99 protein-coding genes and 1 riboswitch (1 of these 100 running past the window's edge) are annotated in these 113108 nt (G+C 72.2%); of the genes, 60 read left to right on the forward strand and 39 right to left on the reverse strand.

Annotated elements, in window-relative coordinates; genetic code table 11:
* Positions 1-113: 113 nt before the first annotated feature.
* On the reverse strand, positions 114-1367 hold the full coding sequence (locus tag AB0M29_RS18115; protein WP_365383615.1) for a hypothetical protein: 1254 nt from the start codon (positions 1365-1367) through the stop codon (positions 114-116).
* Between the two features lie 145 nt (positions 1368-1512).
* Between AB0M29_RS18115 and AB0M29_RS18120 the strand changes: the two genes are divergently transcribed.
* Together AB0M29_RS18120 and AB0M29_RS18125 are read left to right on the forward strand one after the other, a co-directional pair.
* Positions 1513-2274: a methyltransferase domain-containing protein gene (locus AB0M29_RS18120; RefSeq protein ID WP_365383617.1), complete on the forward strand. Its 762-nt coding sequence runs from the start codon at positions 1513-1515 to the stop codon at positions 2272-2274.
* Positions 2275-2309: 35 nt separating this feature from the next.
* Complete coding sequence (locus AB0M29_RS18125; RefSeq protein WP_365383619.1) at positions 2310-2711, forward strand: DUF4440 domain-containing protein; 402 nt, start codon at positions 2310-2312, stop codon at positions 2709-2711.
* A 5-nt stretch (positions 2712-2716) separates the two neighbouring features.
* Here AB0M29_RS18125 and AB0M29_RS18130 read toward each other — a convergent pair whose 3' ends face one another.
* Positions 2717-3364, reverse strand: coding sequence for a TetR family transcriptional regulator (locus tag AB0M29_RS18130; protein WP_365383844.1), 648 nt, complete (start codon positions 3362-3364; stop codon positions 2717-2719).
* Between the two features lie 155 nt (positions 3365-3519).
* Here AB0M29_RS18130 and AB0M29_RS18135 point away from each other — a divergent pair, with 155 nt between their 5' ends.
* Together AB0M29_RS18135 and AB0M29_RS18140 are read left to right on the forward strand one after the other, a co-directional pair.
* On the forward strand, positions 3520-5049 hold the full coding sequence (locus AB0M29_RS18135) for an MFS transporter (RefSeq protein ID WP_365383621.1): 1530 nt from the start codon (positions 3520-3522) through the stop codon (positions 5047-5049).
* Between the two features lie 205 nt (positions 5050-5254).
* Entirely contained in the window at positions 5255-5989 is a 735-nt protein-coding gene (locus tag AB0M29_RS18140; protein WP_365383622.1) for a DUF6585 family protein, read from the forward strand.
* Between the two features lie 300 nt (positions 5990-6289).
* Here AB0M29_RS18140 and AB0M29_RS18145 read toward each other — a convergent pair whose 3' ends face one another.
* Positions 6290-7474 carry a helix-turn-helix domain-containing protein gene (locus tag AB0M29_RS18145; protein ID WP_365383624.1) on the reverse strand — a complete coding sequence of 395 codons (1185 nt, stop codon included), beginning with the start codon at positions 7472-7474 and terminating at the stop codon, positions 6290-6292.
* Between the two features lie 149 nt (positions 7475-7623).
* Between AB0M29_RS18145 and AB0M29_RS18150 the strand changes: the two genes are divergently transcribed.
* Positions 7624-9111 (forward strand): long-chain fatty acid--CoA ligase, encoded by a 1488-nt coding sequence (locus AB0M29_RS18150; protein ID WP_365383626.1) that lies wholly within the window; start codon positions 7624-7626, stop codon positions 9109-9111.
* A gap of 82 nt (positions 9112-9193) precedes the next feature.
* Here the strand turns inward: AB0M29_RS18150 and AB0M29_RS18155 are convergent, their stop codons facing one another.
* On the reverse strand, positions 9194-9670 hold the full coding sequence (locus tag AB0M29_RS18155; protein ID WP_365383628.1) for a hypothetical protein: 477 nt from the start codon (positions 9668-9670) through the stop codon (positions 9194-9196).
* 135 nt (positions 9671-9805) lie between these two features.
* Between AB0M29_RS18155 and AB0M29_RS18160 the strand changes: the two genes are divergently transcribed.
* Positions 9806-11086 carry a hypothetical protein gene (locus tag AB0M29_RS18160; RefSeq protein WP_365383630.1) on the forward strand — a complete coding sequence of 427 codons (1281 nt, stop codon included), beginning with the start codon at positions 9806-9808 and terminating at the stop codon, positions 11084-11086.
* A 46-nt stretch (positions 11087-11132) separates the two neighbouring features.
* Entirely contained in the window at positions 11133-11771 is a 639-nt protein-coding gene (locus tag AB0M29_RS18165) for a histidine phosphatase family protein (protein ID WP_365383632.1), read from the forward strand.
* A 72-nt stretch (positions 11772-11843) separates the two neighbouring features.
* On the opposite strand, the gene AB0M29_RS18170 is transcribed toward AB0M29_RS18165, so the two are convergent.
* Positions 11844-12341 (reverse strand): hypothetical protein, encoded by a 498-nt coding sequence (locus AB0M29_RS18170; protein WP_365383634.1) that lies wholly within the window; start codon positions 12339-12341, stop codon positions 11844-11846.
* Between the two features lie 175 nt (positions 12342-12516).
* Here AB0M29_RS18170 and AB0M29_RS18175 point away from each other — a divergent pair, with 175 nt between their 5' ends.
* Complete coding sequence (locus AB0M29_RS18175; RefSeq protein ID WP_365383636.1) at positions 12517-13653, forward strand: helix-turn-helix transcriptional regulator; 1137 nt, start codon at positions 12517-12519, stop codon at positions 13651-13653.
* Between the two features lie 35 nt (positions 13654-13688).
* Here the strand turns inward: AB0M29_RS18175 and AB0M29_RS18180 are convergent, their stop codons facing one another.
* Both AB0M29_RS18180 and AB0M29_RS18185 read right to left on the reverse strand, forming a co-directional pair.
* Entirely contained in the window at positions 13689-14237 is a 549-nt protein-coding gene (locus AB0M29_RS18180; protein ID WP_365383638.1) for a VOC family protein, read from the reverse strand.
* A gap of 33 nt (positions 14238-14270) precedes the next feature.
* Positions 14271-15233: a LysR family transcriptional regulator gene (locus AB0M29_RS18185; RefSeq protein ID WP_365383640.1), complete on the reverse strand. Its 963-nt coding sequence runs from the start codon at positions 15231-15233 to the stop codon at positions 14271-14273.
* 260 nt (positions 15234-15493) lie between these two features.
* Here AB0M29_RS18185 and AB0M29_RS18190 point away from each other — a divergent pair, with 260 nt between their 5' ends.
* Genes AB0M29_RS18190 through AB0M29_RS18200 form a run of 3 tightly spaced genes read left to right on the forward strand, consistent with a single transcriptional unit; the run spans position 15494 to position 16883 of the window.
* The gene (locus AB0M29_RS18190; RefSeq protein ID WP_365383642.1) at positions 15494-16090 is read left to right on the forward strand and encodes a hypothetical protein; all 597 of its coding nucleotides are present in this window, start codon (positions 15494-15496) and stop codon (positions 16088-16090) included.
* On the forward strand, positions 16087-16473 hold the full coding sequence (locus AB0M29_RS18195; RefSeq protein WP_365383644.1) for an SgcJ/EcaC family oxidoreductase: 387 nt from the start codon (positions 16087-16089) through the stop codon (positions 16471-16473). Before AB0M29_RS18190 ends, AB0M29_RS18195 begins: the two co-directional genes overlap by 4 nt.
* Positions 16470-16883 carry a VOC family protein gene (locus AB0M29_RS18200; RefSeq protein ID WP_365383646.1) on the forward strand — a complete coding sequence of 138 codons (414 nt, stop codon included), beginning with the start codon at positions 16470-16472 and terminating at the stop codon, positions 16881-16883. The genes AB0M29_RS18195 and AB0M29_RS18200 overlap by 4 nt, the downstream gene beginning before the upstream one ends.
* Here AB0M29_RS18200 and AB0M29_RS18205 read toward each other — a convergent pair.
* The 4 genes from AB0M29_RS18205 to AB0M29_RS18220 all read right to left on the reverse strand — a co-directional run bounded on the left by AB0M29_RS18205 (position 16850) and on the right by AB0M29_RS18220 (position 19806).
* Positions 16850-17470: a hypothetical protein gene (locus tag AB0M29_RS18205; RefSeq protein ID WP_365383648.1), complete on the reverse strand. Its 621-nt coding sequence runs from the start codon at positions 17468-17470 to the stop codon at positions 16850-16852. The genes AB0M29_RS18200 and AB0M29_RS18205 overlap by 34 nt on opposite strands.
* Positions 17471-17480: 10 nt before the next feature.
* Positions 17481-18182 carry a hypothetical protein gene (locus tag AB0M29_RS18210; protein ID WP_365383650.1) on the reverse strand — a complete coding sequence of 234 codons (702 nt, stop codon included), beginning with the start codon at positions 18180-18182 and terminating at the stop codon, positions 17481-17483.
* Positions 18175-18921 (reverse strand): polyprenol monophosphomannose synthase, encoded by a 747-nt coding sequence (locus AB0M29_RS18215; RefSeq protein ID WP_365383651.1) that lies wholly within the window; start codon positions 18919-18921, stop codon positions 18175-18177. Before AB0M29_RS18215 ends, AB0M29_RS18210 begins: the two co-directional genes overlap by 8 nt.
* A 108-nt stretch (positions 18922-19029) precedes the next feature.
* Positions 19030-19806 carry a methyltransferase domain-containing protein gene (locus AB0M29_RS18220; protein ID WP_365383653.1) on the reverse strand — a complete coding sequence of 259 codons (777 nt, stop codon included), beginning with the start codon at positions 19804-19806 and terminating at the stop codon, positions 19030-19032.
* Positions 19807-19914: 108 nt separating this feature from the next.
* On the opposite strand from AB0M29_RS18220, the gene AB0M29_RS18225 reads away from it, so the two are divergent.
* Complete coding sequence (locus AB0M29_RS18225; protein WP_365383654.1) at positions 19915-20676, forward strand: DeoR/GlpR family DNA-binding transcription regulator; 762 nt, start codon at positions 19915-19917, stop codon at positions 20674-20676.
* A gap of 150 nt (positions 20677-20826) precedes the next feature.
* Here the strand turns inward: AB0M29_RS18225 and AB0M29_RS18230 are convergent, their stop codons facing one another.
* The gene (locus AB0M29_RS18230; RefSeq protein WP_365383656.1) at positions 20827-22593 is read right to left on the reverse strand and encodes a VCBS repeat-containing protein; all 1767 of its coding nucleotides are present in this window, start codon (positions 22591-22593) and stop codon (positions 20827-20829) included.
* 205 nt (positions 22594-22798) lie between these two features.
* On the opposite strand from AB0M29_RS18230, the gene AB0M29_RS18235 reads away from it, so the two are divergent.
* A complete protein-coding gene (locus AB0M29_RS18235; RefSeq protein ID WP_365383658.1) occupies positions 22799-23134 on the forward strand; it encodes a cupin domain-containing protein in 336 nt (111 codons plus the stop codon).
* 43 nt (positions 23135-23177) lie between these two features.
* On the opposite strand, the gene AB0M29_RS18240 is transcribed toward AB0M29_RS18235, so the two are convergent.
* Complete coding sequence (locus AB0M29_RS18240; RefSeq protein ID WP_365383659.1) at positions 23178-24005, reverse strand: MarR family transcriptional regulator; 828 nt, start codon at positions 24003-24005, stop codon at positions 23178-23180.
* Between the two features lie 117 nt (positions 24006-24122).
* Between AB0M29_RS18240 and AB0M29_RS18245 the strand changes: the two genes are divergently transcribed.
* Positions 24123-24788 (forward strand): methyltransferase domain-containing protein, encoded by a 666-nt coding sequence (locus tag AB0M29_RS18245; RefSeq protein ID WP_365383661.1) that lies wholly within the window; start codon positions 24123-24125, stop codon positions 24786-24788.
* 6 nt (positions 24789-24794) lie between these two features.
* Here AB0M29_RS18245 and AB0M29_RS18250 read toward each other — a convergent pair whose 3' ends face one another.
* Entirely contained in the window at positions 24795-25322 is a 528-nt protein-coding gene (locus AB0M29_RS18250; protein WP_365383663.1) for a DUF6817 domain-containing protein, read from the reverse strand.
* Between the two features lie 287 nt (positions 25323-25609).
* Here AB0M29_RS18250 and AB0M29_RS18255 point away from each other — a divergent pair, with 287 nt between their 5' ends.
* Positions 25610-26794 (forward strand): ROK family protein, encoded by a 1185-nt coding sequence (locus tag AB0M29_RS18255; protein WP_365383665.1) that lies wholly within the window; start codon positions 25610-25612, stop codon positions 26792-26794.
* Between the two features lie 403 nt (positions 26795-27197).
* On the forward strand, positions 27198-28148 hold the full coding sequence (locus AB0M29_RS18260; RefSeq protein WP_365383667.1) for a TauD/TfdA family dioxygenase: 951 nt from the start codon (positions 27198-27200) through the stop codon (positions 28146-28148).
* Between the two features lie 70 nt (positions 28149-28218).
* Here AB0M29_RS18260 and AB0M29_RS18265 read toward each other — a convergent pair whose 3' ends face one another.
* The 5 genes from AB0M29_RS18265 to AB0M29_RS18285 all read right to left on the reverse strand — a co-directional run bounded on the left by AB0M29_RS18265 (position 28219) and on the right by AB0M29_RS18285 (position 31850).
* Positions 28219-28677, reverse strand: coding sequence for an Rrf2 family transcriptional regulator (locus AB0M29_RS18265; RefSeq protein ID WP_365383669.1), 459 nt, complete (start codon positions 28675-28677; stop codon positions 28219-28221).
* A gap of 61 nt (positions 28678-28738) precedes the next feature.
* On the reverse strand, positions 28739-29971 hold the full coding sequence (locus AB0M29_RS18270; protein ID WP_365383670.1) for an acyl-CoA dehydrogenase family protein: 1233 nt from the start codon (positions 29969-29971) through the stop codon (positions 28739-28741).
* A gap of 14 nt (positions 29972-29985) precedes the next feature.
* Positions 29986-30552, reverse strand: coding sequence for a winged helix-turn-helix domain-containing protein (locus AB0M29_RS18275; protein WP_365383672.1), 567 nt, complete (start codon positions 30550-30552; stop codon positions 29986-29988).
* Positions 30553-30897: 345 nt separating this feature from the next.
* Positions 30898-31674, reverse strand: coding sequence for a glutathione S-transferase C-terminal domain-containing protein (locus AB0M29_RS18280; protein ID WP_365383674.1), 777 nt, complete (start codon positions 31672-31674; stop codon positions 30898-30900).
* Between the two features lie 110 nt (positions 31675-31784).
* A complete protein-coding gene (locus tag AB0M29_RS18285; protein ID WP_365383845.1) occupies positions 31785-31850 on the reverse strand; it encodes a putative leader peptide in 66 nt (21 codons plus the stop codon).
* Positions 31851-31886: 36 nt separating this feature from the next.
* Positions 31887-32031, reverse strand: a riboswitch (SAM riboswitch).
* A 183-nt stretch (positions 32032-32214) separates the two neighbouring features.
* Here AB0M29_RS18285 and AB0M29_RS18290 point away from each other — a divergent pair.
* The 3 genes from AB0M29_RS18290 (at position 32215) to AB0M29_RS18300 (ending at position 35664) form a co-directional block, all read left to right on the forward strand.
* Positions 32215-32802, forward strand: coding sequence for a DUF1707 and FHA domain-containing protein (locus tag AB0M29_RS18290; RefSeq protein WP_365383676.1), 588 nt, complete (start codon positions 32215-32217; stop codon positions 32800-32802).
* A gap of 352 nt (positions 32803-33154) precedes the next feature.
* Positions 33155-34516 (forward strand): bifunctional o-acetylhomoserine/o-acetylserine sulfhydrylase, encoded by a 1362-nt coding sequence (locus AB0M29_RS18295; RefSeq protein WP_365383677.1) that lies wholly within the window; start codon positions 33155-33157, stop codon positions 34514-34516.
* Positions 34513-35664: a homoserine O-acetyltransferase gene (locus AB0M29_RS18300; protein WP_365383846.1), complete on the forward strand. Its 1152-nt coding sequence runs from the start codon at positions 34513-34515 to the stop codon at positions 35662-35664. The genes AB0M29_RS18295 and AB0M29_RS18300 overlap by 4 nt, the downstream gene beginning before the upstream one ends.
* A gap of 18 nt (positions 35665-35682) precedes the next feature.
* On the opposite strand, the gene AB0M29_RS18305 is transcribed toward AB0M29_RS18300, so the two are convergent.
* The gene (locus AB0M29_RS18305; RefSeq protein WP_365383679.1) at positions 35683-36231 is read right to left on the reverse strand and encodes an AAA family ATPase; all 549 of its coding nucleotides are present in this window, start codon (positions 36229-36231) and stop codon (positions 35683-35685) included.
* Positions 36232-36390: 159 nt separating this feature from the next.
* Here AB0M29_RS18305 and AB0M29_RS18310 point away from each other — a divergent pair, with 159 nt between their 5' ends.
* The 7 genes from AB0M29_RS18310 (at position 36391) to AB0M29_RS18340 (ending at position 43160) form a co-directional block, all read left to right on the forward strand.
* Positions 36391-37137, forward strand: a complete 747-nt coding sequence (locus AB0M29_RS18310) for an SOS response-associated peptidase (RefSeq protein WP_365383680.1) — start codon at positions 36391-36393, stop codon at positions 37135-37137.
* Positions 37138-37288: 151 nt separating this feature from the next.
* A complete protein-coding gene (locus AB0M29_RS18315; RefSeq protein ID WP_365383682.1) occupies positions 37289-38080 on the forward strand; it encodes an SDR family oxidoreductase in 792 nt (263 codons plus the stop codon).
* Positions 38081-38112: 32 nt separating this feature from the next.
* Positions 38113-38820 carry a hypothetical protein gene (locus AB0M29_RS18320; RefSeq protein WP_365383683.1) on the forward strand — a complete coding sequence of 236 codons (708 nt, stop codon included), beginning with the start codon at positions 38113-38115 and terminating at the stop codon, positions 38818-38820.
* 109 nt (positions 38821-38929) lie between these two features.
* Entirely contained in the window at positions 38930-39892 is a 963-nt protein-coding gene (locus AB0M29_RS18325; protein WP_365383684.1) for a sigma-70 family RNA polymerase sigma factor, read from the forward strand.
* A 121-nt stretch (positions 39893-40013) separates the two neighbouring features.
* Positions 40014-40337 (forward strand): YciI family protein, encoded by a 324-nt coding sequence (locus AB0M29_RS18330; RefSeq protein WP_365383686.1) that lies wholly within the window; start codon positions 40014-40016, stop codon positions 40335-40337.
* Positions 40338-40387: 50 nt separating this feature from the next.
* Complete coding sequence (locus AB0M29_RS18335; RefSeq protein WP_365383848.1) at positions 40388-41569, forward strand: DUF6596 domain-containing protein; 1182 nt, start codon at positions 40388-40390, stop codon at positions 41567-41569.
* A 124-nt stretch (positions 41570-41693) separates the two neighbouring features.
* The gene (locus AB0M29_RS18340) at positions 41694-43160 is read left to right on the forward strand and encodes an MFS transporter (RefSeq protein ID WP_365383688.1); all 1467 of its coding nucleotides are present in this window, start codon (positions 41694-41696) and stop codon (positions 43158-43160) included.
* Between the two features lie 95 nt (positions 43161-43255).
* Here AB0M29_RS18340 and AB0M29_RS18345 read toward each other — a convergent pair whose 3' ends face one another.
* Together AB0M29_RS18345 and AB0M29_RS18350 are read right to left on the reverse strand one after the other, a co-directional pair.
* On the reverse strand, positions 43256-44941 hold the full coding sequence (locus AB0M29_RS18345) for an NAD(P)/FAD-dependent oxidoreductase (protein WP_365383690.1): 1686 nt from the start codon (positions 44939-44941) through the stop codon (positions 43256-43258).
* 137 nt (positions 44942-45078) lie between these two features.
* Positions 45079-45834: a helix-turn-helix domain-containing protein gene (locus tag AB0M29_RS18350; protein WP_365383692.1), complete on the reverse strand. Its 756-nt coding sequence runs from the start codon at positions 45832-45834 to the stop codon at positions 45079-45081.
* Between the two features lie 106 nt (positions 45835-45940).
* On the opposite strand from AB0M29_RS18350, the gene AB0M29_RS18355 reads away from it, so the two are divergent.
* From AB0M29_RS18355 to AB0M29_RS18385, 7 genes are all read left to right on the forward strand, one after another.
* Positions 45941-47623 (forward strand): amidohydrolase, encoded by a 1683-nt coding sequence (locus AB0M29_RS18355; RefSeq protein ID WP_365383694.1) that lies wholly within the window; start codon positions 45941-45943, stop codon positions 47621-47623.
* Positions 47624-47706: 83 nt separating this feature from the next.
* A complete protein-coding gene (locus AB0M29_RS18360) occupies positions 47707-49368 on the forward strand; it encodes an ABC transporter substrate-binding protein (RefSeq protein WP_365383696.1) in 1662 nt (553 codons plus the stop codon).
* The gene (locus AB0M29_RS18365) at positions 49365-50321 is read left to right on the forward strand and encodes an ABC transporter permease (protein ID WP_365383698.1); all 957 of its coding nucleotides are present in this window, start codon (positions 49365-49367) and stop codon (positions 50319-50321) included. The genes AB0M29_RS18360 and AB0M29_RS18365 overlap by 4 nt, the downstream gene beginning before the upstream one ends.
* Positions 50318-51226, forward strand: coding sequence for an ABC transporter permease (locus AB0M29_RS18370; RefSeq protein ID WP_365383699.1), 909 nt, complete (start codon positions 50318-50320; stop codon positions 51224-51226). Before AB0M29_RS18365 ends, AB0M29_RS18370 begins: the two co-directional genes overlap by 4 nt.
* Positions 51226-52224 (forward strand): ABC transporter ATP-binding protein, encoded by a 999-nt coding sequence (locus AB0M29_RS18375; RefSeq protein WP_365383700.1) that lies wholly within the window; start codon positions 51226-51228, stop codon positions 52222-52224. Before AB0M29_RS18370 ends, AB0M29_RS18375 begins: the two co-directional genes overlap by 1 nt.
* On the forward strand, positions 52221-53060 hold the full coding sequence (locus AB0M29_RS18380) for an ATP-binding cassette domain-containing protein (protein WP_365383702.1): 840 nt from the start codon (positions 52221-52223) through the stop codon (positions 53058-53060). The genes AB0M29_RS18375 and AB0M29_RS18380 overlap by 4 nt, the downstream gene beginning before the upstream one ends.
* A 105-nt stretch (positions 53061-53165) precedes the next feature.
* Complete coding sequence (locus AB0M29_RS18385) at positions 53166-55142, forward strand: cellulase family glycosylhydrolase (RefSeq protein WP_365383704.1); 1977 nt, start codon at positions 53166-53168, stop codon at positions 55140-55142.
* Between the two features lie 103 nt (positions 55143-55245).
* On the opposite strand, the gene AB0M29_RS18390 is transcribed toward AB0M29_RS18385, so the two are convergent.
* Entirely contained in the window at positions 55246-56544 is a 1299-nt protein-coding gene (locus AB0M29_RS18390) for a hypothetical protein (protein WP_365383706.1), read from the reverse strand.
* A gap of 247 nt (positions 56545-56791) precedes the next feature.
* On the opposite strand from AB0M29_RS18390, the gene AB0M29_RS18395 reads away from it, so the two are divergent.
* From AB0M29_RS18395 to AB0M29_RS18405, 3 genes are read left to right on the forward strand one after another with little or no spacing between them, the layout of a single operon-like run.
* Positions 56792-58129 carry a glycosyltransferase gene (locus tag AB0M29_RS18395; RefSeq protein WP_365383708.1) on the forward strand — a complete coding sequence of 446 codons (1338 nt, stop codon included), beginning with the start codon at positions 56792-56794 and terminating at the stop codon, positions 58127-58129.
* The gene (locus tag AB0M29_RS18400; RefSeq protein ID WP_365383710.1) at positions 58126-58911 is read left to right on the forward strand and encodes a polysaccharide deacetylase family protein; all 786 of its coding nucleotides are present in this window, start codon (positions 58126-58128) and stop codon (positions 58909-58911) included. The genes AB0M29_RS18395 and AB0M29_RS18400 overlap by 4 nt, the downstream gene beginning before the upstream one ends.
* Positions 58912-58967: 56 nt before the next feature.
* The gene (locus tag AB0M29_RS18405; RefSeq protein WP_365383712.1) at positions 58968-59213 is read left to right on the forward strand and encodes a hypothetical protein; all 246 of its coding nucleotides are present in this window, start codon (positions 58968-58970) and stop codon (positions 59211-59213) included.
* A gap of 35 nt (positions 59214-59248) precedes the next feature.
* Here AB0M29_RS18405 and AB0M29_RS18410 read toward each other — a convergent pair whose 3' ends face one another.
* A complete protein-coding gene (locus AB0M29_RS18410; RefSeq protein ID WP_365383714.1) occupies positions 59249-59707 on the reverse strand; it encodes a MarR family transcriptional regulator in 459 nt (152 codons plus the stop codon).
* Between the two features lie 63 nt (positions 59708-59770).
* Here AB0M29_RS18410 and AB0M29_RS18415 point away from each other — a divergent pair, with 63 nt between their 5' ends.
* From AB0M29_RS18415 to AB0M29_RS18425, 3 genes are all read left to right on the forward strand, one after another.
* Entirely contained in the window at positions 59771-60139 is a 369-nt protein-coding gene (locus AB0M29_RS18415) for a VOC family protein (RefSeq protein ID WP_365383716.1), read from the forward strand.
* A 110-nt stretch (positions 60140-60249) separates the two neighbouring features.
* Complete coding sequence (locus tag AB0M29_RS18420; RefSeq protein WP_365383718.1) at positions 60250-60624, forward strand: metalloregulator ArsR/SmtB family transcription factor; 375 nt, start codon at positions 60250-60252, stop codon at positions 60622-60624.
* Positions 60621-61115, forward strand: coding sequence for an SRPBCC family protein (locus AB0M29_RS18425; RefSeq protein ID WP_365383719.1), 495 nt, complete (start codon positions 60621-60623; stop codon positions 61113-61115). Before AB0M29_RS18420 ends, AB0M29_RS18425 begins: the two co-directional genes overlap by 4 nt.
* A 30-nt stretch (positions 61116-61145) precedes the next feature.
* Here AB0M29_RS18425 and AB0M29_RS18430 read toward each other — a convergent pair whose 3' ends face one another.
* Positions 61146-62228 carry an HAD-IA family hydrolase gene (locus tag AB0M29_RS18430; protein ID WP_365383721.1) on the reverse strand — a complete coding sequence of 361 codons (1083 nt, stop codon included), beginning with the start codon at positions 62226-62228 and terminating at the stop codon, positions 61146-61148.
* A gap of 107 nt (positions 62229-62335) precedes the next feature.
* Here AB0M29_RS18430 and AB0M29_RS18435 point away from each other — a divergent pair, with 107 nt between their 5' ends.
* Together AB0M29_RS18435 and AB0M29_RS18440 are read left to right on the forward strand one after the other, a co-directional pair.
* Positions 62336-62704 carry a MerR family transcriptional regulator gene (locus AB0M29_RS18435; RefSeq protein WP_365383722.1) on the forward strand — a complete coding sequence of 123 codons (369 nt, stop codon included), beginning with the start codon at positions 62336-62338 and terminating at the stop codon, positions 62702-62704.
* 47 nt (positions 62705-62751) lie between these two features.
* The gene (locus tag AB0M29_RS18440; RefSeq protein ID WP_365383724.1) at positions 62752-63771 is read left to right on the forward strand and encodes a zinc-binding dehydrogenase; all 1020 of its coding nucleotides are present in this window, start codon (positions 62752-62754) and stop codon (positions 63769-63771) included.
* A 40-nt stretch (positions 63772-63811) separates the two neighbouring features.
* Here AB0M29_RS18440 and AB0M29_RS18445 read toward each other — a convergent pair whose 3' ends face one another.
* Positions 63812-64192: a hypothetical protein gene (locus AB0M29_RS18445; protein WP_365383726.1), complete on the reverse strand. Its 381-nt coding sequence runs from the start codon at positions 64190-64192 to the stop codon at positions 63812-63814.
* 85 nt (positions 64193-64277) lie between these two features.
* Between AB0M29_RS18445 and AB0M29_RS18450 the strand changes: the two genes are divergently transcribed.
* The 3 genes from AB0M29_RS18450 (at position 64278) to AB0M29_RS18460 (ending at position 66405) form a co-directional block, all read left to right on the forward strand.
* Positions 64278-64766 (forward strand): helix-turn-helix domain-containing protein, encoded by a 489-nt coding sequence (locus AB0M29_RS18450; RefSeq protein ID WP_365383728.1) that lies wholly within the window; start codon positions 64278-64280, stop codon positions 64764-64766.
* A gap of 245 nt (positions 64767-65011) precedes the next feature.
* Positions 65012-65851, forward strand: a complete 840-nt coding sequence (locus AB0M29_RS18455) for a YhjD/YihY/BrkB family envelope integrity protein (protein ID WP_365383730.1) — start codon at positions 65012-65014, stop codon at positions 65849-65851.
* Positions 65852-66072: 221 nt separating this feature from the next.
* Positions 66073-66405, forward strand: coding sequence for a cupin domain-containing protein (locus AB0M29_RS18460; protein WP_365383850.1), 333 nt, complete (start codon positions 66073-66075; stop codon positions 66403-66405).
* A 28-nt stretch (positions 66406-66433) separates the two neighbouring features.
* Here AB0M29_RS18460 and AB0M29_RS18465 read toward each other — a convergent pair whose 3' ends face one another.
* The 4 genes from AB0M29_RS18465 to AB0M29_RS18480 form a co-directional block, all read right to left on the reverse strand.
* Positions 66434-68158 carry a hypothetical protein gene (locus tag AB0M29_RS18465; protein ID WP_365383732.1) on the reverse strand — a complete coding sequence of 575 codons (1725 nt, stop codon included), beginning with the start codon at positions 68156-68158 and terminating at the stop codon, positions 66434-66436.
* 307 nt (positions 68159-68465) lie between these two features.
* The gene (locus tag AB0M29_RS18470) at positions 68466-70301 is read right to left on the reverse strand and encodes a TIGR03767 family metallophosphoesterase (RefSeq protein ID WP_365383734.1); all 1836 of its coding nucleotides are present in this window, start codon (positions 70299-70301) and stop codon (positions 68466-68468) included.
* A gap of 323 nt (positions 70302-70624) precedes the next feature.
* Complete coding sequence (locus tag AB0M29_RS18475; protein WP_365383736.1) at positions 70625-71701, reverse strand: CU044_5270 family protein; 1077 nt, start codon at positions 71699-71701, stop codon at positions 70625-70627.
* Positions 71694-72317, reverse strand: coding sequence for an RNA polymerase sigma factor (locus AB0M29_RS18480; protein WP_365383737.1), 624 nt, complete (start codon positions 72315-72317; stop codon positions 71694-71696). The genes AB0M29_RS18475 and AB0M29_RS18480 overlap by 8 nt, the downstream gene beginning before the upstream one ends.
* Before the next feature lie 370 nt (positions 72318-72687).
* Here AB0M29_RS18480 and AB0M29_RS18485 point away from each other — a divergent pair, with 370 nt between their 5' ends.
* Positions 72688-73623: an aldo/keto reductase gene (locus AB0M29_RS18485; RefSeq protein WP_365383738.1), complete on the forward strand. Its 936-nt coding sequence runs from the start codon at positions 72688-72690 to the stop codon at positions 73621-73623.
* Positions 73624-73645: 22 nt separating this feature from the next.
* Here AB0M29_RS18485 and AB0M29_RS18490 read toward each other — a convergent pair whose 3' ends face one another.
* Complete coding sequence (locus AB0M29_RS18490) at positions 73646-74113, reverse strand: SRPBCC family protein (protein WP_365383740.1); 468 nt, start codon at positions 74111-74113, stop codon at positions 73646-73648.
* Complete coding sequence (locus tag AB0M29_RS18495) at positions 74110-74772, reverse strand: CGNR zinc finger domain-containing protein (protein ID WP_365383742.1); 663 nt, start codon at positions 74770-74772, stop codon at positions 74110-74112. The genes AB0M29_RS18490 and AB0M29_RS18495 overlap by 4 nt, the downstream gene beginning before the upstream one ends.
* Positions 74773-74810: 38 nt before the next feature.
* On the opposite strand from AB0M29_RS18495, the gene AB0M29_RS18500 reads away from it, so the two are divergent.
* Positions 74811-76046, forward strand: a complete 1236-nt coding sequence (locus AB0M29_RS18500; protein ID WP_365383744.1) for an MFS transporter — start codon at positions 74811-74813, stop codon at positions 76044-76046.
* Positions 76047-76058: 12 nt separating this feature from the next.
* Here AB0M29_RS18500 and AB0M29_RS18505 read toward each other — a convergent pair whose 3' ends face one another.
* Complete coding sequence (locus AB0M29_RS18505) at positions 76059-77498, reverse strand: endonuclease/exonuclease/phosphatase family protein (protein ID WP_365383746.1); 1440 nt, start codon at positions 77496-77498, stop codon at positions 76059-76061.
* Positions 77499-77684: 186 nt separating this feature from the next.
* Entirely contained in the window at positions 77685-79064 is a 1380-nt protein-coding gene (locus AB0M29_RS18510) for a serine hydrolase domain-containing protein (RefSeq protein ID WP_365383748.1), read from the reverse strand.
* Between the two features lie 156 nt (positions 79065-79220).
* Here AB0M29_RS18510 and AB0M29_RS18515 point away from each other — a divergent pair, with 156 nt between their 5' ends.
* Positions 79221-80219, forward strand: coding sequence for an RNA polymerase subunit sigma-70 (locus tag AB0M29_RS18515; protein WP_365383749.1), 999 nt, complete (start codon positions 79221-79223; stop codon positions 80217-80219).
* 66 nt (positions 80220-80285) lie between these two features.
* On the opposite strand, the gene AB0M29_RS18520 is transcribed toward AB0M29_RS18515, so the two are convergent.
* Entirely contained in the window at positions 80286-80879 is a 594-nt protein-coding gene (locus AB0M29_RS18520) for a hypothetical protein (RefSeq protein WP_365383751.1), read from the reverse strand.
* A 222-nt stretch (positions 80880-81101) separates the two neighbouring features.
* Between AB0M29_RS18520 and AB0M29_RS18525 the strand changes: the two genes are divergently transcribed.
* Both AB0M29_RS18525 and AB0M29_RS18530 read left to right on the forward strand, forming a co-directional pair.
* On the forward strand, positions 81102-81491 hold the full coding sequence (locus AB0M29_RS18525) for a nuclear transport factor 2 family protein (RefSeq protein WP_365383753.1): 390 nt from the start codon (positions 81102-81104) through the stop codon (positions 81489-81491).
* 94 nt (positions 81492-81585) lie between these two features.
* Positions 81586-82164 (forward strand): dienelactone hydrolase family protein, encoded by a 579-nt coding sequence (locus tag AB0M29_RS18530; protein WP_365383754.1) that lies wholly within the window; start codon positions 81586-81588, stop codon positions 82162-82164.
* Positions 82165-82227: 63 nt separating this feature from the next.
* Here the strand turns inward: AB0M29_RS18530 and AB0M29_RS18535 are convergent, their stop codons facing one another.
* On the reverse strand, positions 82228-83133 hold the full coding sequence (locus tag AB0M29_RS18535) for a LysR family transcriptional regulator (RefSeq protein ID WP_365383756.1): 906 nt from the start codon (positions 83131-83133) through the stop codon (positions 82228-82230).
* Between the two features lie 128 nt (positions 83134-83261).
* Here AB0M29_RS18535 and AB0M29_RS18540 point away from each other — a divergent pair, with 128 nt between their 5' ends.
* Both AB0M29_RS18540 and AB0M29_RS18545 read left to right on the forward strand, forming a co-directional pair.
* Entirely contained in the window at positions 83262-84251 is a 990-nt protein-coding gene (locus AB0M29_RS18540; RefSeq protein WP_365383757.1) for an SMP-30/gluconolactonase/LRE family protein, read from the forward strand.
* Between the two features lie 22 nt (positions 84252-84273).
* Positions 84274-84924 carry an HAD family hydrolase gene (locus AB0M29_RS18545; protein WP_365383758.1) on the forward strand — a complete coding sequence of 217 codons (651 nt, stop codon included), beginning with the start codon at positions 84274-84276 and terminating at the stop codon, positions 84922-84924.
* A 24-nt stretch (positions 84925-84948) separates the two neighbouring features.
* Here the strand turns inward: AB0M29_RS18545 and AB0M29_RS18550 are convergent, their stop codons facing one another.
* Entirely contained in the window at positions 84949-85491 is a 543-nt protein-coding gene (locus AB0M29_RS18550; protein ID WP_365383760.1) for a GNAT family N-acetyltransferase, read from the reverse strand.
* A gap of 986 nt (positions 85492-86477) precedes the next feature.
* Between AB0M29_RS18550 and AB0M29_RS18555 the strand changes: the two genes are divergently transcribed.
* The 7 genes from AB0M29_RS18555 to AB0M29_RS18585 all read left to right on the forward strand — a co-directional run bounded on the left by AB0M29_RS18555 (position 86478) and on the right by AB0M29_RS18585 (position 109368).
* Entirely contained in the window at positions 86478-87572 is a 1095-nt protein-coding gene (locus AB0M29_RS18555; RefSeq protein ID WP_365383761.1) for a LysR family transcriptional regulator, read from the forward strand.
* Between the two features lie 369 nt (positions 87573-87941).
* Positions 87942-89153, forward strand: coding sequence for a cytochrome P450 (locus AB0M29_RS18560; RefSeq protein WP_365383763.1), 1212 nt, complete (start codon positions 87942-87944; stop codon positions 89151-89153).
* A gap of 104 nt (positions 89154-89257) precedes the next feature.
* Positions 89258-90982, forward strand: a complete 1725-nt coding sequence (locus tag AB0M29_RS18565; RefSeq protein WP_365383765.1) for a fatty acyl-AMP ligase — start codon at positions 89258-89260, stop codon at positions 90980-90982.
* A 201-nt stretch (positions 90983-91183) separates the two neighbouring features.
* Positions 91184-104893 (forward strand): SDR family NAD(P)-dependent oxidoreductase, encoded by a 13710-nt coding sequence (locus AB0M29_RS18570; protein WP_365383767.1) that lies wholly within the window; start codon positions 91184-91186, stop codon positions 104891-104893.
* 80 nt (positions 104894-104973) lie between these two features.
* Complete coding sequence (locus AB0M29_RS18575; protein WP_365383769.1) at positions 104974-107328, forward strand: thioester reductase domain-containing protein; 2355 nt, start codon at positions 104974-104976, stop codon at positions 107326-107328.
* Positions 107325-108464, forward strand: coding sequence for an alpha/beta fold hydrolase (locus AB0M29_RS18580; protein ID WP_365383770.1), 1140 nt, complete (start codon positions 107325-107327; stop codon positions 108462-108464). Before AB0M29_RS18575 ends, AB0M29_RS18580 begins: the two co-directional genes overlap by 4 nt.
* A 70-nt stretch (positions 108465-108534) precedes the next feature.
* Positions 108535-109368, forward strand: coding sequence for an oxidoreductase (locus AB0M29_RS18585; protein ID WP_365383771.1), 834 nt, complete (start codon positions 108535-108537; stop codon positions 109366-109368).
* Between the two features lie 42 nt (positions 109369-109410).
* Here the strand turns inward: AB0M29_RS18585 and AB0M29_RS18590 are convergent, their stop codons facing one another.
* Together AB0M29_RS18590 and AB0M29_RS18595 are read right to left on the reverse strand one after the other, a co-directional pair.
* Complete coding sequence (locus AB0M29_RS18590) at positions 109411-110490, reverse strand: ATP-binding protein (protein ID WP_365383773.1); 1080 nt, start codon at positions 110488-110490, stop codon at positions 109411-109413.
* Positions 110487-111149 carry a response regulator transcription factor gene (locus AB0M29_RS18595; RefSeq protein WP_365383775.1) on the reverse strand — a complete coding sequence of 221 codons (663 nt, stop codon included), beginning with the start codon at positions 111147-111149 and terminating at the stop codon, positions 110487-110489. The genes AB0M29_RS18590 and AB0M29_RS18595 overlap by 4 nt, the downstream gene beginning before the upstream one ends.
* A gap of 149 nt (positions 111150-111298) precedes the next feature.
* Here AB0M29_RS18595 and AB0M29_RS18600 point away from each other — a divergent pair, with 149 nt between their 5' ends.
* On the forward strand, positions 111299-112228 hold the full coding sequence (locus tag AB0M29_RS18600; RefSeq protein ID WP_365383777.1) for an ATP-binding cassette domain-containing protein: 930 nt from the start codon (positions 111299-111301) through the stop codon (positions 112226-112228).
* Positions 112225-113108: the 5' portion of an ABC transporter permease subunit gene (locus tag AB0M29_RS18605; protein WP_365383778.1), read on the forward strand. Its footprint extends 700 nt past the window's final position; 884 of the gene's 1584 nt are visible here — the first part of the coding sequence; its start codon is at positions 112225-112227; its stop codon lies beyond the right edge, outside the window. The genes AB0M29_RS18600 and AB0M29_RS18605 overlap by 4 nt, the downstream gene beginning before the upstream one ends.

A 113108-nucleotide genomic window follows, 5' to 3' on the forward strand; every position in this document is an offset into this window, starting at 1 on the left:
TGGAATTGTGTGTTGTTGAGTGGTGTTGTAGTGCGTTGTCGTTGGCCGCGGGGTGGGCGCGGGGGGCGGGGCCGCGGGTCCCCCCCCGCCCCCCCCCCCCCGCGCCGGGGTGGTCAGCAGTTGGGTATGACGACGCCGTTGTTGTCCTTGGCCTCGTCGTTGCCCCAGCGGGAGAGGTAGTAGGCGGAGACGTACTGGTTGGCGGGGCCGACGTCGGGGTCGGTCCGCAGCCACCAGTGGTTGTAGCTGCTTCCGCTGCCGATCTGGCGGCCCCAGACCTTGCAGTAGACGTAGTTGGTGCCCTGGTAGAGGGTGCCGGTCTGCGCGGTGCTGGTGGCGGAGGCGTAGACGGGGGCGTTGGCGAAGGTGTCGACCCAGTACTTGCCGGTCGGAGTTCCGCCGCCGGTCCACAGGTAGGTGACGGTCACCCAGCCGTTGTCGTTGAGGCCGACGTTGTAGAAGGTGCCGTCGGCCAGGTCGATGCCGGCCGGGTTGGACACATGGCGGCCGAAGCCGTCCAGGCCGCCGTTGTAGCCGTTCTGGTAGGCGGCCTGTGCTTCGGGCAGGCCCTGGGCCAGGTCGCCGAAGCTCTGGCGGGTGGAGGAGGGGTTCCAGTAGTCGTCGGTGGTGTTCCACGGCCCGACGTCCCACACGGGGGCGGTCTCGCAGCGCACCGGCCCGCAGACCTGCACGGAGTACTGGCCGCTGCCGTTGGGCGACAGCCCGCGCCGTGAGGGCAGCGCCACGAAGTGGTCGTTGGACTGGATGACATGGCCGTTGGCGGTGGTGCCGCCGACCAGGCCCTCGCGGGTGGCGTAGACCCGGGAGCTGACGGACGCCGCCGCGAGCGGGGCCCCGGCCGTCTGCGGTGCCGCCACGAGGTCCGCGCTCAGGTACAGCGCGCGGACCCGGGCGCGGCCGCCGGTGTCCTGGACGGTGACACGGCTCTGGACGGCGGTGACGGTGGCGGGCAGGATCGCGGGCGCGGTGAGGGTCGCCTCCCGCCATTCGGTCCAGGTGCCCTGGGCGGTGAGGCCGCGTACGTCGACGGCGGCGGTCGCCCCGGCGGGCAGGTCGGCCCGCAGGTCGGCGGTGACGCGGTTGGCGGGCGCGGCCAGGGAGTGCGCGGGCTCGGTCTGCGAGCCGTAGCCCGTACCGCCGGTGCCCGCCGCGGCCGGGTGGAAGGTCTGGGAGGCCACCGCGAACGCCCCGCCGACGTGCCGGAGGTTCACCTCCTGGGCGCCGCCGCCGCCGAGGTCGACGCTCCATCTCGCCGGGGACGCGCCCGCGGTGTCCGCGGTGGCCGCGGGCACGGTTGCGCCGAAGAGTAAGGCGCCGAGGGCCGCGGCGACCATGCCGCGGCGCATGAGGCGGGAGCCTGGGATGCGGCCCGCGGACGGGGGAGAAGGGGGCTCTTCGCGCGTAGATGATGTGTGCATGACCGAAAACTAATATGCGGGACGCCGGTCCACCAGAGCGCCACGCCGGGCCCGCGGAGGCGATGATGAAGGGATGACCGCCAGCTCTCGCGCACAGTCGTTCGACGTGGCCGCGGCTCAGTACGCCGCCAGTCGCCCCTCCTACCCGGCCGAACTCTTCGACTCCGTCGAGGAGTTCGCGGACCGTCGGCTGGCGGGCGCCCGGGTCGCCGATGTCGGCGCGGGGACCGGAATCGCCAGTGCGCTGCTGCGGGAGCGGGGCGCCGAGGTGATCGCCGTGGAGCCGGGGGAGGCCATGGCCGGTGAGTTCCGGCGAGCGCTCCCGGGGGTGCCGATCGTGCGCGGCGACGGCAACGCCCTTCCGCTGACCGCCGCTTCCCGCGACCTCATCACGTACGCGCAGTCCTGGCAGTGGACCGACCCCGGCAGGTCCGTCCCGGAGGCGCTGCGTGTCCTGCGAGCCGGCGGCGCGCTGGCCGTCTGGTGGAACACCACCGCCTTCGACGTGCCCTGGATCCGCGACCAGCACGCCCGTATCGCCCATCACTGCGGAGTGGAGCCGAGGTCCGCGGTGCGTCCTTCGGACGGTGACGCCGTCCGGTTGGCGGGGCTGACGGGGCTGCGGGTCGCGCGCCGTCACATCCGCTGGAGCCGCACCGTCCCCCTCGACACGCACCTCGCCAACATCGGCAGCCGCTCGGCGTTCCTCGTCCTCGGAGAGGCTGCCCGCCGCGCGTTCCTCGTCGACGAGCGTGCGCGGCTCGGCGGGCTCTTCCCTCGCGAGGAGGTGGAGGAGAGCTACGTGGTCGACCTCCTGGTCGCGCTCCGGCCCTGACGTGCCGGGTGTCCCCGCGCTGCTACTGTCGCGCCATGTCCAAGCGCGAGATAGACGCGGTGACCGCCGAGTTCTTCGGTGCCTTCGACAACCGCGGCGGCAAGCCGGCCGACGTCGCCCGCATCCGTCGGCTGGTCCTTCCCGGCGGCGTGATCGTCAAGACCGGCCCGCAGTTCGAGGTCTACACCGTCGAGCAGTTCATCGAGCCCCGCAGCCGCCTCCTCGCCGACGGCCGGCTGGTCGAGTTCTCCGAGTGGGAGACCTCCGAGCAGACCGAGATCACCGGCGACATCGCCTCCCGCGTCGGCGGCTACCGCAAGTCCGGCATCCTCGACGGCCGGCCGTTCGAAGGTGTCGGCACCAAGACCATCCAGTTCGTCCGCACCCCCGCGGACGGCTGGCGCATCGCAGCCCTCGCCTGGTACGACCAGCCCTGACCCGCTCAGCCCCCCGCCTGCAGGCGCAGGCCCGCCAGGGTCAGGTCCAGTGCGGAGCGGAACTGGTCGACGTCTTCGTGGCCGTCGAACTCGTCGACGATCTCGTGGACGAAGGGGTAGTCGTCGGGGTCGAGCTCGCGCCAGGCCCGGGCGAAGCGGCCGAGGTATTCGTCGCGGCTCACGGCGCCCTTGAGGACCTCCTGGGGTGGCTCCTGGCCCATGTCGACGGCTGAGCCGACGACGACGCCGACGACGGCGGACACCGCGTGGAACCGCTGGCGTGCGGTGAGGTCCAGGCGGAGGGTCTGCCGGCCGAGCTTCTCGTAGAGGCGCATGGAGTTGGTCTGTGCGTCGGTGTTGCGCATGAAGTAGGCGCCCAGCCAGGGCCGGTCCACGATCGCGTCGAAGAGGGTGACGGCCATGGCGCGGAGGTCGTCGATCGGGTCGTCGCCGGACGGGAGTTTCTCGATGTCGGCCAGGACCCCGCCGATGACGTGGTCGGTGGCGCGGTCGAGTAGCTCCTCCTTGTTGGCGACGTACCAGTAGATGCTGGCGACGCCGCCGCCGAGGCGCTGGGCGAGCGCCCGGAAGGTCAGCGCGGAGGCTCCGGACTCGTCGAGCAGGGCGACCGTCTCGGTGAGTACGGACTCCATCGAGTGAGAAGCCCGTCGACGGCCCTCGCTCGCGCGGTTCTGCAGGCGTGCCATGGCTCACATCCCAACCTGTCTTGCACTGTATCGAACGTTGTTCTATCGTACCCTATCGTACGTTGTTCGATAGTCGAATGACGTTCGATTGGAGGACTGCCATGACGACCACCACGCTGCAAGCCCCGTCACCACGCACTTACCCGTCCCTGCGCGCGGCGTGGATTCCGCTCGCCGCCCTCTGCCTGGCCTTCTTCGTCGAGATGGTCGACAACACGCTGCTGTCGATCGCGCTGCCCACGATCGGCCGCGACCTCGGCAGCGGGACGACCGCGCTGCAGTGGGTCACCGGGGCGTACTCGCTGACCTTCGGCGGCCTGCTGCTCACCGCCGGGTCGACAGCCGACCGGTTCGGGCGCCGCCGGGTGCTGCTGGTGGGACTCGCCGTGTTCGGCGCGCTGAGCCTGTGCGTCGTGTTCGTGACGACGACGGGCGAGCTCATCGCCCTGCGGGCCGCACTCGGCATCGCCGCCGCCGCGATGGCCCCGATCACGAACTCGCTGGTCTTCCGCCTGTTCGGCGACAAGGACCTGCGGATGCGCGCCATGACGGTGATGATCGTCGTCGGCATGTCCGGCTTCGTCCTCGGCCCGCTGCTCGGTGGCACCGCACTGGCCCACGTCCGGTGGGAGTGGCTGCTGGTCGTCAACGCCCCGATCGCGGTGCTCGCGTGCATCGGCGTACGGCTCGGCGTCCCGGCCGACCAGCCGGAGGACCTGACCGACGACGCACTCGACCTCCCGGGCGCCGCCCTGAGCGTCGCCGCCATCGGCCTCGCCTGCTACTCGCTGACCAGCGGCGTCGACCACGGCTGGCTGTCCGCGACCACCCTCGCGGCGATCGTCGGCGCCGTCGCCGCCGCGTTCGCGTTCGTGTGGCACGAGCGGCGCAGCGCCGCCCCCATGCTCGATCTGCGCCTGTTCTCCAACGGCACCGTCCGCGGCGCCGCCGTCGCCCAGATCGGGACGTCCATCGCGATGGCCAGCGTGATGTTCGGGCTGATCCTGCACTTCCAGTACGCGTACGGATGGAGCCCGGTGCGGGCGGGCCTGGCCAATCTGCCGATCATCGTGACGATGCTCGTCGCGACCCCGCTGTCCGAGTGGCTCGCGCGCCGGTTCGGCCACCGCGTCGCCTGTCTGGTCGGCGCCGCCTGCATGGCCGGCTCGCTGGCGGGTCTGTCCTGGGGCGTCGAGCACGGGTACGCCGCCATCGCCGTCTGCATGGTGATCATGACCATCGGGCTGCGTACCGTGATGACGATCTGCGCGGTCGCACTCGTCGACGCGATGCCGGCCAACCGCACCTCCATCGGCGCCGCCCTCAACGACACCGCCCAGGAGGTCGGCACCAGCGTCGGCACCGCGGTCGTCGGCACCCTGATCGCCGCACTGGTCACCACCCACCTCCCGGCGGGCACCTGGAGCGGCGACCTCGTCGCGTCCTTCTTCCGTGGTGAGCGCATCACCTACGCCGTACTCGCGGTCGTCGTCGGACTGATCGCGGCCGGCGGCGCGCTGAGCCTCACCAACTCGCGCACCGTCGAGGAAGCAGCGGGTGAGGAGTCCGCGGGTGAGGAGCCCGCGGGCGAGGAAGCCGCCAGCCAGCAGCCGAGCGAGCAGCCCGTCTGACGGTGGCGTCCGTCGGCGGCGGTGTGCGACGAGTGTCCGCGCAGGCCGCAGGACCTGCGTAGCCGGGTGCGTACTTCTACGGATGCCGGGGCAGTGGCGGTCGTGGCAGCATCGTGGTCACGACCGTCGGCGCGCAGGAACCGGGAATGGGAATCGCCTGGTACGAGCAGGCGAACGGCCCATTCACCGAACGAAGTTGAGGTTCATGCCCGCGACAACTCCCCTGGAAGCCCTGCCCCCTGCCACCGCCGAACTGGCGGCACGGCATGAACTGGGCGCCCTGATCGCCACCTTCATGCCCAAACGGTTCGGCTGGTTCATCAAGCTGAGCGCCTACACGACGCTCGCGGTAGGGCTCTTCCTGTTCGTGGTGCCCGGCGTGGTGATCTACTACGTGGTGCTGCGCCGGTCCCCGGACTTCAACCCCAAGCTGCGTGGGAAGCGGCTGCACCTCTTCGAGCACGGGATGATCGCGGACCGGGAGACCGGCGAGGGCGCGGTGGCCGTCCGCTGGGACCGGGTCCGGCTCTACGAGAAGAAGGTCCAGCAGATCATCAACGGCACACCGGGCCCGGTCCAGCACACCTGTGTGGCGATGGCCCCCGGGGCGAGCGTGACCGTCACCGACTTCTACGAGGGCGGCCCGACCTGGTCCGCCGCCATGCAGCGGGCAGTGCTGCGGGCGCAGGGCGGCACGGCGCAGAAGGCGTTCCTGGCGGGTGAGGTCCTGGACTTCGGCGAGTTCGACCTCTCGACCGCGGGTGTCACGTACCGCAAGCAGATGGTGCCCTGGGCCCAGGTGGAGAAGGTCACGTACGGCATGGGCGTCGTCGCGGTGACGAAGACCGGCGACTCCAGGTCCTGGGCCCGCGCCATGGTCGACACCGTCCCGAACCTGTCGGTGTTCGCGGCCCTGGTCGACAGGTACGGCAAGCCCTGAGCATGCCTGGTCACCGGCGACCGGGGCCGGTGGGGGCGGGTCTGGGCTCGGTGGAGCAACCCATCTTGCGGCAGTCGGCGTTCGAGCAGGACATGGCTGTTCTCCGCTCCGTCATGGGGATGGTTCGGGGCGCGCGGAACCCCCGTCGTGAGCCCCAAGGGCATCCCACAGCTCGGCAACTGTGGTGCCCACGACGGCAGTTGGTACGGGTGGTGCCAACAGGTCGGTTGCCCGCGATCGGATGGAGTAACCGAACAGGAACGCGGTCACCCGGCGGCGGCCGTCACTCACCCGCCCGACTCACTGGACGTCCTCGCCGAGCGACGGCCCCGTGCGGCGGACCGCGAGGAGTGCCGCGCCGATGTCCGCCGCCGCGCGGGGGTCGGACAGGGAGCGGCCCGTCAGCTCCTCGACGCGGCGCAGCCGGTAGCGGACGGTGTTGGGGTGGACGAAGAGGCCGCGGGCCGCGTCCGCGGCGGAACCGGCGGCGGCGTACCAGTGCTCCAGGGTGTCGAGGAGACGGGAGCGTTCCGCGGCGGGGAGTACGAGAACGGGGCGCAGCACCACCTCCATGAGGTGGGCCGCCTCGGCGGGGGCGGCGGCGACGACCATGGCCAGCGGGTTGTCGTCGAAGCGCGCGACGCCGGGGCCGGTGCCCTGGAGGCCGGCCAGGGCCAGCCGGGCGAAGCGCAGGGCCTGCGGAGTGTCCCGTAGCGAGGGGAAGCACGGGCTGACTCCGACGCGGGCGCCCGCGCGGCGCAGGATACGCAGGCAGGTGCGCTCCGCCGTCGCCGTGGGCAGGGCGGCCAGGCCGATCTGCTGGTCGGGCAGCAGCCGCCAGGCGAAGTGGATCCGGGCCTGGCGCAGGGCTGCTTCGGTGCCCGCGAGGGGTTCCTCGCCGGGAGCGTCGGCCGCCGCCGCGGCGACCACGTAGGGCCCGCGGTCGGGCAGCCCCAGCTCGCGCGCGGTCTCCCACAGCGTCTGGTTGGTGACGACACCGGTGAACAGCGCCTCCACGAGCGCCGAGCGGCGCGCCTGCCGCCGTGAGGTCAGGTCGGCGGTCGTCTCCCGGTAGGCGGCCGCGACCGCCTCCGCGTAACGGCCGAACAGGGCCCAGGTCTGCGCCGACTGGGAGACCAGTTGGGCGTCGGTGACCTCGGGCCGGGTCCGCGCCTCGGCGAGCACCTCCGTCCACAGCAGCTCGAACCCGATCCGGTACGCGTGCAGGGTGTCCGCCAGCGGCACGCCCTGCTCGGCGCGGAGATGGCCGGTCTCCCGCGCCGGGCTCGGATCCTGCCCGCCTTCGTGGCCGAACTGGTCCAGCAGCAGCTCCGCGTTGGCGGTGCACGAGCGCCGCAGCGACTCGAAGGAGATGAGCGACTCGTCCTTGTACGCGTCGACGTCCGCCCGGATGCGTTGCGCCATCAGCTCGCCCAGTTCCGGCAGCCTCGTCTGAAGCGCCGACACCACACCGGAGAGGTTCATTCCCGCAGCGTAGCGCCCCGGTTTTGTCCCCGGGAACAATCCCGGGCGGCGGACGCTGTCATACGGTCCATAGGCCGTCACCACGGGCACCTGCACCATGTCGGGAACGTGAACAGCGGATTTCGAGGGCGACATTCGTGGAGGCGGTCATGGCCAATCTGGCGGAGTTCCTGGTGGAGACGGCGCGGCGACAGCCGGATCGCCCCGCGCTGCGCATGGGGGGCCAGGTCACGAGCTACGCGGAACTCGACGACCGCAGCGCCCGCGCCGCCGCGTTCCTGCGGGCCGAGGGCGTACGACCCGGAGACCGCGTCGCGCTGATGCTGCCCAACGTTCCCGAGTTCGTCGTCCTCTACTACGGGGTGCTGCGCGCCGGAGCGGTCGTCGTCCCCGTGAACCCGCTGCTCAAGACCCGGGAGACCGAGTACCACCTGCGCGACTCCGGCGCGGCGATGCTCTTCGAGTGGCACCAGGCGCCGGGCGAGGGCGCGCAGGGCGCGGCCGCCGCCGGGGCGCGGCACGTGGCCGTCGAGCCCGCCGCCTTCGCGCGCCTGCTGGCCGGTCATGAGCCGCTGCCGGAGGTGAGCGAGCCGGACGCCGAGGACGTCGCCGTACTGCTGTACACCTCCGGGACCACCGGCCGCCCCAAGGGCGCCACGCTCACCCACGCCGGGCTGCGCCACAACACCGAGGCCAACGCCGTTCATGTGCAGCGGATCACGGCGGACGACGTGGTGGTGGGCTGTCTGCCGCTGTTCCACATCTTCGGCCAGATCTGCACCATGAGCGTCGCCGTCCGCGCCGGTGCCTCGCTCACCCTCATCCCCCGCTTCGACCCGCAGACCGTGCTGGACGCCATCGCCCGTGACCGGGCCACGATCTTCGAGGGCGTGCCCACCATGTACGCGGCGCTGCTCCAGCACCCGTCCGAAGCCGAAGTGTCCACGCTGCGGATGTGCGTCTCCGGCGGGGCCGCGCTGCCCGTGGAGGTGCTGCACGGCTTCGAGCGCCGCTTCGGCTGCGTGGTGCTGGAGGGCTTCGGCATGTCCGAGACCAGTCCTGTGGTCACCTTCAACCACCCCGACCGGCCGCGAAAGGCCGGGTCGATCGGTACCCCGATCAAGGACGTGGAGGTGCGGCTCCTCGACGACAAGGGCCAGGACGTGGCCCCCGGCGAGATCGGCGAACTCGCCGTCCGCGGACCGAATGTGATGAAGGGTTACTGGAACCGCCCGCAGGACACGGCCGCCGCCATCCCCGACGGCTGGCTCCGCAGCGGCGACCTCGCCCGCCAGGACGAGGACGGCTACCTCTACATCGTCGACCGCAAGAAGGACATGATCATCCGCGGTGGCTACAACGTCTACCCCCGCGAGATCGAGGAACTGCTCCACGAGCACCCCGCCGTCGCGATGGCCGCCGTCGTCGGCATCGCGGACACCCGCCTCGGCGAGGAGATCGGCGCCGCGATCGTCCTGCGCCCCCACGCCCGCGCCACCCCCGACGAACTCCGCCAGTACGTCAAGGAGCGCGTCGCCGCCTACAAGTACCCCCGCCAGGTCTGGCTCGTCGACGCACTGCCGACCGGCCCCACCGGCAAGATCCTCAAGCGCGAGATCAGCGCCCCCGCGGAGTGAGAGCGACGCCCCCACGTCAGCCGGCGCGCCGCGCGCCAACCCCGCCCCGGCTGACGCGAGGGGCCTCAACCCCTCGGCCCCCTCAGGACGTTCGCGCTTCCGTGCGGCGCTTCGATCCCACGGCCGCGGTTCCGGCACACATCGCGGCGGCCAGTGCGCATCCCAGCGCGGCCGGAGTGACGTAGGCGGGAACGGACCGCGCCGCGTAGCTCCCGCCCCCCTTGGTCTCGCAGACGAACCGGAGCGGCACGAAGTCCACCCTGTAGCCGACGACATGCAGAGCCCGCTCCTCCTGACCCGGCGTCCGGCAGGGGCGTGGCGGCGAGGAATCGGTCCCCCCGTCGTCCGCGTCCAGGACCGCACCGGCGGCAAGCAGCAGACCCCACGCGTACACGGCAGCCGCGACCGCGCCCAGCAGAGCCCCGAGGCACCGCAGCCACACCTCACGCTCGGTGCGCCGCATCCCCGCCCGGGCGAGCGTGCCGAGGCCGTAGCCGACGAGGGCGAAGGCCGTTACCGCCCCGACCAGGGCGAGCAGCATGAGCAGCGGAAACCACATCGGCCGAGTCCACCAGTGCATGTGCGCAAGGGCTGTGACGGAAGCCACGCCTCCGGCAACGGGGGTGTCACAACTCCTCCGGACGCCGCATCGCGCCGGGCCCGAGTGTCAGACCCCGCGGCTACGGTGGCGGGCGTGACGGATCTTGAGGCCATGGCGCGGGTGCGCGTCAGCAGTGGAAGCCCAGTGGGGCGGTTGGTGTGCCACCCGCGGCTGCCTTTGGTGGCGGGGCTGGACGGGGAGCGCCCGGCGGTTCATGTGTGGAGCTGCGGGGCGGGGGAGTTGCGCGAGCTGGGGTGTGTGGGTGGCGAGTCGGACGTCTACGGGGATGCCCGCGGCTGGGAGCGGGCCGGGCGGACGCCTGACGTGGCCTGGCATCCGGACGAGCCGCGGCTGGTGGTGGCGGGCGGCGGGTCCGCGGTGGTGGAGTGGACGCCTGCCGGGATATCCGCGGTGGACGGCGTCGCCCCGGGGGCCCGCTATCGCCGGGTGGCTTTCGGCCCGGACGGCAGGAATCTGTGGGCGTCGCCGTCGTGCGGCGACGACGGGGAGGCGTGGGACCGCTCGGACGTCATCGATCTGGAGTCAGGGGCGGTCAGCCCGGGGCCGCGGTGGGACACCGGTGTGGTGCCGCATCCCGGCGGCGGGCTGGTGGCCACGCTGGCCAGCGACCAGGGAGCGACGTACGGCCTGTTCGCGCGCGCGGAGCCGGGCGCCGCGACCGGGGCGATGCGCGTGCTCCGACGGGCACTGATCCTGGACGTCGACGGCTACGAGGCACCCCTGTTCAGCGCGGACGGGCGGCACTTCGCGATCCGGGGCAACGCGTACGGGAACACGCTGGAGGTGTTCGCGTTCCCCTCGCTGCGGCGCGTCCTCGCGACGACCCTCGGCAAGCCCAGCCCCGGCTACCCGTATCCGCGGGAGTGGCTGGACCAGATGCGCGCGTGGTCGCGGCACAACCTCGCGTTCGCGGGCCGCCCCGGCGTGCTCTGGATCGGCACACCCACGGGAACCCTGATCGAGGTCGACCTCGAAGCGTCGGGCGCGGCCGAACACGACGTCGTGGCGGGATCTCCCGTCACCGCGCTGGCCGCCACCGCGGCGGGCGAACTCGTCCTCGCCGGCGGCGACGGCGAAATCGTCCTGCTCACTGTGCGCTCCGACGCCGAACGGACAAGTACCTCAGGCCACTTCGACGCCTCCCCGTCCGCGGCGTCGGCGGTCTCCGAGTTCCTCGACGCCACGTCCGAGGTGCCCGACGGCCGTGACCTTGACGAGCAGCTCGTCCTCACCGACGGGGACCGCGACTGGAACCCGTACGATCTGGCGACCGTTCACACCGCGACGGCGGAAGATCCCACCTGGCTCCAGCTCCGCGTGGCCATCAACAAGCTGAGCGACGCGCGGACATGAGCGACCGAATCGGGACCGGACGCCACTCACCGGAGGCAGGCAACCCGTGCGCACTCTGTACGTCGTCACCCACCCCGAGGCGACACACCACGTCGAGGGAATCGTGGGCGGTTGGCATGACTCGCTGCTGACGCCCGCCGGCGTCCGCGCGGCGGTCCGCGTCGCCCGGGCCCTGCGGGCCCAGATCCCGCAGGGCGCCGAAGTAGAGCTGTACTCCTCGGACCTGCGGCGCTGCCGGCGGGTGGCCGACGAGGTGGCCGAACTGTTCGGCGTGCGGCCGGTCCTCGACCGCAGGCTGCGGGAGAAGTCGTACGGCGAGGCCGGGGGAAGGCCGCAGGCGTGGCTGGACCGGCGCTTCGTCCCGCCCCCGGCCGTCGGTGAGCGGATGGCCCACGACGAGGGGGTGGCGGATGCCGAGACCAAGGCCGCTTGGGCGCGGCGCGTCTACGCGGCCACCGAGGACATCCTGCGGAGCCCGTACGAACATCAGATCATCGTCACCCACGGCGGCTCCCTGACGTTCCTCGTCGCGTCCTGGATCAAGATGCCGATCGAGTCCGCCGGATACGTCAGTTTCCGGGCCGCCTCCGGCAGCATCACCACACTGCGGGAGGACGACTTCTTCCACAACCGCCAGGTCGTCAGCCTCGGCGACACCCGCCATCTCGGCCCCGAAGCGGGCTGACCCGACCCCCGGCGGTGGAATCCGCGGGGCGGGTCAGCCCGTCGACGGCGCTCAGTGCTCAGTGCGGTACGGCTACTTGCCGCCGATACCGGTCGTTCCGATGTGGATGATCTTGTGCGTGCCCCGGGTCATGTCGACGACGAGCCTGGTCTTCTGCCCGCTGCCCCAGGTCAGGGTGATCCGGGCCTCGGTGTGGTCCGCCGTCCCGTTGTCGGTGACCGTCCACGAGGCGGGGACGTTCTGCGCGCGCAGCACCCCGTCCGCCTCGTTGGTGTGCTCCCAGGCCACCAGCTTCTTCAGGTAGGCGGAGTCGATGTAGTAGTCGCGCAGCTGGGTGGCGAGCTTGCCGCCGGTGTCCGGGTCGGTCCGGGCGTCGATGTAGGCGCCGTAGAAGTCGGCGATGCGCGTGATGTTGTCGGACGGCTTGCCGCTGACGGTGCGCGGCGTACCGGCGGAGGCCGAGGCGGCGGCGCCGAGTCCGAGGGCCAGGGCGAGCCCGGCGGTGACGGCGGTGCCCCCGAGAGCGAGCCTGGCGCGACGCGTACCGGTCGTGCGGAACGTGCTGGTCATGGGTGTCTCCCCGTGTTCTGGTCGAGGCCTTGGATCCTTGCTCGACGAGCTTCCGCGACCGCCGGGACGACAGGCAACGATGTGCGGGCCTGGAATCATCCCACCCCGCTTGACGTGCTCGTACACGAGTGCCTGGGATGCCGTTCCGGGCCGGGACGACGACGGGGGAAGGACGTTGGCCGAGGACGAGGTCGCGGAGTTCGCCGCGCTGCTGACGGAACTGAAGGCCCGTACGGGTCGCAGCTACGACTCGCTGGCCCGGCGCGTGCGGATGAACACCTCGACCCTGCACCGCTACTGCGCGGGCGACGCGGTGCCGCAGGACTTCGCGCCCGTTGAGCGCCTCGCGGCGTTCTGCGGAGCGACCGAGCCGGAACGGCTGGAACTCCACCGCAGATGGCTGGGGGCGCTGGCGGCCCGGCAGCGGCCACGTACCCCTACCGCGCCGGAGGCTTCCCGGGAACCGGTGGCCGACCGTGGGCCGGAGACCCCCGTACGGACGGCGGGCGTACGTGAGCCCGCGCCCCGGCCCCGGCCTCGGCGACGACGCCTGATGGCGGTCCGCGCGGCAACGGTCCTCACGGTCATCCTCGGAGTGGCGTCCTTCACCCTGTACGCCGACCGGAGACCGGCAGGCCCTCCGCAGGCCGCGGCCGTCACCCCCTCGGGCCCGCGACCGCCACAGGCCGTACCGCTCACCTGGACGGCCGACTCGCAGGTCTGGGAGGGAGGTTGCGACCACGACTACGTCATCGCTGAGGCGCCCCGCCAGGTTCCCCCGCCACCTGCCCCGCAGGACGCCGCCGCCTGGGCGGCGACCCAGGGCGCGGTGCACGGGCACGAGACAGAGGTGCGGATCTCGGTGCAGGGCCGGACCGACACCGCCGTCATCCTCCAGGACCTCCGGGTCCGCGTCGTCGGGCGTACGCATCCCGCCCCGGGTACCGCCTACTCGATGGCCCAGGGGTGCGGCAGCGACATGGCGCCCCGCTACTTCGCTGTCGACCTGGACAAGGACCGCCCCGTCCCGCACGCGGTGGCGGCCGTGGATCAGGGCGTCCGCGGGCCCGCCGCGAACATGCCCTACCGCGTCTCCGCCCGCGATCCCGAAGAGCTGCTGGTCAAGGCCACCACCAACGGCTGCGACTGCCGCTGGTACCTCGAACTCGACTGGTACTCCCAGGGCCGCACCGGCACCGTCCGCATCGACGACCACGGCCGGCCCTTCCGCACCACCGCGATCAACGGCCTGCCGCACTACTGGTACGGCTCCGTGGGATCACGGCGCCAGTGGACGCCCGTGACCGGCTGACGTCCCACGCCCCGTCCGCGGAGAGGAAGCCGGGCTCATCGCGCTCGTGAGGCTCCGTCCGCGGGAGCGGGCTGCCGCGGAGCCAGTCGGGCGCAGGCGCCCTCGGTGGTGGCGCCGTAGCGGGCGATCTCCGCGTCGATGTCGAGTGCGCCGCGGGTGGAGGGGGCGGTGTCGTCGAGGAGGGAGGGCGGGACGAGCCAGCAGACCTCGAACTCCAGGCCGTCGGGGTCCTTGGCATAGACGCCCTTGGTGGTGCCGTGGTCGGCCGCGCCGACGAGGGCGCCGCGGTCGGCGAGGCGCTCGGCGACGGTGCGGAGGTCGGCGAGGGTGGGGACTTCCCAGGCGAGGTGGTAAAGGCCGGTCTCGCCGTGCCCGGCACGGGTCGCGGCGGCCTGCGGGCCGAGGCCGAACAGCCCGAGGTCGTGGTCGTTGTCGGATTCCGGCGCCTGGAGGAAGACGGCTTTGCGGGGTGCCTCGCCGGACTCGGCGACCACCGTGAATCCGAGGACTTCCGTATAGAAACGGGTGCTGGCAGCCGCGTCCCGCACCCACAGGACCGCGTGATTGATTCCCCGGACGGGCACGGGAATTCCTCCGAAATCTCTACGGCGGTGTCTCTACGGCAGAGCGAATTCCGCTCCGCCTCGCCGCCACCATTGTGCATACACGTCGTCGGCCCCGACAAGGGCGAGGTATCCGTCGGCGATATGCGCGCACAGGGCGTCCACGACGGGGGCGACCGGGGAATCGGTGCGCCAGGCGAGGACCAGCTCGCGGAACAGCGGGTCGCCGGTGAGGGTGAGGGTCGCCAGGGACTCGCGGGCGGTGCCCAGCGGGTAGAGCGGGCAGACCGCGTCCCCGGCCGCCGTGAGGGAGAAGGCGACATGGGACTCGTCGGTGACGTGCGCGACGCGCTGTTCGAACCCGGTACGGCGGCAGGTCTCGGCCACGAAGTGGTTCATGCCGCTGTCGTCGGGGTGCGGCATCACCCAGTCGTCGTCCGCCAGGTTGGCCAGCGCGACCCGGCCCGCGGCGGCGAGACGGTGACCGAGCGAGACCCCGACGAAGATCGGCTCGGTCAGCAGGACCCGCTGTGTCACCCCGGACGGCAGCGTCAGCGCGGTGCCGGGGAACCGGCGCAGCACCGCCACGTCGAGTTCGCAGGAGGCGAGCAGTGCGGTGACGGTGTCGGTGCGCCGTACCGTGCGGCTGGTCGTACCGCGAGTGGGCAGCAACGCGCCGAGCGCCTTGATCAGCAGGCTGAACTGCTGCGCGGGCACACCGCCGACGCGCACCGGTGCCTGCGCGTCGTCCTGGAGGGCGCGGCGGGCGGTGCGCGTCAGGCCCGCCAGATCCGCCCGGATGCGGGCGGCGTCGCGGACGAAGAGCGTGCCCGCGCGGGTGGGCAGCACGCCGTCCGGGAGCCGGACGAACAACTCGCCGCCCAAGTGCTGCTCGATCCGCTGGAGTTGGGCGGTCACCGCGGGCTGGGTGAGGTGCAGCCGGGCGGCGGCCCGCCGCAGGCTGCCCGCCTCGGCGATGGTGAGGACCAGATCGAGATGCCGCACGTCCAGACGCATGTCCGGATCGTACGGTCGCCGCGGCCCACCCGACAGAAGGGTTATCGCCGAATGCGATAGGGCCGCATTCGGGGCAGCGGTCGACAATTCCGGTCCCGCCGGACGCTCCCCGGGTCATGGCCTGGTTGCCCGTGCGCCGCGCCCGGTGCCACGGTCGGATGCCGGCCTTCGGAGCGCCGGCCTCCGAACAGGTGGGTTACGTGCTGACGCATACCAGGAACGAGAACGGGCGTGCCGTGCGGGCGCCGGAGCTTTCCGCCGTGCTGTTTTCCGAATCCGCACTGGATCGATTTCTGGCGGCGGCCGTCCGGGAATACGCGAAGATCACCGAGAGTGATCCGGTACCGTGCTTCGCGGTATTACTCGGTACGGCCGTGGACGGCGACTGGCTGGTTCATGACGTGGCGTTCGGCCGCAACGCCCGCACCACCGACCCCAGCGCCCGCCAGGAGTTCGCCTCGACCATCGTGCCCCGCTTCGGGGCGGCCTACGAGAACCCGGTCCGCGCCTGGTGGCTGGACTCCGCCGACCTGCTGCACATCGCACGCGAGGCCGACCGCCGGGACCTGGACATCCTCGGCTCCGTCCACATGCACCCCGACTGGCACCGGCTCGGCCCCCAACAGGCCCGCGCCCACCCCCTGGACGAGTGCCCCACCGAGATGGACCGCCACGTGTTCCGCGGCAGCGGCTGGCCGGTCAACGTCGTCTGCTACGTGGAGCGCCGGCACGCGGCGCACGGCTACGCCCTCTCCGCCTGGGACGCGGAGTGCCGGCGGCTCGCCCTGCGGGTCCACCGGCCCGCCGTCACCGATGCCCGTGTCGTGCCCGACGACGAGGAGAGCGAGCGACGATGACGGACGACGACGTGTACGCGCTGTGGCAGACCATGGCTGCGGGCTGGCTGCGCGGCGACGCCGAGGCGTTCGGCGCGGTCTTCGCCGAGGACGTCGACTTCGTGACCGTACGCGGCGAGGAACTACGCGGCCGCGAGGCGGTGGTGGCCGGGCACGCCCGACTGTTCGCCGGGCCGCTGCGGGGCACCCGGCTCCTCCCCGAGATCCATCTCGTCCGTCCGCTCACCGGCGGACTCGGCCTGGTCCACGCGGTGACCGTCATCGAACCGCACGGCCCCACCACCCACGCGCAGGCGATCGTGGCGGACGCCCCGAACGGACCGCTGATCGCCGCCTTCCACAACATGACCGTCCCGGCACCACCCCGAGGAGACCAGAAGTGAACCGGCCCCGCCTGCGCCATGTCGCCCTGGTCGTCCAGGATCCCGCCGCTGCCGCCGCCTTCTACCGCGAGACCCTCCAGATGACGCAGTTCCACCAGGACCCGGACGGCAGCCGCTTCGTCACCGACGGGTACATCAACCTCGCGCTCATCCAGCAGCGCCTGGACGGCGACGTGCCCACCGGCTTCAACCACTTCGGCTTCCACGTCCCCGACGTCGCCTCCGTCGCGGACCTGATGACCCGGCGCGGCGTCCCCCGCCCCGCCCTGCGCGCCGGCGACCGGCCCTTCGCCGAGTACCGCGCCATCGACCCGGAGGGCAACTGGTTCGACCTCTCCGAGCACGGCTTCCTGCCGCCGAGCGCCACCGACTCGCCTCAGTACAACGGCCACGCCGAGCGCGGGGTGTGAAGTCGGGCCCGGGCGGCGCCGGCGCGCTCGAGCTCTTCGACCAGGACGGTCAGCACGACGCGGGCGAGCATCGGCATGACCTGGTCCTTGGCGTCCAGCCGCACCTCCAGCTTCGCTTCGTCGATCCGGCTGCTGTTCGCGTAGTAGGGCGCGAGGGGGACCTCGGACTCGGGGGGAACGCGGCCGTCCCGCGTCGCGTGGCCGATCGACGGATGGGCGGCCCGCAGCGCGGCGGCGCCGGCCCGCGGGTCGCAGTGGGTGAGGGCGACGCCCCACACCTGGCCGCTCAGGTGTTCGTGGCCTTCCCCGCGGACTGTGGTGATCGGCAGGGTGCCCGGGTCGACGGTGATGCCGCCGGGCCGGGAGAGGGAGGCCGCCGCGCGGCGCATCCATACGGCGGCGCGTGCGTCGAACGCCTCGAGGTACGCCTGCGTGATCCGCCAGGGCATGTCGACGGCGTCGAGTTCGGCCGCCGCGGCGAACTGTTCCTCGGCGCCGTCCCGGTCACCCGCGGCCAGTAGCTCGCGGCCGCGCTGGAATGCTGCCTCGCTCCTGTCGGACCGGGCACCGAACCGCTGTCCATCCATGGCCCCATGCCTACCAGCCCGTCCCCGGACGGCGGGCCGTTTCTCCGGGGCCGACGGCGAGGAGCGCGCCCGGCTGTTCGCGCTCGGGACGCAGCAGGACCTCGCTGCCCAGGGGGGTGAACCCGCAGGCGAGGAAGGCGCGCAGGGAGCGGGCGTTGCCGGGGGAGACGGCGGCGAAGACCGGTTGGCCTGCCGGGACCAGGGAGAGGGCGTCGGTGAGGAGCGAGCGGCCGCGTCCTTGGCCGCCGTCCTGAACGTCATGGAGTTCGATGCTGAGCTCCCGCCGTCCGGCGAGGCCGTCGGCCAGGGTGATGAGACCGCGGGCGTCACCGTGGACCGTGACGTTCGTCCGCAGCTCCCGAGCGTGGCGGACACGCGGGTGAGCGTCCGCGTCGGTCAGCGCTGCCAGTCGCGGCGGGCCGCCCGTGCCGCGGGCGGCGAGCGTCGCGTCGGTGACACCGATCCACCCCTCGGGTCCGGCGAGGTGCCGCAGGAAGTCCGGCGAGAGCGACGCGCCGAAGCCATCGGGCCCGAGGGCGTGCACGGCCCGGTCGGTCAGCGCGGTGGCGACGACGGCGTGCCCGGTGAAGGCGACCGAGCACTCGAGCCCTCCCGCCAGGGGCGGCAGCACCGTCACCCGGCCGTCGACGGGCGGGAAGCAACCGTCGGCGGCGGCCGTGAAGTACGGGAGGAGCGGGTGCGCGTCACCCACCGGTGCTCCCCGTGCGGCCGAAGCGCAGCCGCCAGGGGGTGAGCGCGGATTCGAGCTGCACGGCCAGGCTCATCTTCGACGCGCCCTGCGTGCGTTCCTCGAACGTGATGGGCAGTTCGAGGATGGTGAACCCTCGTCTGACGGTGCGGTAGTTCATCTCGACCTGGAAGGAGTACCCGTTGCTGTGGATCGACGGGAGGTCGATCGCGCGGAGCGTCGCGGCTCGCCAGGCCTTGAAACCGGCGGTGGCGTCCTTCACGTGCAGTCGCAGGATCGCGTTGACGTAGAAGTTGGCCCAGGCGGAGAGGGCCTTGCGGTGCCACGGCCAGTCGGCGGCGGTCGAACCGCCCGCCACGTAGCGGGATCCGAGGACGACGGCGGCGTTCCGCGTCAGCAGCGCGTCGATCATCGCGGGGATCACCGCGGCCGGGTGCGAGAGGTCGGCGTCCATCTGGACCACCACATCGGCGCCCTCGTCCAGCGCGCGCGTCATCCCGGCAACATAGGCGCGGCCGAGCCCGTCCTTCGTGCCGCGGTGCAGCACGCCGACGGTGTCGGGTGACGCCGCCGCCAACTCGTCGGCGACCGCGCCCGTGCCGTCGGGCGAGTCGTCGTCGACCACGAGCAGGTGCAGATCGGGCACGGGGAGGTCCGCGAGCAGACCGGCCAGGACGGGCAGGTTGTCCCGCTCGTTGTACGTCGGCACGACGACAACGACCTTCGGGGGTGAGACGGCCATCGGTGATTCCTCGGGGAGATGTCGGGGTCGGCCCCGTCCTGCGCTTCCGCCGGGGCTCCTGCCGTTATACGCCGTAGATCGCGGCCGTCGCCGCCACGACGGGCGCGACTACACCTCGGCCACCACGATGTAGAGCGTCACCGCCGCCAGGAACGGACCCTGGGCGAGCCCGCTCAGCCAGGTTTCCGCCTCCCGCTCGCTGAAGTACCCGGCCTCGACAGCGCGCCGCGTCGTGCGCTCCAGGCCCAGGATGCTGTCCGCTACCCGGAGTTCGCGGAACACCTGGGTGACCGGGATGACCTCGGGCACGGTGAATCCGCACTCGGTCGCCAGACGGGCGAGCTGCCTGCCGACGGCGGCGTTGCGTACGACGCGGTCGACCACATGGCGGGTGTAGGCGCGCGTCAGGTGCGTGTCGGGGTGGTCGACGGTCAGGGTGTCCCAGTCGGGCTCACCCATGACCAGCCGCCCGCCCGGCCGCAGGACCCTGCGGATCTCGCCGAGCGCGGCCAGGGGATCGGCCACATGCTGCAGGACCCGGTCGGTCCGTGCCCGGTCGGCGCTGTCATCGTCCAGCGGCAGGTCGTGAACGTCTCCGTGCCGGACCTCCACCACGGACCGACCGGCCGTGCGCTCCCGGGCGGCGGCCACCATCTTCTCGTCGAGGTCGACGCCGATGACGGCGCCGGCCGGAGCGACCGCCTGGGCGAGGGCATCGAGGTCGGTCCCCGGACCGCAGCCGAGGTCGAGCACGCGGTGCCCGGCACGCGGATCGAGGGCGTCGAACATGCGCCGCTTGTAGAAGCGGCCGGGATCGCTCACGGCCAGCCGGTCGAGGTAACGGATGGCATCGGGTGTGGTCGTCTCGAACGCGGAGGATGTCATGGGCCCAAGTCAACCAACTGCGGGCACGGTGCAGGACGGCGAACGCAACGCACATTCCCGATGTTCGCCAGGCAGCTCGGAGAACAGCGGGGAGGTACGATCGGAGGCGTGGCGAACACGGACCGGTTGAGGCACATCACCGACGCGGTACGGGAAGCGGGCACCCTCAGCGTCGCCGAACTGGCTTCGCTGACGGAGACGTCCGAGATGACGATCCGGCGCGATCTGGAGACGCTCGCCGAACAGGGACTCCTGGAGCGGTACCGCGGCGGGGCCAGGAGTCTGGTGCTCAGCGGCGAGGAGCCTCCGTTCGTCCTGCGGGTCCAGGAGGGGCTGGAGGCGAAGCAGCGGATCGCCGCCGAGGTGGCCTCCCTGATCGCCGACGGGGAGTCGGTGGTGGTCGACAGCGGCACCACCTGTCTGGAGGTGGCCCGCGCGCTGCGCGGCAGGCGGCTGACCCTGATGCCGTTGTCCCTGCAATCGGTGAACGTGCTCGCCGACGCGCCCGGACAGCTGACGCTCCTGGTGCCCGGCGGTCGGCCCCGGCCCGGCGAAGGCGCGCTGATCGGCCCGCTGACCCGGGCCTCCCTCGCGACGGTGCGCTTCGATACCGCGGTCCTCGGCTGCTGCGGCCTGAGCGCGATGGACGGGCTGACCGCGTACGACCTGGACGACGCCGACATCAAACTCGCGGCCATCGCCTCGGCCCGCCGGGTCATCGCCGTCACGGAGGCCGCCAAGTTCCACCGCGCCGCCTTCGCCTTCGTCGCCCCCGCCTCGTCGCTGCACGAGGTGGTCACCGACTCCTCCGCCGCCGACGACGAGGTCGAGGCCCTCCGCGCGGCCGGCGTGAAAGTACGCACGGTCTGAGCGCGTCACCGGGCCGCAAGGTACCGGGTTCCACGCCCTCAGTGAGCCCTGCTCGGGGACCGGCGTGCCCGGCACGCGGGAGCGTACCGGGCACGTGGCGAGCGGGCCGAGCCCGCGCGCGGGAGTGGGCGCGGGGTCGGTGAGGGTGGGTCAGATCAGGTTGCTGTAGGTGTTCCAGCCGGCGGTGCCGATCTCCGCGCGGGGCTTGAAGGTGGCGGTGCCGGTGTGGCCGGAGCCGCTGTAGCGGTAGAGCCGGCCGCCGGAGGTGACCGCCACGATGTCGGCGCGGCCGTCGCCGTCGAGGTCGCCGGGGGCGGCGAGCTTGGTGTAGGTGTTCCAGCCGCCGCCGATGTCGACGCGGGCCTTGAACGGCGCCGTGCCGTTGCCGGTGCCCTGGTAGAGGTACAGGTGGCCGTTGGTGGCGCGGGCGACGATGTCGGCGAAGCCGTCACCGTTGATGTCACCGGCGCCGGTGATCTGGCTGTAGCCGCCCCAGCCGCCGCCGACCTTCACCCGGCCGTAGAAGTAGCCGTTGCCACGGCCCGTCAGGTTCCACAGCACGCCGCTGGTGTCACGCGCGAGCAGGTCGGAACGGCCGTCGCCGCTGAGGTCCCCGGGGCCGAACACCTTGTTGTAGATACCCCAGCCGGAGCTGAGGTAGGTGGGCTGGGAGCCGTCGTCGTCCCACAGTTGGCCGTTGTAGATCTCCAGCAGGGGGTCCCAGCCCTCGTCGGTCAGGGAAACGGGGGACAGCAGCTTGGAGCCCTTCCACCCACCGGCGCTGCCGAGCTGCCTGCGGGTGCTGACTGCGCCGGTGTTGTCGCCGTAGTAGTAATACAGGTTGCCCGACGACGTCTGGGCGAACAGGCTGTCCTTGCCCCACAGCTGCCCGTGGCCCTGGTCGGCGATGACCCGGCTGGTCCAGCCGTTGCCCTGGAACGCGCGCGGGGTCAGGGTGCCCTTTCCGCTGCCGTCGCCGTTGTACCAGTACAGGGTGCCGTTCGCTGCGCGGCCCATGAGCTGGCCGGTCGAGGCGTTGTCGTCGCCCCAGCCGATGAGCTGGTTGTAGATGTTCCATCCGGTACCGATCTTCACCCGGGCCGCCAGCGGATGGGCCGAGGTGCCGTCCAGCTGGTACATCCACAGGCCGCCGTCGAGGTCGCGCGCGACGAGGGTCTCGTGGCCGGTGCCCGTGATGTCTCCGGCACCGACCAGTTGGTCGTAGATGCCGTATCCGTGGCCGACGTCGATCCGGGCGTGGAAGGGGGCGGAAGCGTTGCCGGTGCCCTTGTACAGGTACAGGTCACCGGCGGGGGTACGGGCCAGCAGGTCGCCCCAGCCGTCGCCGTTGGTGTCGCCGACGGCCACGACCTGGTTGTAGATCTGCCAGCCGTTGCCGGTCCAGATCGGGGTGCCGTTGATCAGGCCGTCGATGGAGAACATGTTCAGACGACCGGACTCGGTCAGGCCGAGCACCTCGTCGCCGACCGAACTGCCCGTCAGATTGCCCGGCGTGATGATCGACCGGTACAGGACGCTGGGCGTGCCGAGCTCGGTGTAGCCCTTCTGGCCCTGCGTGATCTTGGCGCTGCTCAGCACGGCGACGCTGTGGTCGCCGTTCTCCACCAGCAGGTCGCTGTAACCGTCGCCGTCGTAGTCGTACCGCGGCGTCTTCAGCGCGGTGCCGGCCGCCGTCGAGTACGAGGACTTCTTGTGCTTCTGCAGCGTGAACGTCGGATGCGGCGCAGCGGGCCGCGCCGCATCCGGCCTGACGTGGTGCGGCGCGCCACTGTCGGCGCTCGCGATACCGGCCGGGCCCAGCGCGAACGCGCCCACGGCCATGACACCGGTCGTGCAGACCGCGACCAGACGGCCACCACGGCGCGTACGGGTGCGCGCCGAAGAACGAGAAAACATGATCCCCCCACGGGATATGGAACCGGACGAACAGATGATCCACCCGGGTCAGGTGAGTCTAGGGGTGCGGTCTGACATCCCCTCAACGCACCCACCCACGAAGCCGTCGCGCGCAGCGGCCGCGTCCTCCGCACGGATACCCTGGGCTCGCCGTCGCGGGTCCGGCCCGTGGGCGCCCGACCCGCTGCCGTCCGGAGGCCGCACGATGAAGGATGAGCACGAGTTCTTCCCGCCCGACGCCATGCCGTGGCGGGACGGGCCGCTGCCGGGGACGGCGGAGAAGGTCCTCAGCCAGGACCCGGACGATCCGGACGTGCTCACCCGGTTGGCCCGCTGGTCGCCCGGTTTCGCGACCTCGGACGGCGTGATCCGGCACGAGTGGGCGGAGGAGGTGTACCTGCTCGAAGGGGAGCTGTACGACATGACGCTGGAGCGGGTCTTCCACGCCGGGCACTTCGCCTGCCGTCCGCCGGGCATGCCGCACGGTCCGTACCGTACGACGACCGGATGTGTGATGGTGGAGATCCGCTACCGCGCCTGAGTGCCGGGCAGGGGTGTGCGGGGATTCGCCGTACGGGACGGCGTCACCGTGACCCCGCGGCCACCAGCGTCGCGGTGAGGGGTTCGAGTACGGCCACCAGTTCGTCGAGCTCGGCGGGCGAGAGCGCGTCGTAGGGCGGGGTGGCGAGTGCGTCGGTGAGGGCTTCGATACGTTGCTTGGTCTCGCGGCCGGCCTCGGTGAAGTGGCCTTCGGCGTCGACGAGTCCGCGCTCGCGCAGGCCGTCCATGACCGCGGCCAGCCGCTTCTTCGGCAGGTGGTGGATGCGGCCGAACGACTCCGGCGGGTGGATGCCCTGCGCCAGCGCGTCGAGGACGTGCGCCTCGGTGCCGCCGATGCGCGCGCCGACCAGAGCGGCGACGTGCCCGTCGGCGCGGTGCTCGCGCAGCATGTTCGCGCAGTGCCACAGCCGGGTGACCGGGTCGCCCGGCACCGGAAGGGCGCGCAGCCCGGCGTACATCACCCGGCCGGCCGTGGGCGCGCTCGTCGCCGCCTTGGCGGTCAGGTCTGCGGCGCGCACCAGGCCCGGGGAGCCGGCCAACTCGTCGCCCAGGATGCGCCGTACGGAGGCCGCGCTGCCCCGCTGCCGTGCGGCGAAGGACGCCTCGGGCGGGATCGTCTCCCACGCGCGGGGGATGTGCCGTGCGGCCTCCCCGTCGGCGAAGCTGTAGAACGCCGCGTGTACGACCTCCGCCGGCACCCGCCCCAGCGGCGCGGCGCGGCTGGCGAAGTAGCCGTCCCAGTAGGTGGGGTGGCCGAGGGCCGCCAGCTCGTCGTTGCACTCGTCGGCGAGGTACGAGACCAGGCAGATCGGCTCGATGAGCCCGAACATGCGGCGGGCTGTGTGCGTCATGGTCTGCATCATGCCCGTCGCCACCGACAACGCGGCCAAGTCCGCGGCCCAGCCGGGACACCCGGATCGTCGGGGCAGGGGGCCAGGTACGCGGCCGGGCCCGGGTAGCCTGCGGGGGTGGGAGACGGAACGAGCGCCGACGGCTGGCTGGAAGACACCCGGACGTCGTACGACACGGTGGCCGCGAGTTACGCCGACAAGGTGCGCGACCTCCTGGACGAGACGCCGGAGGAGCGCGCTGTCCTGGCGCTGTTCGCGGATCTGGTGCGCGCCGTCGGCGGGGGCCCTGTCGCGGACGTGGGATGTGGTCCGGGCCGGATCACGGCTCATCTGGGTCAACTGGGCGTGGACGCCTTCGGGATCGACCTGTCGCCGGGGATGATCGCGGTGGCCCGGCGTGAACACCCGGGTCTGAGGTTCGAGACCGGATCCATGACCCGACTCGACCTCGGCGACGGATCGATGGCCGGACTCGTCGCCTGGTACTCGCTGATACATGTCCCCGACGACGAGATCAGCACGGTCCTGGGGCAATTCCATCGCGTGCTGCGGCCCGGCGGCCCGTTGCTTCTCGGCTTCCATGTCGGGGACGAGTCGACACTGAAGACGGAAGGGTACGGCGGCCACCCGATGAAGGTCTACGTGCATCGGCGCCGGCAGGGCGAGATGAGTGCCTGGCTCGACGACGCCGGCTTCACCGTCGAGGCGCACAGGACTCTCACCTCGGCCGAGAGCACCCTCGGGGGGATCCTCCTCGCGCGCCGCCGGCCCGCCACCGGGTGAGGGCCCTCATCCCAGCACACCGCGGCAGTGCGCCCAGGCCGGCTCGGACAGCAGCGGCCGCCATCGGGTGAACAGGCCGAGAAGGTCCGCCCCATGGCGGGTGCGGACGTCCGGGCTGACCGCGGCGATGTCCAGCTCGTTGGCGGCGGTGAGTTCGGCGAAGTCCCGACGGGCCGCGAGGCCGGGAACCGTCCGTGTGCCGGTGAAGCGGTCGACGAACTCGCCGCGGTCGTCGGCCAGTTCCGCGTAGGAGGACTTGCGGTCGCAGGAGGCGTAGAAGTAGACGAGCGCTTCGGCCTCGACGCCGATCGCCTCGACCAGTTCTGCCCGGCGCCCCAGGTCCAGCAAGGCGACCGGGAATCCGTCGGTCCCGTAGAAGGCGTGGCACAGTCCGGCCGACGCGAGTGCCGGGCGTCCGCCCCACGAGGTGAGAAGGGAGCTGACGCGCTGAAGGTGCGCCAGCAGGGTTCCGCCCGGGTGCTCGATCGTGTCGGCGCCCGCCGCCCGCAAGATCGCCAGTGCCTCTGTGGTCATCTCCACCCCACCCGTCCCATCGGTCGCCGTCGTACCGGAGAGCACTTCCGATCGTAGGACGCCCCTCATGAGACCTGCCGTACGGGCCCGGAAGCGGTCGTCGGAAGGCGCCGGACGGCGGCTTCGCACAACTGCCACCACCTCGTAACGCTGATCCATTGACCAGGCATGGAGTCCTTGCGAACATCTGCGCAGCACGTCGCCGAACCGTCCGCACTGCCGGTAGCCCCTCGGCGCCGGGGCTTGCGGTGCTGCCGTGTGGCCGACTCCGGACCGAGGGATCATCGATGCGACCCATGCTCATCGCGAAGCCGGGCGGGCGACCCGCCGCCGACCGGCGCGACGGCGCGGCCGCCGTGCTGCGGGCCGTGCTGCACGGCGGTCCGTTGGCCCGCACGTCGATCATCAAGGAGACAGGGCTCAGCGCGGCCGCCGTGTCGCGGCACGCGGCCGAACTGTCCGCGATGGGACTGGTCTGCGAACCGCCGGAACCGGTCCACAGCCCCCGGCCGGGACGCCCCCGCATCCCGCTGGACATCGAGACCGCGCATCACGCCGCCGCGGGCGTGCACATCGCCGCGCGGCGGCTCACGTTCTCGCTCACCGATCTGCGCGGGCGCGTCATCGCCAGTGAGCGCGTGCCACGGCGGCCCCACCACAGCACCGTCCTCCACGACATCGCCGCGCGGCTGCCGGGCTTCCTGCGGCGGCACGCGAACGGGCGCTCGGTGCTGGGGCTCGGTGTGGTCACCGGCGGCTGGGTGGATCCCCGCGCGGGGATCCTGGTGGAGAACGCGGCCCTCGGCTGGCGCGACGTGCCGCTGCGGCACGCCCTGCAGCCGCTGGTGGGGCTCCCCGTGCACGTGGAGGGCCACGCCCGCGCGCTGGCCCGCGCGGAACTGCTGTTCGGCGCGGTCGGCGGTGGCGACCTGCTGCATCTGTTCGTGGGCAACGCGGTGGACGCGGCGATCACCACCGGCGGCGCCCTGCTGCAGGGCCGCGGTTACGGCGCCGGCGGCGTGGCGCACCTGCCCGTCCCCGAGTCCGCCGAGTCGTGCCCGTGCGGGCGCAGGGGCTGCCTGCAGGCCACCGTCTCCGACCGCGCCGTCGCGCGGCGCGCTGTCGCCGGGGGCGTCATCCCGCGCCCCGACCTGCCGCTCCTTCTGCGGGCCGCCGGGGACGGCGATGCCCGGGCGGTGGAGCTGTGCCGCGCCCGGCTGCGGTTCCTCGCGCGGGCGGTACGGCCGATGCTGGACGTGCTCCGCCCGGACGCCCTGGTGCTGACCGAGGCCGTCACCCGCCATCTCCCGCAACTGCTGCCCGAGTTGACCCGCGAGCTGGACGGTGCGGGCGATGTCGTACGGGTTGGCTCCTTCGGTACGGACACGCTCGCGGTGGCGGCGGGCGCGCCGGTTCTCGCGGCCGTCTACCAGGACCCGCTGGGACTGCGTACGGCCGGCCGCGGCCGATGAGCGGCGCGCGGACGGAGTTTCTTCCACGTCGCCAGAAAACATTGCCCGTGCCGTGCGGAGGCAGGAAGCTTGTTCCCATGTACGCGCAGATGAAGGCCACGATCCGGGGCGCCGCAGGCCGGCACACCGTGAACGCCTTCCGTGCGCACCACTTCGCCGGGCTGGGCTGTCGCGCCCGCTGACCGGCATGCCCCGCCGACGGCCGCACCGGTGACCGCACCGCGGCACTGACAGCCGTCACATCCCCCTTTCCCCCGACCCCGCGGCAGCGGCATGGGCAATCGGCAGCGGCATGGCCGGATCGCGCCCGCATGCCCGTACGCGGACGGCGGGTGACACCTGCCCGCGCCCCGTCGCGCCCGCGCACTACCCCCACCGGACTGCCCGAAAGGACACCATCAGCATGAGCACGTTCTCCGTACGCCCCGTCGCCGGTCACATCGGCGCCGACATCGACGGCGTGGACCTCGCCGAACCGCTCTCCACCGAGACCGTCACCGCGATCACCGAGGCCCTGCACCGGCACAAGGTCGTCTTCTTCCGCGGTCAGCGCCTCGACCACGCCTCCCAGGTCGCCTTCGCCCGCCAGTTCGGTGACCTCACCTACGCCCATCCCCACGACGACACCCCGCCGGAGGACCACCCGGAGATCTTCACCATCGATCCGCGCCGCTTCGAGCAGCGCTACGGCAAGGACTTCCGGGAGGAGTACCGCAAGCGCCAGTACAGCTACTTCGACGGCTGGCACACCGACGTCACCGCCGCGGTGAACCCGCCCGCGGGATCCATCCTGCGCGCCGAGACCGTACCCGAGTTCGGCGGCGACACGCAGTGGACCAACCTGGTCGCCGCCTACGAGGGACTGTCCTCCCCGGTCCGGGCCTTCGTGGACACCCTGCGTGCCGAGCACCGCTACGGCGGCAGCCGCCCGGTGGACGGCGACAGCGCGTACGCCCGGCGCATCAACGACAACCTGCTGGTGGCCGTCCACCCCGTGGTGCGGGTGCACCCGGCGACCGGGGAGCGCGCGCTGTTCGTCAACCCGGGCTTCACCAGCCACATCGTCGATGTCACCACGAGTGAGAGCAAGCGCCTCCTGGACCTGCTCTATGCCGAGATCACCCGTCCCGAGTACACGGTGCGCTTCCGCTGGGAGCCCGGGCACGTGGCTTTCTGGGACAACCGGGCCACCGCGCACCTCGCCCCGCGCGACCTCGAACACCTGGACGTCGAGCGGCGGCTGCACCGGGTCACCCTGATCGGCGAGACTCCGGTGGGCCCTGACGGCCGCGAGTCCGAGCTGGTCTCCGGGCGCCCCTTCACCGCCGATCACCGGGTCGCCGTCGCCTCCTGAGGTCACGGGACGCACCGGTCGGCGCCGTGCGGGAGCACTCCCGCGCGGCGCCGACCGCGCCGCAGGCGTGTCAGGGATTGACCCAGGCGCCCGGGGCGTGGATCAACGCGGAGACGTCGGCGGGCAGTTGGGCGGAGGCGACCTCGGCGAGGGAGACGCCTTCGAGGATCTCGCGCACGTGGGAGCGCAGCGCGATCCACAGGGGGAGCAGTGACTCGGCGGGGCCGGTGTAGGACAGCTCCGGCGGGCGGACTCCTCGTACCGAGACCAGCGGTCCGTCCACGGTGCGGATCACGTCGGCGACGGTGATGTCCCCGGCGGGCCTGGCCAGCCGGTAGCCACCGTTGGCGCCGCGCTGGCTCAGGACGAGACCGCCACGGCGCAGATCGTTCAGGATGCTCTCCAGGAACTTGTGCGGGATGTCCTGGGCATCGGCGATGGCCTCGGCCTTCAGCGGCCCGTCGTCGTGTGCCGCGGCGAGCTGCAGCGCGGCTCGTACCGCGTAGTCCGCCCTGGCTGAGATCCGCATGTGCGCATTATTCCCTAGTGCGTCGGTCGGGTGTTTCGCTGCCCGGCGGCTGTCCACGCTCTCAGAACGGCAGGACGAACGGCGGGTGCGCGTCGTTGAGGAAGTAGTCCCCGACCTCGCGCAGCCGGTGGGCGACGGGCTGGTGCAGTGCGTGGGTGCGGGCGTTGCGCCAGAAGCGGTCGAATCCCAGCCTGGACGACGCCGAGCGGACGCCGATGACATCGAGGGCGCGGGTGGTGGACTCGTGCGCGGCCCTGGAAGCGGCCGATTCGGCCATGGCCACCAGGGCCGAGGTCTGCGCGTACTCGTCGTACGTGACGTCCTCGCCGCGTGCCAGTGCCCCGTGAACGGCCTCCAGCGCCTGCTCGTTCAGTGCGGAGGCGGAGCGGGCGAGGATGGTGAGTTCTCCGTAGGCGCTCAGCAGCTCCGGGTCCTGGGAGGAGTCGGCGCGCCAGGCCGAGCGGCCCGCCCTGCTGTACTCACGGGCTTCGGCGAGGACTCCCTCGGCGATGCCGAGCAGGAGCTGGACGGAGAGCAGACGCCCGAGCGGCGACGTGAGCGCGGTACGGGGCGACAGGACGCCCTCGTCCGCGGACAGGGAGCCGAGCACGTCATCGGCGACGACGGGTACGGCGTCGAACTCCACGCTGCCGCCTGCCGCGAGCCGCTGGCCGAAGGTGCCGGCGTCGTCGTCGACGCGCACCCTGGGGTCGGCGGTGTCGACGACGACGGCGAAGGGCTCGCCGGTGTCGGCCCGTTGGGCCCGTACGAGGAGACGGTCGGCGACGAGGGCCCCGGTGGTGAAGCTCTGCCGACCGTCGAGCACATGGCCGCGGGCCGACCTGGCCAGTGTCAGCGGCAGTTCCTGGTCGGCGACACCACCGCCCCAACACCAGTCCGCCGCCGCGGACTTCCGCTCGATCCGGGCGGCGAGAGCGGGCACCGTGAGGAACCGCGCGCCGGACGACAGGAAGTAGTGACAGCCGAGCAGTTGCCCGATCGCGCCGTCGGCGGCGGCGATCTCCCGTACGACGGCGTAGGCCGTGGGCCAGTCCCCGCCGCCGCCACCGAGCTCAGCCGGTACGAGGAGCCTCAGCAGCCCCGCCTCCCGCAGCCGGGACACCTCGTCGACCGGGGCCTTGCCCGCCTGGTCCCTGGCCACCGCGTCCGTGGCCAGGTCGTCCGCCGTGTCGCGGGCCACCCGCAGCCAGTGCGCCCGGCCGGGACCGGCGGTCCGGTCGGAGGCGGGGTCGGAAGCCGGGACGGGTACGGACAGCGCCGTGGCAACGCCCATGGCGTGGGAACTCCTCAAGGTCGGCGGCGGGCATCGGGGTTGGGGCTCTCCTGCTGGTCGGGCACGTACTTGTAGCCCACCCGCCGTATGGTGACGATGCGGTGTCGGTACGACCCGAGCTTGCGGCGCAGCCGCGCCACGTGGACATCCACCGTGCGGCCGTCGCCGATGTGGTCGTAGCCCCAGATGTCGGCGATCAACTGCTCGCGTGAGTGCACGTGGTGGGGATGCCGTACGAGGTGGGCGAGCAGTTCGAACTCCAGGTAGGTGAGGTCGAGTTCGCGTCCGTCGACCTCGGCGACATGCCGCGCGGGATCGATGCGTACGCCATTGCCTCCGGCCTGTGGCGCGGGCGGGGTGTCCGCGTAGCCGACCGGTCGGATCCTTCGCCGCGGCACCTCCGCGGCGAAGAACTGCGCGGGGTCGGTGCCCTCGGGGACGAGCACGAGGTAGCCGATGAGGGGCGTGGTGCCGGGTTCCTCGGGGCCGCTGCGCGGGGCGTCGTCCAGGAGGCGGAGATGCCGCACGTCGGGCAGGAGTGCGTGCGGGACAGTGGTCTGAGCAGGGATTGCCGTGGTCATGGCGGTCGTCCTTCGCAGGTACGTCGGGCCATCAGGCGCGGTGGGACCGGCCGCCTGATCACCTGGGATGAGTCAGAAGCAGCGGAGTGACACGCGCGGGAAGTGAGTCGCGTGCCCTAGGCGCGACAGCAGGCGGCGCTGACGACGTGACCAAAGTCGACATGCCGACGACGTACGAGTCGTTGCTTGAAGGGCATGTGCATCATCCTGCGCACCCGAACGGCACCCCGTCAATGCTTTCCTAGTAAATCGATAGGAAATAAGGTGGCGGGGCGCCGTTCGGAGGCGTGCGGGGCGTCTCGTGGGCGAGCTGGACGGGTGTCCGCGTTCGCGGCCTCCAGGCTCTCAGGCCGCGTCGGCCCTGGTCCGGAAGGCGGGATGGTGGTCGCCCAAGCGGCGTACGTAGTCCCGGAGCCGGTGGTGCGAACCGAGGGCGCCGGCCGGGCCGAGATGGACGAGCGCCACCCACAGGTCCACGTCCGCGGCCGTCAGCTCATCGCCCAGCGCATACGGCTGCCCGGCGAGCCGGTTCTCCAGCAGGTCCAGCGCCGCCGCGCGCCCGGGGCCCTCGGCGTCCCGGGTGACCTCTCGGTCCAGCAGGTCACGCAGCGCGTCCACGTCCGCGGCGCGGGCCGGCGGGCGGAGCGCCGCGGGGCAGACCCCGTCGTCGCCGAACCGCAGGCCCGCCAGGTCGCGGAGGATGTCGCAGACCTGGTTGCTGACGACGCGTCCGGTCCACCGGTCGCACAGCGCGGGCGCGGTCAGCGGACCGTCGTAGTGGTACGCCGTGGCCTCGTACGCCCGGCGCAGTGCCGCGAACGCCTCGGGTGTCCCGGCGGGTCGCGGGGCCAGGACCGTGGTGGTGAGCGAGTCGTTCAGGCCGAGCAGGTCCACGCTGATGGACACGCGCAGCGAGCTCGGGCAGTTCTCCGTCAGGAACAACTGGTAGCGGTGCGGCGCCGGGTAGAAGCCGCCCGCCAGACCGACGCCGATACGGTTGTGGAAGCGGTGGGGGAGGGCGGACGGTGCGATCGCCGCGGGGCGATGGCCCGAGGTCGGCGAAATCTTGGTACAGGCGCTGGAGTTGTCTGTGCTGGAACAGTGCGCATGGCTGTCGGACATGACTCTCCCTTGGGGCGCGAGGAAGCCACTGCCGCCTTGTGGGCACCAGCGGCCGATGGGATGCGACTACGCTTCTGGCGCGGGTCCGGATCGTACGGACCGGTAGCGGATCAGTAAGCGCTGGAGACGCGCTGAAGATCGATGTGAAGGCGCCGCGTGAAGCCGTTCCAGGGCATTCCCACCAGTCCCACCTCCGGAGCTCGCGACACGCGAGACCACGCTTGCCCCGCCGCACCGGCAGGACCCGGTCGTCACCCGGGGCACCCCATCGCGGTGGAAGGGTTGCCTGTCAGCGGGCCGGGGCCGATGACCACAAGGGCGGGCGAACCCGCGCCGTGGGCGCTGACAATCGTGACCGTCCCCGTCAGTTTCGGCGCGGCCCGTGCGGCCGTCAAGAAGTTCGCGCACGCGGTCTCACCTGGTGGTCACGCGGGGAGATCACGCGTCGAGATCACCGTTGGACCGGCCTTCCGCGGTGAGGCGCATCGAAGCGGCCCGGTGTCGTGGACAGCCGTCTCCGCCCGGTGGACAATCTCCCTCGTGAGCCAGTATCAGGGTGAGGTTCCGCTCGCGCGGGCGTCCGACGCGGATCGCGACCACGTCCTGGAACTGCTGCGTACGGCAGCGGTTGAGGGACGGCTGTCGCACGAGACCTTCCTCTTCCGCATGGAGCGCGTGCTCGTCGCACGCGACCTGGCCCAACTGCGTTCCACGATCGCGGACCTGCCCGGGGCCGGGGCCGAGGCCGCTCCGCCGCCTGCCGCCCCGGCGTCCCCCGGCGGGTTGCGACGCTTCCTGCGCCGGGCGTCCGCCGCACCGACCCACCTCGCCCTCCGCATCCGCCGCCGCCACCGGATCCGCCACCTGCCCGTCCTCGCGCTGCCGCCGGCCGGCACACGCTCCCTGGTCATCGGACGCGCCTCCAGCAGCCATCTGCGGCTGTCCCACGAATCCGTCTCCCGCTCGCACGCCGTCCTCACCGCCGCCGTCGACGGCTGGTCCCTGTGCGACCTGAGTTCGCTGAACGGCACACGCGTGAACGGCCGGCGGCTGACCGGCCAGACGCCCGTCCGCCCCGGCGACTGGGTCACCTTCGGCAGGATGCACTTCCGGCTCGCCGCACCGTGACGGGGCGTCAAGGAGCTTGACGTAAGGGGTGGATGAAGCTCCGTGCTGCTCCGCTACACGGCACGGGCCCGCCGAAGGTGGTGGTGCGCGGCGCGCGGCTGTGGTTTCCTGGCCGCATGACGACCGTTCTCGTGACCCGCCGCCACGTGGACTACGTGCGTGTCACCAGCACGGGTTGTTGTTCCGTCGAGAGCTGACGCCCCGCTCCGGCCCCTGATCGTCCTTCCCCCGCGCGCCGCCGCATCGCGGCCGTGCGCTGCCTGCTTCGCCGTATCCCCGCATACCCCCGCATACCCCCGCTTGCCCCCGCACCCGGCGCACCCTCCTGCGCGCCGCCGTACCAGGGAGACCCATGAGCCAGCCCATCGACTCCGTCACCGCAGGTCATACGCCGGAGGAAGGCCCCGCCGGGCCGGACACCTCGGCGTGGTCGTTCGAGACCAAGCAGATCCATGCCGGTGCCGCGCCGGACCCGACCACCGGGGCGCGGGCGGTGCCGATCTACCAGACCACGTCGTTCGTGTTCCGCGACACCCAGCACGCCGCCGACCTGTTCTCGCTCGCCGAGCCGGGGAACATCTACACCCGTATCCACAACCCCACCCAGGACGTGTTCGAGCAGCGCGTCGCCGCGCTGGAGGGCGGCGTGGCGGCGGTGGCGCTCTCCTCGGGCCAGGCCGCGGAGACGCTGGCGCTGCTGACCCTGGCGTCCGCCGGCGACCACATCGTCTCCAGCACCTCCCTGTACGGGGGCACCTTCAACCTCTTCCGGCACACCCTGCCCAAGTTCGGCATCGAGGTCTCGTTCGTCGACGACCCGGACGACCTCGACGCCTGGCGGGCGGCGATCCGCCCGAACACCAAGGCGCTGTTCGCCGAGACCCTCGGCAATCCGCGCGGCAACGTCCTGGACGTCCGGGCCGTCGCCGACGTCGCCCATGAGGCGGGCGTGCCGCTGATCGTGGACAACACGGTGCCCACCCCTTATCTGCTGCGGCCGTTCGAGCACGGCGCCGACATCGTCGTCCACTCGGCGACCAAGTTCATCGGGGGCCACGGCACGACCATCGGTGGTGTCGTGGTCGACGGCGGCACGTTCGACTTCGGGCAACACGCCGACCGCTTCCCGGACTTCAACGAGCCCGACCCGAGCTACCACGGACTGCGCTACTGGCCCGCCCTCGGTCCCGGCGCCTTCGCGATCAAGCTCCGCGTCCAACTGCTGCGCGATCTCGGCCCCGCCATCGCCCCGCACTCGGCGTTCCTGCTGCTGCAGGGTGTCGAGACCCTCAGCCTGCGCATCGAGCGGCACTCGGCGAACGCCCAGGCGCTCGCCGAGTGGCTGGAGCAGCGCGACGAGGTCGCCGCCGTCCACTACCCGGGGCTGCCGTCCAACCGGTGGTACGAGGCCGGGCAGCGCTATCTGCCGCGCGGCGCCGGCGCCGTACTGGCCTTTGAACTGCGGGACGGGGTGGAGGCGGGCAAGCGCTTCGTGGACGCCGTGGAACTCTTCAGCCACCTCGCCAACATCGGCGACGTGCGCAGCCTCATCATCCATCCCGCGTCCACCACCCACAGCCAGCTGGACGAGGCGCAGTTGGCGGCCACCGGCACCTCCCCGGGCCTGGTGCGGCTGTCGGTCGGCATCGAGAACCTCGCCGACCTCAAGGCGGACCTGGAGGCGGGCTTCCGCGCGGCCAAGGGCGCGTCCTGAGCGCCGTACCCGCCACCGGCGTCCCTCTCCCGCCGGCCTCCGGGGCCTGGCGGGAGGGGGACGCTCCCGGCCGCCGTCAGTGGTACGTACGGGACAAGGTGCTGCCTTTGGAAGCGGGCGGGGAACTTCCCGGTGTGCGGCTGGCGTACGAGACCTGGGGGCGGCTCAACGCCGCACGCTCCAACGCGGTCCTGGTGCTGCACGCGCTCACCGGGGACAGCCACGCCGCCGGTACGGCCGGCCCGGGCCACCCGACACCCGGGTGGTGGGACGGCCTGATCGGGCCGGGCCGGGCCCTGGACACCGACCGCTGGTTCGTCGTGGCCCCCAACGTACTCGGCGGCTGCCAGGGCAGCACCGGCCCCTCCTCGCTTCGGCCGGACGGACGGCGCTGGGGCGGCAGCTTCCCGCAGCTGACGCAGCGCGACCAGGTCACCGCCGAGGCCGGGTTGGCGGACGCGCTCGGCATCGACCGCTGGGCCCTGGTGGCCGGCGGCTCCATGGGCGGCATGCGCGCCCTGGAGTGGGCCGTGTCGTACCCGGACCGCACCGACGCGCTGTTCCTGCTGGCCTCCACGGCCGCCGCCAGCGCCGAGCAGATCGCCTGGGCCACCATCCAACTGCACGCCATCCGCTCCGACCCGCACTGGAACGGCGGCGACTACCACGACGCCGCCCCCGCCCACGGTCCCCACACCGGCCTCGGCCTCGCCCGCCGACTCGCCCACGTCACCTACCGCAGCGAACCCGAACTCCACACCCGCTTCGGCCGCGCCCCCCAACCCGGCGAACACCCCTGGCACGGTGGCCGCTACCAGGTCGAGTCCTACCTCGACCACCACGCCACCAAGCTCGTCCACCGCTTCGACGCGGGCACCTACGTGACACTGACCGACGCCATGAACAGCCACGACATCGCCCGCACCCGCGGCGGCACCCGCCCCGCCCTCCGCCGCGTCACCGCCCGCACCCTGATCGCCGGAGTCGACTCCGACCGCCTCTACCCCCTCTCCCAGCAAGCCGAACTCGCGGCAGGCATCCCCGCCGCGGACCACGTACGCGTGATCCACTCCCCGCACGGCCACGACGGCTTCCTCCTCGAGACGCAGCAGGTCGCAGCGCTGATAGGGGAACTCCTCGGCCGGTGACCTCATGCGGGCCGCAGGTCAAGGCGCGGTGACGCTGTCGTTCGGCTCGAGGAGGTAGGTGCCCGTGGTGAGGCCGCGGAGGAGGGTGGCGGCGGTTGCCTCGGGGGTCAGGGGGGTGGAATCCAGTACGTGGGACTCGTAGACGCCCAGGTCGCTGAACTGGCCGTGCAGGGAGCGAATCGGCTCGGGGTCGGTCAAGGCGTTGTCGGTCCGGTTCGTTGCCCGTTGCAGTGTGGTGGGCTGGTCCGGCCGGAGGATGACGTAGGTCAGCGGCAGGGTCCTGGCTCGGCCGGCCTCGCGGAACAGGTCGATGAACCAGGGCCCGACGACGCCGTCGCAGATCACCTGGTAGCCGCCGTCGGCGTAGCCGAACGCCGCCGAGACCAGCACCCGCAGGACCACCTGGTTCTGCTGATGCGCTTCGGGCAGGTAGGGCGCGATCCAGCCCTGCTTGATGGAGTGCCAGAAGTCGTCGCTGTGCAGGTGGACGCTGGGAGCCAGGCGATCGGCCAGCAGATGGGCCACGGTGCTCTTGCCGGCTCCGGGCGGCCCGGTCAGGACGATCACCTGACCGCGGTGAGGGGACGTCCGGGAAGGAGGCGGCGGGTTCATGGCGCCACCTTGCCACGCTCGACCTCGCACCCTGTGGTGCGTTCCGCGGGAACACGCACCGCCCGGGGCCTGGCTTCCTGCTTCTCCGCAGGGCGGCCGTGGCAGGCTGGGGGTATGTGCGGTCGATACGCCTCCACCCGACGGCCCGAGGACATGGCCGGGCTCTTCCGCGCCGACGCGCCCCCTCCGGAGGAGGCGTTGCCGCCGTCGTGGAACGTGGCGCCGACCGACGACGTGTGGGCGGTGATCGAGCGGGTCGACCGGACGACGGGGGAGATCGAGCGGCGTCTGCGGGCGGCCCGGTGGGGTCTGGTGCCGTCCTGGGCGAAGGACCTGTCGATCGGCGCGAAGATGATCAACGCGCGGGTGGAGACGGTGCACGACAAGCCCGCGTACCGCCGGCCCTTCCTCAAGAGGCGGTGCCTGCTGCCCGCGGATGGCTTCTACGAGTGGCAGGCCGTCCCGGCCCGTGACGGGGCCAAGGCGTACAAGCAGCCGTACTTCATCCACCCCGAGGACCAGGCGCCGATGGCGTTCGCCGGTCTGTACGAGTTCTGGCGCGACCCGAAGGCGGCCGACGACGAAGCGGCCGTCTGGTGGACGACGTGCACGATCATCACCACCGAGGCCACCGACGCCGCCGGCCGGGTGCACCCGCGGATGCCGCTGACGATCGCCGAGCCGAACTTCGGCGCGTGGCTCGACCCCGCCCTGGAAGACCCCGACGAGATCCGGGCACTGCTCGCCGACCCCAGGGCCCGGCCGCTGGACGCCCGTGCGGTGACCACCGCCGTGAACAACGTCCGCAACAACGGCCCCCACCTCCTGGATGCGGCACCCCCCACGCAATCCGCAGGCTGAACCGCCGCGGTCGTGACCGCCGCAGCGATGAGTTTCGGGGTGAGCTCGCCTCTGTACAGGTATGAGCTCATCGCGCCGGTCACGGGCCACGCCGGTGGTCTCCGGAGCGGGTCGCCGTCTCGACGGCGTGAGCAACCGGAAAGAGAAGACCATGTTGCTGGAGAACAAGAACGTCGTCGTCTACGGGGCGGGCGGCGCGGTCGGGAGCGCGGTGGCCCGCGGTTTCGCCCGGGAAGGCGCCAGGGTGTTCCTGACCGCGCGGCATCTCGATGTCGTCGACACGGTCGCGAAGGAGATCTCCGCCGCCGGGGGAGCGGTCGAGACCGCCGTGGTGGACGCCGGGGACGAGACATCGGTGGCCGGGCACCTGGACGCGGTCGTCGCAGGTGCGGGCAGCGTCGACGTGTCGTTCAACGCCGTCGGCATCTCGCCCGTGGGGTTGCAGGGCATACCGTTCAGCGAACTGCCGGTCGAGGACTTCCTGCGCCCGGTCACCACGTACGCCCGGGCCCATTTCATCACCGCGAGATCCGCCGCACGGCACATGATCGCCCAGGGGGCGGGGGTGATCATGATGCACACACCCGAACCGGCCCGTATGCCGATGCCGCTGGTGGGCGGGATGAGCGTCGGATGGGCGGCGATGGAAGCGCTCAACCGCGCGCTGTCGGCCGAATGGGCCCAGCATGGTGTCCGCGCGATCTGCCTGCGGACGACCGGCATGGTCGAGACACCGGTCATCGACGTCGTGTACGGGCTGCACGCCGACGCGCTGGGGATCACCAAGGAGCAGTTCACCGCGCTGACGGGTGGCATGAGCCACCGCAAGCGCCCGACGACGCTGGCGGAACTCACGGAGGCGGCGGTGTTCCTCGCCTCCGACCGGGCATCCGGCATGACCGGCACCGTCGCCGACCTGACCGGCGGAGTCATCGTCGGCTGACCGGGTCACACCCCCGCGGAGGAGCAGGAGCAATGAACGATCTACTCGCGAGCGCCGTCGCCGCGCACGGCGGCATGGACCGGTGGAACCGGATCCGTACGATCACCGTCGACGCCGCCATCACCGGGGCCTTCTGGCAGCTCAAGGGACAAGGCGACGCCCTGAGAGACGTCCGCTTCGAGGTGGACACCACGCGGGAGCGGCTGACCATGGACTTCGTCGGCCAGGACCGGCGCTCGGTCTTCGAGCCGGACCGGGTCGTCCTGCAACGACCGGTCGGCACGGTGGCCGACGTACGCGACGACCCGGAACGGTCGTTCGACGGCCACCGGTTCGAGACGCCGTGGGACGACCTGCATCTCGCGTACTTCACCGGAGAGGCGCTGTGGACGTACCTGCACGTGCCGTTCCTGCTCACCTGGCCGGGTTTCGTCTGCGAGGAGATCGCCCCGATCGAGGCCGACGGTGAGAAGTGGCGGCGGCTGCAGGTGACCTTCCCGGACCACATCAAGAGCCACACCCGCACGCAGGTGTTCTGCTTCGGCCCGGACGGGTTGCTGCGCCGCCACGACTTCACCATCGACGTCGTCGGCCGGACGGTCGAGTCGCAGCTCCATGCCGCCGACCACCGCGACGTCGACGGCATCGTCATCCCCGCCACGCGACGGGCCTACGCCCCCATGGGCGACGACCAGATCGTGTTCGTCGCCATCGACATGGCAGACATCGCCGTCCGGTGAACTCGGCGGCGGAGGCGGGGGTGGAAGCGGATGCTTCGGCTGAGGCGGCACGACGCATGCGGCCCGACAGGGCGAGTCGCGCGCCCCGCCACCACGGAAACGGCGGATCATGCACACCATGACTGAGGCCGAGGCCGGCGAGGGGGACTTCGGAAGGCTGAGCGAGCCGTTCCGGCGTGAGCTGCTCGTCTACTGCTACCGCATGCTCGGTTCGGTCGACGAGGCCGAAGAGGTGGTGCAGGACGTCTACCTCGACGCCTGGCGTGCCTACGGCGGGTTCGAGGGACGGTCGTCGCTGCGTACATGGCTGTACCGCATCGCGACCCGGGCGTGTTTCAAGGCGCTGGAGAAGATCAGACGCAGGCCGCTGCCCGCGGATCTGGGCGCCCCCCAGACGGACCTCGACGCGCGGCTCGGCCCGCAGGCGCGGGAGGTGCCGTGGCTCCAGCCGATGCCCGACTTCCTGTTCACCGCCGCACCGGCGGATCCGGCGGCGGTCGTGGTGGAACGCCAGTCCATGCGGCTCGCGTTGGTGGGCGCCTTCCAGCAACTGCCGCCGCGGCAGCGGGCCGTGCTGATTCTCCGCGACGTGCTGCAGTGGCGTACCGCGGAGGTGGCGGGACTGCTGGAGATGACGACGGCGGCCGTCAACAGCGCGCTCCAGCGCGCCCGTTCCCAGGTTCCACTGAGCCAGGACAATCTGACCGAACCCGACGAGCCACGGCAGCGGGCCCTGCTCGACCGGTACGTCACCGCCTTCGAGACCGCCGACGTCGATCAACTCGTCGCGGTACTGACCGAGGACGCCCGGTGGGAAATGCCGCCGATCGCGACGTGGTTCGAAGGCCGCGACACCGTCCTCGCCTTCCTCGGCAAACAGATGCCGGTGGTCGGACCGGCCGCGCTGGTCCCCACCTCCGCCAACGGCCAGCCCGCCTTCGCGGTGTACGCCCGCGGCCGCGACGGCACCCGCCACCCCCACGCACTGCACGTCCTGACACTGACCACCGAGGGCGTCAGCCGGGTCGTCGCCTTCCACGGCTCAGGGCTGTTTCCCCTGTTCGGGCTCTGAGAGGGTCAAGGGCGTGTCCGACGCCGGGGCTGCCCAGCGGTCCGGGCACCCGCCGTACGCGACGGTGTGACGCCCTGACCGCGCGCCACACCGGCTTGACAGCACAGGAGATGATCCTCAGATGCAGTATCTGCTTTCCGTGATCCACGACGGGCCGAGCCTCGCCGACCCGGAGGAGGACGCCGCGATCGATGTGTTCAACGACCGGTTGCGGGACGAGGGCCACTGGGTCTTCGCAGGGGGACTCGGGGCGCCCGAGGCGGCGACCGTGATCGACAACCGGGGTGGGGAGGGGATGGTCACCGACGGGCCGTTTCTGGAGTCCAAGGAGTACCTCGCCGGGTTCTGGATCATCGAGGCGCCCGACGTGGAGGTGGCGCTCAGGCTCGCCCACGAGGGGTCGAGGGCGTGCAACCGGAAGGTCGAGGTACGGCCATTCATGTGAGTGAGGTGCGCGGGGCGGTCGTCCGGGCCCACCGTGCGGAGTGGGCCCGGATGGTCGCCGCTCTGACCCGGCGCTTCGGTGACCTCGACATCGCCGAGGAAGCGGCGGCCGAGGCGTTCGCGACCGCCGTGGAGCGGTGGCCGGCGGACGGCGTGCCCCCCAACCCCGGTGGGTGGCTGGCCACGACGGCCACCCGCAAGGCCATCGACCGGATCCGGCGGGAGAACAAGCGCGACGACAAGCACAGGGAGGCGGGGAGGGTGTACGACGACACCCCGCCGGAGCCCCTGGGCGCCATCGACGACGACCGGCTGCGGCTGATCTTCATCTGCTGCCACCCGGCGCTGGCGAGCGAGGCCCGCGTGGCGCTGACGCTGCGCATGGTCGGCGGTCTGACCGTGCCCGAGATCGCCCGGGCGTTCCTGGTGGCCGAGAGTGCCATGGGGCAGCGGATCACCCGGGCGAAGGGCAAGATCAAAGCGGCGGGCATCCCGTATCGCGTGCCGTCCGCGGAGGATCTCCCGGCTCGGGTCTCCGGTGTGCTCGCCGTCCTCTTCCTCGTCTTCAACGAGGGCTACCTGGCCAGCGGCCCCGACACCGATCCCGTACGGCACGAGCTGACCACCGAGGCGATCCGGCTCACGCGCCTGCTCCGCGCCCTCCTGCCGCGCGACGGTGAGGTGGCCGGGCTGCTGGCGCTGATGCTGCTCACCGAGGCCCGCCGCGCCGCCCGGGTCTCGCCCGGCGGCGAACTGGTGGCCCTCGGCGAGCAGGACCGAGGCGCCTGGGACGGAGAACTGATCGCCGAGGGCCACCGGCTGGTGCGCGAACGCCTCGCCGCTGCCGCCGCCGGGGCGGCCCCGGGCCGCTACCAGATCCTCGCGGCCGTCAATGCCGTGCACACCTCGGCCCGCGACATCCGCGACACCGACTGGTCACAGGTCCTCGCCCTCTACGACCAGCTCGTCCGCCTGGACCCCTCGCCCGTCGTCGCCCTCAACCGGGCCATCGCCGTCGCCGAACTCGACGGACCCGAGGTGGCACTTGCCCTCGTCGACCGCCTCGCCGGGGCCCTGGCCGGGTATCACGCCTACCACGCCACCCGCGCCGACCTGCTGCGTCGGTTGGGCCGGAGCCAGGAGTCCCGCGCCGCGTACGACAGCGCCATCGAGCTGGCGGGTAACACCGGCGAGATCGCCTACCTCACCCGCCGCCGCGACCAACTGGGCTAGCGGCGGCGTCGGAAGATCTCGAAGAAATTCCTCGCGGCGGTGTCGGATCGGGCCCTGGGCGTTCGTGGAGGGGGTGAGCGGCCGCCCACGAGGGGCGCCCCGGGGTAGGAGAAGGACGTTCCTCATGACCACCTTGACGGAGCCGGGCACCGTCGCGACACACCGCTCCCACCGCCGGATGTGGGTGATCCTGGGGCTGGTGCTGGTCGCCGACGCCCTCGATGTCATCGATGGGACGGTCACGAACATCGCGGCCCCCACCATCGCCGTTGACCTGCACGGCGGTGAGAGTCTGATCAAGTGGCTGGGTCCTGCGTACATGCTCGCCATGGGCGTCCTGCTCGTGGTCGGGGGACGGCTGGGCGACAAGTTCGGCCAGCGCAGGCTGTTCCTGATCGGCATGGGCGGGTTCACCGCGGCCTCGGCGGTCGCCGGATTCTCACCCGACCCGGCCCTGCTCATCGCCGCCCGCATCGCGCAGGGAGCGTTCGGGGCGCTGCTGCTCCCCCAGGGCATGGCGATCATGACGAAGATGTTCGACCGCGACATGCTCGCGAAGGCGTTCGGGCTGTTCGGCCCGGTGCTCGGCCTCTCCAGCGTCGTCGGCCCGGTCCTGGCCGGATTCCTCATCGGCGCCGACCTGTTCGGCCTGTCCTGGCGCCCGATCTTCCTCCTCAACATCGTCCTCGGCGTGGCCGGGCTGATCATGGCCAAGGGGATCCTGCCGCGTGACGGCGACGGCGAGGGCGAGGGCGACGGCGACGGGACCGGTGACGGCGACCGGTCCACCGTCGTCGACGTGTGGGGCTCCGGTCTGCTGGGGGCGGCCATGCTGGGGCTGCTGTACGGCCTGATCGAGGGCTCGACCAACGGCTGGGGTGTGCTCCCGGTCGGCTCGCTCGCCGCCGGCGTCCTGTTCTTCGCCGCCTTCGCCCACCGCCAGCGCACCGCGGCCCACCCGCTCGTCACGCCGTCGCTCATGAAGAACCGGGGTTTCACCTCCGGGCTGCTGGTGTGCCTGGTCGCCGTCGCGGCCGGTAGCGGACTGCTCTTCGTGCTGTCGCTGTTCCTCCAGGAGGGGCTGCACGTCAGCCCGAGGAACACCTCGCTCGGGCTGGTGCCGCTCACCCTGGGGCTGGTGGCCGCCGGGTTCGCCGCCATGGGCGGTCTGGTCGCCAGGTTCGGCCGTCGGCTCGTCTTCATCGGCCTCACCGTCGACCTCATCGGCTGCGGCTGGGTGCTTGGCCTGGTCGCTCACTCCGGGACGAACATCGGCCTCTGGGCGCTGGCCCCGGCGTTCTTCGTGATCGGCGTCGGCATCGGTCTGAGCTTCGCGACGATCCCCGTCGTCGCTCTCGGCGACGCGAAGCCCGACGAAGCCGGCAGCGCCAGCGGCTCGTTCAGCTCGATCCAGCAACTCGCCTCGGCCATCGGATCGGCCGCGGTCACGTCCGTCTTCTTCCGGGCCGCATCCTCCGGAACGGCCCATGCGATGACGGTCACCCTGGTCGTCGTGCTTGCCGTCACCGCCCTCAGCCTCCCGGTCGTCGCCCTGATGCCGCGTCAGGCGGCAGCGGAATCCGGTCAGTGAGCAACTGAGCCCGGCATCGCGGCAGTGCGGCAGGAGGCCCCTGGCCGGCGGAGACGCCGGCCAGGGGCCTCATGCCATCCCGGTCCTGGTGGCGCTCAGACCTGCGCGGACACCTCCGCCGCCACCCGCTCACCGGAGGCGACCGCCGAGTTGAGGGTCGCGTTGTCGACGTCGGTGTGCTCGCCCGCGAAGTGGATCCGGCCCTCCTGGACGCCCTCGTACCCGGCGATCGTCGTGTACTGGCCGGGCCGGTAGTAGTGGTAGGCGCCCTTGTGCCAGGGGTCGACGGACCAGTGGTCCTCGTAGGCGAGGCCGTTGAAGGCCGCGGTGGTGCCCGGGTAGACGTGTTCGATCTGGGTGAGGAACCAGTCCACGTCCGCGGACGGTGCCGGGCCGTGGGCGGCGCCGGTCAGGGTGGAGCGGGCGGTGTCGCCGCCGGGGAAGTTGACCAGCAGCGCGGGCGCGCCCTTGGCGCCGAGCTGGACCGAGCCGTCCCAGGACGTCTGGTAGCCGGTCGGACCGGTGTTGCTGACGCCGTTGTAGCCGGGGGAGGGCCACGTCTTGCGGGTGAGCTGGGTGACCAGCTTCGCGTTCTGCCCCATGCCCTGCTGCTGGATCGCGGTCAGTTTCAGCGCCGAGAGCCCCGACCGGGTCAGGTCCACGTCTCGCAGGGTGCTGAACGGCAGCGCGAGCACCAGGTGGTCGGCGTGGACGGTGACCGGCGCACCGCCGGAGCAGGTGAAGGTGCAGGTGTAGCTGGCGTCGCTGTTCCGTACCACCGCCACGAGTTGGTGGCCCTGCCGGACCGTACCGGAGGGCAGTGCGGCGACCATGCCACTGACCAACTGGTCGTTGCCGCCCACGAGGTGGTACTTCTCGTCGAAGCCGGCGCCGCCGTCGAAGGTCGAGGAACTGCCCAGGAAGCCGATCATGCCCAGCGCCGAGGAGTGCGCCGGTTCGCCGCCCGACTGGAGCTGGACCGACTGGATGAGCTGTCCGAGCGCGGAGCCGGAGGGCAGGCCGATCTCCGCGAGGTAGTCGAGGCAGGAGAGCCGGTCGAGCCGCTTCGCCTCGGCTGTGGAGCTGTTCCAGCGCGGGGTGCCCATCGCCGCGTACGAGGCGGCGAAGGCGTCGTACGCCTCGGCGACCCAGTCGCTCTGCTGCTGGTCGCCGTCGTAGCGGCCGCCGTTGATCCAGCCCGCGTACGTGCCCGCGTTGAGTGTGCCCCCGTTGGCGTACTCCGTTTTGAGGCCGAAGGACTTGGCGAGGCGGAGTACGGCGGTGTCCGTGGAGCTGATGAAGGAGCCGCCGTGCTCGCTGACCATGCCGCTGGCGAAGAAGTCGCGCAACGACCAGCAGCGGCCGCCGACATGGGTGGTGTCGGCCTCGTAAACCGTGGAGGCGATGGCCTGCGGGCCGGTCCACAGCTGGTGTGCGCAGCGCAGTCCCGCCAGGCCGGCGCCGACGATGACGACGCGCGGGGCCGTGGTGCCGGAATTTCTGGAGGGAGCGGGGGCGGCGGCGGCCCGGGTGGAGCCGGCGAGTGCCGCCCCGGCCAGGCCGAGGGCGGTGACGGCGCCTGCTCCCGCGAGGAGTTGACGGCGGTTCAGTTCCGTGGTGACACGGTCCGCGCGTTCGCCCGCGACCTCGGCGACGGGCATGCCGCGCCGCCGGGCCTCGCCGTGCAGCGAGAAGGCGAGCCCGAGCCGGTCGGGCAGGCCGGTGCGGGTCGTGGAGGTGGCCGGGGGAGTGGTGCTCGATCTGGCTGATTCCCGATGCATGAGAATCCCTCTCTGCGGATCGGACGGGGGATCGAACGAAGCTGACCGGGAGTGAAGTGCTTCCGCAACGCTGTTGTCAACAGTGTTGCGCTATCTGACGGACACCCGGCCCGGGCCGATGGCCCGCGCACCCCGCCTCACGCCCCGCCGCGCAGCTCCTCCACCCGCCGCTCGATCGCGGTGATCAGCGCATCGACCCTGGCCGCGTAGATCTGGTCCTGCGTCACCTCGGCCAGCTCCGTGGCCACCGCCGTGATGTGCGGGAACGCCTCCGGATCCACCAGGCGGTACTCCCGCTTCCAGGACGACTCGTCCGCCGCCCTGGCCTCGGCCGAGAAGAGCAGATACGCGGCGCGCTGGCCGACCAGGGCGAGCAGCGAGTCGCCCACCATCCGGTAGTGCAGCGCCGCCTCCGCGCCGCTGAGGCCGGCCTCGGTCACCGCGCCGAGGATGAGCTCGACGACACGGAACTCGTTGGCCCGCCGGGTCGTCCTGCTGGCCATGGCCGAGGCCACGGCCGGGTACTTGCGGGCCACCGCGAGCGAGCCGTCGGCCAGGGCGCGGATACGGTCCTGCCAGGCCAGCCCGTGCGGGATCCGGTCCAGGACTTCGCCGAGGGTGCGATCGGCGACCTCCAGCAGCAGTTCGTCCTTGTCGCGGAAGTGCCGGTAGACGGCCGTCGGGTCGGCGCCCAGCTCCTCTCCGAGACGGCGCACGGTGAAGGCGTCGGCGCTGCCGCGTGCGGCGATCCGCAGGCTGGCCTCGATGATCGACTCGGGCGTCAGATGACTGCCGGAACGCTTGGTCCGGCTGCGTGTCGCGGGGTTCGCGGCCGGCTTCCTGCCCGGCTCGGCGGTGGGGCCCGCGGCTTTGTCCAGGGGTGGCTTCGACATGGTGCGGCCAGTGTAACGATGGGGAGCGGATCTAGCGCAACACTGTTGACAGCAGCGTTGCGCAAGACTTCACTCCTCCTCACCACCACACGGGGAGGAATCACCGATGGCGAACCACGAACAGCGCGCCGACGCGCTCTACCGAGGCGGCAAGGTCTTCACCGGTACGAGTGAGGCGCCGGTCGAGGCGGCCGTCGCCGTCAGCGCGGGACGGATTCTCGCCGTCGCCGAGGAGTCCGAGCTGCGCCCCCTGGTCGGCCCCGCCACCGAGGTCGTCGACCTCGACGGCGGACTGCTCGCGCCGGGCTTCCAGGACGCCCATGTCCACCCCGTGGTGGCCGGCGTGCAGATGGCGCGCTGCGACCTGTCGGGGGAACGCTCCATCGACGGCTACCTCGCCGCGGTCGCCGACTACGCCGCCGCACACCCGGACGCCGCGTGGATCAGGGGTGGCGGCTGGTCGATGGACGTCTTCCCCGACGGCATCCCGACCCGGGCGATGCTCGACACCGTCGTCCCCGACCGGCCGGTGCTGCTGACCAACCGGGACGGTCACGGCGCCTGGGTCAACTCCCGCGCGCTGGACATGGCGGGCGTCGACCGGCACACCCCCGACCCGGCGGACGGCAGGATCGAGCGCGAGCCGGACGGCACACCGGTCGGCACCCTCCAGGAGGGCGCGATGGACCTGGTCGGCGCCCTGGTCCCGGTGGCCACACCGCAGGAGGCCCGCGCCGGGCTGCTCGCCGCCCAGCGGCACCTGTTCTCGCTCGGCATCACCGCCTGGCAGGACGCGATGATCGGCGTGTTCCCCGGCAACCCGGACAACTACTCCGTGTACGTCGACGCCGCCCGCGACGGCTCGCTCCAGGCCCGGGTGGTGGGCGCGCTGTGGTGGGACCGCGACCGCGGTACGGAGCAGATCCCGGACCTGGTGGCGCGGCGCCGGTACGGCCAGGTGGGCCGCTTCAACGCCACCACCGTCAAGATCATGCAGGACGGCATCGCCGAGAACTTCACCGCGAGCCTGCTCGCCCCGTACCTCGACAGCTGCGGCTGCGCCACCGCCAACTCCGGTCTGAGCTTCGTCGATCCCGCCGTCCTGCGTGAGGCGGTGGCCCGACTCGACGCGCTCGGCTTCCAGTTGCACTTCCACGCGCTGGGCGACCGGGCAGTCCGCGAGGTGCTGGAAGCCCTGGAGCTGGCCCTGGCCGCCAACGGCGCCAACGACAACCGGCACCACCTCGCCCACCTCCAACTCGTCCACCCCGACGACCTGAAGCGCTTCGCCGCGGTCGGCGCCGCGGCCAACATCCAGGCGCTGTGGGCGGCACACGAGCCGCAGATGGACGAACTGACCATCCCCTTCCTCGGGGCCGAACGCGCCGCGCTGCAGTACCCGTTCGGCGACCTGGCCCGCGCCGGGGCCCGGCTGGTGGCGGGCAGCGACTGGTCGGTGAGCAGCCCCAACCCGCTGTGGGGAATGCACGTCGCCGTCAACCGCACCGTACCCCTGGAGGCGCCGAACGCCTCGGCCGACAGCGAGCCTTCGCGGCCGTTCTACCCCGAGCAGGCACTCACCCTCGCGCAGGCGTTCACCGCGTACACCGCGGGCAGCGCCTGGGTGAACCACCTGGACCACGAGACCGGCACCGTCGAGCCGGGCAAGTACGCGGACCTGGTCGTCCTCGACCGTGACCCGTTCGCGGGGCCGACCGAGGAGATCGGCGACACCAAGGTGGTGATGACCCTGCTCGAAGGCCGCCCCGTCCACATCGCCGAGAGCTGACCGGCCGCGCCGCGCCACCCTCCCGGTCCCGTACCTCCCCCGCATGCCGCCCCGCACCCGTCCGCTCCGACCGGAGGCATCCCATGAGCACCCGCACGGGCACCCGCCCCCTGCGCAGAACCCTGCTCGCCCTCTCCGCGTTCACCGCCCTCACGCTCGCCGCCTGCAGCGGAACCGCCCACCCCGGTGGTTCCCACGGCGCCGGCACGGGGGCCGCGTACCACCTGACCGACAGGACCCCCGCGAGCGCGGGTGATCTGAGCTCGTTCACCTGGTCCCTGTTCGCCGAGCCGACCTCGATCGACTACGCCTACTCGTTCGACTACCCGCCGAACACCGTGCTGGCCAACGTCTGCGAGAGCCTGCTGCGCTGGAACCCCGACCTGACCACCTCACCCGGGCTGGCCTCCGCCGTCACCCACCCCACCCCGACCACCTGGGTCTACACGATCCGCGGCGGGGTCCGCTTCCACGACGGCACCCCGCTCACCGCCGACGACGTCGTCGCCTCGCTGCGCCGCAATCTGGACCCGAAGGTCGGCAGCTACTGGGCCTACCCGTACCGGAACGTGAAGTCGGTCGACAGGACCGGCCCGATGCGGGTGACCGTCCATCTGTCCACCCCCGACTCGACGTTCAACGAGTACATGGCCGCCAGCCCCGGCACGGTCGAGTCCGCCGCCACGCTCCGCGAGGACGGGAAGGACTACGGCAACCCGTCCAAGGGCGTCAACTGCACGGGGCCCTTCGCCTTCTCCTCCTGGACGCCGGGCCGTTCGCTCGTCCTCAAGCGCTTCGACGGCTACTGGGACCCGAAACTGCGCGCCAAGTCGCAGCAGGTGAAGTTCGTCTTCCTGCCCGACGCCAGCGCCCGGGTCAACGCCTTCCAGACCGGCGAGGTCGACGGCGGCTGGATGGTCCCGCCGAACTCGTACCAGCAGCTCGCGAACTCCTCGGCGGGCACGCTCTACTACGGGCAGAACACCACCGTCGCCGACGAGGTCGTCAACAACCTCAAGGGCCCCCTGGGCAACGCCGACGTGCGCCGTGCGCTGCTGATGGCGACCGACCGCAAGGGCATCATCAAGGCGGGCGTCGCGGGGGTCGGCGAGGTCGCGGACTCCCTGGTGACGCGCAACAACTGGAACGCGAGCCCGCGCGGCACCGTCGACAGTCTGCTCAAGTCGCTGGCCGCCTATCCGTACGACCCGGCGAAGGCCAAGCAGCTCGCCGCCAAGGCGGGGGTCAGCGGCCAGAAGGTCGTCATCGCGACCAGCCCGCTGGACTCGCAGACCACGATCATCACCCAGGCCATCGCTCAGGCCGCCACCGCCATCGGTCTCCACCCGCAGATCGACACGATCTCGCCGGACAAGTACACCGCCCTGTTCACCGACCCGGCCGCGCGCAAGGGCATCGACCTCTTCCTGACCTTCTGGTACACCTCCGTCACCGACCCGATGGACATGTACGGCTCGCTGCGGACCGGCGCGTTCAGCAACTACGGCAACTGGTCGAACCCGCAGTTCGACGCCGCCGTCGACCGGGCCATCGGCACGACCGACCCGGTCGCGCACGCCACCGCCGCGGCGAAGGCGCAGCAGATCGCGCTGGACCAACTGCCCTGGCTGCCGCTGTACACCGACCCGGTCAACGTCTTCCTGGGCAAGCGGATCACCGGTGTGCGGCCCTCGATCGACTACCTGTACTACCCCTGGGCGGCCGAGATCGGAGCGCGGCGATGAGCCTTGCGGTCGCGGCCCTGCGGCGGCTGCTCGCCATGGCGGCCACACTGCTGGTCACCTCCTTCCTGGTCTTCTCCTCGCTCTACCTCGCGCCCGGCGACCCGGTGTCGTTCCTGGTGCGCGGACGCAGCCCGAGCCCGGCCGAACTGGCCGCGATCCGCAAGCAGTACGGCTTCGACCAGCCCTTCCCGCTGCGGTACTGGCACTGGCTGGAGGGGGTGCTGCACGGTGACTTCGGCCGCTCGTACCTGTTCCACGAGAGCGTCGGCCGGGTGATCTGGTCCCGGCTGCCCGCCTCCCTGCTGCTGGTCGGCGTCTCGACGCTGCTGATCGCCGTGGTGGGGATCGGCGCGGGCGCGCTGGGTGCGCTGCGGCGCGGCACCCGTACCGACAAGGCCGTGCTGCTGTCGGTGACGGTCGGCGCGGCGGTGCCGTCGTTCGCCGCCGCGATCGTGCTGCGGTCGGTCTTCGGGGTCCGGCTCGGCTGGTTCCCGACGATCGGCAACGGCAGCGGCTTCCTCGACCAGCTCCATCACGTCGCCCTGCCCGCCGTCGCGCTGTCGGTGACCTTCATGTCGCTGGTCACCCGGGTCTCCCGCACCGCGATGCTGGACGAACTGGGCTCCGAGCACGTCGAAGTGGCGTTGAGCCGGGGCACACCGCGGTGGAGCGTGCTGCGCCGCCATGTGTTCCGCAACGCGCTCGGACCGATCGTCACCGTCTCCGGGCTGCTGGTCTCGGGGATGCTCGTCAGCACCGCCATCGTGGAGACCGCCTTCGGGATGTCCGGCATCGGCTCGCTGCTGGTGCAGTGCGTCGACGAGCTGGACTTCCAGGTGGTGCAGGCGCTGGTGCTGCTGGTCGTCGCCGTGTTCGTGGTCGTCAACACCGCGGTCGACCTGCTGTATCCGCTGATCGACCCGAGAGTCACCGCCGGGAGGGAAGCCCGATGAGCACCGTCACCACCTCGCCGCCGCCCGCCCCGCCGCCCACGCTGCAACGCCGGCCCGGCGCCGACCGGCTCCTGCGCGGTCTCTTGCGCGGCTTCCTCGCCCACGGCCTGCTGTTCCGGATCTGCCTGGCCCTGCTGCTCCTGTTCGTCGCCGTGGCGCTGCTCGCACCCTGGCTGGCGCCGCACGACCCGACGATCGGCGACTTCGCCACCACCATGGCCGGTCCCGGCGCCGCCCACTGGCTCGGCACCGACCAAGGGGGTCACGACACCTTCTCCGCGCTGCTGGAAGGCGCCAGGACCAGCCTGCTCGGCCCGCTCGGGGTCGTCGCCTTCTCCAGCACCTTCGGCATCGCCGTCGGCCTCTTCAGCGGCTGGCGCGGCGGACGCGCCGACGCGGTGATCGGCCGGGCGCTGGACATCCTCTTCGCGTTCCCGTCGCTGCTGCTGGCGATCCTCGCCGTGGCGCTGTTCGGCAAGGGCCTGGGCGCACCGGTGCTGGCGATGGCCGTCGCCTACCTGCCGTACACCGCCCGGCTGGTCCGCGGCCTGACGGCGCAGCAGCGGAACCGCCCGTACGTCGCCGCGTACCTCGTGCAGGGCCACGCCCCGGCCTACGTGGCGGTACGGCGGCTGCTGCCGAACATCGCGCCGACCGTCCTGGCGCAGTCCACCGTCAACTTCGGCTACGCGCTGCTGGACCTGGCCGCGCTGTCGTTCCTCGGCCTGGGCGTGCAACCGCCCGCACCCGACTGGGGCGCGATGATCAACCAGGGCCAGGGGGCGGTGCTGGCAGGGCACCCGCTGTCGGCGGTGCTGCCGGCGCTGGCCGTGGTGCTGGTGGTCGTGGCATTCAACGTGGTCGGCGAGCAGCTCGGCGACCACCTCGCCGGGAGGGAGTCCTGATGGCTGACGACGCCTTGCTGCGGCTGGACGCGCTGACCCTGGAACTGCCCGGCGCCGCCCGCCCCGTCCTCGACGCGGTCACCCTGAGCGTCTGCGCGGGCGAAGTCGTGGGCCTTGTGGGCGAGTCGGGCTCGGGGAAGTCGGTGACCGCGCGCTCCGCGCTCGGGCTCCTCCCGCCCGGCGCGCGCACCCGGGGCCAGGTGCTGGTCGGCGGTACGGACCTGGTGGGCGCGGACGCGGCGCGGCTGCGCGAAGTGCGCACCGGCACCGCGTCGATGATCTTCCAGGACCCCCGGGCGGGCATCAATCCGGTCCGGCGGATCGGCGACTTCCTCACGGAGCCGCTGCGGCTCTCCCACGGGTGGTCGCGTCCGCGGGCGCGGGACCGGGCGCTGGAACTCCTGGCCGCCGTCGGCCTGCCCGATCCGCCGCGTCATCTGCGGCAGTACCCGCACGAGCTGTCGGGCGGCATGCTGCAGCGCGTGATGATCGCCGGCGCCCTGGCGGGGGAGCCGCGGCTGCTGCTGTGCGACGAGCCGACCACCGCACTCGACGTCAGCACCCAGGCGGAGATCCTGGCCCTGCTCGGCCGACTCCAGCGCGAACGCGGACTGGGCATGCTGCTCATCACCCACGACATCGAGCTGGCCGCGGCCTCCTGCGACCGGGTGTACGTGATGTACGCGGGCCGGATCGTCGAATCCGCCCGCGCCGACGCCCTCTTCAAGGCCCCCCGGCACCCCTACACCATCGGCCTGCTCGGCTCCTCCCCGCCGCTGACCGGGCCCTTGGAACGGCTGCGGCCGGTCCCGGGCTCGCCCATGGGACTCGCCGAGTCCGCGCCCGGCTGCGCCTTCGCCGCACGGTGCGTCTTCGCCGAGCCGGGCCGCTGCGACCTGGCCGCGCCGCGGCTGCTCCCGCTGCCCGAAACGCCCGACCGCCAAGCCGCCTGCTTCCGTGCGTCGGAGCTCGCGCTCACCACGGAGGTCCACCCATGACGGCACCACCGCCGACCACCGCGCCGGCACCGCTGCTGGAAGTCACCGAGCTGTGCAAGTCCTACGGCACGACCGCCGCCGTCAGCGGGGTGTCCTTCGCCCTGCCGCCCGGTGGAGCGCTCGGCCTGGTCGGCGAGTCCGGCTCGGGGAAGTCCACGACCGCCCGGATGCTCGTCGGCCTGGAACGCCCGGACAGCGGCTCCATCCGGGTCCTCGGGACGCCGCTGGCCGCCGCCGTCCACGGCCGGGCGGCGCGGCTGGCGCGGGCCAAGGCGGTGCAGATCGTCTTCCAGGACCCGTATCTGTCCCTCGACGGCCGGATCGCCGTCGGTGCGACCGTCGACGGGGTGCTGCGCCTGCACGGCCACCACGACCGGGTCGCCCGCGCGGCCCGGGTCCGTGAACTGCTGGCCCAGGTCGGCCTCGGTGACCGGGAGGCCGCCGCGCTGCCGCGCCAGCTCTCGGGGGGCCAGCGCCAGCGCGTGGCGATCGCCCGCGCGCTGGCGGTCGAACCCGCGGTGCTCGTCCTCGACGAGGCGGTCTCCGGCCTGGACGTCTCGGTCCAGGCCCAGGTTCTCAACCTCCTCACCGACATCCGCCGCGAGGCGGGGATCGGCCTGGTCTTCGTCAGCCACGACCTCGCGGTGATCCGCTATGTCTGCGACGAGGCCCTGGTGCTGCACCGCGGCCGCCCGGTCGAACACCGCCCGATGGCCGAGCTGCTCGACGCACCGGAACACCCGTACACCCGGCTGCTGCTGGCCTCCGTCCCGCACCCGGGCTGGGACCCGGACGACATCGCGCGCAGGCGACGCGAACTGATCCGACCGGCATGACCCGACTTGTCATCTGACGAACCATCAGGTCGACAGGGGACACTGTTCCCGGCCTCCACGAGCTCCAGGAGGCCGCCCCTTACCGATCACCGAAGGGAAGACCCCGTGATTTTCGACAGCTTCGGCGCGGCCCCGGGCCGAAGAGTGGGCTTACGCGCCCTGCTGGTCACCCTGGCCGCGGTGGGCCTGCTGGTCGGCAGCGCTCCCGGCGCACCGGCGGCCCCGCCCCGCACCGCCGTCACCGCGGCCCAGGCGCCCGCCCCGCTGACGGGTGCCCAGCTGGCGGCCTCGTGGTCGGGACCGCTGAGCACCCGCGGACGGTACATCGTGGACGCCGGCGGGAACCGCTTCAAGCTCAAAGCGGGCAACTGGTCCGGCGCCCAGGGCACATGGGAAGGCAGCGGCGACACGGGCGACCCCGCGAACAACCAGGCCGGCCAGGTGTCGCACAACATCCCGCTGGGCCTGGACCGAGCCCCGCTCGGCCAGATCCTCGGCGACTTCCACAGCCTGGGCCTCAACAGCGTCCGGCTGCCGTTCGCCAACGCGATGATCCACGACACGAACGCGGTGCCGGACTCCGCCGTCGCGGCCAACCCGCAGCTCAAGGGCGACACCCCGCTGCAGGTCTACGACGCCGTCGTCAAGGCGCTCACCGACGACGGCTTCGCGGTCGTCCTGAACAACCACACCACCACCTACCGCTGGTGCTGCGGCCTGGACGGCAACGAACGCTGGAACAGCGGCCAGAGCACCCAGCAGTGGGAGGACGACTGGGTCTTCCTGGTGAACCGCTACAAGAACAACAAGCGCGTGGTGGGCGCCGACCTCCGCAACGAGGTCCGCCGCGACACCTGGGACGACCCCAACTGGGGATCGGGCGACGCCCACGACGAGTACGCCGCCTTCGAGGACGCCGGCAACAAGATCCTGCGTGCCGACCCCGACGCGCTGATCATCATGGAGGGCATCAACTGGCAGGGTATCCCGGCCGACCCCGGCACCCTGTTCCCGCACGGCCGTCCGATGCTCACCCCGGTCCGCACCCTGTCCAACACCCTGATCGCCTCGAACAAGCTGGTGTACTCCGCGCACTTCTACGCCTACACCGGCCCCAACTTCACCGGCGCCGCCAGCGGGGCCGGCCACACCAACGACTGGCCCTACGAGAAGTTCCCACTCGACCAGCTCAAGCAACTGGTCGACGACGAGGCGCTGTTCGTCACCCAGGACGGCCGGCACTTCACCGCCCCGGTCTGGATCAGCGAGTTCGGCGCCGCGGGACGCGACGAGACGGACCCCCTGGAGCAGACCTGGTGGACCAACTTCACCGACATCCTCGTCGCCCACGACACCGACTTCTCGGTCTGGCCGCTCGTCGGCTGGGCCGACTCCGGCGGCAGGCCCCAGGACTGGGCCCTGCTGTCCTACGACGCGGGCGGCACACGGCACGGCCTCGAAGACCCCGGTGACTGGCGGGCCGCCGACTGGAACAAACTCGTCAACGCCCCCGGTACGACCGGACCGGTCGCGAGGACACCGCGCTGGAACATGCTCGACCTCGACTTCGGCGACCAGAACGTGTCGCAGCGGATGCTCGACCGACCCGACTGGAGCCCCGGCAACTCCAAGGGCAGCTGCCCCGACACCGAGCGCCTCATCGGCCTCGCCCGCGGCGACGGCCGCGGCCTGTGCACCGACTCCGGCCAACCCGCCAGGACCAGCGGCGACTATGTGACCGTCACCGGCTGGAACAACACCGCCGAGGGCGACTGGGCTTCGGGCTACGACAAACTCCAGTGCCCGGACAACTACTTCGCCGTCGGCTACAGCGAGCACAGCGCCCAGTCCACCGCCCTGCTGTGCGCCCCGGCCGCCGCCCCCCTCCCCACCACCGGCCACACCGTATGGTTCGACCGCGGCGACAACCCCGCCAACGCGGCCACCCTCCACGGCGACTGGGCCTCCGGCCACTACAAGGGCCAGTGCGCGGACGACGAGTACGTGGCAGGCGTCGCCGACACCTGGCGCAACAACGAATGGGGAGTCCCCGACGTCCTCCTCTGCCGACGCTTGAGCTGACACCGCGTCAACGCCGTGTGCCGCGGCGCCAGGGGGTCGTGATGCCTCGCCACCACGACCTCCCGGCGCCGGGCCCGGTCCGCGGGCCGCCAGGAGCGCCCGTTCAGAAGCGGTGGCTCTGGAAGTCGCCCAGCAGGACGTTCAGCTGCTTCTCCTGCTCGGCGGCGGAAGCCGGCTGAATCTTGCCGTGGTCGATCGCGTACGTCTTCAGGACCGCGTCCATCTGGTCGTCGAGCGCGGTCCAGGTCGTGTTGTTCACCGCCTGCAGCGAGGTGGTGTCGGCGTCCCAGTCGTCGCGCATCTTCTGCACGGTGGCATGGGAGGCCGCGGCCGTCCCGGCCTGGTCCTGGGCGATCGCGGTCCGGGTGAGCTTCTCGTACTTCGCCACGGCCGCGGCCGTCTGCCCGGCGGTCAGGGCCGCCTTCGGGCAGGCGGGCAGCGTCTCGCTCTGACCGGTGGGGTCGCAGGTGACGTGGGGCTGGTTGTGGGCCCAGACCATCAGCGCGACGGTCGCGGCGGCGAGAACACCGAAGGCTCCCAGGGAGATGCGCTCCTTGCGCAGGTTGGTGGTGACCGACCGCTCGTGGGTCACCTCGTGCGTCTCGACGACGTCACTGCGGCTGATCGCCAGGTAGACGACCGTCGCCAGGATGGCGCTGAGGAAGATCAGGCTCGTGGCGAAGGTGCCGAGGCCGAGACCGACGGGCTCTCCGGCGCTGGTGGCGACCTTCGGGGAGGCCAGCCAGTCACCGATGTTGGCGCCGAGCGGGCGGGTGAGGATGTAGGCCAGCCAGAACGCGAGGACCGGGTTGGCACCGAACCTCCACAGCGCCGCGATCGACGCGATGAGGCCCAGGGGCAGGAACACCGACTGCGCGGGCGTCCAGTTGGTCAGCTCCAGCGTCCAGTCGCCGGTGGCGGTGCCCAGCGCGAACGTCACCAGGACGGTCAGCCAGTAGAACGCCTCCCGCGGGAAGGTCGTGATGCTGTGGATCGACAGCGTCCGCTCGCGCAGCCACCACACCCCGAAGACGACGGCCAGCAGCACCGAGAACACCGTCGAGCTCAGCCACAGCGGCACATGCTGCTGATCGGTGAGCATGTCGGTGTACAGGGTGCCGGTGACACTGACCACGACCACGGTGAGCCAGTACGGGAACGGGCTGTAGCGCTTGGTGCGGAACTGGACCGTCAGCACGACCGCGAACACCGCGGTGAACAGCAGCATCGTGTTGGTCAGGCCGAAGCCCAGCGTGGTGTTGATGTAGTCGGCGAAACTCTCACCGACGGTCGTGCAGAGGATCTTGATGATCCAGAACCAGGCCGTGACCTCGGGCACCTTGTTCAGCAGGCGGCTTCCCGTGGCACCTCGCGGGGTCACGGTAGCAGTGGGAGTTGTCATGCCGCGACCCTAGCGTCTACAGCCTTGTAGACGTTAATGTCGCGGTGTGTGGAGGCCCGGGAAGGCCCTGATGGCGGGGTCGTTCCGCAACTCCTACATATTGTAGTAGTTTCGGGATCGGCCGTCGCGCCACCGGCATCCAGGCCCTCGTACCGCCGACGGCAGCTTCCTTGTGCTCCGGGAGCAGGACCCGCACCGAGCCAGAAGCGACTCCGTGCTGCCCTCGCCCGACAGGAGGCTGTCCGCCGTGCCCCGAAGTGTGATGCCGGTGTCCCCGCCCGCCACCGCCCGGCGGCGGATCGTGATCCTGTCGGCGGCGGTGGGAGCGGGCCACGACGGCGCGGCCGAACAACTCGCCGAGCGGCTGCACCGCGACGGCTTCATGGTCGACCGGTGCGACTTCCTCGACCTGCTGCCGGGGCGGTTGGGTACGGCGGTGGTCGGCACGTACCACCGGCTGCTGGTCTGGGCACCGGGCGGCTACCAGCGGATGTACGCGGCCACCGAGCGCGGTTCACGCCCGGGCCTCTTCGTCGCGATCCTGCTGCGGACGGCACGCCGGCCGGTGCTGCGCGCCATACCGCGGGACACCGCGGCGGTGGTGTCGACGTACCCCGGCGCGAGCCAGGTGCTCGGTGCGTTGCGGCGGCGCGGTGAGTTGGCGGTGCCCGCGGTGACGTACCTGACCGACTTCTCGGTGCACGCGCTGTGGGTCGCGCCGGGAATCGACGTGCATCTGGCGGCTCATCAGGTCCCGGCCCGCCAGGCGGCCGCGCGCGACGCCGCCGGAGTGCGGGTGTGCGCGCCCGTGGTGGGCAAGGAGTTCGGCCCGGCGACGGCGGCCGAACGCCGCGCGGCGCGTGCGGTGTTCGGGCTGCCCGCGGACGGACCGCTCGCGCTGCTCGTGGCGGGCTCGTGGGGCGTGGGCGCGGTGGAACGCGCGGCGGCCGAACTGCGGGACGTCGCGGCCGTGGAGCCGGTCGTGGTGTGCGGCCGCAACGAGCGGCTGGCCGGGCGGCTGAGGGCGCAGGGCTTCGCCCATGTCCACGGCTGGGTGGACGACATGCCGGGGCTGATGCGCGCCTGCGACGTACTGGTGCAGAACGCGGGCGGTCTGACGTCCCTCGAAGCCTTCGCCGCCGGGCTGCCCGTACTCAGCTACCGCTGCATACCCGGCCACGGCCAGACCAACGCCGCCGCGCTCGCCGAGGCCGGGCTGGCGCCGTGGATAAAGGAGCCCCGGGACCTCGCCCCGGCCTTCCGCGCGGCGGTGGGCACGGGCGGGGCGGGCCGCGCCCTCTTTCACGACGGCGTCTGCGCCGCGGCGGCGGTCGCCGAGATCGCCAGGGGTACGGCTCCCGTGCCGGTGGCCGCCCCGCCCGTACGCCTCCCCTCGCCGTACGACGCCCGGCCGGCGATCCGTCCGTCGTCCCGCCCCGCGGCACTGCGCGGGGTGCGGGCCCTGGCGATGGCCGCCGCGGTGACCGTACTGCTGGGGATCGCCGCGCCCTTGGCCGAGGCGTACGGGGACTCGCCCGGCCGCTTCCCCGCCCTCACCCACCTCCTGGAAGGCGACCCGCGATGACCCCCGGCCCCGTCCTGCGCACTGTCCTGCGCGCTTCCGCCGTCGCACTGCCGGCGGCCGCCGCCGTACACGCCGGTCCCGTCCTCAGCACCTTCGGGCCGCTGCGCAACCGCGTGATGCCGCGCCTGGCGGGCCGCGGCCACCACGGTCATGTCGCGCTCACCTTCGACGACGGGCCCGACCACCTCTCGACGCCGCACTTCCTGCGCCTGCTCGACGCCCGCGGGCTCCGGGCGACCTTCTTCCTGCTCGGCTCCATGGCGGTGCGCTCGCCGGGACTCGTGCGCGAGATGTCCCAGGCGGGGCACGAGATCGCCGTCCACGGCTGGGCCCACCGCCCCCTGCTGCTCCGCGGCCCGCGAGCCACCCACCACGACCTGGCCCGCGCACGGGACCTGGTCGGCGACCTGACCGGCACGGCCCCCACGCTCTTCCGGCCGCCGTACGGCGTCATGACCGGCGCGACCCATCTGGCCTGCGGACGGCTCGGCCTCACCCCCGTCCTCTGGACCGCCTGGGGCGAGGACTGGCGCGCCCGCGCCACACCCACCAGCGTCCACGACACCGTCGCCCGCGACCTGCGCGGCGGCGGCACCGTCCTCCTCCACGACTCCGACTGCACCTCCGCCACCGGCTCCTGGCGCAACACGCTCTCCGCACTCCCTCGTCTCCTCGACACCTGCGAGCGACGCGGCCTGACCGTGGGCCCGCTGCGCGACCACCGCGGCCCGCACCCGTCCGGCTGGCGCGGCGGCCGCGGTCCCCGGCCGTCGACCGGGTGAGATTCCGCCGACAGCGCTAAGAGCATCAAGCGTTCAACGTCGTGCGGGGGGTCTGCGTGTCATCGAGGGCAGAACTGCTGGGCTTCAACCACCCCGACGACTTCGCCTTCTGGAGCACGGTCGGCGATCCGGACCACTGGCCGGTCGTCATCCGTCGTGACTCGCCGCAGTCGGGCCCGGCCTGGGTCCGGTACGACGTCGGGATCGTCGAGTTCCTGGTGCGCACCTTCCATGGGCGGCTGCCGGGCAACCCGTTCAGCGGTGACGACATCTGGCGTAACACGTCGCCGACCTTCGAGTGAGGCTGAAGCGCATAGAGCCCGTGGCGGTACGGGCTCTATGCACCGTCGTCGCCCTCGCGCAGGGAACGGATCATGCCCTGCAGGATCCGGAACGCGGCTGACTGCTCGGTCTCGGTCATGCCGGACAGCATTCTGACCTCGACGGCACGGACCGCCGCGGACGCCTTCTCCAGGCTCCGCTTCCCGCGAGGCGTGAGCCGGGCGGGAAGAACCTTCCCGACGGGCGCCGCCTCGGGCCTCGTGACGTAGCCGTCCCGTTCCAGCGTCTGCAGCAGCACGTTCATCGACTGCCGCGTCACGAACGCGCCGCGCGCGAGCTCGGAGTTCGACAAGCCCGGGCGCTGGGCGAGCAGTTCGAGGCAGGAGTAGTGCGTCACGCTCATCCCGAGTGGCCGCAGCACTTCCTCCATGGCCGCGCGCAGGGCGCTCGAAGCCTCCTTCAGCAGGTAGCCCAGTGATTTGTCCAGGTCGATGCCGGCGCCACTTTGACTCATGTCAGCATTCTGACATACCGTGGTCTGTGTCAGAAAGCTGACACAGATGGAAGGAGAATCGCCATGCCCGCCACCGGCCCCGACTTCATCTCACTCCAGGCGCGCGACCTCGCCGCCTCACAGGTGTTCTACGAGCAGTACCTCGACCTCGTCCGCTCGCAGGCCGGGCCCCCGCATGCCGTCGTCTTCGAGACCGAGCCCATCGCGTTCGCGCTCCGCGACGTCATTCCCGGCACCGATCTCGCATCCGCCGCCCAGCCCGGCATCGGCGCCGCGATCTGGCTCCACGCCACGGACGTCCAGGCCATCCACGACGCCTTGGCCGCCGACGGCCACACCATCGTCTCCGCGCCGATCGACGGTCCCTTCGGCCGGACCTTCACCTTCGCCGACCCCGACGGCTACCACGTCACGCTGCACGACCGCACCTGACGAGCCGACGTACCACCCTGATCAGGGTCTTCAACCCAGCGGTTGACAAAGTGCGGGATCGGCGTAGCGTTGTTGTCAACCAATCGGTTGAGGAAGCGGGAGGACCGCCGGTGGCCGAGGACCAGCTCTCCCGGGCGTTCACCGCGCTCGCCGATCCGACCAGGCGGGACATCGTGGCCCGGCTGTCGCTCGGGGACGCGACGCCCGGCCAGTTGGCCGAGCCCTTCGCGATGTCGCTCCAGGCGGTGTCCAAGCATCTGAAGGTGCTGGAGGAGGCCCGGCTGATCAGCCGGAGCCGCGACGCGCAGCGCCGGCCCTGCCATCTGGAGACGGAGGTGCTCGACGAGATGACCGCCTGGGTCGACCGCTACCGGCGCACCGCCGAGGAACGGTTCCGCCGACTGGACGCCGTACTGGCGACCATCGACGCGGACACCCCACAGGAAGACGAAGACCGGCACGACGAAGGAGTTGCCTCACCATGACCACCGACCGACCCACCCGCGAGACCGTCATCGAGGCCGACCCCCAGCTGCCGACCATCCGCATCACCCGCGAGTTCGACGCCCCCGTCGCCCACGTCTACCGCGCCTGGACCGAACCCGAACTCGTCGGACAGTGGCTCGGCCCCAAGGACCTCACCACCAAGTTCGACCACTGGGACCTGCGCACCGGAGGCAGCTACCGCTACCGCCAACTGCGCGACGGCCAGGAAGTCGCCTCCTTCTACGGCTCCTTCCACGAAGCCCGCCCCCACCAGCGCCTCGTCCAGACCTTCACCTACGACGGCGTCCCCGACGGCGTCAGCCTCGACACCGCCACCTTCGAGGACCTCGGCGACGGCCGCACCCGCGTCACCATCCTCGGCCTCGTCGAGGACCTCACCGCCCGCGACATGATCCTCGCCAGCGGCATGGACCGCGGCGTCCGAGAGGGCTACGAGCAACTCGACGCGGTGCTGCGCACCTTGGGATGACGGCGGCCCCGCGTCGTCGCGTCGGAAGGTTCATCCGATGTCCAGTCGACGCGGCTTCCTTTCCAGGACGAGCGCTTCGATGGCACGGGGTACGCGGCCGTACGTGGCGAGGTGTTCGTCGACGAGGTAGATCTCGCCGTGTTCGTCGATGCCCAGGCACTGGTGGTTGGGCCCGACCACGCCGATGGGGAAGAGGGTCCTGCCGATGCGTCTGCCCCATTGGGTGAAGCGGTGTTCGTGCCCGCCGCACAGTGCGGGGTCCAGTTCGAACGGTTGATGTGCCGGGGCGGTGCCCTGGGCGGGGATGACGGGGTCGAGGCCGCCGAATTCTCGCAGGAAGTCGACAGCGGCGTCCGTGACGGTGAACCCTCGCGGCGCGAGGTAGTCGATCCAGACGTCGTAACCGGTCCACCGCTGCTGGCTCCAGCCTGCGTCGCGCAGTACGCGGTCGACCTCGGGGGAGAAACCTGGTGGGGTGAGGGCGTAGGCGAGGTCCATGAGGGAGTCGACGCGCCAGTCCGCCTGGGCGGCTACGTCCGGGTGCTCGGCCCAGAGATGCCCCCAGGGGCCGCGCCGCAGGTGCGCGGTGCGCAGTCCGGCCGCCCGTGCCGGGTAGAGGTCGTGGTGCGGGTGGTCGCCGACGTGGACGATCTGATCGGGTGGGCACCCGGCGGCCTCGATGACCCGGGTGAAGAACGAGGGCGACGGTTTGGCAGTGCCCCACTCGCCGGAGGTGGCGACCACATCGGCCGGAAGGTCGAGGGCGCGCAGCAACTGCCCGGCCTTCGCGCTCTGGTTGCCTGCTACGACGACCCGGAACCCGGCCAACCGCAGCTTGGTCAGGGCCGGGCGTACGTCGCCGTACAGGTCGCTCTCGTCGAGCTCTTCGCCGCACCCGGCGGCCTCCCGCGCGGCGTTGGCGGCGGCGATGTCGAGATCCGGTCTGATCAGCCTGAGGGCGTCCGCGTTGTCGCGCCCCTGCGCGACGACGGCGCCCACGAGCGCTGACACGGTGTGGGCGGGCACCTGGAGCCAGTGGGCCCAACCCGCCCAGTAGCGCGTGTCGTTCAGCAGGGTCTCGCCGATGTCGAAGGCGACCACGCGAAGGTTCACCCGCGCAGCCTAGGGCCTGTCCGGCGCCGCCCCGCCGACCCGGGCACCGCGGCACGAGGTCGCCGGAGGAGGGAAGCGCACGGAGCGCCCGGGCGTTGGTTCCAGGTATGAAGATCGGCGAAGCGTCCCGGCTCAGCGGCGTGAGTGCGAGGTCGTTGCGGTACTACGAGGACGAGGGCTTGATCGTCCCTGGTCGTTTCGGCAATGGGTACCGCGACTACTGCCGGTCGACCGTCGACCGGGTCCTGGCCATCCGCGCGCTGCTGGAGTCCGGGCTGCCGGTGCGACTGATCAAGGAGCACCTCCCTCAGCTCTCCGGCGGTCACGACGACGGCGGCACGGACGCGGTGTGCGAGGAGTTCCTCCGCGAGGTGCGGGGCTATCGCGAGCGGCTCGCTGCCCGCATCGCCGCCCTCAGTGCTCAACAGGCGGCGCTGGACGCCTACTTGCGTGAGGCCCGGCCCGCTGGCGTCTGATCGGGGCTTGACCTTGACACCGGTGTGAGGCTTCTACGGTCCCGTGCATGGAGATCAACGAGCGGCAGCACAGCGCCGGGCAGCCGATGCGGGCCCTCGTCCAGGGCTCGCGCGGCGGGCCGAAGGACATGAGGTACACGACGGACCGCCGTCGCCCCGTGCCGGGCCCGGGGGAGTACCTGATCCGCGTCGGCGCTGCCGGGGTCAACTTCGCGGATGTCCTGCAGACGTACGGCAGCTACGCGGGAGGGCCGCGGGCACCGTACGTGGCGGGATGCGAGGCCGCGGGCGAGATCGTGGGCGTCGGACCGGAGGTGGCGCGTCCCCTCCCGGTCGGCTGCCGCGTCGTCGGCACCGGTCCGGGCGCCTTCGCGCAGTACATGACGATGCCGGCGGCGCAGGCGCTTCCCGTCCCGGCAGGGTGGACGAACGCCGAAGCCCTTGGCCTGGTGCTGAATTGGGCGACCGCGCTGGCGGCGCTGAAGCCGCTCGGTGAGATCGCAGCGGGCGACGCGGTGCTCGTTCACGCCGCGGCCGGTGGTGTGGGACAGGCCGCTGTCCGTCTCGCACGCCACTACGGTGCGCGGGTGATCGCCACGGCCTCACCGTCCAAGCACGACACCGTCAAGGCACTCGGCGCCGACGCGGTCCTGGACAGCGCGCGCCCTGATCTGGCGGCGGAGATCCTCCGCCTGACCGGAGGTGTGGACCTGGTGCTGGAGTCCGTGGGGAAGGCCACGTTCCCGGTCAGCCTGGCGGTCACCAAACGCTTCACCGGGCGCGTCGTCGTGTTCGGAGCCGCCTCGGGCGACACCAGCGTGACCACGCACGACCTGGTCTTCGCCCACCCGGTCCAGATCAAGGGCCTGCACATCGGCACCCTCGCATCCGCGGTCCCCGCCACCTACGGCGAACTGCTCACCGAGATCGAGGCACTCATCGCCGAGGGCGTCTACCCGCCAGGCACCCCGCAGGTCCACCCGCTGGCCGCCGGAGCGGCCGTCCTTCAGGAACTCGAGGCGGGCCGGACGAGCGGCAAGCACGCCCTCGATCCATGGCTCCACTGACCGGTGACTCGCAGAGCCTTCCCGGGGTCCTGGCACGGCGTCATACGGAGAGGGCGCCGCCGACGAAGGTGCGTTCGGGCGGGGAAGCCACGAGTTCGACCATGGTGCCGGCGCGGAGGTCGTCGCCGACGACGCGCGTGATCGCGTCGGTGAGCGCGGCGCCGAGGCGCGCGGAGATGTCGGCGGCGTCGGGGCGGTCGAAGACGCTCGACCGGACGCCCAGGACCACCGAGGCGCTGGTGTCCACGGCCTTGCCGCCCTGCGCGAAACGGCCCGCGGGGACCGCGGCCAGGCGGATGGAGACGAGGTCGCGGGCCCATTCGCCGTAGACGCCGACGACCGCGTCGGTGAGTGCGGCGACGAGCGGAGGCTCGTTGCCGCTCAGCCTGTTCTCCGGGAGGTGGACGGTCAGATGCGGCATAGTGAACCTCGTTCCCTTTGGGATCAAAGCCTTTGCTCTCAAAGGTATCAGGCATCAGGTTTCAGGTATCCGGAAGAGGTCGCCGATGTCCACGCGCTCGGACGGCCCCGCCGTCGACGAGGCCGTCCGCACCCTGCTGCTGCTCATGCCACGGCTGGTCGGCCGGGCCAAGCGCCTGCCCGTACCCGCGGCGCTCCAGGGCCTGGACCTGGCACCGCGGCACCTCGCGCTCCTGGCCCACCTGGAGTACGACGGTCCCACCAGCGTCAACGAGCTGGCCGCCCGGCTGGCGGTGGCCCCGACGACCGTCAGCCTCATGGTGAGCGAGCTGTCACGGCCGGGCGTCCTGCGGCGCACGGCCGACCCCGCCGACCGCCGTCGCCGTATCGTCGCCATCGCCCCCGCCTACGCCGCACCGATCGGCGAATGGCTTTCCGGCAGCGCCTCCGCCTGGGAAAGCGTCATGCGCGATCTCGCCCCCTCCGAACGCGCCACGGTCCTCGGCGCCCTGCACGCCTACGAGGCCGCCTTGGAGGAGGGCGAGGACCGCCGACGGAACGCGCAGCCGCGCTAGCGGTCCCGGTGGGGCCGGTGCGGCGATCACCCGGATGGCCGGGATCCGGGTGCTTCCGCGGGCGTGCCCCCGTGTCGTCCGCCGTCGGCCCCGGGGTCGTCCCATAGTGTCGGGTCGCCACACGGGGCTCGATCTTCACGGAGGACACGACGGCGGGGATCACGCGCGAGCGCCTCGTCAGAACGCTGACGTTCTGGCTGCGTCCGGCCTTCGCACTGCGTGTCATCAATCGCTTCCAGAAGATCGTGGGCTTCGACCGCTCGATGGCGCTGGCGTCGAGCGCGCTGACCGCGCTGGTGCCGCTGGCGATCCTCAGCGGCGCCCTGCTGAGCACCGTCGTGCACTACGACGCCGCCGACCGGATCATCAAGCGCTACGGGCTGACCGGACGGGGCGCGGAGTCGGTCAGCTCACTGCTGTCTCCCACCGAGGGCACCGGGACGAGCGCGGGCATCCTGGGCGTCGTGTTCGCGACGATCTCTGCCCTGAGCTTCGCCCGCGCCTCACAACGGCTGTTCGAACAGACCTGGGAACTCAAGCCGCTCAGCGTGCGCAACACCCGCAACGGCCTGCTCTGGATCCTGGCGCTGGGCACCTACACCGCGGTCACCGGCTGGCTCCACGCGATCCTCGGCGGGGACCGGCTGGCGATCGCGGCCACGGTGTGCGAGGTGCCGGTGACCGTCGCCTTCCTCGTGTGGAGCGGGCGCGTCCTGTCCGCCAAGCGGATCTCCTGGCCGGACCTGCTGCCGTTCGCTCTCAGCGCGGCCGTGCTGGCGGCCGTCTACTCCGTGGGCGCGGCCGTCTACCTCCCCAATCTCTTCAACTCCTACGCGGCACGCTTCGGAGCGGCCGGCGCCGTATTCGCGATGATCTCCGCACTCTTCGGGGCCATGTTCGTGATCGTCGCGTCAGCGGCGCTGGGACGGGAGGTACGGGAGGAGCTCACCCAGATCCGTGAAGGCCGGCGCCCGTCCGAGGACGAGGTGCGCCGCCAGTGGGACAGGGTGATGGAACAGACGCACTCCCGCTGGCGCTCCGCCCGCGGACAGCTCTCCCGGCATCGGTCGAAGCCGTCGGACTAGCGCGGTGTCCGGCCGCCCGAGTTGCCGGGGGCATTACCGGCCGTGACCATGAGGAATGTGTGGTCCTTCGACGGAGAGTCCGTGGCCGGGCCGACCGGTGGTGGCTTCCACCGCGGTCGGGCGTGCGCGCCCCGCACAGCCGGGCATCAGCGGGTACGGACACCGGCGCGTATCGGCGCGCACCACGTACACCCACCACCAGGAGCGGCAGCCTCATGACCATGCAGAAACTCTCGCTGGACGCCCTGGCCCGTGAACACCTCGAACGCGCGAAGGCCGCCTCCACCGGACGCAGCTCGGAGACCGTCTACGGCGGCCACGAGCACGTGCTCCGCCAGACCCTCATCGCCCTGACCGCGGGAACGACCCTCGGCGAGCACGAGAACCCCGGCGAGGCCACGCTCCTGGTGCTCCGCGGCCGCCTGCGGCTGCACAGCGGCGAGAACTCCTGGGAGGGCCGCACCGGAGACCTGCTCGCCGTCCCACCGGCCCGCCACAGCCTGGAGGCGCTGGAGGACACCGCCGCGGTCCTGACCGTCGCCAAACTCGGGTAGCGCCGGGGGGAAGCGAGGGGGAAGCGAGCTACAGGCCGTTGTGGTCGAGGATCTTCATCAGCTTCGGCTTGCGTCCGAGCTCGGTGCGCAGTGCCGCGATGCGGCGGGACCACTCCTGCGGGGTGCCGAGCCGTTCGTGGCAGGCGCGGATGCTCCGCAGCAGGCGGGCGATCTCCTGGTACGCCTGGTCGCCGGTCGACTGCTTCAGCGGTTCGAGCAGGCGCAGGTAGGCGGCCAGGGCGTCGGCGGGGCGGTGGTCGCGGACGCGGTCGGCCAGGGTGAGTAAACGGCGGTCGTCGGCGCGTCCGGCGGCGGCCTCCCAGGCGGCGTCGACATCGCCCTCGTCGAGCAGGACGTCGACGAGCACGCGGTCGGCGTCCGCCAGTCCGGAGGAGCCGCTGTGGCGGCTCGCGTCCGCGCGCAGCCGTTCCAGCGCGGCCTCGCGTTCAGTCTCCCAACGATCGCAGGCCCGTGCCGCTGATCGCAGGGACCGGTAGGAGTGCAGGGTGGTGTCGGACTGGAAGCGGTCGCGGCGTACGGCGAGGGCGTCGTCCAGCCGCCCGAGCCGTGCGTAGCGGGCGCAGACCCACTCCACCAGCTGGTGGTCCACGTCGCGTCGCCTCGCGGTGGCCCGCAGACCGCGCTCGGCCCACTCCAGGGCGTCCGCGGCGCGTCCGGCCTCGTCCAGTTCCCGCGCGATCCGCAGGTGGGTGGCGCCGTCCGGGGCGAGGTCGGCGGCGTAGGCGTCGACGAGGGCGTCCACGTCGCCGTGGGCCTTCAGCAGCCGCTCCCTGAGACGTACGGCCTTGCTTCCGGGGTCGCGCTGCCATACCTCGGTGGCCAGGCCCAGCGCCTGGGCCACGCCCGCCGGGCCGAGGATGTCGCGGTAGCCGACCGGGTCGGCCGGGGTGACGTCCGCGATCGGGCCCAGCAGGTGCCCGACCAGCCAGCGCGCTGTCGGCTCCGGGGCGGGGCGGGCCGTGCGGCACGCGCGCAGGTGCACCGCGACGAGGTCGTGCACGGACCGGAAGAGATCGTCCGGCTCGTCCGCCGACTCGTAGACCCCGCCGAGGCGCCACAGCGCCCACTGCGCCCCGTCGACCGCCTCGGCCGCCCGTCCCGCCGCGATCAGCGCGCGCAGCACCGCCACGGCCTCCGCCACCTGCTGGACGTACGCCTCGACCGCGTCGCCGTCCGCGTGGCCGTCGCGGGCGAACGCCCCGGCATCGAGGAGCCCTTTGACCCGATCGCGTACGGTCGTACGGTCGGCGCGTGCGACCTCGGCCCGCAGCAGCAGGCGGCCGCGCAGCTCGGCGTCGGCGGCCGACTCCTCGCCCAGCAGCGCGAGCAGGGCCTCCCGGTCCAGCGACTCCAGCCAGGGCGCGATCATGTCCTCGCGGCGGGGGAGTGCGGTGGCGGGGCGGGGTGCCGGGGCGGGGTCCGCCTCGGCGGACGGCCGCGGCCCGGCGGGGGAGGCGTGCCGCAGGGCCGCCAGACCCACCGCGACGCAGTGCTTGCAGAAGGTGCCGTCCGCTCCGTACGGGCAGTCGCACGCTCCCGTCACCCGCGTCCGCGGTGTGACCACGAGGGTGACGCGGTACGTCTCCCGGCCCGCCACGTCGGCGCGGATCGTACCGTCGCCGATGTCCAGGCCGCTCACCGCGCCGACGTACTCCTCGCCGCGGCTGAAGGACGTCGACCCGGCCGCCTCCCTCAAGTCACCTTCATTGAAGCCCAGTTGGCTGTTCGTCATCCGCGCCACCGGTCCATTCAATCCGAATCCCCGTCGCCGCCGAAGCCGTTCGCGGCTACTCGCCGGTGCCGCGACCCGGCGGCGTCAGTGGATGACGGAAACGATCCGGCACGCCGCTTCGGCGAGCCGCCGATCCCCTTGTACGTGGGCGCGGGACAGGGCCTCCGCCGGATCGATGGTCCGTGTCGCCAGCCGCCAGACGGACTCGGTGTCCAGTCGCACGACGGCGGTTGGCCGTCCGCTCGGTGCTTCGGCCAACGACCACCGATCTGCGGTGGCCGTCCAGGTGCGGGTCCGGCGGGATCGGCTACGCCCGCCGCACCAGCAGTTCGGCGTTCCGGTCGCCCTTCGCTCCCGCCTTTGCCTCCTGGACGCCGTCGGAGAGGGTGGCGGCGAGGCCGGGGGCGTTGTAGGACAACTCCCGGTAGAGGGAGGCGAGTCCGACGGAGGAGTGGTCGGTGACGTCGGTGCGGTAGGGGGCCGAGGACTCGATGAGGGTGGTGAAGAGGGAGAGCGTGCCGTCGTGGTTGTCGGTGAGCTCGATCAGCCGGGCGTGGTGCGGATAGTCCACGTGGGAGGCGGTGTTGACCTCCCAGAAGGAGCGGCTGGGCGTCGGGTGGTGGTGCGGGGTGATCTTGTTGACGTGGCTGTGGCCGTTGATCCATGCCACCACGTTCGGGAACCGGCTCAGCAGCGCGATGACCTCGTCGCCGTCGTAACGCCGCTCGTCGGCGCGCGCCGCGTCGGGCCGTCGGGTCATGCTCGGGCTGTGGTGGTGGCTGAACACCAGGATGTGCGCGTCGTCGGCCGCGGGGTTGCGGACCGCGCGGCCGTCCGTGCCGTAGGACAGCGAGCTGTGGGCGGTCAGCGTCCGTTCCAGCCACCGCAGTTGGTCCTCGCCGAGTGACCCCTCGAAGTGGCCGCTGCGGTAGGTGGTGTCGATGCTGATGCCGACCACGCCGTCGGCCACCGGGAAGGCGTAGTACATCCGGTCGTCGTTGAGGTTGTCCTCGGTGTACCCGTGGCCGACCGGGCCCGCCCCGGCGTGCGCCGGGTCGAGGTGCGCCGCCAGGAACTCGTGCGGGGTGAACATCCGCCGCCGCGGATCGGGCGTCACCGTACGCGCCTTCGCCGCGTTCCGCCGCAGGATGCCCGTGAGTACGCCGCTCCCGGGATCGTCGTCGGTCTTCAGCGCCTGCGCGAGGGCGGCCGCGTCGGCCTTCGGGACCGTGAAGAGCTTCCTGGACCCCGTGGCGACGTCGTGCAGCAGCGGGTCCCGCGGCGCCAGCCATCCGCCGGGGTGGTCGTCGTGGTTGCCGGGTGTCGAGTACCAAGGGATGGCCAGGCCCGGGCTGTTGACCGGCCGGATCGCGGCCTCCAGAAATCCGGGGATGCGCGGCAGGCCACGGAGCTTGTCCTGGTCACGCAGGCCGCCGTCCGCCTGCCAGTACAACGGCAGGCCGGAATTCTGCACGCCCTCGTACGACGTGGGGTCACCGGTGTTCGGGGTGATACGGCCGCCGTTCATGGCCGTCAGGTACCACTCCAGCTCGATCGCCGAGTTGTTGTCGACGTTGTCCCCGGTCGAGACGGCGAAGGCGGGCCGCTGCCCGGTGTGGGGGCCGCCGCCGAGCGCGTTGACCTGCTCCACGAGCGCGACCGCACCCGTCACCGTCAGGGCTTCCTGTGCCCGCCACGAACCGGGCGACCACGCTCGCAGGAACTCCGTCCTCAACGGGCTCTGCACATCGGCCACATGCAGGTCGGTGAACTGCACGAAGCAGGCGAGCGGCGTACGGCGCCCGGCCCGCCCGGCGCCCGCTGCGGCGAGTTCCGACCGTACGACCACCGGCCACCCGGGCCCCTGGACGATCCGCCGGTACCCTCCGGTCGGCCCGCTGAGCCGCGCCGCCGTATCGAGGGTCGTCAACCCGTACGGCGCCGCCCGGTGCGCCATCGGACGCAGCGGCGGCGGTCGGCGTACCGGCCCGGACCCCACCGGCCCCTGCCCGGCGACGGGCGGCGCGGCACTGCTGCGGCCGCCCTCGGACAGCAGGGACCACGCGGCACCGGTCCCCGCGGCGACGGCACCGGAGGCAAGGAGGAAATGGCGGCGGTTGAAGGAAGAGGGAATCGTGGCCATGCGATGCCTCCGGTGTCGTACCGCACAGTCGGCCGCGTGCGGCACATCACTGAACCGAACGTCTCTTTTACGAGCGTCGGCTCTCGCCGTGACCTGAATGTGAACGACGCCGGAACGTGGAAGGCCCATCAATCATCGACGCGGCACCGCGGTATTTCGGAGGCCGGAACACCTGAACAATCGGCACCTGAAAGTGAATTCGCGGTGTCCGCCCGCCCCCGGTCCGAGGCGCTGGACTGGGGGACGGCCGGGGAACGGCCTGAGGGCGGCCGCGGACCTTTCGGTCCTCGCCCGCCCTCAGGATTACTGTCGCTATCTTCTTGCTAGGGCCGTTGCTTGGCCTTGTCGACGATGGCCCAGCTTTCGAGGGAGGAGAGCTGGACGGTCCAGTCAATGCTCCTGTCCAAGGAGCTGTCGTCGCTGTAGCCGAGGAATCGGTAGGTCTGCGGGTCGAAGATGAGGTAGTTGCCGGAGCCCGTCTGTCCGAGCGACTTGTCGTCGTAGGCGATGGCCACGCCGATGCGGCCCTGGGCGTCCTTCTTGTTCGGCACCACCTTCACCCCCGGGACCATGCTGAGTGCCTCGTACGCCGCAGGGCGCAGACCGTCGGGCAGTACCGGGAGCCTGAGCAGCGCGGCGAGTTCCTGGTGGACCATCTGCCACCCCATCTCGGAGATCCTGCCGAGCGACTCGTCCTCGGCGCTGGGCGGCACGGTCGCGCCTGTGCGCCAGGGGGTTCCCTCGGGCTGCGGAGTGGTCCCGGCCGAAGGAGTGCCGCCGCCGGTTCCGGGTGGCCCGAAGGAGAGGATGAGCTGCTTGGGGTCGGTCGGGAACTTCTTCAGCGTCGCCCAGTCCTGCGGCGGCCACACACTCTCGCCCGGTGCGTGCGGCTGTGACCACCAGCCCTTCCCCACCTCCTCGATCCAGGAAGGCTTCGAGTCGTCCACCGACAGCCAGTTCTCGTCGGTGAAGCTCTTGGTGCGGCCGGTCTTCTCGTCGGTCTCCTTGATGATCTCCTTGGTGTAGATGAACTGGTCGTTTCTCGGGCTGGCCATCTGCTCGTGCTGCCGGGCGTAGGTGGCCGCTCGGTTGAGCACGGTTTGCGCGCTCACGTTCCGCATGGCCGGGGAGGTGGCCGACGGCGGTGCCGCCTTCAGCCCCTCGGCGCTGTCGTTGCCGTGTTCCGCGACCAGGACGCCGGCGGCGACCGCGGCCGCGACCGCGCCGGTCAGGGCGATGCGCAGGACGGGGCGGCGGTGGCGTACGGCCGGGGCGGGCTCGTTCTCCGCGTTCACCGCGGCGAGCAGCCGAGTCCGTACCCGCCACCAGGTGACGGCGTCGAGCGGGGGAACCCCCGCGTCGTACTCCCTCAGTTCTCGCAGTACTTCACTGTCACGCATGGGCGTCTGCCTCTCGGAAAGCCGTAGGATCGGACCCGCCCAGTGCTTCGCGTAACGTGCTGCGAGCCCGGTTCAGCCGGGATCTGACGGTGCCGATCGGCACCCCGAGGGCCTGGGCCGTTTCCTCGTAGTCGAGGTCGCCCCAGGCCACCAGCAGTACGACGTCACGGTGCCGGGCCGACAGCTTGGCGAGCGCTGCCGCCAGCTCCCGGCGCATCCCCGTGGCTCCGGCCCGGGCGACCGCGCGGTCCGCGACCGGCTCCTCGTGCGGCACCGGCTCCGGAACCTTCGCGAGCGCCTTGAAACGGCGCGCTTCGGCCCTGCGGTGCCGGCTCACGAGGTTGGTCGCGATGCCGAACAGCCATGGGCGGGCGTCGGCACGCGTGAGGTCGTACGTATGGCGTCGCTGGAAGGCGGTCGTGAACGTCTCCGCCATCAGATCCTCCGCCGCCTCGGGACCGATCCGCCTGGCCACGTAACGGTGCACGGCGTCGGCATACCGGTCGAAGAGCACGGCGAACTGCTCTGGCTCATCCCGGGACCGCGCGATCACGCGGGCGTCGCTCTCCTCGCGATCCTCCTCGCGGGTGCGGACGCCCGGGGACTCGACGGCCATCGGGGCTCCTTTCGTTCGTTCGAACGCCTGGAAGGCTTGGGCTTGTTCGGGTTGTTCACCCGTCCTTCGCCGCTGGGCCGAATCGAGTTCCATTCAGGCGAACGCCCGAGTCGGGGCCGTGCTCAGCGCCTGAAGCGCTCCCGCCCGGCCGCCCGGGTCGCGGCCTCCAGGGCAGCCGCGAGGCCCCTGAGGGCGATGGCACCGAGACTGCGTGGAGTTGATCTACCAGACATGGCGGGATCGTAGCGGCCGCGTCCCACGAGACCGCCGCGGCGTCGACTTCCGGGTCATCTCCGCGGCCGTGGCCGGCCTGGACCGCGCGCTTCGGGCTTGTACTGTGCAGGCCTGAACATCTGAAGGGATACCCGCCGTGAAGACCTCCACCATGCCCGGCACCGACATCGTCGCCCCGAACATCGTGCTCGGGCTGATGCGTATCGCGGACAAGAGTGACGAGGAGGTCCGTGAACTCGTCCGTACCGCGCGGGATGCGGGCATTGACTTCGTTGACCACGCGGACATTTACGGCGGGGAGCTGCACGCGTGTGAACGGCGCTTCGCTGAGGCGATGGCGCTGAGTCCGTCGCAGCGGGACGGGATCACGATTCAGACCAAGACGGGGATCGTGACGGACGGGCCGTACTACGACTTCTCCTACGAGCACATCGTCGAGTCGGTCGAGGGCTCACTCGCGGAACTGCGGACGGACCGCATCGACATCCTGCTGCTGCACCGGCCCGATGCGCTCGTCGAGCCCGAAGAGGTGGCGCGCGCATTCGACGCGCTCGAGTCGTCGGGCAAGGTGCGCGCGTTCGGTGTCTCCAACCACACTCCGCGCCAGATCGACCTGCTGCGCAAGTATGTGCGTCAGCCGATCGTGGCCAACCAGCTTCAGCTCTCGATCACCCACGCGCCGATCATCGCTCAGGGGGTCGCCACGAACATGCTCGCGGAGCAGCAGGCGGCCACTCTCGACGGCGGAGGGATCGTGGACTACTGCCGTCTGAACGACATCACCATCCAGGCGTGGTCTCCGTTCCAGGCAGGCTTCTTCACCGGTGTCTTCCTCGGCTCGCCGGACTACCCCGAGCTCAACGCGGTCATCGACCGCCTCGCGGACAGGTACGACGTCCCCGCCATCGCGATCGCCACGGCCTGGATCACCCGGCACCCCGCGCGGATGCAGGTCGTGCTCGGCACTACCAACCCCGAGCGCGTCGCGGGCGCCGCCCGGGGCTCCGAGCTTCCCCTCACCCGAGCCGAGTGGTACGAGCTGTTCCGCGCCGCGGGTCACCTCGTTCCTTGAGTCCGGCCCCGGGAAGGGTGGGTCAGTCGGCCGCTTCGAGGTAGGACGCCAGGTTGGCCAGTGAGGAGGCGATCCCGGCTTCGTGGGCGGCCTGGTCGATGCCGGGCGGCACATCCGTGGCGGTGACGGTCACCGCGGTTCCGTCCGGGGTGGCGGCGAGGTGCCAGGTCATCGTCATGGTGCCCGCGTACGACGGGTCGTCGGCCTCGAACACTGCCTGCTGCACCACGCGTTCCGGCGGCGTCAGTTCGGCGAATCCGACGTCGACGACATCCGTGGCGTCCGAGGTCTTGCCGGGGCTGTCGGTGGGGTCGATGTAGGTGAGGACCATCCGGAATCCGCCGCCCGGACGGGGATCCCACCGCTCCACCCGCCCCCGCATGCCGTCCGGCGGGAGCCATGCCTCGAGCGACTCCCGGTCCAGGAGGGCGCCGTAGACAGCCGCCGGTGGCGCCGCGATCACCCGACTGGCCTGGTCGGTCCTGCTCATGGCCCGATCCTAGGCCCCCGTGGCTGCGCGGGGTCGGTACTCGTCGAGGGACCCGCCGAAGAAGCCGGCCGGGTACCCGGTTGCCCGGGGGAGTGGGCGCGCCGGTGGGCCGCGACGCGTTCGCGGGTCGCGCATCGGCGGGAGCAGTAGCGGCGTTCGGGACCGCTGCCCTGGGTGATGAAGACGTTGTCGCAGCTGGGCGATGCGCAGATTCTGCCGGGCGGGCGTTGGTGGTCCCAGAGGAGGACGGTCAGGGCCATGCAGGACGAGGCGAGGAGCCATGCGTCCCAGGGGGCGTTGTCGTCGTGGTCGAGGTGGGGATGCCAGAGGGTGCTGCCGCCGTGCGAGGTCAGACGGAGCTGTCCGGTGTGGTCTCGCAGGAGGCGGTTGAGGGCGGCCGCGGCGTCGTCGGTGTGTGCGGCGGCGAAGACGTGCCGCAGCAGTGCGGCGGCAGCGCGCATCCGGGCGACATCGCGGGTGGTGAGGTCGATGGGGTCGGCCTCGCCGTAGTCGCGGAGTACGTCGGCGACCGCGGCGGGGTCGGGGCGGTCGTCGGTGAGTGCGTTGATCAGGGCAGCGGTCCGCCGGGCCGTGGTGAGGACGGAGTGCCGGGTGGACCAGTCGTCGCTGCGGGGGAGCATCTGTGAAATGTAACGCATCTTGCTGAGTTTTGAGTTACCTCCGTAACGTCTTGCCGATGAGAAGACGTTACTCACTCCGCTGGTATCTCGCCGGAGCCGTGGCAGCCCGTGCCGGTGACGAGATGTCAGGACCGGCGCTGATGCTGGCGGGATTCGCCGTGGCCGGATCGACGGTCGAGGCGTCGTCGCTGCTTGCGGGCATCACGATCTCCGCCGCCGTGGGCGGGCCGCTGCTCGGGGCACTCCTCGACAGAGCAGGACGGCCGGGACGCCTGCTGGCCTGGGCCCTCATCATGTACGCGGCGGGGCTGGGGGCGGTCCTCGTGGGGCTCGGCCGGTTGCCGTTCGCGGTCATTCTCGTGATCGCCGTGGTGACGGGGCTGCTGGGGCCCGCCCTGTCGGGCGGGTGGACGGCCCAGTTGCCCCGTGTGGTGCCCGGCGACCACCTGCCGCGGGCGAACGCGCTCGATGCCATGACCTTCAGCGTGGCCAGTCTGGCCGGTCCGGCTCTCGCGGGCGGCGTGGCGGAGGCGCTGGGAGCCTCGTCGGCCGTGGTGGTCTCCGTGGCGCTGATCGCCGTGGCGCTGCCTGCCGCCTGGATGCTGCCCGCCCGGCCCGCCCGGCCCGCCCGGCCCGCCCGGCCCGCCCGGCCCGCCCGGACGCGGGGCGCCCGGACGGCCTCGGTGATCAGCGACCTCGACGCCGGGATACGGATCATCGTCGGACGCCCCTCACTGGCCCGGGCGACCCTCACCTCCGTCGTCTCCTGCATCGCCCAGGGCATGCTGACGGCGTGCATCCCGCTTCTGGGCGAACGTGTCCTGGGCTCACCCGGCCGCGGTGCGGTGCTGCTTTCCTGCGCGGCGGTCTCCGCCCTGGCGGCCGAGGCCGTACTCGCCCGATTTCCGCGTGCGGTCGCCCCCGACACCATCATCTGGGCCAGTGCCCTCGTCCAGGCTGCTGCCCTGGCCCTGGTCACCGTGGGATCACCCGTCGCGCTCATCGCGGCCGGACTCGTGGCGGGGATCGGCGAAGGGCCCCAACTGGCCGCCTTGTTCGCCATCCGCCACCGGGAAGCCCCGGACCACCTGCGAGGCCAGATCTTCACCACAGGCGCCAGCTTGAAGACCACCGGATTCGCCCTGGGCGCAGCGGTTGCCGGACCCGTCGTGACCTGGTCCCTTCGCGGCGCCGTGGTCGCCGCGGCGAGTGTGGCGGTCACGGCCGCGCTGGCCTACTTCACGATCCGAAGTCCACGAGCGCTCACGGCACTTGACCCTGCCCCGAGGTGAGCGGTGCCGGAGCTACGTGTCGGCCGGCACCCGCCTGATCCATGGTCCCCAGGCCCTGGGATCGCTGATGCGGGAGGTCACGATGATGTGGCTGGAGCGGCTGCGTGGCACGCCACTGCGAAGGATCCCGGTGGGGGATTGCGCCCGGGCGAGCAGTGCGGGGTCGTCCAGACCGTCGAGGACGAGGAAGCGTTCGCCGCGCGAGCCCCGCTTGTCGAGGGCGGCGACGGCCAGGTCCGCGATCGGCTTCCTTCCGTCGCGGGCGGCCTGCAACTGCCGTGCCGTGGCGCCCGTTTGCACGGCCATGTGGGTGAGGCCGGTCGCCAGGGACTCCTCGTCGCGGGCGTTGATCCAGTAGACCTCGCCCGAGGTGACTCCCTCCCGCCCCAGGCAGGTCGGCCGCGAGTCGTAGAGCGCCCGGAGCGTCTTGCCTGTCCCGGCCGGGCCGACGTGTGCGGTGACCGGCGTGTACCGGCCGGGGGACCGGCGCGCGCAGCGTGGCGTCGACGGGTACGTGCCGTACGGGCCCGCTTCGTGATCGAGGTGGTACGGCGGCCACAGGGACAGCCGAGCGGAGGCTTTGGCGTCGTTCAGCTGCGTGTAGTCCGGCGGGGCGGGCACGGGGAGACGAATGACTTGCGACACATGATCGGAGAGGTAGGCGGTCCGCCCGGAGGGCAGCTGAACGGGCTCGGTGAACAGGAGATCGGTTTCCGGGACCGGGTGGTGAGCGGGGTCGGCGTCGACGAGCGCGTAGTCGACGCGATGCGCTCGCGCGCCTGCGGGCAGCAGGTCGGCGTGGAAGGTCGGCGTGTCGGCCCCGGCGAACGGATCGTGCCACACACCTCCGCCCACCACGGCGTCATAAAGACCGCATTCGCTGGGGAGGTTGAAGTCACCGCAGACGATCATCATGGCCGTGTCCCAGCGGCCCGACCGGTCCAGGACGTCATGGACCCGCCTCACCTGCTGCGCCTGAAAGGCTTCGTACCGGTTGCCCGCCGACCACTTCCCGTCCCTGTTCGCGGTCAAGTGCACGTTCCCCACCACGGTGCGGAACGCCGGCAACTCGAAGACCAGCACGCCTTGCAGGCAGGCGTCCGCGGCCCTGGCCGCGCGGAAGAACGGGCTCCCGCCAGGTGGCCGCGTACCCCGGAACGACACGTATTCGGGCGACCGCAGCGGCAGCCGCGAGAACGACACCAGACCGCCCGCCGGTTGCCCGAGCACGCCCGACCCGCGGGCCACGAAGGAGAACGACGGCAACTGGGTTCGGAGGAAGGCCAACAGCCCAGGCGTCCAGACCTCCTGGAAGTTCACGATGTCCACGTCCGCCTCTTCAAGGCGCCGACAGAACTCCCGCGCCCGCTCCCGCACCGGCGGCAGCGAATTCGCCAGCCCACAGCACACGTTCAGCGACGCCACACCGAAGGTCGCCCCTCCGCCCCGCATCCGTCCCCCCTCTCGCCCAGACCCGGATCCGGCACCGCCCGCACGTCACCCGGGTGATCGGACAGTGCCGACCTTCGCGAACAACCCGGCCTCCCTGCATCAGGGAGTCCACGTACGGCACTACGTATGTCGCTTCGAGCGAAGGGGACCCGACCCCGCAGGACGGGTCCTGAGGCCGTACGGTCATCAGCCGGTCCGGACCTCCCGCAGCACGTCAGCCGCCGCCTCCCGCAGGCCCTCCGCCGGGCTGGTGGCGGCGAGCAGGGCGACCGAGACGGTGCCGCCGGCGGCGGCCAGGAGCTCGGCGGTGAAGCCGCGGGTGCTGCCGCCGCGCCAGACGTGGGTGCCCTCGGGCCGGTCCAGCAGCGTGGCTCCCGGGACGAACCGTCTGCCCGGCCCGGCTGGGGAGGCATGGGCCGACAAAGCGCCGAGCGGGCCGGTTGCCCGCGCGAGTACGTCGGCGAGCGCGACCGCGCCGGCCAGATCGGCCGTCATGCCGCCCGCCGCGCGGTGCGGCTCCACGGTCCGCGCGACGGGCGCGAGCCGGTCGGCGACCAGTTCGTGCCCGGTGACCGTCGCCGTCACCGTCGCCGTGGGTGTGGGCAGCGTGACGCCGTGCAGCTCGTTGCGGGCGAGGACCTCGCGGGAGGCGTAGTCGGCGAACGCCTCACCCGTGCACCGCTCGACCAGCAGGCCGAGCAGCTCGTAGCCGACGTTGGAGTACGCCGGGCGGGAACCGGGCGCCCAGGCCAGGGTGATCCGCGGGGCAGCCTCGGCCAGTGACCCGGCCTGCCGCAGCGCGCTACGGCGCATGGCGAGGTCCTTGGTCAGACCGGCGCGGTGCAGCAGCACCTCGGCAACGGTCGGCGGACGGTCGCCGGGGTCGGCGGGGACCAGCTCGGGAACCGTCAGGTAGTGCGCCAGCGGCGCCCGCAGATCGATCACGCGGGCCTCCGCGAGCCGGAGGACGGCCAGGCCGGTGACCGTCTTGGTGACGGATCCGACGCGGAACACCGAGGAGCCGTCCAGCGGTCGGTACGTGCGCAGGTCGCCCGTACCGAAGAACTCGCGGTGCGCGGTGGCTCCCGACACATTGATCGCACATGCCAGGCCGACGGCCCGGCCGGTGTCCACCGCCTGCCGCAACCGATGGCGCACGCGTGCAGCCACGGCGCCGGGCAGATCGGACTCCCAGTGGTCGAGGGCGCGCAGGCGGTCGGCTACCTGGTCCCAGGGCAGCGCACCGGCCGCGGCCCGGCGCGGCGTGAAACTGCGGATACGGTGCGGCGGCTGCTCCTCCACGGCGACGTCCAGCTCCCACACGTGATCGCCCGCCCGGACCACCGCCCGAGCCGCCGAGGGACCGCGGCGGCGGAAGCTGACGACGTGCCGCTGGTGGTCGGCGAAGCCGGTCAGCCGTGGATCGGCGGCGATCACCTTGGCCAGGTCGCCGAGCGCGGTGAGCCGGGGCGCGAAGGCAGCGCGCAGTTCACCGGCGTCCACCTCCCCACCGAGAGCTGCCACGAGCCGGTCCACGGTGTCGCGCATCGCCGCGTCGGAGACCATGGCGGGCACCCTAGTGCGCGTCACTGACAGGTCGGTCTCCCCGGCCCGCCGAGGATGGGGACAGGTCCACCGCGCCGACCGCCCGTGGTGATGAGTTTTCGGCGCCGTGGCCGTCACATGTATGACGGGGCACGACGCAGGCGGAGGGATGACGTGATGGACGCGGACACGTGGCTGGAGGAGCTGGGCGCGGGCGGGCTGGGTGACGTCGACGAGTCGGCGTTCTCGCAGATGGCCGAGCGGCACCGGCGGGAGCTGCATGTGCACTGCTACCGGATGCTGGGGTCGTTCGAGGACGCCGAGGACGCGGTGCAGGAGACGTTTCTGCGTGCCTGGCGGGGGAGGGAGACCTTCGAGGGGCGGTCGACGTTTCGGGCGTGGCTGTACCGGATCGCCACCAACGCCTGCCTGGACCTGCTGGGGAAGAGCCGCCCGGAGCCCGCGACCGGCGGCGAGGTGCTGTGGTTGCAGCCCTACCCGGATCTGCTGCTCGACGAGCTGGCCGCGGGCGGTGCGGACGAGCCGGAGAGCGCCGCCGTCGCGCGGGAGACGATCGAGCTGGCGTACGTGGTCGCGGTCCAGCACCTCGCGCCGCGCCCGCGGGCGGTGCTGATCCTGCGGGACGTGCTCGGCTGGCCCGCGAAGGACGTCGCGGACCTCCTCGGGGACTCCGTCAACTCCGTGAACAGCGCGCTGCAACGGGCCCGGGCCGGCATGCGGGAGCACTTGCCGTCCGAGCGGCAGGACTGGTCCGGCGGCGAACAGGACGCCGGGACGCGGGATCTGGTGCGCCGCTATACCGACGCCTGCGTGGCCACGGACATCCCGGCGCTCGCCTCGATGCTGCGCGACGACGTGCGGTGCTCGATGCCGCCCACGCCGGGTCTGTACGTCGGCCGCGACGCGGTGGTGCGCGACTGGGTCGAGAGCGGCTTCGAGGGCATGAAGGGCCTGCGCGCGGTCGGCACCCGCGTGAACCGGCAGCCCGCGGTCGCCTTCTACCTCTGGCGCGAGGAGGAGTCCGCGTACCTGCCGCTGACGATCGACGTCCTGCGCGTCACCGGCGGCGAGATCACCGAGATCGTCACCTTCCACGCCGACCGGTTCGCACGGCTCGACCTGCCGGAGCGGCTGCCGGCGGACGGCACGCGCTAGTCCCGTCGCGGACGGCCGGGCCGTGCGCGGGATCCGGGCTCATGGGCGCGGCGATTCGGCGCGGGCCTAGCCCTCGCAGGGGCCGTCGACGACAGTGCCCGTGCCCTGCGGGGTGTCCGGGACGGTGGCGCAGACCTGCTTCCCGCTGTTCGGGTCGGTCACGGTCACATGACCGTTCGTGTCGAAGGACGGCCCCTCTTGCGTCCGGTACAAGCCCAGGGAGGTCATCACCGTCGAGTCCAGGAGCGCGTCGCGCGGCGAAGTGCTGAACGGCGGCGGGGCGTACGTCGCCGCGCCGCCGGGCACCAGCCCGCTGGGGTAGACGATGGTCGGTTCTGGCGGCGCGGAGGCGCAATCGCGGGCCGAGTCGAGTGCCGCTGCGATCACCTGCTCGCCGGCCGAGTGCAGCCCGTCGCTCGCCTGCTTGATCTCGGAGTGACGGAGCAGCAACCCCAGCCCGCCCAGCGCACTCATTGTCAGCCCGACCCCGAACAGCCAGCCTGCCACGCGTCCGGAATCGGGCTCCCGCCGCGACAGCGCGGCCGCCACGGCGGCTACCAGGACGAACACCCCACCGGCCCCGAGCAGGGCTACGGCCGGCCCGGCCGTGATCGGGCCGGTGTGCTGTCCGTTGCCCGGTATCCACTGCGCGATCATCATCTGAGCCGCCCCCCGTTCGTCCCCCCCCCTCAGCCTAGCCAGTGGGTGCGACGACTCGGCCGGAGGTGAGCCGCAGTCCCTGGTCAACCCACTCCGTGCGCTGGCTTCGGTGGACCCGTGGCCCGGGCAGCGGCCTGGGTCCATGTTCGCGGTCGGTGAAGTCCGGTGCCTGGTGGCGCTGTTGGCCGTCAGGGCCGGAGCGGGTCGGATACGGTGGCGGGCATGGGCACCGACCGTATGGATGATCAGTTGACGTCCGGACTGCTCGCCGCCGAGCGCCGTCTTCAGGCCGCGCAGCTCGCCTCCGATGTCGAAGCCCTCGACCTACTGCTGGACGACCGCCTGGTCTTCACAGGCCCCGACGGGAGTCTCCAGGGGAAGGGCGACGACCTGGAGGCCCACCGCAGCGGCCGCCAGCGCATGAGCGGTGTGGTGGAGGAGGACCTCGCGGCCCTGGTCGTGGATACGACCGGCGTCACCTGGTTCCTCGGGACGGTCTCCGGCACGGTGGACGAGCAGGAGTTCGCGGCGCGCGTGCGCTATACGCGTACCTGGGTCCACACCGCCGCGCACGGCTGGCGCGTCATCGCCGCCCACGTCGGCCCGGCCTGACACGCGCAAACGCGGCGGCGGTCCCGGACTGTCAGTGCCGGCGGACATACTCGTGCCGCGGTGCCGCCCGGGCCCGGAGCACGAAGGGAGCGACATGGCTGAGGTACTGGTTTTCCACCACGGGCACGGGCTGACTGCCGGCGTCCGCGAGTTCGCCGAGCGGTTGCGAGAGGCCGGACACACCGTCCACGTCCCGGACCTCTTCGAGGGGCAGGTGTTCGACAGCCTGGAGGAGGGCATCGGCTACGCCGAGAAGATCGGGTTCGGCACGTTCGTCGCACGCGGAACCGCCGCCGCCGAAAAGCTGCCCGCGGAACTCGTCTACCTCGGGTTCTCGCTCGGCGTCCTGCCGGCGCAGAAGCTGGCCCAGACCCGCCCCGGCGCAAAGGCCGCGGTGCTGATCGAGGCATGCGTCCCGGTGTCGGAGTTCGGTGGTGCCTGGCCCCAGGGCGTCCCGGTCCAGATCCACGGCATGGACGCGGATCCGTTCTTCGCCGCAGAGGGCGATGTGGACGCGGCCCGCGCTCTCGTCGAGACGGCGCAGGACGCCGAGTTGTTCCTCTACCCGGGCGACAGGCACCTGTTCACCGACAGCAGCTTGCCGTCGTACGAAGAGCAGGCCGCGACGCGAACCACCTCTCGGGTGCTCGGCTTCCTCGACCGCATCAAGTAGCCCGGCAGCCTCGACTCCCCGTCGCTCCGCCCGGAGCCCAGCGGGGTGGAGCCGGGCCTGACCTCAGACACCCGCGACCCAGCCCTCGCGGCGGGCGACTTCGCGTGCCGTGCTGATCAGGAGACCGAGTGCGGGTGAGGTGTTGTCCCGCTTCCACACCATGCGCAGGTCCAGTGGCGGGAGGTCGTCGGTGAGGGCGACGGTCGTCGTTCCGAGCGGCACCCGGCCGGCCGCGCTGCCCGACACGAGGGCGAAGCTGCGCCCGTCCTGGAGATCGAGATGGCCCAGTCCGTGGATGGGGTTCTCCCAGAACGTGAAGGTCTCCCCAGTGCGTTCGAGGGCGGCCGCCATGAAGTCGTACCGGTCCGGGGCGAGTCGGCGCGGCGGGTGGCAGAAGCGCTGGCCCGCGAACTCCCTCAGCCCGGCGCGGCCTTGCCGGGCCAACGGGTGTCCGTCCGCGACGACGGCGACGAGGCGTTCGCGCCGCAGGGGCTCACTGCGGTACTCCGGACGCTGCGGGAGGTCGCGTGACAGCGCGATGTCACAGGTGTCGGCCAGCAGCGCCGCGTCGAGTTCGGGAGACCAGCCCTCGCTGACGTCCACGGTCACCCCGGGATGGGCCTCGCCCATCGCGGCCACCAGGCGCGGCAGCGTCTCGAAGACGGCGGAATAGATGTAGCCGACGCGGACGGTGCCCAGTTCCCCCCGCCCCGCCAGTACGGTGCGCTCGATCAGGCGGTCCGAGTCGGCGAGGATCGCCCGGGCGGACTCCACGAAGACCCGGCCCGCCTCCGTCGGCCGCACGACAGGCCGCCGTTCGAAGAGCGTCACGCCCAACGTGCGTTCCAGCTCACGTATCTGACGGCTCAACGGCGGCTGCGCCATCACGAGCCGCTCGGCCGCCCGCTGGAACCCGCCCTCTTCCGCCACGGCCACCACGTACCGCATGAGCCGGAGATCGATCGCCATACCCGGAGGGTATCCCCGGGGAACCGAACCGATCTTGGACACCCGGCGCGCCCCGAAACCACACTGAACCCGAGATCGCCGCCTGCGCTCGCACAGCGGCCGCACGCACCACGAACGGAGACTTCACCGTGTCCACCCGTCACCGCCTCGCCCTCGCCACCCTCGCCGGCCTCACCGGTCTCGGCCTCGTCGCCGGGGCGGCCGCACCGGCCGGCGCCGCCGAACCCCCGGTCAGCCACCCGCACGTACTCGTGGACTTCGACTTCGCCGGAGGGCAAACGCCCGAGAACATCGCCCTCGAACCGGACGGCGCCGCCGACGAGAGCCTCGCCTTCGCGGCCGCGATCGTCCGCATCACGCGCGGCGGAGCCGTACAGCCGCTGGTCCGGCTACCCTCGTCGCCCACCACCGAGTGCTCCTACCCGCACGCACACGCCGTGGCCATGGGCATCGCCCGCGACCACCGCGGCGACCTCTACACGGTGCTGTGCACGGGCAGCGCCGACCAGCAGGGCATCTGGCGGCTCACCCCCGGTGGCGCCCTCACGCGCGTGGCCGCGCTCCCCGCGGACGGCTTCCCCAACGGGATCGCCTTCGACGAGCACGAACGCCACCTCTACGTCACCGATTCGCTGCTCGGCACCGTCTCCCGCGTCGACGTCTCCGACGGCACCGTCACGACCTGGGCCCAGGGACCGGAACTCGCCCCCGACGGCGGGCTCGGCGCCAACGGACTCAAGGTCCACGACGGCGCGGTCTGGGTCACCGACACCGAGCGGGGCACGGTGCTGCGCATCCCCGTCCTCCGCGACGGCAGCGCGGGCCCCGCGACAGTGATCGCCCGCGGCCTCCCGGGAATCGACGACATCGCCTTCACCGGACCGCAGCGCTCGGCGCCCCTCCTCGCCACCCTCAACCCCCAGAACGAGGTCGTCCTCATCGACCCCGCCGACGGCACCGCCACCCCCGTCCTCACCGCCGCCGACGGCCTCTCCAACCCCAGCTCGCTCGCCGTCAGGGGCCGCACCCTCTACGTCAACAGCGCCGCCTACGCCACCAGGACCCGTCCCAACCTCCTCCTCGCCCACCTCGATCACCAGCTGATGACGGGCGACTGACCGAGGGCCGTATGCTGCCGGGATGATCAAACCGTTTGAGCTGGTGATATTCGATTGCGACGGGGTGCTGGTCGACAGCGAACGCATCGCGGTGCGCGTCCTGGTGACCCTCGGCGCGGCGTTCGGGTGGCCGCTCACCGCGCAGGAGGCGATGGCCCGGTTCGTCGGGCGCTCGCACGCCGACAACCACCAGCAGGTCGTCGATCGGCTGGGGGAGGAGACCGCCGCGCTCTGGTCGAAGCGGTTCGAGGAGCTCCACCGCGAGGCCGTGGACTCCGAGCTCGTCCCCGTCGACGGCATAGCTGAGGCACTGGACGCCCTCACCCTGCCGACCTGCGTGGCCTCCAGCGGCTCGCACGAGAAGATGCGGCACACACTGGGCCGCACGGGGTTGTACGGGCGCTTCGAGGGCCGGATCTTCAGCGCCACCGAAGTCGCCCGCGGTAAGCCCGCTCCCGATCTCTTCCTGCACGCCGCCCAGCACATGGGCGTCGACCCCTCGGCCTGCGCCGTGATCGAGGACAGCCGTCCCGGTGTGCTGGCCGCCCGCGCCGCGGGCATGCGCGCCTTCGGCTACGCCGGTGGGCTCACCCTGGCCGAACACCTCGAAGGCCCGGGCACGACCGTCTTCCACGACATGCGCCAGCTTCCGGCGCTGCTCGGCGACCGCTGACCTTCCGTACGCCGCCGGGCGCCGTCACCGTACGCGGCGGCGCTCACCGACGTGCGCGGGCACGGGCTTCTCCAGAAGGGTGAACGACTTGGGCGGACCGGCCGGTTGGGGCTTGCCTGCCTTGTGGCCGACGGCCTGGTAACCGGCGTTCAGGTAGTACGCGTTCAGCCGGGCGTTGCCGGCCACGCAGTCCAGGCGCACCAACGCCCGGCCCGCTTCGGCCACCCGGCGCTCGGCGGCCTGCAGCAGCAGGCGCCCCGTCCCCGGCGCCGCACCGCTCCGGTCGACCATGAGGCGGTGGACGTAACCGGCCACGGGCGGCTGGGTCCCCCAGGCGTCCTCGTCCTCCCACCACAGCTCCCAGGCCCCGACCAACCGGGCGTCGGTCTCCGCCAGCCACACCTCCCCGATCGTCATGATCCGGCGGAAGTGCTCCTCGTCCAGCTCGCCGGGCCGCCACTGGCCGGTGATGCCCCGTGTGAGCATCCAGCGAGCGGCATCGTCACGCAGTCGGACGAGAGCGGCCAGATCGGCGTCGGCGGCGAGCCGAAAGCGTATGTCGTTCACCCCGCGATCTTCACACGGAAACGGGCTTGGCCGCCGCTGTCACCGCGGTCATGGACGTACTCGAGCGCGGCGAGCGCACCCGCCAGGGTCCCGTCCGCCCCGACGGGGAAACGCCTACGGACAAATCGGCGGACCGTCACGAAAGTTCGCGGTTAGGGCATCAAAGGGTGATCAAAGGGTGCCGTCCGCTTGTGTAGATCGGTAATGGCGCCATTGACAGGTCGTAATTCCGGGCGTTAATGTCCAATGCTGTTGGAATATTTGACCTCGCGAAGTGCTGCCAGTACACATGGGGGCGGGATATCCGAGCGCACACGCGATCTCTTGCAGCAGACCCCGCACGGATGTCGGACGCGCAGTGTCGGAACGCGCGCTCCATCCGCCCCGCCGCCCGCAGGCCGTGGGTCTTTCGAGGGCCCGGGTCACTCCGGGGTTGCCGAAGCCGTCCTGTTGCTCCCCACGGATGTTCAGCGCGGCGGCCGGGCATTCCTGTGAGGAGAATTTCGTGTTTCAACGACGTTTCGCCACCTTGGTGCCACCGGCAGCCTTCGCGGTGGGCGGATCTCCCTCGTAAACGCCGCATCCGTAAACGTGTTCATGGCGACAGTCACGTGACCAGCTGACCATCACACCGGCAGTGGGGCAGCGAGGCGATATCACGCCGGAACGCCGGTGGACGGCAGCGGTCCGCGACGGTTTCGCAAGGCAACAACGGATTCACCACGTGCCCAGCAAGGCGCATCGGGCCTGCGGCAGCAGAAGTCCGGATGCCCATGACCTAGGAGCAGTCACATGAGCGCAGCCGTTGTCCAAGCCCCCCGCGAGGCGGGAGTGCCCGATCGCGGACTGTCCAGCCCGGATCCGCGGTCCCGACACCGCCGTACCGTCCGCTCGGGTCCGTTATTACCGGGCTGGTGGACGGGACCGGTCAACTCCTCGCCGCCGCGCCTGCCTTGCTCGCCGACGCACGAGGGACTGGCTGAGCGATGAGCGGCCCGCCGTTCCCGGGGGAGCGCCCCCTCTCCGGCTCGGGGACATCCGCAGCCGACCTCGACGCGACGGAGCTGACCGCGCGCGAGCTCCGGGACGCCGCCCTGCTCCAGACGCCCTGGCTGCGCAGCTTCCTCGCGGTGGCGGACCAGGGCGGCTTCGGCGCCGCGACGACCGTACTGTCCCTGTCGCAGTCACGGGTGAGCGCCCATATCGCGGCGCTGGAACGCGCGCTCGGGGTGACCCTCTTCGACCGCAAGGCGCGACCGATCCGCACGACCGGGGCGGGCGAGCGGTTCCGCGGCTACGCCGTGAACGCCCTGCTGGAGCTCCAGCGCGGCGTCGAGTCGGCCCGCAGCACCCTCGACGACGTCGTCGCGCACGTGAGTATCGGCAGCTACCCCTGCGTCAGCTCGACGTACCTCCCGTCCGTGCTACGGGAGCTGACGTCGCATCACCCCGGCATCACGATCGAGCTCCGCGAGGGCACCGCGTCAACGCTGGAGACGATGCTCGCGAGCGGAACCATCGATCTCGCGTTCCTGCCGATGCTGCCCCACATGCGCGGCGCCAGGCTGTGCCACCGGACGATCTGGCGTGAGGACGTCGTCGCCGTGATGCGCGAGGACGCCCCGCTCGCCCGGCGGGCCACGGTCGGCATCTCCGACCTCAGGAACCTGCCACTGATCGGGATGCCGGGCGGCGGCGAGGAGGAGGGCGGCGGGTTCGACCTCCGCAACACTCTTGGCGACGCCGTCAAGAGAGCCGATATCGCCTATCTGACCGACCAGCCGGCGACCCTCGTCGCTCTGGTCCGCTCCGCCTTCGGCATCGGCGTCATCAACCGCCTCGCGCTGCAGACCGCCACCGCGGAGGGGCTGGCCGTCCGCACCATCGACTCTCCCACCGCTCGGCGGGACGTCGCCCTGTTCTGGCCGCGACGGCGCGCGGGCGACGCTGTCGTCAGAGCGTTCCTCGACGCGCAGGAGCGGGCGCAACTCCCGCCCTGCGTGAGCGCGGTGCCAGGCCGACCGGCACCGCCCGCGATCCCGACGGTTCGTGGCGTCAGCCCGGAACTCGCCGCCAGATAGCCCGGAACTCGCCGGGCGGTAGTGCCGAACCCGCCGCGCCCAGGACCATGAACAACAGGCGGCGCCCGGTGTCATGAATCTCACGCCGAGTGCGCGTTTTCCGACGGGGGGCAGAAGGACTGACCTGCGAGCATTCGCCTTACGGATGGCGGCGTTCTGTTTTTCGCGCTACCGCGGCCAACACCCTCTGGCCTATGGTTCGTTACAGGACGGCCCCCCGGCCGGTGGCTGGATCCCGCACCCGATCGGCATTCACGATGGCCGATTCCCCCTGCACGTACCCACTTCATCCCACTGATTCCAGCACCCTCTCAGGCGCTCCTTAAGGGTTTCCCCGCCGACGTGGCGCGGCCGATTACCGGAGGAATTGTGTCCCTCGAGAACAGCGACGCCATACCCCGCGAGTCACTGGCCCCGATGCACTGCTTACGTGCCAGTGAGCCACTCGGGCCGCCCTTCCTCAGCGAGTTGCGTACCGGGGCCCCGGTGTGGGTGGTCCAGCGCCACGCGGACGTCCGGCAGGTGCTCACCGACCGGCGGTTGAACAAGGCCCATCTCTTCTCTCCCGACGCGCCCGCTCTCACCCCGTACCCGAATCTGATGGACAACCCCGATATCCTCCCCAGTCTCGACGGGCTGGAGCACCGGCGGCTGCGCGGCCTGGTGAGCCGTGCGTTCACGCCTCGCGCCATCGCCCGCTGGCGTCCCTGGGTCTCCTCGGTGGTGGACGACCTGATCGACCAGCTCGCCGCGGAACCCCAACCGGCCGACCTCGTCGCCGGCTTCGTCCGCTCACTGCCCATCGCGGTGCTCAGCCGTCTGATGGACCTCGACGACCTCGACCGCGACCGCCTGCTCTACTGGGGCGACCGTGCCTTCGCCACCACGGCGTTCCCCTCCGAGGAAGTCCAGGAGGCGATGGACGACTTCGTCGCCTTCGGTGCCGGCCTGGTGGCCCAGCGCCGCGCCGAACCCGGCGACGACCTGGTCAGCTCCCTGATCCAAGCCGCCGACGAGGACGGCGAGTTGACGGAGCAGAAGATCGTCTCGCTGACCATCCTGCTGGTGATCGCCGGGCACGAGGTCACGACGACCGCCTTCGGCAACACCTTCGTCTATCTGCTCACCGACGGCCGCGACACCTGGGACGCGCTGGGCAAGGACGAGAGCCTGGCCCCGGCGGCGGCCGACCAGTTGCTGCGCGGAATCCCGATCAGCGACCGGGACGTCCTGCCGGGCTTCATGCGGCGTGCGGTGGAGGACGTGGAGGTCGGCGGTGTGCTGATCGAGGCGGGGAGCCTGGTCGCGGCGGACACGATGATGGCCAACATCGACCCGGACGTCTACCCCGACGACTGGCGTACCGACCCCTTCACCTCCGCGGACACCCCGCATCTGGCCTTCGGCGCGGGCCCGCACTACTGCCTGGGCTCCTGGCTGGCGAGGCTGGAGATGGAGCTGGCCCTGCACCGGCTGCCCAGGCGGCTGCCCGGCATGCGGCTGGCCGTGTCCCCGCAGGACATCGACTGGCGCCGCGGCCTGCTGACCCGCAGCCCGCAGAGCCTGCCGGTCACCTGGTGACGGGACCGACGACGAGCCGGTGGTGAGTGCCGATCGCACGCCCTGCTCCGAAACGCTTCCCCGCTCGCCGACCAGGACAGACTAGGACAGGTGGGATTCCACACATGGCTCGTTCACTGGTCGACCTACTGACCGCACACGCGTCGCAGCAGCCCGACCGCACCGCCTACCGGTACCTCGTGACCGGCGACAGCGACGCGGAGACCCAGGAGATCTCGTACGGGCGACTGGCCCACCGCTCCCTGGCCGTGGCCGCCTGGCTCCAGGAGCGCGGACTGGCCGGCTCCCGCGCCCTGCTGCTCTTCCCCGCCGGTCTCGACTTCGTCTCCGCATTCCTGGGCTGCCTGGCCGCCGACGTGGTCGCCGTGCCGGGCGTCCTCCCGCAGGGACGGTCGCAGAACCACCGTGCGCTGATCCGCATGAAGCGGCTGATCGCCGACGCCGACGCCGGGGTGATCCTCGGCACCCGCGACGTGATCGGCGCCCTGGAGACGTGGAAGGAGACCCTGCCGGAACTGGACACGGTCATCGGCGTCGCCACCGACGACATCCCCGACGAGGCGGCCGGCTCCTGGCGCGAACCCGGCCTGACCGGCGACTCGGTCGCCCTGCTCCAGTACACCTCGGGCTCCACCGTCGCCCCGCGCGGTGTTGTGATCACCCACGCCAATCTGCTGGACAACGAGCGGATCATCACCGAGCGGATGGGCCACACTCCGGACGCGCTCGCGGAGCACGATCACGAGCTGTTCGTGAGCTGGCTGCCCGCCTACCACGACATGGGTCTCATCCTCCCGATCCTGAACACGCTGTACCTCGGTGCCACGGCCACCCTGTTCTCGCCGCTGCACTTCCTGCAGCGTCCGGAGCGCTGGCTCACCGCCATCAGCCGCTACCGCCCGCACACCAGCGGAGGCCCCAACTTCGCCTACGAGTTGTGCCTGAAGCACGCCACCGCCGATCTCGTCGACAGCCTCGACCTGAGCGCGTGGAAGGTCGCCTTCAACGGTGCGGAACCGGTACGCGCCGCCACACTCCGGCGGTTCGCGGAGACCTTCGCCCCGGCCGGACTGCGCCGCGAGGCCCTCTACCCGTGCTACGGCCTGGCCGAGGCCACCCTCATGGTCACCGGGAACGCGGTGGACACCCCGCCGACCCTGCTCCAGGCCGACGCGAGCGGCCCGCATGCGGGGACCGCGGACGCGGCGGCCGTCGGCTGCGGCCGGGCAGGGACCGGCCTGACCGTGGCCATCGCCGATCCCGAGCGGCGGGAGGAGAAGGCCGAGGGCGAGACCGGCGAGATCTGGATCGCCGGGGCGAGCGTCGCCAAGGGCTACTGGCGCAACGCCCTCGCCACACGCGAGACGTTCCGCGCCACCCTGCCCGGCCACGAGGACCGCTTCCTGCGGACCGGCGACCTGGGATTCCTGCGGGGCGGCGAACTGTTCGTCACCGGCCGCGTGAAGGACCTCCTCATCATCGACGGACGCAACCACTACCCCCAGGACCTGGAGCTGTCCGCGGAGTTGTCCCACCCCGCGTTGCGGCCCGGCTGCACCGCCGCGTTCTCCGTCGACGCCGGCGTCGAGGGAGAACAGCCCGTCCTCGTCGCCGAGGTGGCGCCCGAGGCGGCCGCCGACTCCGAGACCATCGGCAACCTGATCCGCGGCGCGATCGGCGAGGCCCACGGGCTGTCCGTGCACGAAGTCGTGCTGGTCCACCCCGGCACCATCCCCAAGACCTCCAGCGGGAAGATCCAGCGCCGCGCCACCCGGGCGGCCTACCTGGACGGCACCCTCTCCGCGGTCGGGGCGCCCGCCGCGCGCTGACGTCACGCCCGTCACCGGTGCGGGCGTCCGCGCCGGTGACAGGCCCACCGGCGCGGATCCGCCGTACACCACCGGCCGTGCGCCACCGGCCGTACATCACCGCCCGTACGCCACCGGACACCGTCGTCCGCAGCCCGCACCCGTACCCGTACCCATGTCACGGAAACGACCCGAACCTCTGCCCGAGAGGACACCTGGCTCATGCCTGCGAACGAGTTCTCGCAGCGGAACACCGACACGCCCGCCACCCCCGAGAGCCTGCGCGCGTGGCTGGCGTCGGCCGTCGCCGAGGCCACCGGGGTCGACCCGCTGGCCGTCGACCCCGACCGGCCGATCGCCGAACTCGGCCTGGGATCACGCCAACTGGTGACCATGGCTGCGGAACTCGCCGCGCGGACCGGCCGTACGGTGGAGCCGTCCTTCGTCTTCAACCACCCCACGATCACCGAACTCGCCCGCGCGATCCTCGACGACCGCCCCGCCACGCCGAGCACCGGCCGCCCGCCCGCCGGCACGCGCGCACGCGCGGACGACGACATCGCGATCATCTCGATGGCCTGCCGCTTCCCCGGCGGCGCCGACAACCCCGACGCGCTGTGGCGGCTGCTCGCCGAGGGCCGGGACGCGATCTCCGAGGTTCCCGCGGGTCGTTGGGACACCCGAGGGCTGTACGACCCGGACCCCGAGGCGCTGGGGAAGGCGTACACCCTGCGCGGCGGCTACCTCGACGGCATCGACCGCTTCGACGCCGCCTTCTTCGGGATCTCCCCGCGCGAGGCCGACGCCATGGACCCGCAGCAACGACTGCTGCTGCAGACCGGCTGGGAGGCGATCGAGCGGGCAGGCATCGTCCCCGACACGCTGCACGGCACCTCCACCGGCGTCTACATCGGGCTCTACGACAGCGGCTACCTCGCCTCCGCCCCGCTGGACCGGCTCGACGGCCACGTCGGCACCGGCAACGCGCCCAGCGTGGCGTCCGGGCGCATCGCCTACACCCTCGGGCTGCAGGGCCCGGCGGTCACCGTCGACACCGCCTGCTCCTCGTCCCTGGTCGCCCTCCACCTGGCGGCCCGCGGGCTGGCGGGCGGAGAGTGCGACCTCGCGCTGGCGGGCGGTGCGACGCTCCTGGTGACTCCGCGCGGGCACGTCGAGTTCAGCAGGCTGCGCGGCCTGTCGCCGTCGGGGCAGTGCAGCCCGTTCTCCGCCGACGCGGACGGCGTGGTGTGGGCCGAGGGCTGCGGTGTGGTGCTGCTGAAGCGGCTCGCGGACGCCCGGCGCGACGGCGACCGGGTCCTCGCCGTGATCAAGGGCTCGGCCGTCAACCAGGACGGGCGCAGCCAGGGCCTGAGCGCTCCCAACGGCCCGGCGCAGGAACGGGTGCTGCGCGCCGCGCTGGACGCGGCCGGACTGGAGCCGGACGACCTGGACTACGTCGAGGCCCACGGCACCGGCACCCGGGTCGGCGACCCCATCGAGGGCGGGGCGCTCTCCGCGGTCTTCGGACCGGGCCGCCCGGCCGGGCGGCCCCTCGGCGTCGGCTCCCTGAAGTCGAACATCGGTCACACCCAGGCCGCGGCCGGCATCGGCGGTGTCATCAAGACGGTGCTGGCCCTGCGCAACGAACTGATACCGGCCTCCCTGCACGCCGAGACGCCGACGGAGCACATCGACTGGGCGCGCGGCGGCCTGCAAGTGGCCGGCACCGCGAGGCCATGGCCGCGCGGCGGTGACCGCGCGAGGCGGGCCGGGGTCAGCGCGTTCGGCATCAGCGGCACCAACGCGCACGTGGTGCTGGAGGAGGCGCCGGACGACGTCCTCGAGGCCGACGCGGAAGCGGGGCTGACGGGCCCGGCCCTCTTCCCGCTGTCCGCCCGCAGCCTCCCGGCACTCCAGGGACAGGCGGAGCGCCTGTACGCACACCTCGCCGCGCGACCGCAGGCGCCGCTGCCCGGGGTCGCCGCCGCCCTGGCCCGTCACCGCACGCACTTCACCCACCGCGCGGTCGTCCAGGCGGGCCACCAGGACGAGTTGCTCACCGCGCTGCGCGCTCTCGCCGACGGCCGACAGGACGCCGACGACACCGCCCTGACCGTCGGCCCCTCGCAGACGCCGCCCGCGGGCAAGGTCGCCTTCGTCTTTCCCGGCCAGGGAGCGCAGTGGGCCGGCATGGCGCGCGACCTGCTGGAGACCGACCCGGTGTTCGCGGAGGAACTCGACCGCTGCGACGCCGCTCTGCGACCGTTCACCGAGTGGTCGGTGGCGGCCGTGCTGCGCGGCGACGCGGACGCACCGTCCCCGGACCGGGTGGATGTCGTCCAGCCGCTGCTCTTCGCGGTGATGGTGTCCCTGGCCGCCGTATGGCGGGCCCGGGGCGTCCGGCCGGACGCCGTGGTCGGACACAGCCAGGGCGAGGTGGCCGCCGCCTGCGTCGCCGGAGCCCTCAGCCTTAACGACGCGGCCGCGGTGGTCGCCCTGCGCAGCCGGGCGCTGACCGCGCTGTCCGGCACCGGTGCCATGGCCGTCGTCGCCCTGCCGCACACCGAGGTCCAGGCCCGCCTCGACACTCTGGGCGGCCGGGTGTCGGTCGCCGCCATGAACAGCGGCCGGGCGACCGTGATCTCCGGCGAGGTGGAGCCGTTGCGGGCGCTGCTCGACGACCTCGAACGCGAGCAGGTCTTCGTCCGCCGCCTCGACGTCGACTACGCGTCCCACAGCGCCCAGGTCGAACCGGTGCGTGACACGATCCTCGACGAACTCGACGGCGTCACCGCCGGTCCGCCGTCGACGGTCGCCTGGTACTCGACGGTCACCGGCGAGCCCGTCACCGAGGAGCTCGCGGCCGACTACTGGTACCGCAACCTGCGCGCCCCCGTCCGCTTCGCGCCCACGGTGGAACGTATGACGGACGACGGGTACCGCCACTTCGTCGAGCTCAGCCCGCACCCCTCCCTGGTCACCGCCCTGCACACCATCGGTGAGGACCGCGGCCACGAGGTGGTCGCCGTCGGCTCGCTGCGCCGTGACGAGGACGGAGCCGCCTGCCTGGACGGCATGACCGCCCAACTGCACGTGCACGGACGGGCGGTGGACTGGCGGCGCCTGGTCGCCGACACCGCGCCGGAGGACCTGCCGACGTACGCCTGGGACACCCCGCGCCACTGGACCGACCCCGGGACCGCCGCCGGGGCCCCCGGCCTTCTCGACCGCGCCGCGCATCCTCTGCTCGGCATCCAGCTGCGGTCGGCGGACGAGACCCGCTGGACCTTCCGCAACGAATGGTCCGCGGACACCGCCGACTGGCTGCCCGACCACACCGTGTTCGGCCGGACCGTGGTGTCGGGCACGACCCTGATGGAGCTGTGCCGTGCCGCCCTCGCCGTGGCCCGCCCGGACGCCCCGGGCGACGTGACCGACCTGCTGCTGGTCGCGCCTCTCGTACTGCCGCCGTCCGGGACGGTCGAGGTGTCGGTCGAGCTGGCCACCGCCGGTCCCGTACCGGAGATCACCCTGCACAGCCGCCCGCGCGGCCAGGGGCCCGCGGCCTGGACCCTGCACGCCACCGCCTCGGCGGCCGAGTCCACCCCGGTCACCGGACAGCCGCCCGTGTGGCCGGAGGACCCGGAACCGGCGTGGTCCCCGCAAGTCTACGAGCGGATGGCCGCGTTCGGTCTCGGCTACGGGCCGGCGTTCCAGGGCGTCCGCGAGGCGGCGGCCACCGGCGGCGGCGAACTCCTGGCCAGGCTGTCGCTGCCGCCCGCGACCCGCGACCCGGCCGACCCGTACCCGGTGCACCCGGCACTGCTGGACGCCGCGTTGCACGTGGCCGCCGCCTTCGGGGAAGACATCTCCTCCGAGGGCCGCGCGTTCCTGCCGGCCGCGGTGGACCGCGTCACCCTGCCCCACCGGGGCGGCGACGACATCAACGCGTCGGTGCGGCGGACCGGCGGGAGCGGAGACGACCTCACGCTGGACGTGACGCTGTGGGACGCCGACGGCCTCCCCGCGGGACGGCTGGAAGGCGTACGGCTGCGGGCGGTCGCACCCGCGGACCTCACCGCCCACGCGGGCAACGGACGGCACCTGTACGAGGTGGCGTGGACGGCCGCGCCCGAACCGCCCGCTGAGAACCCGCCCGGGGACTGGACCGTTGTCGGGGACCGGTCCGACCCGGAGGTGGCCGCGGCACTCAGCGGCGTCGAGACGGCCGGGACCAGACTGCGTGAGACGGGCGGCGACGTTCTCGTGCGGTTCTGGCCCCGCCCGGCCGACACCGACGAAGTCGGCTCCGCCGCACAGGAGTTGGCCAGGACGGCGCTGGCGGAACTGCGGGCGCTCGTCACCGCGGACGACGCACCCGCCCGGACGGTCTGGGTGACCCGCGGCGCGGTGGCCGCCGGCGAGGGGGACGCGGTGCCGGGCCTGGCCCAGTCGGTGCTGTGGGGCTTGGCCCGCAGTGCCCGCGCGGAACACCCGGAACTCGGGCTGACCCTCCTCGACCTGGACGGCACCGATCCCGCCGAGGCCCTGGCAGCCGCCGTCACCCACGCGGAAGAACCCGAACTCGCCCTGCGCGCGGGCGCGCTGCTCGTCCCCCGGCTGGTGCGCGCCCGTGCCGTCGAGGCCCGCCACGCGCCGGACCTCACCGACGGCACGGTACTGATCACCGGGGGCCTCGGCGCGGTCGGCCGCCACATCGGGCGGCTCCTCGCCGAACGTGGCGTGGGACGCCTGCTGCTGACCTCCCGTCAGGGAGCCGACGACCCCCGCACGGCGGACGTCACCGCGGAACTCACCGCGTGGGGCGCCGAGGTCGAGGTGGCGGCGTGCGACGTCGCCGACGGCGCCGCCCTGGCCGCCCTGCTCGGCCGGATCGACGACCGGCTTCCGCTGCGCGGCGTCGTGCACTGCGCGGGCGTCCTGGACGACGGGGTGGTCACCGAGCTGACGCCCGAACGGCTGGCCCGGGTGCTGCGCCCCAAGGTCGAGGGCGCGGCCCATCTGCACCGGCTCACCGCCGGCGTGCCGCTCGACCTGTTCCTGCTGGTCTCCTCGGCCGCGGGTGTCCTCGGCAACGCCGGCCAGGCCAACTACGCGGCGGCCAACGTCTTCCTCGACCAACTCGCCCACCAGCGACGGGCGTCGGGCCTGCCTGGTGTCTCGGTGTCCTTCGGCGCCTGGGCGGGCGAGGGGCTGGCCGCGGAACACGCCGACCTGGCGGCGATGGCCCGCCTCGGCCACCGCGCCCTCACCCCCGAGCAGGGCCGCGACCTCGTCGAACTCTCCCTGCGGCGGAACACCCCGCACCTGGTCGCCTGGGCCCTCGACCTGGCCCGTCTGCGCGACACCACAGCCGCCGCGAGTGGCGCCGGCGCCGCCCTGTGGCGTTCGCTGCTGCCCGCTCCCCGGACCGGGCCCGACAGCGCCGACGGCCTGGCGGAGCGCCTGGCCGGCCTTCCGGAGCCGGAGCGCGCCGAACGTGTCCTGGCCCTGGTCGGCGAGGAGGCGACCCGCGCCCTCGGTCTGCGCTCGGCGCGGTCCCTCCGCCCCGACCAGCCGCTGCGCGAGCTGGGCATGGACTCCGTGACGGCCGTAGAGCTGCGCAATCGCCTCGGTGCGCGCCTCGGCGTCCGGCTCCCCGCCACGCTGCTGTTCGACCACCCCACCCCCGCCCGCCTCGCCGAGTACCTGCTGACCACGGCACTCGCGGCGAGCACCCGGACGAGCCGCCGCCCCGCACCCGTCGCGCGGCGGACCCGCGCCGGGACCACCGACGAGCCGGTGGCCCTGGTGTCCATGGCCTGCCGGCTGCCCGGCGGCGTGGGCGACCCCGAGGAGCTGTGGAACCTGGTCGCCGAGGGCCGTGACGCGGTGGGCCCCTTCCCGGCAGGACGCTGGGACGTGGAGTCGCTCTACGACGCGGACCCCGAGGCCCCGGGCAAGTCGTACGCCAGGGAAGGCGGATTCCTGGACGACATCGGGTCGTTCGACGCGGGCTTCTTCGACATCACCCCGAAAGAGGCCGCGGCCATGGACCCGCAGCAGCGGCTGCTGCTCGAGACCGCGTGGGAGGCGCTGGAGCGTGCCGGGATCGTCCCCGCCCACCTGGCGGGCAGCACCACCGGCGTGTACGTCGGCATGTTCGGCAGCGACTACCTGGCGGGCTCCCGGCTCGACCAGCTGGACGGATACGTCGGCACCGGCGGGGCGCTCAGCGTGGCCTCCGGCCGGCTCGCCTACCTGCTCGGACTGCACGGCCCGGCGCTGACGGTGGACACGGCGTGCTCATCGTCGCTGGTCGCCGTCCACCTGGCGGCTCAGGCGCTGCGGTCGGGCGACTGCGACCTGGCACTCGCCGGAGGCGTGACCCTGATGGTCACACCGCAGACCTTCGTGGAGTTCAGCCGGCTGCGCGGTCTGTCCGCCACCGGCCGCTGCCGGTCGTTCTCCGACGACGCCGACGGCGCCATCTGGGCCGAGGGCGCCGGCGTGGTCGTACTCAAACGGCTCAGCGACGCGCGCCGTGACGGCGACCAGGTGCTGGCGGTGCTGCGCGGCACGGCCGTCAACCAGGACGGCCGCAGCCAGGGCCTGTCCGCGCCGAACGGTCCCGCCCAGGAGCAGGTGATCCGGCGGGCCCTGGACCTGTCGGGCCTGGAACCCGCCGACATCGACTACGTGGAGGCACACGGCACCGGTACGACACTGGGCGACCCGATCGAGGCCAACGCCCTGTCCCGGGTGTTCGGTGACTCGCGTCCCCCTGGCCGCCCGCTGTTCCTGGGCTCGCTGAAGTCCAACCTCGGCCACGCACAGGCCGCTTCGGGCGTCGCCGGACTGATCAAGACCGTCCAATCGCTTCGCCACCACAGCCTGCCGGCCACCCTCCACGCGGGCGCGCCCAGCCGCCACATCGACTGGGACGACAGCGGGCTGCGTCTGCTGCAGCAGGCCGTTCCCTGGCCGTCGACGGCGGAGCGCATACGGCGCGCCGGGGTCAGCGCCTTCGGCATCAGCGGCACCAACGCCCATGTGATCGTCGAGGAGGCGCCGCCCGCCCCGGCGGAACGGGACGGCGAACTCCCGCCCACCGCCTCACTGTTCGTGCTGTCCGGGCGGAGCGAGACAGCGCTGCGCGGGCAGGCGTCCCGGTTGGCCGGACACCTGGCGTCGCAGGACGTCGCGCTGCCATCCGTCGCCCACACCCTGGCCCGGCACCGTAGCCACTTCGAATGGCGCGCGGCGATCACCGCCGACGACCGGGACGAACTGGTGGCGGCCCTGACCGAACTGGCCGCCGGACGCACCGCGCCCGTCCCGCCCCGCGACGGCCAGCCGGGAAAGGTGGCCTTCGTCGTCCCCGGGCACGGTGGCCAATGGCCCGGCATGGCAGCGGAGTTGGCCGCCGAGTCGGACGCCTTCCGTGCGGAGCTCACCCGCGTCGACGAGGCGGTGCGGCGGCACGCCGGTTGGTCGGTACTCGACGTGCTGCGGGAGCCGGAGGCGCTCGCCGCCCTCGACGGCACCGAGCGCCTGCAACCGCTGCTGTTCGCCGTCAACGCGGCGCTGGCCGCCGCCTGGCGGTCGCTCGGGGTCGCTCCCGACGCGGTGGTCGGCCACAGCCTGGGCGAGATCGCCGCCGCGTACAGCGCGGGCGCCCTCACCCTCGACGACGCCGTGGCCGTGGTGACCGCACGGGCGCAGGCCGTCGCACCCCTGGTCGGCCACGGCGGCATGCTGGCGGTGGAACTGCCGCGCGCGCGGGTCGAGGAACTGCTCGTACCGTACGCGGACCGGCTGTTCGTCGCCGCCGAGAACAGCACCACGTCCACGGCCGTCGCCGGGGAAGCGGCCGCGCTGACCGAGCTCCTCGGCCACCTCGACGAGGAAGGTGTCACGGTACGGCGGCTCTCGACGCCGTTCGCGTCACACACCGCGCTGATGGAGCCGGTGCGCGCGGAACTGCTCGACCGGCTCTCCGGCGTGCGGGCCACCGGGACATCGACGCCGATGTACTCGACGGTGTCGGCCCAGCCCGTGCCGGGCGACCAGCTCAACGCCGACTACTGGTTCGCCAACCTCCGGCAGCCGGTCCGCTTCGCGGACACCATCCGGCGGATGCTGGACGACGGCTACCGCTACTTCGTCGAACTCAGCCCCCACCCCTCGCTGCTGTCCTTCATCGAGGCGGTGGCCGCCGAGGCGGGGATCGACGCGGTCGGCGTCGGCTCGCTGCGCCGCCGGCAGGACGGACAGGGCGTCCTCCTGCGCGGGGTGGGCGAGTTGTACACCGCCGGGCACACGCACGACTGGACGGCGCTGTTCCCCGAAGGCCGACGGGCCGACCTGCCGACGTACCCCTTCGCCCGCGTACGCCACTGGCTCACCCCGGCTCCCGCCACGCGCACCGACGCCGGTTCCGCGCTCCTGGGCACGCATGTGGAGTCCAGCGACGAGCCCGGTCGGCACCTCTTCCAGAGCGACATCGACCTGAGGGACAGCCGCTTCTCCTATCTGTCCGACCACCGCGTCAACGGAGCGGTCTGGCTGCCGGGCGCGGCCTTCCTGGACATGGCCGTGGAAGCGGCGTCCCTGGTGCACGGGGGCGGTGACGTACGCCTGGCCGATGTGCGGTTCACCGAGCCACTGCGGCTGGACCGCGAGCGGCCCACGCGGCTTCAACTGGTCCTGCGGGCGCCCGTGGACGGCTCCTGCCTCTTCACCGTCGCCTCCGCGGGCGCCGACGACCGGCCCGCGCGGTGGGTGCCGCACGTCAGCGGACGGGTCGTGGTGACGGACGACGCGTCCCCGGCGGAAGATGACTTCGCCGCGGTGCGTGAGCAGTGCACTCAGGAGGTGGACCTGTCGGAGGTCTACGCCGGGCTGGCCGCTCTCGGCATCGACTACGGACCCGCCTTCCGGGGTCTCGTGCAGGGCCGCCGAGGGCACTCCACGGCCCTGGGCCGGCTGGCCGCCACCCCCGCGGCCGGCCACCTCCTGCACCCCGCGGTCCTCGACGCCGCCTTCCACACCGCCACCCTGCCCGCTGACGCGCCGCGGGGCCGGGCGTTCGTGCCCGCCGAAGTGGGATCGCTGCGGTTCACCGGCGTGCACGCGACGCCCGCCTGGGCCAGTTGCCGTCTGCGGTCGGTGTCCGCCGACGAGGCGGTCCTGGACCTCGCCGTCTGGGGCGACGACGAGCAACTCCTCCTGCACATCGGGGAGTTCCGGCTGGCGGCGCTCTCACCGCTGGACAGCGCGCTCTTCGAGACCCGCTGGCAGCCGCTTCCCGTGGCGCAGGAACCGCCTGCCCCGGGCCGCTGGCTGATCCTGGGCGACGGCAGTGGAGTGGCCGCCGAACTGGGGGAGCGGCTCGACTCCTCGGTCCCGCATGTCGTCGTCCGCCCGGGCACCGAGTTCGCCATCGAGGGACCCGAGCGGTACGTCCTCGATCCGGCCGATCCGCGGCACCTGGCCCGGCTGCTGGAGGAGGCGTTCCCGGACGGGCCGCCCGAACGGGTGGTCCAGCTGTCGGCACTCGACGCCCCGGCGATCGAGGACGCCGCGTCGGCCGAGGAGGCCGCCCGGCTGTGCTGCCTGAGCACCCTGCACCTGGTGCGCGCGCTCGCCGACCGTCCGCGGGGCCGCGCTCCCCGCCTGTTCGTCGTCGTACGCGGCACCCAGGCCGCCGGTGACAGCACCCGCGTCACCCACCCCCAGCAGGCGCTCGCCTGGGGCTTCGGACTCACGGTGGCGCAGGAGTACCCGGAGCTGTCCACCACACTCATCGACCTGCCGCCCACGGGCGGCGCCGACGACCTGTGGACACAGCTGAGGCACGCCGACGACGAACGGCTCGTCGCCCTGCGCACGGGCGGCCGCCTGGTGCCGCGTCTGGCCCGCACCCGCCCGGACGACGGCCACGGCGACGCCGGCGCGGACGGCGCGATCCTGATCACCGGCGGCCTCGGCGGCCTCGGCCGGGTCGTGGCGGAACGCCTGGTCCGCCGGGGGGCCCGCAGCCTGGCCCTGATGAGCCGGGGCACGCCGGACGCGGAGACCGGCAGGTGGATCGCGGGTCTCGAAGAGCGCGGCGTCACCGTACACCTGGCGCGCGCCGACGTCGCGGAACGGGCCGGTCTCGCGGCGGCCCTGGACGCCGTACGACGCGATGCCGGCCCGCTGTCCGCGGTCGTGCACGCGGCCGGTGTACTCGATGACGCCACCATGGCGAACCTGACCGACGAACGCGTCCTGCGCGTGCTCGCCCCCAAGGTCCTGGGCACCGCCCTGCTGACCGAACTGGTCCCGGAAGCACGCACATTGGTGCTGTTCGCCTCGGCGGCCGGACTGCTCGGCTCGGCCGGCCAGAGCCCGTACTCGGCGGCGAACGCCTTCCTCGACGCCTGGGCGCACCACCTCTCCCGCACCGACCGGCGGGCGCTGAGCCTGGACTGGGGCGCGTGGGCCGGTGTCGGCATGGTGGCCGAGTCCGCCACCCGGGCCGCCGAGACGAGCCGGTCGGGCCTGATCCCCTTCTCGCCCCAGGAGGGCGGCGAGCTGTTCGACCGGGTACTGACCACCTCCCGCCGCCAGCTCGCGCCCCTGGCTCTCGACCGGGAGACGCTGGCGCTCGTTCCCGATCTGGCGCGCACCCGGCCGATCCTTCGCGACCTCGTGGCCGCACCGAGCGATACGGCCGCCTCGGACGACCTCGTGAAGAAGGTGTTCGCGGCGACGACCGACCAGGACCGCGCCACCCGGCTCGAAGCGTACGTACGCGCCAGGGTCGGCGAGGTCTCCGGGGGAGTGGTGGACGCGTCCGCCACCATGGCCCTGAAGGAACTGGGCCTGGACTCCCTCATGCTGGTGCGGCTGCGCAACGCCCTCGCCCGCGACCTGGGCGTCGAGCTCCCCGCCGCGGACATCTTCGCGGCGTCCGGCATCCGCGGCCTCGCGCAGACCCTCGGCGAGGCCCTCCCGGAGCGGGAGGCCGGGGCGGTGGAGCGGCCCACGCGCGCCAGGGAGGACGTGCCGGAGACCGAACTGCGGCCCGCGACCCGCGACGTCGTACGCCTGCTGCGCAGCGCCCAGCCGGGCATGCCGGAGGCGGCGCACGGCATCGGCCTCGCGGTACGGCTCACCACACCGACGACCCGTGGGGCGCTCACCGCCGTCGTCGACCGGCTGGTCGCCCGGCACGCGGCCCTGCGCACGGTGATCGTCACCGGCGGCGAAGGCGGGTGGCAGATGCGCGTGGTCCGCGAGCCGGCCGGGCCCCTGCTGCGCTGGACGACCCCCGAGGGCGAAGTCGACGCCGCCGACCGGCTCCGCCGGCTGCTGGAGCCGGCCTTCGATCCGGCCGACGCGACGATGTGGCGGTTCGAGCTGGTGGACGGTGACGCGCCGGGCCAGATCCTCGTGTTCGGCGCACACCACGCGGTGAGCGACCTGCAGTCGCTGCTGCTGGTGGCGGGGGAGATCGACGCGGAGCTGTCCGGCACGCCACTCGGGGCCGCCGTCACCAACCGCGACATCGACCAGCTCGTGGCGGCCCAGCAAGGCGGTGAGGGGACGGCCGCCGGATGGCGCGAGTCCTTCCAGGGCGCCCAGCGGCTCGACCTGGAGCTCGCCCGGCCGCGCCCGGCGGCACGGTCCTACCGCGCCGGCAGCGTGACCCTGACCCTTCCCGACGGCCTGATGGAGCGGGTGTCGGCAGCCGCGGGCACACTCGCGATCACTCCCGCCGCCTTCTGCCTCGGCACCCTGACGGTGCTGCTCGCCAGGAAGCGGGAACGGGAGCGCTTCGTGCTCGCCGTGCCCGTGGACACCCGGGTCCACGCCGACGCGTACGACGCGGTGGGCTTCTTCGGCGTACCGGTACCGTTCCCGGCAGAGGCCGGCCCGGGCGAACCCGTCGCCGAGGTGCTGCGCCGCACGGACGCGCGCCTGCAGCAGGTCCTGGCCAAGGGCGCCATGTTCTCCGACGTCCTGGCCACACTCGCCCGGCAGGGCCTGCACCGGCGGAACGCGCCGCTGGTCGAGGTCTACTTCAACTACAACCGCACCTCGCGCCGCCTCACCCGGCTGGAGGTGCTGCCGGCCGGCACCGGCTACTCCGACCTCGACCTGATGATCACGATGACCCCCGACGAGCGTCGCATCCGGCTGGACCACAACCTGGACATCCTCGACGCGGCGGTCACGGCGGAACTGGGGGAGGAGTTCCTGCGCTTGCTGGGGGAGACGGCCGAAGACCCCGGAGCGCTGGTCCCGGGCCTGAAGCCGGCGGCCGAGGCGGTCACGCCCGCCGACAGCGCCCAGCCGCGCCCGACCCTCGCCCTGGCCGCCACCTTCGCCCTCGGCAATCTGCCGCTGATGTGCGAGACCGCCCTCAACAACGGTGCGGCCGACCCGGGTTGGGCGATCGCCGAGGCTCCCTACCACCAGGTGCTCGCCGCCCTCCAGGCCCCCTCCGGCGTCTTCTCCGACCCGTCGACCGCCGTGGGCGTCGTCCTGCTGCGGGCGGCGGACCTGGAGCGCTTCGGCCCGGTGGACGACACGCTGCTCGCCGAGTTGCGCACCGCCTACCCGGCGGCGTTGACGGCCCTGGCCGAGCGCACCCGCAGGCCGCTGATCGTCGGCTTCCTGCCCTCCGCGCAGCAGCAGGACCGCCTCGTACGGTGGGAGCGCGGGATCGCCGCGGACCTGGCCGGCCGGCCCGGCATCGCGGTGGTCGGCCCCGAGGACTGGACGCGGCACCGGGCCGTCGCGGAACGCCTCGACGAGCGGACCGAGCGGCTGGCACACCTGCCCTTCACCCCGGCCTTCCAGGCGGCTGTGGCCCTGCGCCTGGCCGAGGTGGTGCGGGCGGTGCTGCGCCCGGCGCCGAAAGTGATCGCCGTCGACGGCGACGAGACCCTGTGGGGCGGTGTCGTCGGCGAGGCCGGGCCCGAGGCGGTGGACCTGACCGGTCCGCGTGCCCTGCTCGCGCGCAGGCTGCTGCGCTGGCGGGAGGCGGGCACGCTGCTCGCCCTGGTCAGCAACAACGACGAGGCAGGGGTACGGGCCGTCCTGGACCGCCCCGACAGTCTGCTGAAGCCGGAGCACTTCAGCGTGCTCTCCGCCGCCTGGGGACCGAAACCCGGCCGAATGGCCGAGGCCGCCCGCACACTCAACCTCGGCCTGGACAGCTTCCTGTTCCTGGACGACAACCCTGCCGAGATCGCCAGGATGCGGTCGGCGCAGCCGCAGGTGCTGTCGGTGACCTGCCCGCCGGCGGCCGAACTGGAGGAGTTCCTGGACCGGTTGTGGCCGCTGGTCCCGGTGGCGGCGACCGCGGAGGACGCGTTGCGGGCCCGGTTCTACGCACAGGAACAGCAGCGGGAGGCCGTCCGCGAGCACGCGGGCTTCGAGGAGTTCCTCGCCGGGCTGGAGCTGAAGGTCGACATCCGGGCCCTGTCCGACGCCGACGTCCAGCGCGCGGACCAACTCGTGCACCGCACCAACCAGTTCACCTTGCGCGCCCGGTCCGCCGACGGCGGCGACGTCGCCCGGTGGCGGGAGCGGGGCGAGGTGTGGACGGCCGCGGCCCGGGACCGGTTCGGCGACTACGGCCAGATCGGACTGCTCGCCGTGGCGGCCGACGGCGGCCAACTCGACGTACTCGCCTGGCTGATGAGCTGCCGGGCGCTCGGCCGAGGGGCCGAGGAACGGCTGTTGCAGTGGCTGGCCGACCGCGCCGACGAGCTCGGCTGCGCGAAAGTGCGCCTGACGGCGGAACGCACCGCGCGCAACGTACCCGCCCGGCGGCTGCTGGCCGCGCTCGGCGGCGGGGACCAGGAGGACGAACGCCTGGAGGCCGTGGTCACCCCGGACCAGCTACGGACCTTCCGCTCCTGGGAGACGTGAGGCCGAGGAAGACCCGTCCGGCTGGGGGCGCGGGAATCGGAGAAGGAATCCGCACACGGTGAAGGGCTCTGATGGGTGACATGAACGAGGACCTCGGGCTGGGATCCACCGCCGAGTCGATCGAGCGCGGTGGCGGCGGGCTGAGCGTGGACGACCTGCTGAGCAAGGTGGGGGAGGCGGCGGGCACCCGCCCAGGCGCGGCGCCGGCTCCACCGCGGGACCTGGACGGGGTGGCGGCCACCATCGCGGCCGCGGCGGGCCACTACCTCCCCGACGGACACCTCCCGGCCGACGCCGACTTCTTCGACGCCGGGGGCAATTCCGTGCAGGTCGTGGAACTCGTCGCGGAACTGGAGGGCGAACTGGGCATCGAGTTCGACCTGGACGAGGTGTTCGCCGACGCCCGGCCGATCAGCCTGGCCCGGCGCTGGCTGGAAACCACCGGCACACTGCCGCCCACCCCGATCAGCACGCTGCCGCCCGCCCCTATCGGCACGCTCCCCGTCCCCGCCCCGCGCGGCCTTCCCCGCCTCGCCCCGCGTACCCCGCCCATCGCCGGGTACGGTGCCGGCACCGGCGTCGACCGGTACTCCCGGGCCAGGGGCGAAGAGCTCGACCAGATCCTGGCCGATCTCGCGCTCGCCGACCGCCTGCCGTTCACCGACGTACCCGAGCCGGTGCCCCCGCGCCGCGTCCTGCTGACCGGCGCTACCGGCTTCCTCGGCAGCCACATGCTGCTCGACCTGCTGCGGCACAGCGACGCCCACGTCTACTGCCTGGTCCGAGCGGCCGACGAGGAAGTGGCGCTCGCCCGGCTCGGCGCGGCGCTGACGAGCTACCAGCTGCCCTGGTCCTCGGAGGTGCGCCGCAGGGTGACCGTGCTGCCCGGCGACATCCGGCAGCCCCACCTCGGCCTGTCCGAGGAGTGGTGGCACACCCTGTCCCACGAACTGGACAGCATCGTCGGCGTGGCGGCGGCCGTGGACTTCCTGCGCGGCTACCAGAGCCTGCGCACCAGCAACGTACTGGGGCCGCTGACCCTGGCCGAGCTCGCGGCCACCGGCCGGCCCAAGCCGCTCCACCACATCTCCTCGATGGCGGTCTTCAACGAGGTCGGGATCACCTCCGCGGGTGAGGACGACCCGCTCGCCCACGTCGACCGCCTCATCTCCGGCTACGACCAGTCCAAGTGGGCCGCCGAGGTCGCGCTGCGCCGGGCCCGCGACCACGGCCTGGTGGTGACGGCCCTGCGCCCCGGCGGCATCGGCGGTCACACCAGGACGGGCGCCTACAACCCGCAGGATCTCAGCGTCGGCCTGATCTCGGCCTTCGGGCGCTTCCGCACCGTTCCCGCCTTCCGGTACCTGAACACGGCTCCGGTCGACTGGGTCAGCCGTGTCGCGGTCGCGGCGGTGTGCGAACCCGACGCCTGGGGCTTCGACTACCACCTCACGGGCGTGCCCAGCACCCTCGACGACGTCGTACGTGACATGGCGCTCGGCGGCATGCACGCCCGCGTCCAGGACTGGGACGAGTGGCGTACCGACGCCCTGGCCCGCCTGGAGGCGGAGCCGGTTCCCGAACTTGCCTACCTGACCCGGATGTTGCGCAGCCCCACCGCGCTGAAGCTGTGCGAGGCGACCCTGAAGGGACCGGCGGCCGGCGGCACACGCACCGCCGCACTGGCCGAGGCGGCCGGGGTGCCGGTCGCGGTCCGCTACGACGCGAAGGCCCAGCTGAAGACGTTCGAGCGGCTCGCCCAGGACGGGCTCGCCCGGTTGCCGCACCGCGACGACCAGCCCTATCTGTGGTTCGCCGAGACGACCGAAGGCCGCGTGGGCCCGGTGGGCGCCACCGCCGACACTCCGTGCTCGATGGCGCTCACCCTCTCCATCGCGAGCATGTACCAGTTGGTGAAGGAACGCCGGGTGGACGTGACCGGCCAGGTGATGTGCGCGGCGGCGCACCCGGAGCCACTCACCGTCGAGCGCGCTGACATCTGGATCCGCCCCGAGGAGGGCGTCCCGCACAGCCACTCAACCACGCACCCGCTCCTGTCCTACCGGATGCGGTTGCGCGACGCCGACGGCGGCCACTGGTGGCTGGAGGGCCGCAAGTACGCCCGCGCCCGTCGCGACCTGTGGCGGCAGACCCGCGCGCTGACCGTGGAGATCGGCCGGGAGGGCGAACCGGCGAGTCTCGCGGGCCAGGTCATCGTGCCCGCCGACTCTTACGTGCGCGACCAGATCGACGGCATCCAGGTCGACCCGCGCCTGTCCAGCCAGGAGCGGCGGGCCGCCAAGCTGGCCTGGCTCGTGTGGTTCGGCCTGGAGATGGGCCGCGGTCTGCTCGGCCCCTTCGCCCGCGCCGCGGCGGACCTCCTCGACGTGTTCGACGTGCGCCGCAACCCGACCCTCACGGAGGACCACCGATGATCTTCAGGACGGCGAACCCCCGCCCCGGCCGGCCGGCGCTCCGCAGGGTCAGGACCACCGCGGCCCCGCGCCCCCTCCACCACCGCCTCGATCCGGCGGCCGTCGAGGAGATCCCCTTCCGGGCGAGCGACGGCGTCCGGCTGGGCCTGACGCGCGTCGACGCCGGCCGGCCGGACCGGCCCGCCGTGCTCGTACTGCACGGGCACACCGCGTCCGCCGACATGTTCCTGCTGCCCGAGACGCGCAATCTGGTCGACGTCCTCCTCGACGACGGCTACGAGCCCTGGCTGCTGGACTGGCGGGGCAGTTGCCGGCTGCCGTACAACGAGACCGGCCAGCGGTACACCTACGACGACGTCGCTCTGTACGACATCCCCGACGCCGTGGCCCATATCCGCGGCCGGATCGGCGATCGCCCGCTGTTCGTGGTCGCCCACTGCATCGGCTCCCTGACCCTTTCCATGAGCATGGCGGCCGGACTGGTGCCCGGCCTGGCCGGTGTGGTGTCCCAGGGTGTGTTCCTGACACCGAAGCTCGCCGGGCGGACCTCGCTGCGGATGTCGGTGGCCCGGGAGTTGCTGAAGAACAGGATCGACCACATCCCGGTCGACTTCCGCAAGGTGGGCCTGCGGTCGAAGTACACCCCGCTGTTCGCACTGGCCTCCCGGAAGGCGACCTGCCCGGACCCGACCTGCCAGATCCTGCACAACTCCGCCTGGGATTCGGGTGCTTCGCTCTTCGTGCACGAGAACCTGTCCGAGGCCACCCATGACCGGCTGGCCGAACTCCTGGGCCCCGCACCGCTGTGGATCCTGCCCCACCTGCGCCGCATCGAGCTGGCCCGTAGCGTGGTCCGCTGGCACGACAGCGACGACCGCTACCGGGCCCTGCCGCCCAACGCCCTCGACGCGGCCGCGCGCATCGACACCCCTGTCCTGCTGCTCGCGGGCAGCGACAACGCGCTGTGGCTGGACTCCCAGAAGCTCTGCCACGAGATCCTCGCCCGCCGGCAGCCCCAGCTGGACGTGTCGTACACCGAGATCCCCGGCTACGGCCATCTGGACCCCTTCCTGGGCCGGGGCGCCGCCCTGGACGTGTTCGGGCACATCCTCGACTTCCTCGGCAAACGGCGCTGACGGCAGCCGCGCCACCGCGCGGCGCTCCTCGTCGCGGGACCGGACACCACCCACACACCCCGGAGACACCATGACCGCCGTACTGATCACCGGAACCTCCTCGGGCATCGGCCGCGCCGCGGCCCAGCGACTGGTCCGCCGCCCGGACCTCACCGTCTACGCCACCGCCCGCAAGACGGAGACCATCACCGAACTCGCCGAGAGCGGCGCCCGCGTCCTCCCCCTGGACGTCACCGACGAGGAGTCGATGCGCGCCGCCGTGGAAGCGGTCGAAGCCGAACACGGTGCGGTCGGTGTCCTGGTCAACAACGCGGGCTTCGGCGAATACGGAACCATCGAGGAGACCCGACTCGACGGTGTGCGGCGCCAGTTCGAGACCAACGTCTTCGGCCTGTCCCGGATGACCCAGCTGGTCCTGCCCGGCATGCGGGAAGCCGGTCGCGGACGGATCGTGAACATCGGCTCGATGGGCGGCCGTCTCGTCTTCCCGGCCGGCGGCTACTACCACGCCAGCAAGTACGCCGTCGAAGCTCTCACCGACGCGCTCCGCTTCGAAACGGCTCCCTTCGGCATCAAGGTCAGCCTGGTCGAGCCCGGGCTCATCCGCACGCGGTTCTCCGGCGACGCCGCCCAGAACCTCGCCGACTCGGCCGTGCCGTCCGGCCCCTACGCCGCTCTCAACTCAGCTGTCGACCACCAGATATCGGAGTCCTTCCGCTCCAAGCTCCTGGCCGCTCCCCCCGAGGTCGTCGCCACCGCGATCGAACGCGCCATCACCGCCGCCAGGCCGCGCTCCCGCTACGTGGTCACCCCTGCCGCCAAAGTCCTCGTCCACACCCGCCGCCTCCTCGGCGGCCGCTTCTTCGACGCCTACCTGCGCGTCCAGTTCAAGACCGCGCCCTGACGCCGTCCGGTGCGCCCGCACGCGACGTCGGACACCGTGCGGTCAGGCGTGGGGGAAGCCGACGGTGATGCGGAGGCCGCCTTCCGGGGGTGCGTGGGGGGTGAGGGTGGCGCTGTGGGCGTCCGCGATGGCGCGGACGATGGCCAGGCCGAGGCCGTGCCCTTCGCGGTGGCGTATGCGCTCGCGGCCGAATTGCTGGAACGGTTGGAAGAGGCGGTCGAGTTCGGTGGGGGGAATCCGCTCGCCGGTGTTGGTCATGGTGAGGTACGAGGTGCCATCGACGGTCGCTGTCGTGATGTCGATGTGGCCGCCGGACAGGTTATGACGCAGCGCGTTGTCGATCAGGTTCGCCACCATGCTCTCCACCAGGCTGGGGTCTCCCGCCGCCGCGGCCGGACCGAGCGCGGACTTGACGCGGATGTCCCGCCGACGGGCCTCGCCCTCGCGGTCGGTGAGGACCTTGGCGGTGATCTCCGCCAGGTCGAACGTCTCGCGTCGCTCGATGCCGCGCTCGCTGCTGGCCAAGGTGAGCAGCGCGTCGATGAGCCGCTCCTGCTGTTCGCCGAGCGCCAGCACCTCCTCGCATGTGGCGCGCAACGCGGCTGCCGAGGCGTCCGGCTCGGCGAGCGCCACCTGGAGCAGGGTCCGTTCCGCGGTGAGGGGGGTGCGCAGTTCGTGGGAGGCGTTGGCCACGAAGTGGCGTTGGGAGTCGAAGGACGCCTGCAGGCGTGCGAAGAGGTCGTCGAGTGTCTGCGCCAGTTCCGTGAACTCGTCGTCCCGGCGGCGGAGGTCCAGCCGCCGGTCCAGATTGCTCGCGGAGATGTCACGGGCGGTGGCCGTGATGGTCCGCAGCGGTCGCAGGAAATGCCCGGCGATCACCCAGCCGAGGACGAGGGAGATCAGTGCCATCACCGCGAGGCCGGCGGCGGAGACGGTGAGCAACCCTTGCACGTCGCGTTCCGGATGACCGGACGGACCGCCGCCGCCCTGCTGGGGGTACGCGGGGGAGGTGCTGCTGGTCTGCAGGACCTGGACACTGACCAGTGCCGCACCGGTCACGAGGAACGGTACGGCGTAGAGCAGGGTGAGCTGGGCGCGCAGGGTGAACCGGGGACGTCTCATGCGTCCCCCAGCCGGTAGCCGCCCTCGCGGACGGTGTGGATGACGGGTGGGTCGCCGAGCTTGACCCGCAACCGGCGGATGGTGGTCTTCACCGCGGTGGTGAACGGGTCGGCCGCCTCGTCCCAGACCCGCTCCAACAGCTCCTCCGCGGACACCGCCCTGCCGAGGGCGCCGAGGAGGTACTCCAGGACGGCGAACTCCTTCGGGCTGAGGTCGAGCGGCAGTCCACCGCGGGTCGCGGTGCGGCGGCCGGGGTCCACGGTGAGGTCGCCGCTCTCCAGCACGGGCGGCAGCGCGGCGGCGGTGCGGCGCCCCAGCGCGCGGAGCCGGGCGACGAGTTCGGTGAAGTCGAAGGGTTTGGGCAGGTAGTCGTCGGCGCCGAGGCCGAGGCCGTCGACGCGCTCCCGTACGGTGCTCGCCGCCGTGAGCATCAGCACCCGGCTCTTCCCGCCTCCGGCCACTATCCGCCGGCACACCTCGTCGCCGTGCACTCCGGGCAGGTCCCGGTCCAGCACCACGACGTCGTAGTGGGTGAGGGCGAGGTGGTCGAGCGCGGCGGCGCCGTCGAGGACCACGTCGACCGCCATGCCCTCGCGGCGCAACCCGGTGCCGATCGCCCGCGCCAGCACTTCGAAGTCCTCGACAACCAGCACTTTCATGACCTTGCCTCTGCTCTTCCCGACGGCCTGGCGTCCCACGATGCCAGGTCAGCGGTGTCAGCGAGGTGTCAGTCGGCGGCACCGTGCTGACACCGGCTGCCGCGTAGAACCGCTGTTGACGCATCGTCAGCGAGTGGGAAGGACCGGAGATGAACGAGGCGACCATCGTCGTCAGCGGGCTGCGCAAGAGATTCGGGGGGACGACGGCCCTGGACGGAATGTCGTTCACCGTCCGTCCGGGGCAGGTCACCGGCTTCGTCGGGCCCAACGGGGCGGGGAAGTCCACCACGATGCGGGTGATCCTCGGCCTGGACGCGGCCGACGCCGGCACCGCCCTGATCGGAGGCCGGCCGTACGCGAGTCTGCGGCGGCCGGTGCGGCACCTGGGCTCGTTGCTGGACGCGGCGGCGCTGCAGCCGAGCCGGACCGCCCGCAACCACCTGCTGTGGCTGGCCCGTTCGCAGGGGCTGGACGCCGGTCGGGTCGACGAGGTCATCGAGTTGACGGGCCTGCGCGGGGCGGGGCGGCGAGCGGCCGGCGGCTTCTCGCTGGGTATGCGGCAGCGGTTGGGCATCGCCGCGGCGCTGCTCGGCGATCCGCCCGCGCTGATGCTGGACGAGCCGTTCAACGGCATGGATCCGGAGGGCATCGTGTGGATGCGCGCGTTTCTGCGGTCGTTGGCCGCCGAGGGCCGGGCGGTGCTGGTGTCCAGCCATCTGATGAGCGAGTTGCAGGACACCGCAGGCCACGTGGTGGTGGCCGGCCGCGGCCGGATCATCGCCGACGCGGCGGTGGCGGAGCTGCTGGCCGCGGCATCCGGCGGGCACGTGACGCTGCGTACGACGGCGCCTTCCGCGACGGCGGTGCTGACGGAGGCGGGCGCGGTGGTGACCCCCGGCGCACCGGGCACTCTTCGGGTCTCCGGGCTGGCGGCCGAGGCGGTCGTGGGCTTGCTGGGCGCGCGCGGTGTGCCGTTCTCGGAAGTGTCCTCGCACCGGGCGACCCTCGAGGACGCCTACCTGGAACTGACCCGGGACGCCGCGGAGTTCCGCGCCGGGACGCAGGAGGCGGGCCGATGAGCACCAGAATCCTCGCTCCGGAGCGGGCTCCCGAGCGTGACCAGTTCACAGGACTGCTGCGCGCGGAGTGGACGAAGCTGCGGACGGTACGTGGCTGGGTCACCGCCCTGCTGGCCGCGGCGCTGCTCATCGTCGGTTTCGGTGTGCTGCCCGGCATGCAGGGTTCGTGCGGGAAGAACGGACCCGGCTCGGAGTGCGAGTTGCCGGTCGGGCCCGGCGGCGAGCAGGTCACCGACAGTTTCACCTTCGTCGGCCAGTCCATGACCGGTGACGGCAGCGTCACCGTGCGGCTGGCTTCGCTGACCGGAGTGCTCCCGCCCGAGCCGGGCGACGGCGGCCATGCCCCAGGTCACCAGGCCGCGGGCGACGCCGCGGGCGAGGGCGGCCGCCCCGGCCTGGCGCCCTGGGCGAAGGCCGGGCTGATCATCAAGGACGGCACCACACCGGGCTCTTCGTACGCGGCGGTCATGCTCACCGGCGGCCACGGCATACGGATGCAGTACGACTACACCCACGACATCGCCGGCCGCCCGGCCTCTGCCGGGTCGCCGCACTGGCTGCGGCTCTCCCGCGCCGCAGACACCCTCACCGGGTACGAGTCCGCCGACGGAGCCCACTGGACCCGCGTCGGCAGCGCCCGGCTGCCGGGTCTGCCGTCGACCGTGCGGGCGGGGCTGTTCACCACCTCCCCGCAGTACACCGAGCTGACGAAGGAGGGCTTCGGCGGGGTCGGCGCCGCCGGTGGCCCCACCAAGGCGACGGGCACCTTCGACCGCCTCGGGCGGACGGGCGGCTGGTCCGGTGGGGCGTGGACGGGACAGACCATCGGCGGGAGCCCGCAGCAGCACGGCGAGTTCCGGCAGGCGGGCGGCCGGTTCAC

The sequence above is a fragment of the Streptomyces sp. NPDC051976 genome (assembly GCF_040680795.1).
Classification (GTDB): domain Bacteria; phylum Actinomycetota; class Actinomycetes; order Streptomycetales; family Streptomycetaceae; genus Actinacidiphila.

Coding starts and splice junctions, on each gene's coding strand:
- AB0M29_RS18115 (WP_365383615.1), bottom strand. CDS start 1,367: ATGCGCCGCGGCATGGTCGCCGCGGCCCTCGGCGCCTTACTCTTCGGC.
- AB0M29_RS18120 (WP_365383617.1), top strand. CDS start 1,513: ATGACCGCCAGCTCTCGCGCACAGTCGTTCGACGTGGCCGCGGCTCAG.
- AB0M29_RS18125 (WP_365383619.1), top strand. CDS start 2,310: ATGTCCAAGCGCGAGATAGACGCGGTGACCGCCGAGTTCTTCGGTGCC.
- AB0M29_RS18130 (WP_365383844.1), bottom strand. CDS start 3,364: ATGGAGTCCGTACTCACCGAGACGGTCGCCCTGCTCGACGAGTCCGGA.
- AB0M29_RS18135 (WP_365383621.1), top strand. CDS start 3,520: ATGACGACCACCACGCTGCAAGCCCCGTCACCACGCACTTACCCGTCC.
- AB0M29_RS18140 (WP_365383622.1), top strand. CDS start 5,255: ATGCCCGCGACAACTCCCCTGGAAGCCCTGCCCCCTGCCACCGCCGAA.
- AB0M29_RS18145 (WP_365383624.1), bottom strand. CDS start 7,474: ATGAACCTCTCCGGTGTGGTGTCGGCGCTTCAGACGAGGCTGCCGGAA.
- AB0M29_RS18150 (WP_365383626.1), top strand. CDS start 7,624: ATGGCCAATCTGGCGGAGTTCCTGGTGGAGACGGCGCGGCGACAGCCG.
- AB0M29_RS18155 (WP_365383628.1), bottom strand. CDS start 9,670: ATGTGGTTTCCGCTGCTCATGCTGCTCGCCCTGGTCGGGGCGGTAACG.
- AB0M29_RS18170 (WP_365383634.1), bottom strand. CDS start 12,341: ATGACCAGCACGTTCCGCACGACCGGTACGCGTCGCGCCAGGCTCGCT.
- AB0M29_RS18185 (WP_365383640.1), bottom strand. CDS start 15,233: ATGCGTCTGGACGTGCGGCATCTCGATCTGGTCCTCACCATCGCCGAG.
- AB0M29_RS18195 (WP_365383644.1), top strand. CDS start 16,087: ATGACGGACGACGACGTGTACGCGCTGTGGCAGACCATGGCTGCGGGC.
- AB0M29_RS18205 (WP_365383648.1), bottom strand. CDS start 17,470: ATGGATGGACAGCGGTTCGGTGCCCGGTCCGACAGGAGCGAGGCAGCA.
- AB0M29_RS18215 (WP_365383651.1), bottom strand. CDS start 18,921: ATGGCCGTCTCACCCCCGAAGGTCGTTGTCGTCGTGCCGACGTACAAC.
- AB0M29_RS18220 (WP_365383653.1), bottom strand. CDS start 19,806: ATGACATCCTCCGCGTTCGAGACGACCACACCCGATGCCATCCGTTAC.
- AB0M29_RS18230 (WP_365383656.1), bottom strand. CDS start 22,593: ATGTTTTCTCGTTCTTCGGCGCGCACCCGTACGCGCCGTGGTGGCCGT.
- AB0M29_RS18235 (WP_365383658.1), top strand. CDS start 22,799: ATGAAGGATGAGCACGAGTTCTTCCCGCCCGACGCCATGCCGTGGCGG.
- AB0M29_RS18240 (WP_365383659.1), bottom strand. CDS start 24,005: ATGACGCACACAGCCCGCCGCATGTTCGGGCTCATCGAGCCGATCTGC.
- AB0M29_RS18250 (WP_365383663.1), bottom strand. CDS start 25,322: ATGACCACAGAGGCACTGGCGATCTTGCGGGCGGCGGGCGCCGACACG.
- AB0M29_RS18255 (WP_365383665.1), top strand. CDS start 25,610: ATGCGACCCATGCTCATCGCGAAGCCGGGCGGGCGACCCGCCGCCGAC.
- AB0M29_RS18260 (WP_365383667.1), top strand. CDS start 27,198: ATGAGCACGTTCTCCGTACGCCCCGTCGCCGGTCACATCGGCGCCGAC.
- AB0M29_RS18265 (WP_365383669.1), bottom strand. CDS start 28,677: ATGCGGATCTCAGCCAGGGCGGACTACGCGGTACGAGCCGCGCTGCAG.
- AB0M29_RS18270 (WP_365383670.1), bottom strand. CDS start 29,971: ATGGGCGTTGCCACGGCGCTGTCCGTACCCGTCCCGGCTTCCGACCCC.
- AB0M29_RS18275 (WP_365383672.1), bottom strand. CDS start 30,552: ATGACCACGGCAATCCCTGCTCAGACCACTGTCCCGCACGCACTCCTG.
- AB0M29_RS18280 (WP_365383674.1), bottom strand. CDS start 31,674: ATGTCCGACAGCCATGCGCACTGTTCCAGCACAGACAACTCCAGCGCC.
- AB0M29_RS18295 (WP_365383677.1), top strand. CDS start 33,155: ATGAGCCAGCCCATCGACTCCGTCACCGCAGGTCATACGCCGGAGGAA.
- AB0M29_RS18310 (WP_365383680.1), top strand. CDS start 36,391: ATGTGCGGTCGATACGCCTCCACCCGACGGCCCGAGGACATGGCCGGG.
- AB0M29_RS18315 (WP_365383682.1), top strand. CDS start 37,289: ATGTTGCTGGAGAACAAGAACGTCGTCGTCTACGGGGCGGGCGGCGCG.
- AB0M29_RS18320 (WP_365383683.1), top strand. CDS start 38,113: ATGAACGATCTACTCGCGAGCGCCGTCGCCGCGCACGGCGGCATGGAC.
- AB0M29_RS18325 (WP_365383684.1), top strand. CDS start 38,930: ATGCACACCATGACTGAGGCCGAGGCCGGCGAGGGGGACTTCGGAAGG.
- AB0M29_RS18330 (WP_365383686.1), top strand. CDS start 40,014: ATGCAGTATCTGCTTTCCGTGATCCACGACGGGCCGAGCCTCGCCGAC.
- AB0M29_RS18335 (WP_365383848.1), top strand. CDS start 40,388: ATGGTCGCCGCTCTGACCCGGCGCTTCGGTGACCTCGACATCGCCGAG.
- AB0M29_RS18340 (WP_365383688.1), top strand. CDS start 41,694: ATGACCACCTTGACGGAGCCGGGCACCGTCGCGACACACCGCTCCCAC.
- AB0M29_RS18345 (WP_365383690.1), bottom strand. CDS start 44,941: ATGCATCGGGAATCAGCCAGATCGAGCACCACTCCCCCGGCCACCTCC.
- AB0M29_RS18350 (WP_365383692.1), bottom strand. CDS start 45,834: ATGTCGAAGCCACCCCTGGACAAAGCCGCGGGCCCCACCGCCGAGCCG.
- AB0M29_RS18355 (WP_365383694.1), top strand. CDS start 45,941: ATGGCGAACCACGAACAGCGCGCCGACGCGCTCTACCGAGGCGGCAAG.
- AB0M29_RS18360 (WP_365383696.1), top strand. CDS start 47,707: ATGAGCACCCGCACGGGCACCCGCCCCCTGCGCAGAACCCTGCTCGCC.
- AB0M29_RS18365 (WP_365383698.1), top strand. CDS start 49,365: ATGAGCCTTGCGGTCGCGGCCCTGCGGCGGCTGCTCGCCATGGCGGCC.
- AB0M29_RS18370 (WP_365383699.1), top strand. CDS start 50,318: ATGAGCACCGTCACCACCTCGCCGCCGCCCGCCCCGCCGCCCACGCTG.
- AB0M29_RS18375 (WP_365383700.1), top strand. CDS start 51,226: ATGGCTGACGACGCCTTGCTGCGGCTGGACGCGCTGACCCTGGAACTG.
- AB0M29_RS18380 (WP_365383702.1), top strand. CDS start 52,221: ATGACGGCACCACCGCCGACCACCGCGCCGGCACCGCTGCTGGAAGTC.
- AB0M29_RS18390 (WP_365383706.1), bottom strand. CDS start 56,544: ATGACAACTCCCACTGCTACCGTGACCCCGCGAGGTGCCACGGGAAGC.
- AB0M29_RS18400 (WP_365383710.1), top strand. CDS start 58,126: ATGACCCCCGGCCCCGTCCTGCGCACTGTCCTGCGCGCTTCCGCCGTC.
- AB0M29_RS18410 (WP_365383714.1), bottom strand. CDS start 59,707: ATGAGTCAAAGTGGCGCCGGCATCGACCTGGACAAATCACTGGGCTAC.
- AB0M29_RS18415 (WP_365383716.1), top strand. CDS start 59,771: ATGCCCGCCACCGGCCCCGACTTCATCTCACTCCAGGCGCGCGACCTC.
- AB0M29_RS18425 (WP_365383719.1), top strand. CDS start 60,621: ATGACCACCGACCGACCCACCCGCGAGACCGTCATCGAGGCCGACCCC.
- AB0M29_RS18435 (WP_365383722.1), top strand. CDS start 62,336: ATGAAGATCGGCGAAGCGTCCCGGCTCAGCGGCGTGAGTGCGAGGTCG.
- AB0M29_RS18440 (WP_365383724.1), top strand. CDS start 62,752: ATGGAGATCAACGAGCGGCAGCACAGCGCCGGGCAGCCGATGCGGGCC.
- AB0M29_RS18445 (WP_365383726.1), bottom strand. CDS start 64,192: ATGCCGCATCTGACCGTCCACCTCCCGGAGAACAGGCTGAGCGGCAAC.
- AB0M29_RS18450 (WP_365383728.1), top strand. CDS start 64,278: ATGTCCACGCGCTCGGACGGCCCCGCCGTCGACGAGGCCGTCCGCACC.
- AB0M29_RS18460 (WP_365383850.1), top strand. CDS start 66,073: ATGCAGAAACTCTCGCTGGACGCCCTGGCCCGTGAACACCTCGAACGC.
- AB0M29_RS18465 (WP_365383732.1), bottom strand. CDS start 68,158: ATGACGAACAGCCAACTGGGCTTCAATGAAGGTGACTTGAGGGAGGCG.
- AB0M29_RS18470 (WP_365383734.1), bottom strand. CDS start 70,301: ATGGCCACGATTCCCTCTTCCTTCAACCGCCGCCATTTCCTCCTTGCC.
- AB0M29_RS18475 (WP_365383736.1), bottom strand. CDS start 71,701: ATGCGTGACAGTGAAGTACTGCGAGAACTGAGGGAGTACGACGCGGGG.
- AB0M29_RS18480 (WP_365383737.1), bottom strand. CDS start 72,317: ATGGCCGTCGAGTCCCCGGGCGTCCGCACCCGCGAGGAGGATCGCGAG.
- AB0M29_RS18490 (WP_365383740.1), bottom strand. CDS start 74,113: ATGAGCAGGACCGACCAGGCCAGTCGGGTGATCGCGGCGCCACCGGCG.
- AB0M29_RS18495 (WP_365383742.1), bottom strand. CDS start 74,772: ATGCGTTACATTTCACAGATGCTCCCCCGCAGCGACGACTGGTCCACC.
- AB0M29_RS18500 (WP_365383744.1), top strand. CDS start 74,811: ATGAGAAGACGTTACTCACTCCGCTGGTATCTCGCCGGAGCCGTGGCA.
- AB0M29_RS18505 (WP_365383746.1), bottom strand. CDS start 77,498: ATGCGGGGCGGAGGGGCGACCTTCGGTGTGGCGTCGCTGAACGTGTGC.
- AB0M29_RS18510 (WP_365383748.1), bottom strand. CDS start 79,064: ATGGTCTCCGACGCGGCGATGCGCGACACCGTGGACCGGCTCGTGGCA.
- AB0M29_RS18515 (WP_365383749.1), top strand. CDS start 79,221: ATGGACGCGGACACGTGGCTGGAGGAGCTGGGCGCGGGCGGGCTGGGT.
- AB0M29_RS18520 (WP_365383751.1), bottom strand. CDS start 80,879: ATGATGATCGCGCAGTGGATACCGGGCAACGGACAGCACACCGGCCCG.
- AB0M29_RS18525 (WP_365383753.1), top strand. CDS start 81,102: ATGGGCACCGACCGTATGGATGATCAGTTGACGTCCGGACTGCTCGCC.
- AB0M29_RS18530 (WP_365383754.1), top strand. CDS start 81,586: ATGGCTGAGGTACTGGTTTTCCACCACGGGCACGGGCTGACTGCCGGC.
- AB0M29_RS18535 (WP_365383756.1), bottom strand. CDS start 83,133: ATGGCGATCGATCTCCGGCTCATGCGGTACGTGGTGGCCGTGGCGGAA.
- AB0M29_RS18545 (WP_365383758.1), top strand. CDS start 84,274: ATGATCAAACCGTTTGAGCTGGTGATATTCGATTGCGACGGGGTGCTG.
- AB0M29_RS18555 (WP_365383761.1), top strand. CDS start 86,478: ATGAGCGGCCCGCCGTTCCCGGGGGAGCGCCCCCTCTCCGGCTCGGGG.
- AB0M29_RS18565 (WP_365383765.1), top strand. CDS start 89,258: ATGGCTCGTTCACTGGTCGACCTACTGACCGCACACGCGTCGCAGCAG.
- AB0M29_RS18570 (WP_365383767.1), top strand. CDS start 91,184: ATGCCTGCGAACGAGTTCTCGCAGCGGAACACCGACACGCCCGCCACC.
- AB0M29_RS18575 (WP_365383769.1), top strand. CDS start 104,974: ATGAACGAGGACCTCGGGCTGGGATCCACCGCCGAGTCGATCGAGCGC.
- AB0M29_RS18580 (WP_365383770.1), top strand. CDS start 107,325: ATGATCTTCAGGACGGCGAACCCCCGCCCCGGCCGGCCGGCGCTCCGC.
- AB0M29_RS18585 (WP_365383771.1), top strand. CDS start 108,535: ATGACCGCCGTACTGATCACCGGAACCTCCTCGGGCATCGGCCGCGCC.
- AB0M29_RS18590 (WP_365383773.1), bottom strand. CDS start 110,490: ATGAGACGTCCCCGGTTCACCCTGCGCGCCCAGCTCACCCTGCTCTAC.
- AB0M29_RS18595 (WP_365383775.1), bottom strand. CDS start 111,149: ATGAAAGTGCTGGTTGTCGAGGACTTCGAAGTGCTGGCGCGGGCGATC.
- AB0M29_RS18600 (WP_365383777.1), top strand. CDS start 111,299: ATGAACGAGGCGACCATCGTCGTCAGCGGGCTGCGCAAGAGATTCGGG.